Origin of the sequence: Streptomyces sp. NBC_01723, assembly GCF_036246005.1 — a bacterium.
GTDB lineage: Bacteria > Actinomycetota > Actinomycetes > Streptomycetales > Streptomycetaceae > Streptomyces.
The window spans coordinates 6,019,172-6,134,514 of record NZ_CP109171.1 but is presented as its reverse complement, the minus strand read 5'-3'; the positions used below and the strand labels follow the sequence as shown (position 1 = coordinate 6,134,514).

The 115,343-nt window shown below is 69.8% G+C and carries 111 protein-coding genes and 5 pseudogenes (2 of these 116 running past the window's edge); 67 read left to right on the top strand and 49 right to left on the bottom strand.

Annotation, left to right across the window (positions count from 1 at the left end):
* The 4 genes from OIE75_RS28475 to OIE75_RS28460 form a co-directional block, all read right to left on the bottom strand.
* Positions 1–364, bottom strand: partial view of a hypothetical protein gene (locus OIE75_RS28475; RefSeq protein ID WP_329472528.1) — the 5' portion only. 230 nt of this gene lie to the left of the window's left edge; only the first 364 of its 594 coding nucleotides appear in the window; the start codon lies at positions 362–364; its stop codon lies beyond the left edge, outside the window.
* On the bottom strand, positions 354–1,553 hold the full coding sequence (locus OIE75_RS28470; RefSeq protein WP_329472527.1) for an MAB_1171c family putative transporter: 1,200 nt from the start codon (positions 1,551–1,553) through the stop codon (positions 354–356). The genes OIE75_RS28475 and OIE75_RS28470 overlap by 11 nt, the downstream gene beginning before the upstream one ends.
* Entirely contained in the window at positions 1,550–2,104 is a 555-nt protein-coding gene (locus OIE75_RS28465; protein ID WP_329472526.1) for a secondary metabolite protein, read from the bottom strand. The genes OIE75_RS28470 and OIE75_RS28465 overlap by 4 nt, the downstream gene beginning before the upstream one ends.
* A 180-nt stretch (positions 2,105–2,284) precedes the next feature.
* Positions 2,285–2,737, bottom strand: coding sequence for a helix-turn-helix domain-containing protein (locus tag OIE75_RS28460; protein WP_329472525.1), 453 nt, complete (start codon positions 2,735–2,737; stop codon positions 2,285–2,287).
* Between the two features lie 685 nt (positions 2,738–3,422).
* Between OIE75_RS28460 and OIE75_RS28455 the strand changes: the two genes are divergently transcribed.
* The 9 genes from OIE75_RS28455 (at position 3,423) to OIE75_RS28415 (ending at position 11,892) form a co-directional block, all read left to right on the top strand.
* Complete coding sequence (locus OIE75_RS28455) at positions 3,423–4,322, top strand: helix-turn-helix domain-containing protein (RefSeq protein WP_329472524.1); 900 nt, start codon at positions 3,423–3,425, stop codon at positions 4,320–4,322.
* Positions 4,323–4,324: 2 nt separating this feature from the next.
* Positions 4,325–5,041: a zinc finger domain-containing protein gene (locus OIE75_RS28450; RefSeq protein WP_329472523.1), complete on the top strand. Its 717-nt coding sequence runs from the start codon at positions 4,325–4,327 to the stop codon at positions 5,039–5,041.
* A 164-nt stretch (positions 5,042–5,205) separates the two neighbouring features.
* Positions 5,206–5,847: a WhiB family transcriptional regulator gene (locus tag OIE75_RS28445; RefSeq protein ID WP_329472522.1), complete on the top strand. Its 642-nt coding sequence runs from the start codon at positions 5,206–5,208 to the stop codon at positions 5,845–5,847.
* Positions 5,844–7,574, top strand: a complete 1,731-nt coding sequence (locus tag OIE75_RS28440; protein ID WP_329472521.1) for a hypothetical protein — start codon at positions 5,844–5,846, stop codon at positions 7,572–7,574. The genes OIE75_RS28445 and OIE75_RS28440 overlap by 4 nt, the downstream gene beginning before the upstream one ends.
* Entirely contained in the window at positions 7,571–7,762 is a 192-nt protein-coding gene (locus OIE75_RS28435) for a hypothetical protein (RefSeq protein WP_007491133.1), read from the top strand. The genes OIE75_RS28440 and OIE75_RS28435 overlap by 4 nt, the downstream gene beginning before the upstream one ends.
* Positions 7,763–8,079: 317 nt before the next feature.
* On the top strand, positions 8,080–8,709 hold the full coding sequence (locus tag OIE75_RS41485) for a MobC family plasmid mobilization relaxosome protein (RefSeq protein ID WP_443078397.1): 630 nt from the start codon (positions 8,080–8,082) through the stop codon (positions 8,707–8,709).
* Complete coding sequence (locus tag OIE75_RS28425; protein ID WP_329472519.1) at positions 8,706–10,448, top strand: relaxase/mobilization nuclease domain-containing protein; 1,743 nt, start codon at positions 8,706–8,708, stop codon at positions 10,446–10,448. The genes OIE75_RS41485 and OIE75_RS28425 overlap by 4 nt, the downstream gene beginning before the upstream one ends.
* A gap of 231 nt (positions 10,449–10,679) precedes the next feature.
* Entirely contained in the window at positions 10,680–11,123 is a 444-nt protein-coding gene (locus OIE75_RS28420; protein ID WP_329430213.1) for a hypothetical protein, read from the top strand.
* Positions 11,124–11,202: 79 nt separating this feature from the next.
* Entirely contained in the window at positions 11,203–11,892 is a 690-nt protein-coding gene (locus OIE75_RS28415) for a hypothetical protein (protein ID WP_329430217.1), read from the top strand.
* A 170-nt stretch (positions 11,893–12,062) separates the two neighbouring features.
* Here the strand turns inward: OIE75_RS28415 and OIE75_RS28410 are convergent, their stop codons facing one another.
* From OIE75_RS28410 to OIE75_RS28385, 6 genes are all read right to left on the bottom strand, one after another.
* On the bottom strand, positions 12,063–12,884 hold the full coding sequence (locus OIE75_RS28410) for a DUF317 domain-containing protein (protein WP_052836999.1): 822 nt from the start codon (positions 12,882–12,884) through the stop codon (positions 12,063–12,065).
* A 28-nt stretch (positions 12,885–12,912) separates the two neighbouring features.
* A protein-coding gene (locus OIE75_RS28405) for an IS5 family transposase (protein ID WP_329474074.1) occupies positions 12,913–13,771 on the bottom strand; the annotation gives its coding sequence in 2 pieces (ribosomal slippage) (positions 12,913–13,404 and positions 13,406–13,771; 858 coding nt in all).
* 45 nt (positions 13,772–13,816) lie between these two features.
* A complete protein-coding gene (locus OIE75_RS28400; RefSeq protein WP_329472518.1) occupies positions 13,817–14,107 on the bottom strand; it encodes a hypothetical protein in 291 nt (96 codons plus the stop codon).
* 106 nt (positions 14,108–14,213) lie between these two features.
* The gene (locus OIE75_RS28395) at positions 14,214–14,567 is read right to left on the bottom strand and encodes a DUF317 domain-containing protein (protein WP_052836997.1); all 354 of its coding nucleotides are present in this window, start codon (positions 14,565–14,567) and stop codon (positions 14,214–14,216) included.
* A 333-nt stretch (positions 14,568–14,900) separates the two neighbouring features.
* A complete protein-coding gene (locus OIE75_RS28390; RefSeq protein WP_329472516.1) occupies positions 14,901–15,677 on the bottom strand; it encodes a hypothetical protein in 777 nt (258 codons plus the stop codon).
* A gap of 162 nt (positions 15,678–15,839) precedes the next feature.
* On the bottom strand, positions 15,840–16,148 hold the full coding sequence (locus tag OIE75_RS28385; RefSeq protein WP_329472514.1) for a hypothetical protein: 309 nt from the start codon (positions 16,146–16,148) through the stop codon (positions 15,840–15,842).
* 538 nt (positions 16,149–16,686) lie between these two features.
* On the opposite strand from OIE75_RS28385, the gene OIE75_RS28380 reads away from it, so the two are divergent.
* On the top strand, positions 16,687–17,811 hold the full coding sequence (locus tag OIE75_RS28380; RefSeq protein ID WP_329472513.1) for a GNAT family N-acetyltransferase: 1,125 nt from the start codon (positions 16,687–16,689) through the stop codon (positions 17,809–17,811).
* Positions 17,812–17,863: 52 nt separating this feature from the next.
* Here OIE75_RS28380 and OIE75_RS28375 read toward each other — a convergent pair whose 3' ends face one another.
* From OIE75_RS28375 to OIE75_RS28260, 24 genes and pseudogenes are all read right to left on the bottom strand, one after another.
* Positions 17,864–20,290 (bottom strand): site-specific integrase, encoded by a 2,427-nt coding sequence (locus OIE75_RS28375; protein WP_329472512.1) that lies wholly within the window; start codon positions 20,288–20,290, stop codon positions 17,864–17,866.
* Positions 20,291–20,294: 4 nt separating this feature from the next.
* Positions 20,295–21,431, bottom strand: a complete 1,137-nt coding sequence (locus OIE75_RS28370) for a tyrosine-type recombinase/integrase (RefSeq protein WP_329472511.1) — start codon at positions 21,429–21,431, stop codon at positions 20,295–20,297.
* 106 nt (positions 21,432–21,537) lie between these two features.
* Positions 21,538–21,978, bottom strand: coding sequence for an ATP-dependent DNA ligase (locus tag OIE75_RS28365; RefSeq protein ID WP_329472510.1), 441 nt, complete (start codon positions 21,976–21,978; stop codon positions 21,538–21,540).
* 209 nt (positions 21,979–22,187) lie between these two features.
* A complete protein-coding gene (locus OIE75_RS28360) occupies positions 22,188–22,532 on the bottom strand; it encodes a DUF6233 domain-containing protein (RefSeq protein ID WP_052836994.1) in 345 nt (114 codons plus the stop codon).
* 202 nt (positions 22,533–22,734) lie between these two features.
* Positions 22,735–23,745: a SpaA isopeptide-forming pilin-related protein gene (locus tag OIE75_RS28355; protein WP_329472509.1), complete on the bottom strand. Its 1,011-nt coding sequence runs from the start codon at positions 23,743–23,745 to the stop codon at positions 22,735–22,737.
* Positions 23,746–23,774: 29 nt separating this feature from the next.
* Positions 23,775–24,575, bottom strand: a complete 801-nt coding sequence (locus tag OIE75_RS28350) for a DUF317 domain-containing protein (RefSeq protein ID WP_329472508.1) — start codon at positions 24,573–24,575, stop codon at positions 23,775–23,777.
* A 47-nt stretch (positions 24,576–24,622) separates the two neighbouring features.
* A complete protein-coding gene (locus OIE75_RS28345) occupies positions 24,623–25,111 on the bottom strand; it encodes a hypothetical protein (protein ID WP_052836991.1) in 489 nt (162 codons plus the stop codon).
* 28 nt (positions 25,112–25,139) lie between these two features.
* Positions 25,140–26,005, bottom strand: a pseudogene (locus tag OIE75_RS28340) (DUF317 domain-containing protein).
* A gap of 27 nt (positions 26,006–26,032) precedes the next feature.
* Positions 26,033–26,659, bottom strand: coding sequence for an HAD family hydrolase (locus tag OIE75_RS28335; protein ID WP_329472507.1), 627 nt, complete (start codon positions 26,657–26,659; stop codon positions 26,033–26,035).
* Positions 26,656–27,807 carry an MFS transporter gene (locus OIE75_RS28330; protein ID WP_329472506.1) on the bottom strand — a complete coding sequence of 384 codons (1,152 nt, stop codon included), beginning with the start codon at positions 27,805–27,807 and terminating at the stop codon, positions 26,656–26,658. Before OIE75_RS28330 ends, OIE75_RS28335 begins: the two co-directional genes overlap by 4 nt.
* Positions 27,804–29,048, bottom strand: a complete 1,245-nt coding sequence (locus OIE75_RS28325) for an ATP-grasp domain-containing protein (protein ID WP_329472505.1) — start codon at positions 29,046–29,048, stop codon at positions 27,804–27,806. Before OIE75_RS28325 ends, OIE75_RS28330 begins: the two co-directional genes overlap by 4 nt.
* 49 nt (positions 29,049–29,097) lie before the next feature.
* Positions 29,098–29,400 (bottom strand): hypothetical protein, encoded by a 303-nt coding sequence (locus tag OIE75_RS28320; RefSeq protein ID WP_329472504.1) that lies wholly within the window; start codon positions 29,398–29,400, stop codon positions 29,098–29,100.
* A 31-nt stretch (positions 29,401–29,431) separates the two neighbouring features.
* Complete coding sequence (locus OIE75_RS28315; RefSeq protein WP_443078396.1) at positions 29,432–30,619, bottom strand: MFS transporter; 1,188 nt, start codon at positions 30,617–30,619, stop codon at positions 29,432–29,434.
* A gap of 44 nt (positions 30,620–30,663) precedes the next feature.
* Positions 30,664–31,179 (bottom strand): regulator, encoded by a 516-nt coding sequence (locus OIE75_RS28310; RefSeq protein ID WP_329472502.1) that lies wholly within the window; start codon positions 31,177–31,179, stop codon positions 30,664–30,666.
* Positions 31,176–32,018 carry a winged helix-turn-helix transcriptional regulator gene (locus OIE75_RS28305; RefSeq protein WP_212729600.1) on the bottom strand — a complete coding sequence of 281 codons (843 nt, stop codon included), beginning with the start codon at positions 32,016–32,018 and terminating at the stop codon, positions 31,176–31,178. Before OIE75_RS28305 ends, OIE75_RS28310 begins: the two co-directional genes overlap by 4 nt.
* 42 nt (positions 32,019–32,060) lie before the next feature.
* A complete protein-coding gene (locus OIE75_RS28300; protein WP_212729601.1) occupies positions 32,061–32,474 on the bottom strand; it encodes a hypothetical protein in 414 nt (137 codons plus the stop codon).
* A 10-nt stretch (positions 32,475–32,484) separates the two neighbouring features.
* Positions 32,485–32,928: a hypothetical protein gene (locus OIE75_RS28295; RefSeq protein WP_329472501.1), complete on the bottom strand. Its 444-nt coding sequence runs from the start codon at positions 32,926–32,928 to the stop codon at positions 32,485–32,487.
* Positions 32,925–33,407 carry a hypothetical protein gene (locus OIE75_RS28290; RefSeq protein WP_329472500.1) on the bottom strand — a complete coding sequence of 161 codons (483 nt, stop codon included), beginning with the start codon at positions 33,405–33,407 and terminating at the stop codon, positions 32,925–32,927. Before OIE75_RS28290 ends, OIE75_RS28295 begins: the two co-directional genes overlap by 4 nt.
* 100 nt (positions 33,408–33,507) lie before the next feature.
* Positions 33,508–33,861, bottom strand: a complete 354-nt coding sequence (locus OIE75_RS28285; RefSeq protein ID WP_249338471.1) for an SH3 domain-containing protein — start codon at positions 33,859–33,861, stop codon at positions 33,508–33,510.
* Positions 33,862–34,008: 147 nt separating this feature from the next.
* Positions 34,009–34,749 carry a hypothetical protein gene (locus tag OIE75_RS28280; RefSeq protein WP_329472499.1) on the bottom strand — a complete coding sequence of 247 codons (741 nt, stop codon included), beginning with the start codon at positions 34,747–34,749 and terminating at the stop codon, positions 34,009–34,011.
* Positions 34,750–34,774: 25 nt separating this feature from the next.
* Positions 34,775–35,473 carry a hypothetical protein gene (locus OIE75_RS28275; protein WP_329472498.1) on the bottom strand — a complete coding sequence of 233 codons (699 nt, stop codon included), beginning with the start codon at positions 35,471–35,473 and terminating at the stop codon, positions 34,775–34,777.
* Between the two features lie 18 nt (positions 35,474–35,491).
* A complete protein-coding gene (locus OIE75_RS28270; protein WP_052836978.1) occupies positions 35,492–35,977 on the bottom strand; it encodes a hypothetical protein in 486 nt (161 codons plus the stop codon).
* Positions 35,974–36,525, bottom strand: coding sequence for a DUF4913 domain-containing protein (locus OIE75_RS28265; protein ID WP_052836977.1), 552 nt, complete (start codon positions 36,523–36,525; stop codon positions 35,974–35,976). The genes OIE75_RS28270 and OIE75_RS28265 overlap by 4 nt, the downstream gene beginning before the upstream one ends.
* 250 nt (positions 36,526–36,775) lie before the next feature.
* Positions 36,776–37,531 carry a DNA-methyltransferase gene (locus tag OIE75_RS28260; RefSeq protein ID WP_212729607.1) on the bottom strand — a complete coding sequence of 252 codons (756 nt, stop codon included), beginning with the start codon at positions 37,529–37,531 and terminating at the stop codon, positions 36,776–36,778.
* Between the two features lie 516 nt (positions 37,532–38,047).
* Between OIE75_RS28260 and OIE75_RS28255 the strand changes: the two genes are divergently transcribed.
* The 38 genes and pseudogenes from OIE75_RS28255 (at position 38,048) to OIE75_RS28070 (ending at position 69,489) form a co-directional block, all read left to right on the top strand.
* A complete protein-coding gene (locus tag OIE75_RS28255) occupies positions 38,048–39,178 on the top strand; it encodes a C40 family peptidase (protein ID WP_329472497.1) in 1,131 nt (376 codons plus the stop codon).
* Positions 39,179–39,353: 175 nt separating this feature from the next.
* Complete coding sequence (locus OIE75_RS28250) at positions 39,354–39,719, top strand: hypothetical protein (RefSeq protein WP_329472496.1); 366 nt, start codon at positions 39,354–39,356, stop codon at positions 39,717–39,719.
* 212 nt (positions 39,720–39,931) lie between these two features.
* Positions 39,932–40,246, top strand: a complete 315-nt coding sequence (locus tag OIE75_RS28245; protein ID WP_052836973.1) for a DUF6112 family protein — start codon at positions 39,932–39,934, stop codon at positions 40,244–40,246.
* Entirely contained in the window at positions 40,246–40,938 is a 693-nt protein-coding gene (locus OIE75_RS28240; protein ID WP_329472495.1) for a hypothetical protein, read from the top strand. The genes OIE75_RS28245 and OIE75_RS28240 overlap by 1 nt, the downstream gene beginning before the upstream one ends.
* A 36-nt stretch (positions 40,939–40,974) precedes the next feature.
* The gene (locus OIE75_RS28235) at positions 40,975–42,360 is read left to right on the top strand and encodes an SCO6881 family protein (protein ID WP_329472494.1); all 1,386 of its coding nucleotides are present in this window, start codon (positions 40,975–40,977) and stop codon (positions 42,358–42,360) included.
* Positions 42,361–42,441: 81 nt separating this feature from the next.
* Positions 42,442–43,914 carry an SCO6880 family protein gene (locus OIE75_RS28230; RefSeq protein WP_329472493.1) on the top strand — a complete coding sequence of 491 codons (1,473 nt, stop codon included), beginning with the start codon at positions 42,442–42,444 and terminating at the stop codon, positions 43,912–43,914.
* Positions 43,915–44,015: 101 nt separating this feature from the next.
* A complete protein-coding gene (locus OIE75_RS28225) occupies positions 44,016–44,480 on the top strand; it encodes a DUF6238 family protein (protein WP_329472492.1) in 465 nt (154 codons plus the stop codon).
* 28 nt (positions 44,481–44,508) lie between these two features.
* Positions 44,509–46,023 (top strand): VirB4 family type IV secretion system protein, encoded by a 1,515-nt coding sequence (locus tag OIE75_RS28220; RefSeq protein WP_329472491.1) that lies wholly within the window; start codon positions 44,509–44,511, stop codon positions 46,021–46,023.
* A gap of 14 nt (positions 46,024–46,037) precedes the next feature.
* A complete protein-coding gene (locus OIE75_RS28215; protein ID WP_329472490.1) occupies positions 46,038–46,610 on the top strand; it encodes a hypothetical protein in 573 nt (190 codons plus the stop codon).
* A gap of 13 nt (positions 46,611–46,623) precedes the next feature.
* Positions 46,624–47,253 carry a hypothetical protein gene (locus OIE75_RS28210; protein ID WP_329472489.1) on the top strand — a complete coding sequence of 210 codons (630 nt, stop codon included), beginning with the start codon at positions 46,624–46,626 and terminating at the stop codon, positions 47,251–47,253.
* Between the two features lie 184 nt (positions 47,254–47,437).
* Positions 47,438–47,983: a hypothetical protein gene (locus OIE75_RS28205; RefSeq protein ID WP_329472488.1), complete on the top strand. Its 546-nt coding sequence runs from the start codon at positions 47,438–47,440 to the stop codon at positions 47,981–47,983.
* A 284-nt stretch (positions 47,984–48,267) separates the two neighbouring features.
* The gene (locus tag OIE75_RS28200; protein WP_329472487.1) at positions 48,268–49,062 is read left to right on the top strand and encodes a hypothetical protein; all 795 of its coding nucleotides are present in this window, start codon (positions 48,268–48,270) and stop codon (positions 49,060–49,062) included.
* Between the two features lie 144 nt (positions 49,063–49,206).
* Positions 49,207–49,716 (top strand): hypothetical protein, encoded by a 510-nt coding sequence (locus OIE75_RS28195; protein WP_329472486.1) that lies wholly within the window; start codon positions 49,207–49,209, stop codon positions 49,714–49,716.
* A gap of 43 nt (positions 49,717–49,759) precedes the next feature.
* On the top strand, positions 49,760–50,503 hold the full coding sequence (locus OIE75_RS28190; protein WP_329474073.1) for a glycosyltransferase family 2 protein: 744 nt from the start codon (positions 49,760–49,762) through the stop codon (positions 50,501–50,503).
* A complete protein-coding gene (locus OIE75_RS28185) occupies positions 50,496–51,602 on the top strand; it encodes a hypothetical protein (RefSeq protein WP_329472485.1) in 1,107 nt (368 codons plus the stop codon). The genes OIE75_RS28190 and OIE75_RS28185 overlap by 8 nt, the downstream gene beginning before the upstream one ends.
* A 38-nt stretch (positions 51,603–51,640) precedes the next feature.
* Positions 51,641–52,099 carry a hypothetical protein gene (locus tag OIE75_RS28180; RefSeq protein WP_329472484.1) on the top strand — a complete coding sequence of 153 codons (459 nt, stop codon included), beginning with the start codon at positions 51,641–51,643 and terminating at the stop codon, positions 52,097–52,099.
* Positions 52,096–53,287 (top strand): annotated as a pseudogene (locus OIE75_RS28175) (hypothetical protein). The gene OIE75_RS28180 and the pseudogene OIE75_RS28175 overlap by 4 nt, the downstream one beginning before the upstream one ends.
* Before the next feature lie 37 nt (positions 53,288–53,324).
* On the top strand, positions 53,325–53,546 hold the full coding sequence (locus tag OIE75_RS28170; protein ID WP_329474072.1) for a hypothetical protein: 222 nt from the start codon (positions 53,325–53,327) through the stop codon (positions 53,544–53,546).
* A 191-nt stretch (positions 53,547–53,737) separates the two neighbouring features.
* On the top strand, positions 53,738–54,880 hold the full coding sequence (locus OIE75_RS28165) for an AAA family ATPase (RefSeq protein ID WP_185906786.1): 1,143 nt from the start codon (positions 53,738–53,740) through the stop codon (positions 54,878–54,880).
* Positions 54,877–56,667: a hypothetical protein gene (locus tag OIE75_RS28160; protein WP_329472483.1), complete on the top strand. Its 1,791-nt coding sequence runs from the start codon at positions 54,877–54,879 to the stop codon at positions 56,665–56,667. Before OIE75_RS28165 ends, OIE75_RS28160 begins: the two co-directional genes overlap by 4 nt.
* 172 nt (positions 56,668–56,839) lie before the next feature.
* Complete coding sequence (locus tag OIE75_RS28155) at positions 56,840–57,331, top strand: hypothetical protein (RefSeq protein WP_329472482.1); 492 nt, start codon at positions 56,840–56,842, stop codon at positions 57,329–57,331.
* A 100-nt stretch (positions 57,332–57,431) separates the two neighbouring features.
* Positions 57,432–57,869, top strand: coding sequence for a hypothetical protein (locus tag OIE75_RS28150; protein WP_329472481.1), 438 nt, complete (start codon positions 57,432–57,434; stop codon positions 57,867–57,869).
* A complete protein-coding gene (locus OIE75_RS28145; protein ID WP_329472479.1) occupies positions 57,866–58,654 on the top strand; it encodes a hypothetical protein in 789 nt (262 codons plus the stop codon). The genes OIE75_RS28150 and OIE75_RS28145 overlap by 4 nt, the downstream gene beginning before the upstream one ends.
* Complete coding sequence (locus OIE75_RS28140; protein WP_329474071.1) at positions 58,651–59,499, top strand: relaxase/mobilization nuclease; 849 nt, start codon at positions 58,651–58,653, stop codon at positions 59,497–59,499. The genes OIE75_RS28145 and OIE75_RS28140 overlap by 4 nt, the downstream gene beginning before the upstream one ends.
* Positions 59,500–59,512: 13 nt before the next feature.
* Positions 59,513–60,217, top strand: a complete 705-nt coding sequence (locus OIE75_RS28135; protein ID WP_329472478.1) for a hypothetical protein — start codon at positions 59,513–59,515, stop codon at positions 60,215–60,217.
* Positions 60,218–60,242: 25 nt separating this feature from the next.
* Positions 60,243–61,001 (top strand): hypothetical protein, encoded by a 759-nt coding sequence (locus tag OIE75_RS28130; RefSeq protein ID WP_329472477.1) that lies wholly within the window; start codon positions 60,243–60,245, stop codon positions 60,999–61,001.
* Positions 60,998–61,657 carry a hypothetical protein gene (locus tag OIE75_RS28125; RefSeq protein WP_329472476.1) on the top strand — a complete coding sequence of 220 codons (660 nt, stop codon included), beginning with the start codon at positions 60,998–61,000 and terminating at the stop codon, positions 61,655–61,657. The genes OIE75_RS28130 and OIE75_RS28125 overlap by 4 nt, the downstream gene beginning before the upstream one ends.
* Positions 61,658–61,674: 17 nt before the next feature.
* Positions 61,675–62,082 (top strand): hypothetical protein, encoded by a 408-nt coding sequence (locus tag OIE75_RS28120; protein WP_329472475.1) that lies wholly within the window; start codon positions 61,675–61,677, stop codon positions 62,080–62,082.
* A gap of 276 nt (positions 62,083–62,358) precedes the next feature.
* Positions 62,359–62,742 (top strand): hypothetical protein, encoded by a 384-nt coding sequence (locus OIE75_RS28115; RefSeq protein WP_052836952.1) that lies wholly within the window; start codon positions 62,359–62,361, stop codon positions 62,740–62,742.
* Positions 62,739–63,542, top strand: coding sequence for a DUF317 domain-containing protein (locus OIE75_RS28110; protein ID WP_329472474.1), 804 nt, complete (start codon positions 62,739–62,741; stop codon positions 63,540–63,542). The genes OIE75_RS28115 and OIE75_RS28110 overlap by 4 nt, the downstream gene beginning before the upstream one ends.
* A gap of 26 nt (positions 63,543–63,568) precedes the next feature.
* Positions 63,569–63,922: a hypothetical protein gene (locus OIE75_RS28105; protein ID WP_311583134.1), complete on the top strand. Its 354-nt coding sequence runs from the start codon at positions 63,569–63,571 to the stop codon at positions 63,920–63,922.
* Entirely contained in the window at positions 63,913–64,734 is an 822-nt protein-coding gene (locus OIE75_RS28100; RefSeq protein ID WP_329472473.1) for a DUF317 domain-containing protein, read from the top strand. Before OIE75_RS28105 ends, OIE75_RS28100 begins: the two co-directional genes overlap by 10 nt.
* A gap of 239 nt (positions 64,735–64,973) precedes the next feature.
* On the top strand, positions 64,974–65,333 hold the full coding sequence (locus OIE75_RS28095; RefSeq protein WP_260825256.1) for a hypothetical protein: 360 nt from the start codon (positions 64,974–64,976) through the stop codon (positions 65,331–65,333).
* A gap of 2 nt (positions 65,334–65,335) precedes the next feature.
* Positions 65,336–66,112, top strand: a complete 777-nt coding sequence (locus OIE75_RS28090; protein ID WP_329472472.1) for a DUF317 domain-containing protein — start codon at positions 65,336–65,338, stop codon at positions 66,110–66,112.
* A 32-nt stretch (positions 66,113–66,144) separates the two neighbouring features.
* On the top strand, positions 66,145–67,935 hold the full coding sequence (locus tag OIE75_RS28085) for a TraM recognition domain-containing protein (protein ID WP_329472471.1): 1,791 nt from the start codon (positions 66,145–66,147) through the stop codon (positions 67,933–67,935).
* Positions 67,932–68,390 carry an XF1762 family protein gene (locus OIE75_RS28080; protein ID WP_329472470.1) on the top strand — a complete coding sequence of 153 codons (459 nt, stop codon included), beginning with the start codon at positions 67,932–67,934 and terminating at the stop codon, positions 68,388–68,390. Before OIE75_RS28085 ends, OIE75_RS28080 begins: the two co-directional genes overlap by 4 nt.
* 122 nt (positions 68,391–68,512) lie before the next feature.
* Positions 68,513–69,022: a hypothetical protein gene (locus tag OIE75_RS28075; RefSeq protein WP_329472469.1), complete on the top strand. Its 510-nt coding sequence runs from the start codon at positions 68,513–68,515 to the stop codon at positions 69,020–69,022.
* Positions 69,019–69,489 (top strand): hypothetical protein, encoded by a 471-nt coding sequence (locus OIE75_RS28070; protein ID WP_329472468.1) that lies wholly within the window; start codon positions 69,019–69,021, stop codon positions 69,487–69,489. The genes OIE75_RS28075 and OIE75_RS28070 overlap by 4 nt, the downstream gene beginning before the upstream one ends.
* A gap of 5 nt (positions 69,490–69,494) precedes the next feature.
* Here the strand turns inward: OIE75_RS28070 and OIE75_RS28065 are convergent, their stop codons facing one another.
* Complete coding sequence (locus tag OIE75_RS28065; protein WP_329472467.1) at positions 69,495–70,697, bottom strand: IS110 family transposase; 1,203 nt, start codon at positions 70,695–70,697, stop codon at positions 69,495–69,497.
* Between the two features lie 216 nt (positions 70,698–70,913).
* Here OIE75_RS28065 and OIE75_RS28060 point away from each other — a divergent pair, with 216 nt between their 5' ends.
* The 9 genes and pseudogenes from OIE75_RS28060 (at position 70,914) to OIE75_RS28020 (ending at position 79,182) form a co-directional block, all read left to right on the top strand.
* Positions 70,914–71,198 (top strand): hypothetical protein, encoded by a 285-nt coding sequence (locus tag OIE75_RS28060; protein WP_329472466.1) that lies wholly within the window; start codon positions 70,914–70,916, stop codon positions 71,196–71,198.
* Between the two features lie 191 nt (positions 71,199–71,389).
* Positions 71,390–72,115, top strand: a complete 726-nt coding sequence (locus OIE75_RS28055) for a DUF317 domain-containing protein (protein ID WP_329472465.1) — start codon at positions 71,390–71,392, stop codon at positions 72,113–72,115.
* Between the two features lie 476 nt (positions 72,116–72,591).
* A complete protein-coding gene (locus OIE75_RS28050) occupies positions 72,592–73,119 on the top strand; it encodes a hypothetical protein (protein ID WP_329472464.1) in 528 nt (175 codons plus the stop codon).
* A 91-nt stretch (positions 73,120–73,210) separates the two neighbouring features.
* The gene (trpA, locus tag OIE75_RS28045; protein ID WP_443078395.1) at positions 73,211–73,951 is read left to right on the top strand and encodes a tryptophan synthase subunit alpha; all 741 of its coding nucleotides are present in this window, start codon (positions 73,211–73,213) and stop codon (positions 73,949–73,951) included.
* Complete coding sequence (locus OIE75_RS28040) at positions 73,944–74,390, top strand: hypothetical protein (protein WP_329472462.1); 447 nt, start codon at positions 73,944–73,946, stop codon at positions 74,388–74,390. Before trpA ends, OIE75_RS28040 begins: the two co-directional genes overlap by 8 nt.
* A 54-nt stretch (positions 74,391–74,444) precedes the next feature.
* Positions 74,445–75,368 carry a hypothetical protein gene (locus OIE75_RS28035; RefSeq protein ID WP_329474070.1) on the top strand — a complete coding sequence of 308 codons (924 nt, stop codon included), beginning with the start codon at positions 74,445–74,447 and terminating at the stop codon, positions 75,366–75,368.
* Positions 75,365–76,635 (top strand): annotated as a pseudogene (locus OIE75_RS28030) (DNA cytosine methyltransferase). Before OIE75_RS28035 ends, OIE75_RS28030 begins: the two are co-directional and overlap by 4 nt.
* Positions 76,635–77,753: a DnaB-like helicase N-terminal domain-containing protein gene (locus tag OIE75_RS28025; protein ID WP_329472461.1), complete on the top strand. Its 1,119-nt coding sequence runs from the start codon at positions 76,635–76,637 to the stop codon at positions 77,751–77,753. Before OIE75_RS28030 ends, OIE75_RS28025 begins: the two are co-directional and overlap by 1 nt.
* A gap of 64 nt (positions 77,754–77,817) precedes the next feature.
* Positions 77,818–79,182, top strand: coding sequence for a DUF317 domain-containing protein (locus OIE75_RS28020; protein WP_329472460.1), 1,365 nt, complete (start codon positions 77,818–77,820; stop codon positions 79,180–79,182).
* Between the two features lie 177 nt (positions 79,183–79,359).
* Here OIE75_RS28020 and OIE75_RS28015 read toward each other — a convergent pair.
* Positions 79,360–80,258, bottom strand: a pseudogene (locus OIE75_RS28015) (DUF5655 domain-containing protein).
* A gap of 866 nt (positions 80,259–81,124) precedes the next feature.
* On the opposite strand from OIE75_RS28015, the pseudogene OIE75_RS28010 reads away from it, so the two are divergent.
* Positions 81,125–81,308 (top strand): annotated as a pseudogene (locus OIE75_RS28010) (IS5/IS1182 family transposase); the annotation flags it as partial.
* Between the two features lie 37 nt (positions 81,309–81,345).
* Here the strand turns inward: OIE75_RS28010 and OIE75_RS28005 are convergent.
* The 5 genes from OIE75_RS28005 to OIE75_RS27985 all read right to left on the bottom strand — a co-directional run bounded on the left by OIE75_RS28005 (position 81,346) and on the right by OIE75_RS27985 (position 91,271).
* The gene (locus OIE75_RS28005; RefSeq protein WP_329472458.1) at positions 81,346–83,808 is read right to left on the bottom strand and encodes a DUF262 domain-containing protein; all 2,463 of its coding nucleotides are present in this window, start codon (positions 83,806–83,808) and stop codon (positions 81,346–81,348) included.
* 624 nt (positions 83,809–84,432) lie between these two features.
* Positions 84,433–85,266, bottom strand: coding sequence for a phosphoadenosine phosphosulfate reductase family protein (locus tag OIE75_RS28000; RefSeq protein WP_076684136.1), 834 nt, complete (start codon positions 85,264–85,266; stop codon positions 84,433–84,435).
* On the bottom strand, positions 85,263–88,841 hold the full coding sequence (locus OIE75_RS27995; protein WP_329472457.1) for an ATP-binding protein: 3,579 nt from the start codon (positions 88,839–88,841) through the stop codon (positions 85,263–85,265). The genes OIE75_RS28000 and OIE75_RS27995 overlap by 4 nt, the downstream gene beginning before the upstream one ends.
* The gene (locus OIE75_RS27990; protein ID WP_076684138.1) at positions 88,838–89,950 is read right to left on the bottom strand and encodes a DUF4007 family protein; all 1,113 of its coding nucleotides are present in this window, start codon (positions 89,948–89,950) and stop codon (positions 88,838–88,840) included. Before OIE75_RS27990 ends, OIE75_RS27995 begins: the two co-directional genes overlap by 4 nt.
* A gap of 58 nt (positions 89,951–90,008) precedes the next feature.
* Positions 90,009–91,271 carry a cysteine desulfurase family protein gene (locus OIE75_RS27985; protein WP_329472456.1) on the bottom strand — a complete coding sequence of 421 codons (1,263 nt, stop codon included), beginning with the start codon at positions 91,269–91,271 and terminating at the stop codon, positions 90,009–90,011.
* A 263-nt stretch (positions 91,272–91,534) separates the two neighbouring features.
* Here OIE75_RS27985 and OIE75_RS27980 point away from each other — a divergent pair, with 263 nt between their 5' ends.
* From OIE75_RS27980 to OIE75_RS27960, 5 genes are all read left to right on the top strand, one after another.
* Positions 91,535–93,259: a DEAD/DEAH box helicase gene (locus OIE75_RS27980; protein WP_329472455.1), complete on the top strand. Its 1,725-nt coding sequence runs from the start codon at positions 91,535–91,537 to the stop codon at positions 93,257–93,259.
* A complete protein-coding gene (locus OIE75_RS27975) occupies positions 93,244–95,130 on the top strand; it encodes an ATP-binding protein (RefSeq protein WP_329472454.1) in 1,887 nt (628 codons plus the stop codon). Before OIE75_RS27980 ends, OIE75_RS27975 begins: the two co-directional genes overlap by 16 nt.
* Positions 95,127–96,029 carry a phospholipase D family protein gene (locus OIE75_RS27970; protein ID WP_329472453.1) on the top strand — a complete coding sequence of 301 codons (903 nt, stop codon included), beginning with the start codon at positions 95,127–95,129 and terminating at the stop codon, positions 96,027–96,029. Before OIE75_RS27975 ends, OIE75_RS27970 begins: the two co-directional genes overlap by 4 nt.
* Positions 96,030–96,230: 201 nt before the next feature.
* Positions 96,231–96,878: a hypothetical protein gene (locus OIE75_RS27965; RefSeq protein WP_329472452.1), complete on the top strand. Its 648-nt coding sequence runs from the start codon at positions 96,231–96,233 to the stop codon at positions 96,876–96,878.
* A 211-nt stretch (positions 96,879–97,089) separates the two neighbouring features.
* Positions 97,090–97,890, top strand: coding sequence for a phosphoadenosine phosphosulfate reductase (locus OIE75_RS27960; protein ID WP_443078454.1), 801 nt, complete (start codon positions 97,090–97,092; stop codon positions 97,888–97,890).
* Between the two features lie 96 nt (positions 97,891–97,986).
* On the opposite strand, the gene OIE75_RS27955 is transcribed toward OIE75_RS27960, so the two are convergent.
* Both OIE75_RS27955 and OIE75_RS27950 read right to left on the bottom strand, forming a co-directional pair.
* The gene (locus OIE75_RS27955; protein WP_329472450.1) at positions 97,987–98,835 is read right to left on the bottom strand and encodes a hypothetical protein; all 849 of its coding nucleotides are present in this window, start codon (positions 98,833–98,835) and stop codon (positions 97,987–97,989) included.
* 70 nt (positions 98,836–98,905) lie between these two features.
* On the bottom strand, positions 98,906–100,348 hold the full coding sequence (locus OIE75_RS27950) for a DNA phosphorothioation-associated putative methyltransferase (protein ID WP_329472449.1): 1,443 nt from the start codon (positions 100,346–100,348) through the stop codon (positions 98,906–98,908).
* Between the two features lie 87 nt (positions 100,349–100,435).
* Between OIE75_RS27950 and OIE75_RS27945 the strand changes: the two genes are divergently transcribed.
* Positions 100,436–100,753: a nucleoside triphosphate pyrophosphohydrolase gene (locus OIE75_RS27945; protein ID WP_329472448.1), complete on the top strand. Its 318-nt coding sequence runs from the start codon at positions 100,436–100,438 to the stop codon at positions 100,751–100,753.
* Positions 100,754–100,944: 191 nt separating this feature from the next.
* Complete coding sequence (locus OIE75_RS27940; RefSeq protein WP_329472447.1) at positions 100,945–106,368, top strand: sacsin N-terminal ATP-binding-like domain-containing protein; 5,424 nt, start codon at positions 100,945–100,947, stop codon at positions 106,366–106,368.
* Between the two features lie 411 nt (positions 106,369–106,779).
* Here the strand turns inward: OIE75_RS27940 and OIE75_RS27935 are convergent, their stop codons facing one another.
* Both OIE75_RS27935 and OIE75_RS27930 read right to left on the bottom strand, forming a co-directional pair.
* Positions 106,780–108,132, bottom strand: coding sequence for a class I SAM-dependent RNA methyltransferase (locus OIE75_RS27935; RefSeq protein WP_329472446.1), 1,353 nt, complete (start codon positions 108,130–108,132; stop codon positions 106,780–106,782).
* 62 nt (positions 108,133–108,194) lie between these two features.
* Positions 108,195–110,258, bottom strand: coding sequence for an APC family permease (locus tag OIE75_RS27930; RefSeq protein WP_307015518.1), 2,064 nt, complete (start codon positions 110,256–110,258; stop codon positions 108,195–108,197).
* 517 nt (positions 110,259–110,775) lie between these two features.
* Here OIE75_RS27930 and OIE75_RS27925 point away from each other — a divergent pair.
* Both OIE75_RS27925 and OIE75_RS27920 read left to right on the top strand, forming a co-directional pair.
* Positions 110,776–111,447 carry a potassium channel family protein gene (locus tag OIE75_RS27925; RefSeq protein WP_122618449.1) on the top strand — a complete coding sequence of 224 codons (672 nt, stop codon included), beginning with the start codon at positions 110,776–110,778 and terminating at the stop codon, positions 111,445–111,447.
* Positions 111,447–112,124 (top strand): potassium channel family protein, encoded by a 678-nt coding sequence (locus OIE75_RS27920; RefSeq protein WP_064730242.1) that lies wholly within the window; start codon positions 111,447–111,449, stop codon positions 112,122–112,124. Before OIE75_RS27925 ends, OIE75_RS27920 begins: the two co-directional genes overlap by 1 nt.
* An 89-nt stretch (positions 112,125–112,213) precedes the next feature.
* On the opposite strand, the gene OIE75_RS27915 is transcribed toward OIE75_RS27920, so the two are convergent.
* The 4 genes from OIE75_RS27915 to OIE75_RS27900 form a co-directional block, all read right to left on the bottom strand.
* Complete coding sequence (locus tag OIE75_RS27915) at positions 112,214–113,008, bottom strand: DUF3159 domain-containing protein (protein WP_307015517.1); 795 nt, start codon at positions 113,006–113,008, stop codon at positions 112,214–112,216.
* Between the two features lie 3 nt (positions 113,009–113,011).
* Positions 113,012–113,410: an OB-fold nucleic acid binding domain-containing protein gene (locus OIE75_RS27910; RefSeq protein WP_114529494.1), complete on the bottom strand. Its 399-nt coding sequence runs from the start codon at positions 113,408–113,410 to the stop codon at positions 113,012–113,014.
* A 61-nt stretch (positions 113,411–113,471) separates the two neighbouring features.
* Positions 113,472–114,155, bottom strand: a complete 684-nt coding sequence (locus tag OIE75_RS27905; RefSeq protein ID WP_307015516.1) for a response regulator — start codon at positions 114,153–114,155, stop codon at positions 113,472–113,474.
* Positions 114,152–115,343 carry the 3' end of a sensor histidine kinase KdpD gene (locus OIE75_RS27900; RefSeq protein WP_329472444.1) on the bottom strand. 1,355 nt of this gene lie beyond the right edge of the window, so only the last 1,192 of its 2,547 coding nucleotides appear in the window; the start codon falls outside the window, past its right edge; the stop codon is at positions 114,152–114,154. Before OIE75_RS27900 ends, OIE75_RS27905 begins: the two co-directional genes overlap by 4 nt.

Below are 115,343 nucleotides of genomic sequence, written 5' to 3'. Positions count from 1 at the left end.
GGATCGCGAGCGTCACGAGCATCGAGACGATGAGGGCAACCATGGTGCTCGGCGCTCCCGCGACGAGCATCAGGACGATGCCGGTGGCTACGGAGAGCAGGATGACGGCCATCACGACTAGTCGTGCTGGCTTCGCTCCGACGTGTCTGTCACCCCAGTGGCCTTTGCGAATGCCGTACTTGATGAAGGTGATCGGGATGACGGCCGCGAAGAGGGCGCCGACCACTCCCCAGGCCACACCTGCCCATTGTTCGGTGTGCCAGCCGACCAGCAGCGTGACAGCAATGATCCAGTTCTTCGGCTCAAGCCAGTCTGTAATGCGGCGGGCCAGCCGCGACTCGCGGGGGCGGACATCAGTTGTCATGTGAGGAGAACCTTTCCGAAGCGCCCTGCTCGCGGGAAATGGACGACTGTTCTTGCCGGACGAATTCCGAAACCGCTGGCGAGGAGAGGTACGCGGAGGCAATAGTGCGCAACCATGACAGTTCGCTCGCTCTGTCTCGGCCAGTAACGCCGAGAGGTGGATATTCAACTCCCTGCAGTCGCTCCCCGTTTCGCGCGCTCTGGACGGCTGCGCGCAGCCAGCAGGCTTCCGCCACTGCGTCAGAGAGTTGCGCGTCGACTCCTTCTTGACGGACGAATCTCCGAGCCTTTGTGTGCATGTCGACTGACACGTACTCGCGAAGTGCCAGGCAGGCATCCTCGATCTCGATGACGCACCGCTCCAGCCGGAAGGGGACACGCCACCTGCCTACAGATGTCGCCAGCACCACATACGGGGCTGCTTCCGTGAGCTGCACCCAGAGCGGACGCAGTTTCCGCAGGGTGCTCCACGCCGCGACGTATTCCACGGCGACGGAGAGAGGAGGCAAGCAGACGCCGACTGCGACCGACAGGACGGTGGCCTGCTTGAGCGTTGTGGAGAGAAGGTTCTCCAAGGCTGGATAGCTGGTGCCGGAGGCGAGCTGAACCGTCACGAAGACGATGCGCTGGAGGGCGTACAGGCTTCCGAGCAGGGTTCCCAAGCCCAGAAATCCGAGGCCGGCCTTCCCCAGGAGAGTCCGGCTGTGGCGTACGCCGCCGAGGAACAGCCATGTCGCGACGACCATGGCGATGCCGATGTACAGCGTGAAGGCCGTCATGTAGAGGACGGGAAACAGGGCGCCACGGCCCTCCCCGAGCCTGACGGGCCCTCCTGACGTCCAGTTGGCCAGGGCGTAGAAGGCGAGCATGAGGGGCAACGTCACGCCGGCGGCCACCAGCCGGGTGCGACTTGCCAGGCCCTGCGGTCGAACGACTGCGATGACGAAGTCGAGCAGATATGCCGCCGAGGTAACGCCGAGCAGGTGCTTCAGCAGCGGCGACAGCCTGGCGTCTGCGCCGACGGCGGCATCGACTGCCTCTTTGACCTGCGGAACCTCGAACGTCATGGCAGCCGCGAGGGCCACCAAAGTCAGCGCCAGGCTTCGCTGCTTGCGAGAGTGCCGGAGGGACGGCAGTCGCCACAGAGCCACCAGCCAGAGGACGCCGGCGATGAGGGTGGATGTGCTCATGAGCGGCGGTTCCTCCGTGGGTGGACCAGGGCGTCGTCGAGCCGCGCCACGGCACCGGACCGACCGCGTTCCCGGCCCGAGTGGGCAAGATCGTGAAAGAGCTCTCCCAGGCAGGAGGCGGCCATTTCGGCGTCGTACTCGGTCTCGCTGTCGTAGCTCGTCCGGCCGAGAGCGGAGAGCACGGCAGAGGGGTCGACCCCGTCAGGGAGGACTCCCAGTAGAGACGTGACGACGCTCTCGTTGTTCCCGGCGTGCCCGAGCAGCAGGTGCGCTAGCTCGTGGCGCACGATTTGCGCACGATGCCGCTCGCTGGTAGCCGTGACGTGAAAGACGTAATCCCTGTGGTCGAACGAGAGAACCATTCCGCAGGGAGCGTTGGCCCCTCCGGTCTCAGGCAATTCGTGGAGGTACAGGGGGCGGCCACGCTTGATGGCGAGCTGCCGGCATATTTCATCCACCGCGTAGGGATCGGATATCTCGATCCCCCGCAACTGCTCCTCACACAGTCGCCTCAGCTGCGCCTCTCTGCGCGCGAAATGCCGCTTGAACATGGACGAGATCCTTGCTGTAGCCCCCGAATGAGCGCTGACCCGGCCTGCGCTAACCGGAACCCACCATTCCGCGTGGTTCGAGCGGAGCTTTGCATACGTCCCGATGGTTGCCCAAGGCGATCTTGAAGGACCATGCGCGGCATACCAGTCAAATCCACCCAGCGAGTGAGCGAGGTCACATCACTGCCCGGGCTTGTCGAGCCCTTCCCACCGTCGCGCCTGATTGATCACATCCGTGATCATCCGGAGACTGTCCGCCGAGAGGCCGTTGGCTCTAAGCGCAAGGCCGCGCACGTCACTGTCGACTACGGCTTCGATGAGTTCCATGGAGGCGCGCACCTTCTCGGCCTCCTCGGCGTCGTAGTCCGAGAAGAAGTACTGCTCTTTGACGTGGAAGTGGCCGGCCAGTCGTTCGACCGTCGTGTAGGTGGGGTTGGGCTTCGCGCCGGTCCGCAGCTGCGAGATCGCGCTCTCGGACACGGAGATCGCCCGGGCGACCTCGGCGTTGGTGTAGCGCTTGCCGGTCTCCGGGTTCGTCACGGTCTGGAACAGGTGGTTGAGCTTGTCGGCGAATGAGCGCCGAGCGTCGGCCGCGCCGCCGGGCGCCTCCGCCGGTCCGCTGGACTCCACCATCACCGACTCCTCTCATCTAGACGGCGACTCCGGACTGTACTGCAGTGTAGTTCCCAGGATCAAAGACCGAGACGCTTCACTTCAGTGTTGACAGACCGGGATCACTTTGGCGTAGGTTTTCGATCACAGCTTCACTGAAGTGTTGCGACGCCAGCAGGGTGCGGTAAGCGCTTCTTACCCGGCCGTCGTGACCTACGTACGCGCTAGGACTTGCCCATGATCGCTCCACCCCCGTCGCAGCAGCTCACGCGACTTCTACAGGGTTTAAGAACCAACTCTGGACCTTGACGCGGAGCCGTGCGTATGTTCGTCGTCCCCCGCCGGGCACACAGCCCGCACGGACGAGCACAGGAGCAATGACGTGCACAACCTCCGGGCCTCATAGGTCCCAGGACACAGCGACGGCGCCCGAGAGCTGCAACTCCCGGACGCCGGACGCTTAACGGCTGTACCGCCCCGGCAAGGGCGGAGATCGCCACCATCACCACGCTGATCCCTTCCACGGGGCGTCTCAGCGTGGCAACACCAAAGGAGATTCTTGCATGCGCTCCGCCCTGCGCAAAAGGCCCTACCGTCCGGCCTGCGCGGCAGCTAGCTCTGCCTCGGCGCCTCAGCGCCCCGAGCCGGACCGCGCCATCCTGGCCCACGCGAGCCGCCCCGCCCGCCCGCTTGCCGGGAGCGGCCGATGAGCAGCGAAGCCCGCGAGTGGGTGTGGGAGCACAGTTCCAGCCGAGGGGCCGCGCGTCTGGTCCTGCTATCGATCGCCGACCGGGTAGCCGACGATCAGTGCGTCTCCTGGGCCTCGCTGTCCAGCCTGGCCCAGCGCACCAACGCCTCGGTGTCCACGGTGCGCGAGGCCATCGAGCGTCTGCGCCTGGCCGGCGAGCTGGAACAGCTCGACGACCTGGTGGGCCCGCAGCGCAGCACGGTCTACCGCCTGCCCCTCGCCGCCGAGGCGGTCGCACAGGTCCTGCGAAAGCAGCGGGAGGAAGAGGGCGACACCACGGTGGCGGACGAGCCCGCCGCCCCTGCGAAGCTCCGGCTGTCGGCGCTGCGGCGGTACGGGATCCGCCCGCGTGAGGTGCCGGAATCCCCCGCGAGGGTCCGGAAACCGGCAGTACCGGAAACCGGCAGGTCCAGGCGGAAACCGGCACAGCGGCGTACCGGCCACCGGCACAGGGACGTACCGGCTACCGGCACACAGAACCGTAGTGAACCTGATTTGAACCGGAGGTACAGCAGTAGTGGTGGTGCTGCGGTCACCTCGGCTGCCGAGTGGCAGGTCGACTCCGCCACCCACACCTGGGCCCGCCAGCAGGGACACCTCGATCGCCTCGGCGAGCAGGGCCTGCAGGCTGCCGATGCGAAGTGGCGTGCCCACCGGGCTGGCCATGCTCCGAGGCCAGCGGAAGCCTGGGCTGCCGACTGGCGAGCCTGGATCACCCGGGAGCACGCCCCCAGCCGCCCGAACCTCTACGCCGTGCCCGGCCAGCACACCGCCGCGCCCGGTGGCATGACGCGGGCCGAGAAGCACACCGCCGCCCTTCTCGCCGCCCTGGACGAGCCGACCGGAACGGAGGGCTGACCGTGGACCGCCGCGAAATCGCCGCCCTGCTGGCCTACATCGGCAGGCTCGACCCCCGCAGCATCCGCACCGACGAGGGCGAGGCCCGCGACCAGCTCGCCCAGTGGCACGAGCTGCTCGGTGACGTGCCGATGGCCACCCCGCACGGTTGGGACGCCCGCGTCGCTGCCCGCCAGCACTACCGCGCCTCGCCGTACCAGATCCAACCCGCCGATGTGGTCCGCCCCTGGGAGAGCTACCGGCGCAACCGGCTGGCTCTCCACTGCGACCCCACACCGTCGGCGGACCCGGACGACCAGGCCGCCTGGACCGCCGAGCTGGTCGGCACCCGCCACGCCGTCGCCACCGGCATGGCGCAGCCCGCACAGGCCCGGGCCATCACCAGCAGCCAGGAGGGGATCAACCCGAGGCTGCAGGCTCGGCTGGACCAGATCGGCTCCTGCATACCGCCCACCGCCCGAGCCGCCCTCGCACCATTCCGGCCCGCCCGGGCAGCACGCGAAGCCGCCGTCGCGCAAGGACTGCCCGACGCCCTGAGCGTGCGATGCGAGTGGTGCCTGGCCCCGGTCGGCGAGCCATGCCGACGCCGCCGGATCGGCCCCAACGACGGAGTGCGCGCCATCACGCCGCGCGCCACCCCGCACCCCGGCCGCTACGACCTCGCCGCCGCCCAGCAGGCCCAGCACACCGAGCAGGCCCAGCATCCCGCCCTGGCCTGACCGGCGACTCCGGCGCGTGCATCCCGTCCGCTGCACCGCCCCAAGATCACCGTCCCGCACCGGCTGCGGCGCACGCCCACGCGCCGCAGCCGGCACCCGACGCCGCACCCGCCGAGCACCGCCCTAGCCAGCAAGCCGGTGCGGCAGCACATCGGAGACTCGCCTTGCGCCACATCACCACCCACGACGCGCCGGCCACCGGCCTGCGCGGCATCGCAGACACCAGCTGGCACGTCCGCGGAGCGTGCCACGGCATGGACGTCGAGGACGCCGACGCCGTGTTCTTCCCCGGCCCCCGGGATCACGAGGAGATCGCGGAGGCGAAGGAGCTGTGCGGCTGGTGCCCCGTCCGCCGCGCGTGCCTGGACTTCGCCCTGGAGAACGTCCTCAAAGAGGGCGTCTGGGGCGGGCTCACCGAAGCCGAGCGACGCCCGCTGCACGACAACCTGCACCGCCGCATGGACTACCAGCGTGTGACCGCCTTCTTCCATGGACGCGACGTGCACCTGACGGAAGCCGAGCGCCAGGTGGCCATCGACCACGCCTACGTCCGGGGCTGGCAGCCCGACCGGCTCGCCGCCGCCCTGCAGATCAGCCACAAGCACGCCCGCGACCTGCTCCGGCAAGCAGCCAACAAGGTCTTCGACCGCGACCGCACCTACGGCGTGCCCCGCTCCAAGAAGAAGCGGAAGAAGACCTCCAAGCCCAAGGGCACCCCCGCGCCCGCAACTCCCGGCACGCAGCAGCCGACAGGCCGCCCGGCAGCGTCGACCCCGGCGCACGCCCCTCTCGGAAAGGCAGCATGACCCACCCTGTCCTCGCCTTCGGTGCTCCTTCGGACCTCCCTCTCCTCCTCGCCGCCGTCGTGCCAGCCGCCCTCGCCCTCGTGCTGACCGCCTGGGCCATCCGGCGCCGGGGAACCCGCTCGCAGAAACGTCTCGGCGGCCCAGCGGTCAAGGTCGCCGCCGTCGCCGCCCTGGGCTGCACCGCCTACAGCGCCGACACCAGCTGGCGCTTCGCCGCCGACTACCTGGACATGGCCGGCACCGCCGAGCGCGCCGGCATGTTCGCCGCCGCCGAACTCGCCCTGTTCGCCACCGCGCTGATGGCACGGCAGAACCTCGCCGTCCAGGGCGCTCCCGGCCTGCCGGGCACGCTGGTCTGGGTGATCACCACAGTGCAGGTGATCCCCGCCTACGCAGAGAGCGGCCCCATCGGCGGCACGGTCCGCGCCTTCGTCGGACCGGTCATGGCGGCGATGCTGTGGCACCTGGCCATGGGCATCGAACTGCGCCTGCGCACCCCGGGTGCAGCCTCGCACGGACTGATCGCCGTCCTGGGCCGGGAGGCACGCGAGCGGCTGCTGTCCCGCCTGGGCATCGCCGCGCGGGACCGCGACGCCGCACAGATCACCCGGGACCGGGCCACCGCCCGTGCGGTCACCCTCGCCGCCCGCCTCGCCGAGCGCACACCCGAGCAGCAGCGGAACCGTCGCGGCCGGCGGCTGACGCGACGCCTGTCAAAGGCGGTCGGCAGGGCCTCGGTCGGCACCGACCCCCTCCAGCGGGCGCAGCTGCTCGACCAACTCGCCGCCCGGCGACACGCACTCGCGCTCGCCACGGTCCCGCTCCCCTCTCCCTGGTCCCCGGCGCACAGCAGCGCATCGGCGGCCACGGTCCCCGCACAACCGACATCGAATGTGCCAGTCCCCGTGCCCGGTCCTGACGGTTCCGACGAGCCGGTCCGGGACCGAGGATCGAGGACTTCTCGGGGACCGGTTCCCGAGGAGGCGGACCGGGAAGCCGAGGCCGGGGCGGGGACCAAAGGCGACGCAACGGGAACGGCCGCGGGGAGCAAGCCCTGTGAAGACGGTGCGGTCCCGGGGACCGAACTCGCCGGTCCGGAATCCGCAGCGCGGAACGCGGCGGCCGTGAGGACCGACCGCCACACGCGAGAAGTAGCAGCTCAGGACGCGGATTCTCACCGGGGACCGGGCATCGCAAAGTCGGGGACCGAGACCACCCAGGACCGGGGACCGACCGCCCCACCGTCCGGGACCGAGACCACCCAGGACCGGGGACCGACCGCCCCACCGTCCGGGACCGAGACCACCCAGGACCGGGGACCGACCGCCCCACCGTCCGGGACCGAGACCACCCAGGACCGAGGACCGACCGCCCCACCGTCCGGGACCGAGACCACCCAGGACCGAGGTCACAAGGTCCCGCTTCGCCGGAAGCCGACCAGGACGTCCCGGACGAAGAACAAGGACAAGCGTGCCCGGTCCCGCTCTCCGCAGACGGAGCGCCAGGCACGCGAGCTGGGTGAATCCGAGCGCCAGCTTGTCCGTGAGGTGCGCCCCCATGTTCCCGCCCTGCTCGAACGGGACGGCAACGGAGCGATCACCCGAGTGCAGCTGCGCGAAATCATCCGCCGCCAGGGTCTGACGGGAGTCGGTAACGACCGACTCGGCCTGGTCCTCCAGGAGCTGCGGAACGAGGACATCACGACGACGAGGAGCACCGCCCGATGAAGACCTGCCACCAGTTCAAGACGGTCCGTGCGGAGTACGAGCGAGAGATCGGATTCATGCTCGCTCACTCCGAGCGGCATGCGGGCAGGCCGGCGGCGAAGTCCAGTGCGAAGCAGGCTGCCTCGGCGAAACAGCGGATGGCCCGCGCGCTCAACAGTCACGTCGGGCGCTGCCCCGAGTGCGGTTGAACCGGCAAAGCCCCAGCTCAAGGACCGTATCCGTAAAGGTGGCCCGGCTGAAGCCGGGCCACCGCCCCTCTTAGGAGGTACGCCATGATTCCTCGTCCCCCTCGCTTTTCCGGGCCCACCACTGCCGAGGCCGATGCCTGGGCGGAGGTCCTCGTCCGCCGGCAACTCCTCCACGCCGTCGTCCTCACGCCGACCGGGCAGTGGCTCGTCCAAAACCGTCCCAACAAACCGGTCCGCGTCCTTGCCAGCCCAGCCGATGTCCTCGCGCTGGCCGCCACCATCCAGCAACGCACCCGCTCTACGAGGCCCGAATCCCGATGACGAACGCACCCAAGAACGGCACCACCCCGGAACCTGATCCCGGCTCCAACTCGGTCTCGGGGCGAGCAAGTTATCCCCTTGGATACTCCGCCTTGAGCGGAGTATCCAAGGGTTCCCCCGCCCCTGGGGGGACGGGGCTCGTCCGGCGCCGGGGGACGCCAGACGAGGAGGCTGCGACCGGGGGCGGATCGCAGCCAGGAGGGGCACAGGACATACGAGAGCAGCCGCGTACGCGCCGGCGCAAGTACCAGCGTCGCCAGCGTCCGCATGTCCGCAACACCCGCTTCAGTGATGACGAACTCATCCTCGTGACCGCCGGCGCGAAGGCTGCCGGCCTCACCCTCGCCGGATTCCTCGCGCGTGCTGCTCTCTCTGCCGCCCGTGACCTTGAACGGACCGCAAGTGCCGTCGCGGACGAGCGTGAGGTAATCGCCGAATTCTTCGCCGCCCGCCGCCACCTCGGCTACATCGGCAACAACTTGAACCAGATCGCCCGAGCAGTCAACGCCGGAGCACACCCGGGCGAACTCGACGTGGTCATCGCGGCCACCGACCGCGCGATCCAGCGTGTCCATCACGCCACCGACCAGCTCCTCCACCAGGACCAGGACTCATCAGCTCCATGATCCCCAGGATCCAGAAGCGCGGACAGCGCACCATCGGCCTCCTCTACTACCTCTACGGACCAGGCAAGTTCGAGGAGCACACCGACCCCCACCTCGTCGCCTCCTGGGACCACAACGCCCCCGACCCCGGCCGCGACACCACCGCGACCCTCAAGCAGCTCCAGCAGCTCCTGGACCAGCCCGTCGAGAACATCGACCCCTCCCAGCGCCCGAAGAAGCACGTGTGGCATCTGTCCGTGCGCAACGGCAGCGAGGACCGGATCCTCTCGGACGCAGAATGGGGCGACGTGGCCCGCCGGATGGTCGCCGCGGCAGGGATCGACAACCCCGAGGAAGGAGCGGGCTGCCGGTGGGCTGCCGTGCGTCACGCCGACGACCACATCCACATCGTCGCCACTCTGGTCCGCGAAGACGGATACAAACCCGACCTCGACAACGACGCCAACCGTGTGCAGGCCCAGGCCCGGGCGCTCGAAGCGGAACTGGGCCTGCGGCGCCTCAACAAGGGAGACGGCACCGCAGCGAAGCGGCCCACCAGCGCCGAACGCCACAAGGCGAAGCGGCAGGGCCGCGAGCGCACCGCCCGCGAGGAACTGCGCGAAACCGTACGACGCGCGGTGAGCGGAGCGCGGAGCGACGAGGAGTTCTTCGACCGGCTCGCCGCCGCCGGCCTCCTGATCCGCAAGCGCGCCGCTCCCTCCGGTGACCTGCTCGGATACAAGGTCGCCCTGCCCGACGACCTGAACAAGGACGGCGAGCCGGTGTTCTACCCCGGCGCACGCCTGGCTCCCGACCTGTCCTTGCCTCGCATCCGCGAGCGGTGGTCCGGTGATGCGCAGGATGTCCCTGCGGCCCGGCGAGAGGAAGCAATTCGTACGGGGCCGGGCAGTCCGGCCTCCGCGCGCCGCGGAACGGCATCGGCCGTGTGGCAGGCCGTGCTCGTCGTCGAACACGGCGAGGACGGGGTCGCCGCCGCCCACATCGCCGCGGTCGGCGAGGTCCTGGACGCCCTCGCGAAGACGTCCGCCGCCCACACACGCCGCGAACTGCGCGACGCTGCAACGGCTTTCGAACGGGCCTCGCGCTCTCACGTCCGCGCCGTACGCGGGCACGATCACGCCCTGCGACAGGCCGCCCGCGACCTCGACCAGGGCGGTCCGGCCCTTGGCCGGAGTGAGGACGGAGCCACCACGGCAATGGCGATCGACATGCTGTTCTTCCTGATCACCGCCACCGCGCACTGGCACGCCAGGAAGGGCCACGCCCAGCAGGCAGAAGCCGCCGCCCGAGCAGCCGAGCACCTGAGCGCCGCCTACCGGGCCGCCTCTGCCCAGCCGCTCGGTGTGCTCTACCAGCGTGGTCGGCGTCTGAGCCGACCGATGCTCCAGCGTCAGACCGTGCTGCTGCGCGAGGCGCTGCCGGAGCTGGCCGAGCAGATCCTTGCCGAACCCGGCTGGTACGCCCTGGCTGCAACCATTGCGGAAGCCGAAGCCGCCGGCCACGACCCGGCCGCTCTCCTGTCCGACGTTGCCGCTCGGCGCGAACTGGGCACCGCGGACTCCGTCAGCGACGTGCTCGTGTGGCGGATGCGACGGACAGCCGATCTGCCCGCCGATGCCTCCCAGCTTCCCGAGACCAGCACCGCAGGGAACCGGTCCGTGACGCGCGGGATGGCCGCCAGACCCTCCGCGCCCGGCAGGCGGCGCAGCGGAGAGGAGACATCGCGTCAGGCGCGGTGAGCCCACCGGATGCTGGCACGCAGTCTCACCGCATCGCCGCCGTGATGATGCCGCCACGGCGACCGAAGCACGCATCGTGGCCCACGCGTCATTCGGGCAGCCGAGCGGTCGAGTGCCCCTACTGACCTGGTCGGAGGGGGCTGTGGAGTTTGTGAATTGAAACCACGGGGGGCGTGAGGCACGATCATGAAACGCGCAGGACGAGGTGCCGAGGTAGAGGAGGACGCCAGGGTGTTTCACCGGATACGCCGCAGGGCCAAGGAGCCGAGCGAAGCTCAGCGACAGTTCGCCGAACTGCACGCACAGCTGCAGGGCCAGGTCCCGCCCGGCTTCGGCGTGCCGGCGCCTGAGCCACAGTCCGTCGAACCGGCTGCCGTCGTGGACGACTTCCTCCCGCCGGAACTGCGGGTACCGAGCCACGACCAGGTCGAAGGCAAGATGATGCCGTGGAAGCAGCCTCTGGTTCTCGACGGTGAGCTGGCCGCCTGCATCGAGTGCGGCGCGTACCGGGACTGGCTCATCCTCTCCACCCGCGGTGAGATCTGGCTGCGCTGCCGGGCAGGCCACCAGCAGCGGGAGACCCGCATCGACACCGCCTGGTACAACCGGCACTCCGGGCCGGCGGACTCGACGCACGCCACGTTCGAGGACTGCCTGCGCCACCTCGGGCACTGACCACCACTCCTACGACCCCACCGGGCCCGTGGGCCCGCACTGACCACCCGTCGCCTAGCACCAAGGGGTCAGTTCCGTCATGCGCGTTCGCGTCGCCACCACCGCACTCGGCATCACCGCCGCCCTCCTCGCCCTGCCCGCCTGCTCGCCCGACACCACCGGGCCCAAGCACCAGCCCTCCTCCCGTACGGGAAAGCCGACCGAGGCCGCCCAGGAGCCGGCCGCGCTCTCCTCGGCCGCGCTCGAGTCCCTCCTGCTCGATGAGAGCGACCTCGGCAGCGGCTACCTTCCCAAGCCGGAGCGTCCGGCCCAGCACGACGACGTCACCGTCATCGGCTGCCCGGCACTGAGCGAGCTGGGCGGCGACGCGGCGACTGGCGGCACGCTCGCCTTCCCGCACAAGGCGGAGGTGGACTTCACCTACGGCGGCAGCTCCTCGGAAATCTCCGAGGAGCTGTACAGCGACAGCACGAAGAAGCTCTCCGACGGCGTCGGCCGGATCTTCGACGCTATGGCCGGCTGCCCGGCCTATCAGGTCGTCTCCGGTGGGACCCCTGTCGACGTGTCTTCGCAGAAGCTGCCCGCACCCACCGTCGGCGGTGATGAGCGGTGGAGCCTGCTCCTGACCTTCATCGCCGGGGGACGGAGCACCGTGGTCAAGCAGACCGCGATCCGCGACGGCAACCTGCTGCTGGTCGTCTCCGGCTCCCCGGCCCTCGTCGACCGCCACCTCGACAAGGCCCTTGCCAAGGCCACGGCAACGAGCTGACCTGCGCGCGTCACGCTGCTGCCTCCGACCACCGCTGGTCGGGGGCAGCAGTGCGTTATGGGCTGTGCATGGACGACCCGACCTGCCACTTCACCCGGTAAGCAAGAAAGTCCGGCACCCCCAACTGGGAGGATGCCGGACTGCGATCGTCGAGAGTGGTGCGCGGGACGTTAGATGGCCGGCGCGCGCAGGAGGCGCTCCTGGGTTGCCTCGGGCAGGACCCGCCGCAGGACCGGTGCGGTCGAGCTGAGGGAGGCGGCGAAGGCGGCGACGAGATCGTGCGGGACGCTGGCGGCGAACGAGGCCACCCACAGAAGCGGGGCGCCGAGCACGGGCTCGGCCCACGCCTGCCATCCGGCCGGTCCCGTCTCGTCGTCCTCGGCGGACAGGGCCCGCGGGTCGGCGTCCTGGATGAGGGGTGGTACCTCGCCGAGGCTGATGTGCGAGGTGAACGTCGGGTCCGTCGCCGCCGCCCGGGGTTGGTCGATGTCGCGGAACCAGCCGTGGGCGGCGACAGCGTCAAGGACCAGATCGGGTCCGGCGAGCGGCGAGGCAGGCTGGTCGCTTGCGTCGAGCGCGACGAGGAAGTCGACCACCGCCTCGCCGGGGACGTCACGGGTGAAGTAGGCCGACCACTGCGCGAGCGGGCTGCTCGCCTCGGCTCGGGCGGAGATCTGCCAGGCGATCGGCAGCCCACCCAGGTGGAACGGTTCGTCCGCCAGGCCCCACTGGGCCCAGCGCAAGGCGTCGGGGCTGATGTGCAGGACGGTGCTGCGCAGGACCTGACGGTCCTCCGGTTCCTCGTCCGGCTCCTGCCGTCCGCGGACGATCGTCAGGCTCGTCCAGCCCAGGCCGGCGAGCGCCTCGGCGACGACGTCGTAGAGGCGTCCATCGTCACCGGCCAAGTGCCGGGGGCCGACCCAGAAAGCGGGCTGGCCGCCGCGCGGGGCGGACGGGTCGGGCGGAAGGTCGGGGTACAGGGGCGCCTCCAAGGGCTCGGTGTGGGTCTAGGGTCCGTCTTCAAACGGATCTTGCCCAGAGTAGGAATGAGGCGAGATTGACCGCTGCTTCGTAGGAAGTGGCGGTCTTCTCGTATCGAGTGGCGATGCCGCGGAAGCCCTTGAGACGGTTGAAGCAGCGCTCAACGACGTTGCGGCGACGGTAGAGATGCCGGTCGAATGCCGGTGGTCGGCCGCCGTGACGTCCGCGGTTGTGACGGTGCCGTCGCTGGTCGGTCTTCTCCGGGATGGTGTGTGCGATGCCGCGTTTGCGCAGGTAGGCGCGGAAGCCGCGGGAGCTGTAGGCCTTGTCCGCGATGACCTGGTCGGGCCTGCAGCGTGGTCGTCCGACGCCGGTTCGCGGGACGTGGATGCGTTCGAGGAGCGGGCGTGCGCAGATGCTGTCGTGCCGTTGGCCGGGTGTCAGCAGGATGGCGAGGGGCCGGCCGCGGCCGTCGCAAGCGAGGTGAATTTTGGTGGTCAGTCCGCCTCGGGATCGGCCGAGGGCGTGATCGTCCGGTTCGTCCTGCCGGTGGTTCCCCTTTTCGGCCGGTGGCAGCAGCGTGCTGGTGGGCACGGACGATGGTGGAGTCGATCTGGACCAACCAGTCGATGTCGCCGGCCGCGTCCGCTTCGGCTTGGACCTGCTGAAGCGCTCGGGCGAACACGCCGTCCAGGGCGTAGCGGCGGAACCGGGTGTAGACCGTCTTCCACGGCCCGTAGCGTTCCGGCAGGTCACGCCAGGAGATACCGGTGCGGATCTTGTAGACCATCCCGTTGATGACCTGGCGGTCCGACACACGCGGACGTCCCGTGGCGGCCCGCGGTATCAGTGGAGCAAGTAACTCCCATTCCGCATCCGTGAGTTCATGGCGGCGTATCACCCCACCATGATCCACCACCTCAGTGATCTTTGAAGACGGACCCTAGTTGCCGCCGGCACGACGGCGGGGACGGCGCGGCGGTGCCTGGACGGGGCCCTGCCAGGTCAGGGCGATGGCAACCTCCGGCGGAAGGTGGCCAAGCTGTGCCTCCGGCTCGGCTCCTTCGGCGAGGTAGACGACGGCCTGGCCGGTCTCGTCGACCGACTGCAGGACCTGCGCCAGTCGGTGCGCCATCGGGAAGAACGGGTTCATGGCCTGGCGGACCGGAGCGCTCCGGTCGCATCCGGACAACAGGTCGATGAGATCGCCGACGGTCATCTCCGGGGACGTCACGGGCAGCCTCCTGGGGGGCGAGGGAAACGGGGGGCAGTGAAGCCGGGCCGGCCTACGGCATCGCCAGCGCTCATAGGGCGGGCGCTTTGTATCGGTGGCCGCGCTGTCAGAGGCGGCGTGAGGTCTCCAGCACCCTCGCCACGGTGGCGGCGACGATGTCGGCCGGTGTCTCGGTGTCGAACGACAGGTGGTAGCCGCGGACCTGGGCGGTGCCGGTGACAGCGATCTTCCACCCCTCATCGTCCGTGCCGGGTCGGCCGTGAGGGAACCAGCCGAGGTAGAACCGGCCGTCCTTGGAGCTGACGTGCACGTCCGCGCGGTCATCGACGATCAGGTGGAAGTCCTCGGCGGAGAACTGGTCCATGACCAGAGTCGGCTGACCGGGGCCGAGCTGCCACTCCCGCGGCCGCAGGGCTTCGACGGTGGTGGAGAAACCGGGGCCCGCAGGGGCTACGGTCACGAGCAATCACCTCTCTGACCTGGGGTTTCTTGCAAGGTCGTCTACGTTGACATGCCCTCGCGCCCGTTGGCCAGTCTTTCCCGGATCATTCCTGTCTGCCCCCGGCGAACTGCCGTCCGTCGACAGCTATGGGATCTCCGATTCCGTGGCCGTAACACCAGCTGCCCCGGCACACTCCCGCGCCGGGGACTACGCCGTACAGCCCGCCGGCGACCTTGTCCCGAGTCGGGACACGCGGCGTGTCCCGACTCGGGACAGGTATCCCACGATGACTTTGCTACTGGTTCCCCCAAGCGTCACCAGCCCGAGGAGGGACACCGCCCCCTCTGGGCTTCACAGGCTCTCTGGCGAGCCTGCCTCACCCGCTAGCGAGACGGATCTCGCAGCATCGGTCCGCCAGAGCCCCCCAAGGTCGGCAAGATGCTGGCGAAGGGCACCGCGCTGCTCCTCAAGGTCCTGCGAGGCGGGAGACAGAAGAAAGACATTGTCTCGGTAGGGACGGAAACCCAGGCTCTCCCACCCCTGGGCAATTTTGGCGTTCACGCGGTCCCACTCGGCTCTGGCCGTCAGCCGACGGCTGCTGAGATCGGTGATGCCGGGCGAACAGGCGACGGCCCGGCAGCCGGCCATGAGCCGGGTGATCACCTCGCAGGCAAGCACGGCCGCCAGGCCGTGCCCGCGCCATGGCGGATCCAGCGTCACGCGATTCATGACGAGCAGCGCAGAGCCGACGTACTCCAGCCGCTCGCTGACTTCGTCGGTGAAGGAACCCGTCTCGGGATCAAGGAGGACCTGCGCGGTCTCGTACAGTTCCTCCGACTCCTCCTCCATGGCCCAGTAGGCGTTGCGGCCCCGGTCGAGGTGAACCCGGTAGAACGTCATGGAGCCGACGGCTACGTCCTCGACCGAGCACGAGGAGCAATCAGCAGCCGCACACCCGCTGGAGCTGACCGGCTCGCGATGTTCACCATGAGCGCGCCGGCGGTGCAGGACGGCCACGTTCCAGCACTCCAGCGTGTCCGCCTGGGGCGTGTCCCAGAGTCCGTCGTCGTAGGAGATGCGCAGGTGCAGCTCGGAGGGGTCGCCTGGCAGCGGGGAGGGCTCGGTCACGGCCGCAGCGTAACGAGGTGTCCGCGCGTTCGTGGATAACGGAGCCCCAGCTCAGGGACGGCGTGCCCACACCCACGCCGAAGCGAGCAGGTCGTGCGCTGGGACCCGCGGTCCTTCGCCGAGCCGAAGTCTGGCTATTCCTCCCGATTCGTCCGCGGCAGCTCACCGCACGCGCGTCACGGTGACCACGGCATGCCTCGTCGTCCCCGCCAGCACCTCGACGAGCAGTCCGGACTCCGCCGCCGTGAACGACTCGCCCCCAGCCGCCCGACCTCGCCCGGCCGGGGCAACGGCCACCAGCGCCGCCGCGACCTGCGCGGCCAGCTGCGCCCCGAGCCGCTGAGACAATGCAACACGGCCGTCAGGCAACCGCACCGCCAGCGCCCGCGGCCGACCCGCCGCCCCCGTGAACCCCACCACCTCCGCGTCGATCGTCTCCGCGTGTCTGATCTTCTTCCTTAACTGCACCAACTATTGATCTTCAAGACGGTGTCTGTACCAGCGGGAGGGGCAAATCTGGGCCTGCCCAGGCTGGGCAGGACGGGGACGGACGTCGGCTCCCGACGGTTCGAGAACCGGTTGTGATGCTGCTGGCGGGTGTGGATCGCCCTCGTCGCGGGTCAGTAGGAGTGCAGTACGTAAGGAGGGACCAGGTAGGGGCCCTACATGGTGTCGACGATCAGCACGAGGCTGCCGCAGGCTCAGCTTGTTCTTCAAGGTCTGGCTGCTCCAAATCGTGCTCCCCCGCCCTGGCCGCCCATGGCTATGCTGCTGAAGGGCAAGCCCTGAGCGGATATTCGGTTGCTCGCCTGTGGGGATGGCGGATGCAATGTCCGGCATGATGACTGAGGTCCGTCCGCCGCGGCCAGATGAGATGGCTGCGTACTACCGGGCATTGCCGTTCGCGAACGGATTACCGAGCTGGGAGCCTGCGGACGCCGCGTGGCACGGTGGCCCCGAGCCGTGGCCCCCACAGCGCAGGCCTGCGAGCGCGGAGCGGCTTGAGAAGTTGGCGGCAGCCGACATCAAGGACGAGTCCTTCCACCCGATCGCGACATTCGTCGACGGCAGGTGTGTCGGTGCATCGGCGACTATCTCCTTCGAGGTGACGGTCCCCGGAGGGGGAACGGGGAGGATGGCTGGCGTCACTGCTACCGGAGTGATCGCGACGCATCGCCGGCGTGGTTACCTGCGCCAGATGATGCAGGCCATGTTCGACGCGGCCCTGCAGCGAGGCGAGCCGTTGGCGATGCTCAGCGCGAGCGAGGGCGGCATCTATGGACGGTTCGGGTTCTCGCCGGCGACCTACCGCACCCGGTGGGAGCTGGCCCGTCACGAAGCGGCCCTCCTTCCGGCGGAGCCGGACCCTGGGTCGCTGGAGCTGGTCGACGCCGCGCAGGCGAAGAAGGCCTGGCCCCCGGTGCATGCGGACGTGCGTGCACACCGGGTCGGGGAGCTGAGTCCTCTCCCCGGGCGCTGGGACGGGCTGTCCGACGAAGCGGACGGCACGAACGGACCGCTGCGCTTTCTCGCCCACCGCGACCAGCACGGCGATGTGGACGGCATCGCCAACTTCCGACTGCCGTGGTCTCCGACTGCGGATCGTGCGGGAACGCTCGTGGTGGAAGCCCTGGAGGCGACGAATGCTGTGGCCTACCGCGCGTTGTGGGGACTGTTGATCGACTTCGACCTCACCAAGAGCATCGTGGCGGCCGGTCGTCCGCGCGACGAACCCCTGCGGTGGATGCTCACGAACCCGCGGGCGATGCGCGTCACTCGCCAGACGGACAACCTCTGGGCGCGCCTTCTCGATGTCCCCCGAGCCCTGACGCAACGCTCGTATCTCACGCCCGGCGAGCTGAGGTTCACCATCGACGACGACCAGATGTGCCGGGCGAACAACAGGACGTGGCATCTGAGAGCAGATGGCCCCGTGGCGACGTGTGTTCCGACCGACGAGGCGGCGGACCTGACTATCAGGCTCTCAGCGCTCAGCTCGCTCTACTTCGGTGGCATATCGGCGCACCACCTGGCGTATGCGGGCCATATCACTCCGCACACCGACGGCGCGATCGGACAGCTTGCTCGAATGTTCTGGGCCGACCCCGAACCGCACAACTCCTTCGGCTTCTGAGCTCCGCAGAGACAATGATCCGCCCTGCCAGGCAACCTGCGCGCAGTGGCTGTCAGGGAGCGGCGGAGGGCATCCCCAGGTGGACAGTGCGCGGGTGACCGGACAGCCGCAGGGCCTCGGCATGTTTTTGCCGCAGGAGGGAGAGAGTCAGGTCGATGCCTTCGATTTCGCCTTTCCAGCCTTCGTGTTCGGCACGGGCCCGGCGGTCAACCAGGTCCTGCTCGATCACTTTCAGCCTGGGGATCATGTCAGGGTTGATCCGCAGGACGGGACAGCGGATGCAGGCGTGCTCGTGCTGGCAGGGGCTTCCGTAGGGGCGACCGCAGGTTCCGAGTTCGACCTTGCGGGTGTCGAAGTGGTCCTCGAATGCGGACCACTCGTCGGTCGTGGCGGGCCGGTACTCGGCCTGGGGCCGCAAGTGTCGGCGGTTGTCGAGGAACTGCTGGTAGTGGCGGGTTACGTCTTCGTCGAAGACGGCGACGTAACCGCGGGTGGTCTGCAGGCTCAGGTGGCCCAGGAGGGCGGCGCCGATGTGGATGGGGACACCGTTGTTGACGAGGTCGGTCGCAAAGAGGCGTCGGAAGTCGTGTGCGGTGAATTTCGCGGTGCTGAAGCGATGGTCGGCAGGGGCGAGGGACTGGCAGGCGCCGCGGAGCATGCGTGTGACCACGTTCTCGGAGATGCAGCCGCTGGCGGTGTTGCTGTGGCGCTGGAACAGGAACGGCAGCGGTTCACTCAGCTGCTTCTCCGCCTGGTCCCACCGCCGTACGAGCCGGATCGGCCTGCCGGTGCGGGTGAGCCGACGGATGATCTCGGCGATCACGTGGAACAGTTCGGCGGACATGGGGATGACCCGCTCGCGATCGGTCTTGGACGGGGCGATCACCAGCAGTCCGATGACCTCGCCGTTGGGGCGCTGGTACTGCCGGATGCTCAGATGGCTCAGTTCCAGTAGCTCCTCGATGCGGACGCCGGTCAGCCGCAGGGTATGGATGACGGCCCAGGTCCAGAATGCGGTGTCCTCGGTGAGTTCGGCGTTGGTGACCGTCGCGTCGGACAGGCGCTGTGCGCGCACCGGTGCGGTGCCGTCCCAGCGGGCCCGGTCGCTGTCGTACTTGGTCCACATCCTGCGGTAGGCGATTTTCTCGCAGGTGAAGAGCTCGCCGGGCTGTGCCTTCTGAGTGGCGGCCAGTAGCCGACGGGCGGCAGCCAGTTCATCGTCGATGTGCTGCACCAGACGGGGCAACAGCGGCTGCAGGACGCGGATGCGGTCGGCGATACCTTCCTGCCGGCGGCGCTGCCGGACGGCGTAGCCGCGGGTGGCGCTGGGCGGAATGGGGTTCGGTGCGGCCCACATGCCCCACCGTTCCGGTTCGGCCGTGGCCCAGGCAGACAAGTCCAGGTAGAAGGCCCGCACGGCGAGTTGGATGTTGTCGGTGTCGATCCGCGGCTGTCCGTCGGCCTTGACCGAAATGCGCTCCAGCCAGGCTCTGTAGGTCTCTGGGGAGAGCCGAAGATCATTTTGGTCCGGGTTGACAGACTCGATCGTCTGCCAGAAGTTGCGCGCCAGCGTGCGAGCGAGGGCCGAAGCACTGGAGAAGTCCAGACCATCGGCGACCCGGATGCGCATGTAGTCCACCAGCAGTCGCTCAACAGCCTTGTTCCGCAGCTCGTATCTGCTGATCAGTGCGGCCAGATCGTGCGGATTTCCGTTCAGGGCCCGGCGCAGGGTGTTGGGCGTGGTCGGCGGGAAGTGGCCGGTCTCGCACAGAATCTCCCACAGCACCCGGGCTCCGAAGGAGACTTCGCCGTTGCCGATGGTGGTGCAGATACGCCGCCATTCCCAGGCGTAGTGCAGCAGCGCCGATGGCGTCAGGTCGCTCATCGCGATCTTCTGGGTAACCAACGCCGCAGCCAGGTCGTGGCGGGCGCGTCGTCGGGACAGCCCTGAATAGGGAGATGACTCGATGGCCCTGAGGGCCGCGTCGATGTCTGCGGTGCCCTGCCCGGTCAGGAAGACTTCGGCGAAGTTCGGCAGCATGTTCGCGCGCAGGGCCCTCAGCGACGGATGGATGGCGCGGAACGTCGTCATCAAGGTCACGCCCTGCACGATCGACCCGGTCTCCACCCAGCGCCGGCGCACCTGGCTGAATGGGATTGGATCCTCAGCGTCGTCCAGCTCCGACGCGGTCCACCGCTCCTGCCAGGTTCCGCCAGGGAACGCCGACAGATACTGCGTGATCGCGCTGACCGACTGCCGCCGCTTGGACCGGACCGACGACGCGTCACCGTCCCCGACCATGTCCGCCGCCTCGAACAGCTCCTCCACTGAAGCCGCCGCAAGGTCCCCGAACGGCTGCGGAGGGTTCGGCGGGGCCGGCTCCGGCTGCACCACACCGGCCCCCTCCACGAACCGGGTGTTCAGCACATCCGGCGCAGGCAGTGCCCGGCGGCGGGTGCGGCTGGTGGTCTCCGACAATGCCCTAGCCACCGAAGACGACCTCCATGTCCTGCGGGTCGTATCCGGCTGGCAGCCTCGGCTCGTTCCTCGGCCGGGTATAGAACGTCTGCAGGCGGTCGAACATCTCCTCTACCCGAGGCACGGTGTAGCGGGTGGTGGTCCGGATATCGCGGTGACCGAGGATCGTCTGCACGTCGGTCAGACTGAGGGCCTGGTCATTGGCCATCCGGATCGCCGCGGTGTGCCGCATGTCGTGCAGCGTCCAGTTCGTGCTCAGCACCTCGTTCGCCCGCTGCACCACCCGCCGCATAGCCGAGTAGGACAGCGGCCGTGACTCACCGCGCCGGGTCCGCCACACCACCTCCTGCAGATCGAGCGGCCCGCGGGCCGCGATGTACCGGGCCAGCCATCGCACGGCCTCAGGCGAGATGGGCACCGCCCGCCGAGCGGTGCTCCCCTTGGAGATCACCCACAGGCGCTGCCCAGCCCAGTCGACATCCGCACCGAGCACTCTCAGCAACTCTGTGGCACGCGCTCCCGAACTGACGTAGCAGGCCAGCAGAGCACGATCCCGGTCGCACCGCAGGCTGGCGAACATCTCGTCCCACTGCATGTCCGGGATGGACCGAGGAGACTGCTCCACCGTCTTCTGCCGCAGCCGACTACGACGGCTCACCTGCCAGGGGGCATCCGGCGCGTGATGACGGTTGAGCAAACGCTGACGGTGCGACTCCGGCACAGGGTTGACCGCAGGCCCCTCCCCGAAATGGGCGTGGAACTCGTAGAAGCCCCGCATCGCCGCCAGCGTCAGGTTGATCGTCGAAGCGCTGTATCCCTCGGGCAGAGCACGCTTCCCCGTCCGTACATTCACCGACCCCGCCGGAGCCGCACCCACCCGACATCGACGCCGCTGCGGGTTGCGCGCAACACGAAGCCAACCGACCATCACAGCCGTGTCATTCTCAGTGGCCCGATCCCAAGGACGCCCCAGCGTCCACAACACCCGGTACCAAGTCAGCAGGGCATAGCAGTAAGAACGACAGGTCTTCGGGCGGGCGTCCCCTCGCATCAGGTCGCGTACCCAAACCTCCACCTCGGGAAGGGCGTTGCCTTGGGCATCCACCACGAGGAACGGAATGTCCTCGCGGCCGGTCCTCACGACCCCACCCACCTGCATTGGGCGCGCTTGCCCCGTCGTCAAAAGTTCTCGTAGATCCATGGACCAGTACCGCCCCTTGCCGTCGTCGGGCTCGAAGGCTGCACTCTCACTTCGCTGAGATGGTGCAGTCAACACACCACGACGACGACCGACCCGCCCGGTACGGCGACCGCCCCGATTTCGCCACCACCCCCTCCACACCGGAGCCGGTCAGCGTCTCGTACCAGACCCGGGCGACCTCCACGTCTTCCGTCGCCGACACTGCCTGAATTGGCGACCCCTCCGGCAGCCCGGCCACCATGTCCAGCATCAAGGCGCGCCGCTCCTCATACGGACGCCCCCTCACGTCCCCGGTGGGTAACGACAAGACGTCCCACACGATGAGCAGCGCAGGGTGCCGCGCCGCCAGCTCCCGCGACCGGGCAGGCGAGGAAGCCGCCCGAGCCTGAGCGGCCTCGAACGACACCCGCCCGTCAACCACGACGACGGCCTCGCCGTCCAAGACGACACCAGGCGGCAGGGCCATCCCCGCCACGGCAAGATCCATCCAGGGCGTCGTCACGTCCGACCCGACCGCGCTTGAAGTCGAACTGTCTCAGCCAGCCGCCACAAAACTGCCCGGTGACCGTCGAGCTTCACTTCATACCACCAGCGCGGCCCGGTCGGCAGTTGCGGCACCAGCTCGGCCAGGGCGACGTCGACAGGGAACTCCACCCCGCCACCCTCGAACGCCGCCCGGGCCGCCCGCGCGCCGGACTACTCCAGCAGGCCCAGCCGCGTGTCCGGCCGACACTTCGAGCACGCCGGAACCTGCTGACGTATCGCGTCGCGTGCCTGCTCCCGCGTCGCTGGCATCAGGTGCTTACCCGGGTCCCAGCAGTCCCCTGTGTGCACCGCCACCAGGCTGGTCCGGTCCAGGCCCCGCTCTATCAGCCACTCCGGGGGCGGTGGCCGCCGCTCCTCGGCCCGCCGGTGCTCGGCCTGCCGACGCTCCTCGTCTGCGATCCACCGGTCAAGCTGCCGAAGGCTCGCCCGCGCCTGTTGCTCGACCACACGGCGCGTGAACTGCAGCAGTTCCAGACGGGACGGGTTATCGCTCACAAGTTCGATTGTAAAGGGCGATTTTCAGCCGGGGCCGTCTAGCGGCTCCTCCACGCCCGGCCGAAGTCCACGAGCTGATCGCCAGCACCGCGGCCTAAGCACGCACGGAGGCCCCCGCACCCGGGAGGACGCTGTTGGCGGTCGCCAACAGGGTGTCCATCTGGGCTGCGGGGGCCCGTGCAGTGAAGAAGGGTGGGTGCAGTCAGCTCCCGGTGGAGTCTTCTGTGTGGCTGTTGGTGCGACTGCGGCGTGTCACGGCGAGGGCGCCTCCACCGGCCGCGATGAGGACGGCCGCTCCGCCGATCAGCCACGGTGTGGCATCAGCGCCGGTGTGGGCGAGGGAGCCCGTCGGCGTCTTCGGTGTGGAGTCGCCGGCCGGGGTGGCAGCAATGGTGGAGGAGTCGGGTTCCGGTGTGTCGCTGTCCGCGGCGGACGGCGTGGCCCTTCCCGTACCGCTGTTCGGTTTGCCTGGGGTGGTGGGGGTGTCGGTGGGCGTGTGCGTGGGTTTGCCCGAGGGTACGGGCTTCGGGGTGGTGGTCTTGGCGTTGGTGACGGTCACGGTCACCGGGTCGCCGGGAGCCGCGGTGAACGTCTTGGTCGCCTTGTACCGGTCGTAGCCGGCAGGGGCTTTGGTCTCCTTGACCCAGAACTGGGCCTCGCGGCTCGACATGGGCAGCTCTCCGGAGGCCGTGCCCTTGGCTCCCGTGGTCAGGGTGAGCAGCGTCGAGGTGCCGGTGCCGATGTTCACGGTCGCGCCGGGCAGGAGCTTGCCGGTCTTGTCGTCCTTGGCCTGCAGGAGGACCTTGGCGGCCTTGAAGGGGTCGGTGATCGTCAGCCGGGTGGTCGCGCCCGGGGTGACGATGACGTCCTGGTCGGCGACGACCTCGTGGAGCGGGCTGCCGGAGGCCGTCTCCTTGAGCCGGTAGACGCCGGGCGCGAGGTCGGAGAAGGCCAGTTTCCCCTGTGCGTCGGTCTCCCCGCGTCCGGCCTCCTGGCCGGACGCGTCGAGCAGCAGGAACACGGCGCCGGGCAGGGCGTCTCCGGCCGTGTCCTTGGTGGTGATCTCGACGCTGCCCGCGTCTGGGGCCGGAGTCTCGGCGGAGGCCGAGGGGGTCGGTTCGGAGGGCTCGGCGCTCGCGGCCGGCGCCCAGGTGAGGGTGCCAGCCGCGGCGACGGCGAGGGCGGCGGCGGATCGGACGAGACGTGCGTGCACGAGGAAGAAGACTCCTTGATCGGTCGGGGTCAGCGGGTGCGGCCAGTCGTATGGCCGGTGGGCGGCATCGCAGGGGTCGGACGGTTGAGTGGCTGCGGGGCCCCAGCGGGTGCGACGTAGAGGTGCCGACGGGTGTGGAACGGGATCTGTTTCACGGCCCGGTGCAGCGGTTCGGTGGAGATCAGCGAGGCGGTGAAGGCCGCGGCGAGGGTGGTGGGCGCGGCGGCGGAGAACCGGGCCTGCCAGTGCGGTTCGCTCGGGTATCCGCCCCAGGCGTGCCAGATCGGGCCGTCGGAACCGGTGGTGGCGTACTGGTGGCGCACGCCGCCGAGGCCGTCCGGTGGGAGGAAGGTCTGTGTGCCGTCCGTTTTGACGCTGTGGCTCCAGCCGCGGGTGAGGAGCGGCGTGTACACCTCGTGCGGGGCCGTCGGATCCTCGACCAGGTGGTTCTTGTCGCTGTGGCGGTCTTCGAGATACAGGTCGAGCAGTTCGGTGTGGACGTCGCGCAGGAGTTCGGCGGGGGTGGTGGCGTCGAAGGTGATCTCCCAGGCCCGCGGGCCGAAGGGGGCACGGTCCATGCCGATGGTCCACGTGTCTGCGCCTCGCTCCTCGGGCTTGGGAGCGAAGCGGGTCCACAGCCGGGCGCAGGGGCTGATGGCGAACACCATCCCTTCGAGTCCCTGGTGAAGGTGCCATCCGTCGTCGAAGGGGAAGGTCCAGATCGTCTCCAGGTCTGCCTGGCCGGGACCGGCGAGGTGACGCGGGAGAACTCTCGCGGTCTGGGCAGGGTCGAGATTGTTGAAGGGGTCGCGTGGCGGGTCGGGCAACACGAGGAGATGCTCCTGCTGAGTAGGTGGCGCGGGGATCGGGACGAGGCTCAGCGGGTGCGGGCCCCGGCGGGGACGGTCGGCGGAGCTGGAGTGCTGCGCGGCGTGGGGCCGGCCGCACGCTTGGGCGCGGAGGCGGCCCAGGCGCCGGGGAACCAGACGGCCGTGTACTGCTCGATGGCATCGCGCAGCCCGGTGGTGACGGCCCCTTCCCACGGCGGGCGACCGGGGCGGTGGTAGGTGCCGAAGGTGCCGTAATGCTTGGTGTTCGGACGGGTGTTGGTGGCTTCGTCGCGGCGGTGGAAGGTTCCGTGGTCCACGAAGCTGAGCGCCACCGCGTCGATCTCCCCGCGTTCCGGGTGGACGACTGCGACACGCAGCCCGCCGTAGGTGTCCGCGTGGATGGTGCGGGTGAAGTCAATCCGCAAACGCAGCGGCGCGCCCGGCACGGGAGCGGCGTAGTAGGTGTTGCCCACGACGGCGTGGTCGTGGAAAGGAAGGCACAGCTCGGTGAAGAACTCGGGGGCCTGCAGGGACACGAGAGTCTCCGGTCGGGTTGGGCTGCGGTCAGCGGCGTGAGCCGGACAGGGCGGGCCGACTGGTGGTGCTCCAGCGCGGGACGCTGGCCGCCGGTAGCGCGGCCGGGCGGCGGGACGCGGCGGCCCGCCGGACGTCGAGCGGGGTGGGCGACGGCGAACTCGGCGGGAGGACCGGGGAGAGCCGGGCGTGGTCCTTGACGTAGCTGGAAGTGTCGTCCCGCCATCGAGGCAGGGGTGCGGGGTCGGCCACGGCTTCGGTCACGGCCCGCAGGAGGGCAGCGGGGGTGTCGGTGCTGGCCGTGGCGTACCAGAAGGGCCGGGCTGAGGAGGTGCCGGCCCACAGGTGCCAGCGCGCGTCGCGAGTGTCCAGTTCGATGGCTGGGTCGAGGTCGCCAGTGGTGTATTCCAGCGTGGCGAGCCCGTCGGGTGCGGTGATGGCGAAGGTGCTCCGGTGCGGGCGGTTGAGCTGCCAGCCTCGGTTGATGAGCGGGTCGACGGCTTGGAACGGGTCGCGGTCGGCGCTTCCGGCGAGCGGGCGGGCGAGGTATGGTCCGGGCCCTGCTGGTACGCCTCGGCAAGTGCGGTGGTGAAGGCGGTGACGAATTCGGTGGGTGCGGCGTCGTTGAAGCAGACGCCCCAGGCCGGTGGGCCGAAGGCGTCCTTGTAGGCGTTGATGCGCCACAGTCCGTCGTCGTCGCCTTCGGGGAGGTAGCCGAGGCGGACCTTGCCGTCGGGGGCCGTGAGGTAGGCGTTGCCGAGGTGGTCGTGGTGCAGGTCCCAGCCGAGGTCGCGTAGCGGGTCGAGGCCGGGGTCGCTGACCGCGGTGGAGCGGGCCAGGTGGCGTGGGGAGACGTAGACGTCGCCGTCGATGGTGTCGTGGTCGTCGTGAGGCACTGAATCCTGGGGGGAGGAGGAAGCGGGTCAGTTCGGGGGCTGCAGGGCGGCTGCGAGGTCGGTGGGGCGGCCGGTGTAGTGCAGGGTGCGCAGGCCCAGGTGGCGGGCTGCATGGCAGTTGTCGGCCCGGTCGTCCACGAAGAGGACGCGGTCGGGGTCTGCGGCACCGGTGGCGTTCATCGCGTGCTGGTAGGCGGCCGGGTCGGGTTTGCAGACCTGGAGCCGGGCCGAGTAGAAGGCGTGGGTCATCAGGCGGCGCCACGGGCGGCGGTCGAGGACATCGCTGAGGTGGCGGGGTGCGTTCGACAGCAAGACCAGCGGCAGACCGGACTCGTGGGCCTGGTGGAGAACATCGATGACGTGATCGTCGATGGACGTCCACATGTCGGTATCGGCATCGCGGAGTTCACGCAGCCGGCGGGCGCCGGGGTGGTGGCCGAGGACCGTGGCCCAGTACGCGAGGTCGCTGAGCTGGCCTGCGTCGTATGCGGGGCGGGCGGTCCAGAAGGCGTTCTGGAAGGCGGGGAGGTCGTCGGGCCACAGGGCGGTGTGGGCCAGGCGGAGCCACTGGTCGGGGGTGGGTTGCAGGCCGATGACGCCGTTGTAGTCGAGGATGGCGGCGTCCTGGCCCGCGTGGGCAGTGGTGGGTGTCAAGGGGTGGTGTTCTCCAGGGCGCGGTGGGCGAGGGCGGCGACGGCGGCTGCGAGGAGGGCGGGCAGCAGCAGGGCCGTGGACAGGGTGGTGGCGCTGGCCAGGGCACCGATGAGGGCCGGTCCGGCGAGGAGGCCGAGGTAGCCGGTGGCGGTGACCGTGGCCACGGCCTTGGCGCCTCCGGCTCCGGCCGCGGTGATGAGCGAGGGGACGGTGGTGGACAGGCCGAGTCCGAAGACCGCCCACCCGGCCAGCGCCAGAGGGGTACTGCTCCCGATGACGCCGATGGTCAGTCCGGCCGTGGCGAGAACGGCTCCGGCCCGTACGACCGTCGGGGCGCCGAAGGCGGCGGTGAGCCGGTCTCCGGTCAGCCGTCCCGCGGCCATGGCCGCGCTGTACAGCGCGAACGCGGTGGCGCTCGCGGCCGTCGGGGCGCCCAGGGTGTGCAGGTGCACGGCGGCCCAGTCGGCGGCGGCTCCCTCCCCCAGCAGGCTCGCAGCGGCCAGCGCAGCCAGAAGCCAGAGCTTTCCCGGCGACGGAAGCAGAGGCAGCTGCCCGGCGCCGACGCGTGCAGTCGGGCGGTCTGCGCCGCTCAGGCTTCGGGTGACCGGCACCGCAGCGACCGCGACGCCGGCCAGGAGGGCGCCTGTTGCGGTGAAGAGAGTGATATGCGGGGCCTGGGCGGTGAGAGCCGCCAGGGCGGCGCCGGCCAGGGCGCCGAGGGAGTAGGCGGCGTGAAGACCAGACATAATGGGGCGGCCGAAGGCGTTCTGGCAGCGGACGGCCGCTGAGTTAGCGGCTACATCAAGGACGCCGTGGGCGAGGCCGAACGCGAGAGCCGCCGCCAGCAACTCAGACAGGCTCTCGCTGTGGCCCACGAGAACGAGGCATCCAGCCAGGGCAAGGGACCCAGTGGTGAGCAGGGCCGGTAGCCGCGCCGGGCGGGCGTAGCGGCCTCCGAGCTGCAGTCCGGCGACCATGCCGACGGCGGCGGCCAGCAGGACCAGGGCCAGCCCTGCGGTGCCGAGGTGGGCAGTCTGCTGCACGGCGGGCATCCGGGCGCCCCACACCGCCATGATGGCCCCGAGGCCGAGGAAGTAGCCGGTCAGCAACGCCCGGCTATGCCGGTCAGCCGCAGACACCGTGCTCACGCCGCAGTGCTGCGGGTGCCGGATGTCCGGTCGAGGCCCGCGGTGACGGCACGAGCGGCCCGGTCAGCGCGTGCACGCGCCTGCTGGCCGGTGGTGGCGGTGGTGATGAGGTAGCCGATCCGGCCGGTGTACAGGTTTCCTCCGTCAGCGGGGAGGAGGAGCTGGTCGCCGGGGCGGCACTGGAAGTGCACCCGGTCCAGCCAATGCGGGCGGGGCCCGTCGTAGGTGAGGCGGGTGAGGGTGCCGGAGGTGTCCGGGTAGAGGAGCCGGATGGCGGCGGCCGAGGACCTAGTGGGCGTGAGGTCGGGGGTGCGGTCGCAGGCGATGTCGGCGGCGGCACGGACCAGGTCGATGCCGGTGGCGAGACGCACGAGGTGGCCGATCATGTCTCCGGCCAGGCGGGCGTTGACCTCGATGAGGCGGGGCCTGCCCTCGACGAGGCGCATCTCTATGTGACTGACGCCGTCGGTGATGCCGAGGGCACTGATCGCCGCCCGGGCGGCCGGCGCGACGGCCTCCCGGAGCGGGTCGTCGGCGTCCACGCTGTGGGCCAGCTGCTCGAAGTGCGGCGGAGGGCTAATGGTCTTGCGGTTGACCGCGACCACCGTGGTGGCGCCGCGGTAGGTGACGCACTCCACGGAGATCTCCGGCCCGTCGAGGAACTCTTCGACGAGGACGCTGGTGCTCTCGGTGCCCTGACCGGCCGTCCGTTCGGCTGCCCGGTAGGCGGCCGTGAGCTGGTCGCGGTCATCGACGCGGCGCACGCCGATGGCACCCGCGTGTGAGGCGGGCTTCAGCACCACGGGGTAGCCGATCCGTTCGGCGGCGGCTTCGGCCTCCTGCCGGGTACGTACGCTCACCGAAGCGGCCGAGGGCACGCCGTGGCGGGCGAACAGCGACCGAGCGGTGGCCTTGTTGCGGCACCCCTGCATCACTTCGGGCGCGGTGGTGGGCAAGCCGAGCTGGCGGGCGAGGCGGGCGGTCGGGACCACGCTCCACTCGTCCCAGGTCATGACACCGGCGAGGTCGTGGCGTGCGGCCAGGGCCCGGCCCCCCGCCAGCAGCGCGGCAGGATCGCTTGGGTCCACGACGGCGTGATCTGTGATGTGCGGCTTCTCCCAGGCGGGTTCGGTGCCGGTGAGCAGCACGACATCGTAGGCGTCGGCGACCTGCTCAAGGCAGTAGCCGCGGTAGTTCTCATCTCCGGGAGCAACGACAAGTACAACAGGGCGAGCGGACAAGAGGGAATTCTCCGTATCGAGGGACGGCAGGGCAGGGAAAGGGGGTGTCTCAGGCGGCGCGGCGCCGCCGCAGCTCGAACGCGTGGGCCCAGTGGGGGTGGTCGTCGATGAGGCGACGGGCGTAGAGAGCGGTGAAGTTGTTGTTCAGTCCGGCGATGGCGTACGGGAGTTGGCGGCGAAGGTCTTCGAAGAGGTCCTTGAGGCTGATCCGGGTGGCACCGGCGGCCAGGCGGCGTGCGGCCATGCGCTCCATAGCGCGGTATACGTGCGGGTTGCGGGCATCGAAGGCGTGGAACTGCTCGGTGATGGTGCGGCCGGTCGCTCGGTGCGACCCGAGGGCGGCGATGGCCATGAGGGTTCTCCACAGGCTGGGGACAGCAGGGTCAGGTGCGCAGGGCGGGGTCGTTGCGCAGGCGGGCGAAGGCACAGAACAGACCGAGTGTTTGCAAAACGGCGCAGGCGGTGATGACGCGGCCCAGCGCGTCGGGCGGGGTGAGCGCGGTGAGCACGCCGGCGACGGGGAAGGGCAGCAGGAGGATGAGGATGGTGGCCGACAGGGTGCTGCCGAACGCCTCTGGAGGGATCAGGCGGGAGCGCAGGGTGCGCAGGACGACCGCCAGGCCACCATCGGCTGCCATCAAGACCGCGACCATGACCAGGTAGGACAGGTAGTCGGGGGCCAGGGCGGCAGCGAGACAGGCGAGCGAAGCGATGACGGAGCAGGCTGCTCCCACCGGCCACAGGCCCAGGCGGTCCAACACGAACCGACAGACGGTGACGGCCACCAGGGTGGCCGCCGCTGCGGCGGACCACACCAGGCCGACAGCCGTAGTGGACTGCCCGAAGTGCTGGACGACGATCACCGGACCAGCTGCTTGGAGAAGGCCGACAGACAGGTTGGACAGGGTCAGCCCGGCCACCAACCAGCCGAGCGCCGGAAGCGCGCGGATGGTGCGCCACCCCGTGACGAGCCCGGCGCCAGGCCGCCCCTTCGGCGCGCGGGCCGGGGCAACGGGCGAGGGCGGGGTGCGCAGGGCGAGCAGCGCGGCGAGCAGCGAGAACACCGTGACCACTGCGAGCATCGAGGGCGGCCCGGCGAGCAGCAGCACGCCGGCGAGCGCCGGTCCGGCCAAGGTCGCGGTCTGGTCGATGCCGAGCAGGACGGCCTGGACACGGTGGGCCCGAGGTCCGGCTCGTCGGCCGGCGGCGGCTCCGGCGGTCTCGGTCGCGATGTAGCTGAACTCGGTGAGCACGCCGGTCGCCGCCGCGAGCACCATCGCTGTCGCGCTCGCCACGGTGCCGGAGGGGTAGAGGTACAGCAGCACCGCGCCGGCGGCGAGAACCAACGCCCGCCCCAGGGAGGCCAGGTGGAAGACCACCGAGGCGCCACGCCGGTCGACGATCGATCCGGCCCACCCGAAGGCAGCCAAGCGCGGGATCCACTCCAGGGCGAAGGCGGCACCCGTCAGCACGGCGGAGCCAGTAGTGGCCAAGACGAGCAACGGGATGCCGTAGGTGGACATCGCGAACGCCAACGCGTCCGCCGTGCGCGGCAGGTAGATGCTGCTCATCAGCCCGGCCGTGTGGCGTGCGTGCCGGGGTGCGACCGCTGCCCTCACGCGGCCCGCTCGGGCTCGGCCCTGGCCACCTGGGGGTTGCCAACCAGCCACTGGATCAGAGACGTGCGGGCACAGGCCAGCTCCGCCTCAGCCTCCACACTGATGGGGCGCACATCGGCCAGAGGGCCGGGGCGGTCGGCATTCCCAGGAGTGAGCGATGGTGCCAGCAGACCGAGGACATGCCGGACACGGCTGCTGAACTCGCAGACGGCGGCGGGGACCGAGTGACGCCGCGCCCACCGGGCTAGCGCGTCGTACAGGTCAGCCAGTTCCCGCCCGGATTCGGTCAGTTCCAGGCCGGCGCCGGGCGCGACCCGGACGAGACCGTAGGTGCGGGCCGTGTCGGAGGCGCTTCGCAGCTGGTGCGGGGAGAGGTCGGACAGAGTCCCGGCGAGCCGTCGCGGCGGTATGGCGCCGTTGTCGTCGATCTCGGTGACCAGACGGATCAAGGAGCGCGAGGCGAGCACGTCGACAGCGTGGCGCGCTGCGGCAGAGGCGAAGAAGCTGCTCATCGGCGCGGGCCTCCCGCCGGGATGGCTGCCGTCGGGCGGCCGGCGGCGGCATGCGAGAAGAGGTCGCGGTGGTGCCACGCCGGGGACGACCCAACCGCCCGAGCGGGTGGCAGCGCCGCAGGCGCCGGCCGTGACGGGCTGCTGACCCACGGCCTCGGCTTGCTCTTGGCCTGCGGCTGGCCCCAGACGGGGTGGTGGGCCGCCTGGTCGAGGGGTTGTCCGGCGGACCATGCGGAGAGCGTGCCGAGGACGGGGCCCAGGGCGTCGCCGGCGGCGGACAGCCGGTAGGGCCGGCCGTTCCCCTCGGTGTCGGCCAAGCCGTCGGCAACGAGCTGGCGCAACGGCGGGTAGATGTTGGTCCAGTCACTGCTGGGCATCACGATCCGGGCCAGAACCCGGCCGCTGACCTCCTCGCGCGACTTGAGCACCCACAGGATGGCGGCGGCGTGGCGCCGGGTGAGCAGGGTGAGGCTGTCCTCGATCTGCTCGATCGCGGCCAGCGGGCGTTCCGCCTTCTCCAAGTGCTCTTCGGCCCAGGTGACGATCATCGGCAGGATCGGCAGCAGGGCAGTGGCCCGCTCGGTGTGGCCGTAGGTGACGTGCCGTGCGGTGTGTTCGGTGCGCTCGACGAGGCCGGCGTCGCACAGCGACTTGAGCTTGGGGTGGAGCTGGCCGTTCTGCAGCCAGGACACCTTGGCCGCCAGCTCGCTGTAGCGCAGCGGCGGTCCGGAGAGGGCCAGCAGGATCCTCACGTTCCAGCGCGGGGTGATCATGGCGAGGGCCTCGGTGACCCGGGCGATGTCGGCCTCGGTGTCCGGGGGCAGAGCAGTGATGGCCAAGGGAGGAACTCCTGGGTGAAAGGAAGGGGGGGTGCCTGGGGGTCAGCGGCTGTGTGCCGCGCTCTGCGCCGCAAGGGGCGCGGCCGGGGCAGGCAGCGTGGGAGCCGGGGAGGCAGAGGTCGGGGCCGGCACGCGGGCCAGGCTCTGCAGGACGGCGGCGGCCGACTTGGCCTGGGTCTCGCGGATGGCGACGGCTTCGGTGAGCCGGCGGGTGCCGTCGAGGAGGTGGGAGACCTCGTGCGGGCCGATCTGCCGCTCGGGGTGGATGAGGCGGGCGAGGTGGTCGCGGTGGAAGTCGATGCTGCGCTCGGCCAGGGCGAGGGTGTCGTGCATGCCGAGCAGGGCGGAGAGCATGCCGGGGGGCTGGTCCTGTGCGTGGGCTTCGAGGTCGGCGAGCGGTGCGCCGTACAGGTCCTCGATCTGTCCGGCTATGTCGGTGGACGTGAGGTGGGGCAATCGGGGGCTTTCACGGTCGGCGGGCCCGGGCCGCCCCGGCACGCTGAGGTGCCGGGGCGGCAGGCGGGTGCAGGGTGGCGGTGGCCCTTAGCTGTGCCGTACGGACAGGCCGGGCCTGCTGAGCAGGCGGGCGCACGGTGCGCAGCACCTCGCCGAGTGCGGCGCGGTAGCCGTCGCGGGCCTCCAGTGCCGCTTCCAGCCACTGCGCGTCGAAGCGGAGCGTGTCCGCCGACAGTTCGCCCATGTCGCGGGCGGGATCCATGTCGGCGTGGACGCGGTCGCGGACGCGGGCGACCTGCTCCTCGGTGAGCGCCAGGAACGAGCGCAGCTCCAGAGCGCGCGCGAGCGCGGGTGGAGCATCGTGGCCGGACGCCGCCTCGTACAGCTCGGGTACCGGGTTCCCGAAGACCTTCTGCAGGTCGGTGTCCATGGTGCTGGCCTTGTTCCGGCTCATCGGGCGGACCGTGCCGGTCGCCACGCCGACGCCGGCGCGGGTGTCCCTGCCGGCCGGTTGGGGGCGCTGGTCTGCACCGCCGGGCCGCTTCGGGGCCGGAGGCGGGCCAGGCGCTCTGCGGCGAGGTCCTTCTTCCCCGGGGCGTCCGGGTCGAGGAGCCACCGCACGACCATGGCCCGGCCGTCGCGGGCGGTGACGGCGGCGTTCACCCGGTGGGCCAGGCCCATCGTCGGGTCGTCGACCTCGCTGGGCTGGGTCTCCAGGGCCGCGAGGAGATCGTCCTCCGCGCGCTCCAGCACGGACTGGGCCTCGACGAAAAGGCCGTGCCACTTGACGACGTCGGTGGCGTCGGGGTTCGCGGTCGGAGCGGCGGCGACCGCGGCCGTCAACTGGTCCATGCCCATGTCGAAGCGGGCCTCGATCCGTTCGGTGAGCACGCCCACGACATCCACAGACTCCTCGGATATGCCGTCAGTCAAAAGAGATCTCCTGTTCTGGAAAGGCCGGTGCCTGGGAAATGTGAGGGGCGGCTGCATTCGGCGCCCGCGCTGCTTGGCGAGACATGTTGGATCCGGTCGGTCAGTCCAGGCACATGCGGACGTCGCGGTAGACGTACGTGCCGGAGACCCAGCCCTTGACGCCGGTCGTCTTGTCCGTGATGTAGAGCCAGTTGCCGCTCTTCTTGGCCACGCTGAACTTGTGGCTCTTGTAGAGCACGCCGAGCGCGGTGGACTTCGAGCTGGCCTTGGACCGGATGGTCACGGCCTTGGTGTGCACCGCGTACGGGAGCGGCGGCAGGTTGTGGCAGCTCACGGCACGGGTGGCGGTTGCTGCGGTGGGTACGGTCGCGGCGCTGGCGGGGGTGGCGGACAGCGCCGGCAGCGCGAGCGCGCCGAGCATCGCCGCGGATATGGCGATTCGGGTGGAGCGCATGCGGATGAAACCTCCGTGAAGGCACAGGAAATGCGGGGAAGGGGCCGCGGGAGTTGTCCCGGCGGCTGTATAAGAGTCCGGAGAATCGCCGGTTTGGCTAACCGGCGATCGTCGGCTATGTTGCGCCGCCCGCGACTGGAATAGCGTTCAGCGAGAACGGCCGGGCGGGCGCGGGGCAGCGGCCTTGGCGACACCAGCCGAGCGGCTGGCGGTGGCTGCCGGACGCACTGGCGGTAGAAGGCCGGCCTCGCCGGTGAGGCGATCGTCGCACCACTGCAGGGCCTCGTCTGCCGTGTCGAAGCCGCCCTCCCGGAGGGTGTGCGTCCACGTCTCGGTATCGACCTCCTCGACCACCACGCGGAACGGGCTGGGGGTGTGCTCGTCCCGGGTCTGCAGAACCACGACGATGACCCTGTCGTCGGGGTCGTCGCTGGTGTAGGAGTAGTTCATGGCGTAGCGGTCCCCGTCACGGACGAGGCGACGCTCCAGTGCTCGCGTGGCCTCGTCTGCTGGTGGCGGGCCCAGTTCGGGGTCGAGACTGATGGCGTCGGGTGGGCAGCCGCGGTGGATGAGCCAGGACTGTGCCATCGCGGGCAGCGGCAGTGGAGCCTGCTCGAAGCTGAACGTCTGCTTCTCCTGGTCTCGTTGCAGGTGAACGGCCAAGACCTGGGGCATGCCGGGGCCCCAAGTGGCGGCGCGGTCGAACAGCACGTAGTAACTGTTCGGGCCGTCGTGGTGTTCGGCGAGGGGGACGAGCATGTCCTCGTGGACAGCGACCTTGCGGTAGAAGTCGAAGTACCTCTCCTCGTCGGAGTCGAGGTCGTCCAATGCGAAGTCGACGTGGGGGATTGACTTCCGGACCGGCGCCGGTTCGGTGGGGGACAACAAGAGCCTTTCGGTGGATCGGTGCAGTTCAGCGCCGCTTCGCGGGAGTGGACGGCGAGACGCCGGGGGGAGCTGGGCTCTTCGGCGCATGCGTCGTGGGAGTCCGGCGGGCATCGAGCAGTGCGGCTCGTCCGGCGTCGGTGAGGGAGACGGGCTGGCCGGCGTGCACAGGGTGGCTGGTGTCCCGGACGGTGAGGCCAGCGCGTTCCAGCTGCTGCATCTGGGGGTAGGGGATGCGGGTGCCGGAGGAGGCGGTCACGGACAGTCGGCCTGTCAGCAGGTGTTCGTGGAGCTTGGCACCGCCGGCGATGGCGAGCAGTGCCGCCCGGTCGTCGGTCGAGAGCCGTCCTCCGTCGGGCGTCGAGGCTGCGGCGGCGGCCTCGATGGGCTCCAGGGCGGCGAGCACCTTTTGGGCTGCGGCGTCGCGCGCGTTGGCGGCTTCCTCCAGCTGGTCCACGGTGCGGTCGATACGTAGGAAGAGGGCGCCGTCGACAGGGAACTCACCGCTCGTGAGGCGGTTGAGGAGCTTGAGGTAGAAGGTGACGCCGATCTGGGCGTTGGCCAGGGTGCGGTGCCGGTCGACCAGCTGGGCGTGCGGGTCGTCGAGGACGCCGCGGTCGCGGTAGGCCCACAGGGTGTCGATGTCGTGGCCGGTGACCGCTTCGAGGCGGTGGTCGAGCTGCGTGACCGCACGCCGGGCGGGTGTCGGCGCGGGTTGAGGGGGCATGGGCGACGCTCCGTGCGTTCAGCGGGTGGGATGGTGCGCGGGGTTGAGTGCGGGACGGGGCAGACCCGGCAGTCCGGTAGGCGGCGGACCGGGCCGGGGCACGGGAGGACGGGTGGTCAGCTGCGGGGAACGTGAGCGGGCCGCGTGCGTCCGCGCGCTGAGCGGCCGGCGGGTCATCCCCAGGCGGCGGCCGACCTCGTCGTAGACGTCGTTGCCCGCACGCGGCCGGATCGCGACGACGTGGATCTCCTTGGGGTGGGCGGATTCCGCGGGCGCCGGACGGACGCCGTAGACGACGCGCCAGTCCTTGCGGCGGTCCACGAACAGCTTCCGGAATCCCTCCAGGTCGCCGTCGAGGCGCTGTCCGAAGCGCTGTGCGTTCACGACTTCCTGCAGGTGGGCGAGGGTGAGGTCGCGGATATCGCTGGGGGCCTGGAGGAGATCGGTCAGCGCGCGAGGGTCGAAGCTCAGGGCGAAGGCGGGCTGTCCCGCTCCCGCGCTCATGGCGTCGGCTCGCCCGGCTCGGCAGTGCCGGCGCCATCCGCCGTGGCCGCCGTCTCGGTGCGTACGGACGGCGGCGGGCCGGGCAGGAGACGGTGCGCGGGCCGGTCGGGGGAGGTCATGCAGGCCGACAGCGGTCCGCCCGGCGCGCGGATCGCGGCGACGGCGTGGGTGAGGAAGTCCCGGTGCCACACGAACAGCCCGGAGAGCCCGGCTTCGGGGTCCTTGTGCTGCTGGTAGGCGAGCCACAGGGCGTGGAGCCAGGCCACGACGTCGTCGTGTTCCTGCCACTGCAGGCACCAGGGTGCCGCGGTGGTGACCTCCGCCCCGTAGACCGGGAGGAAGAAGTCGTCGACCCAGTCCGAGAGGGCGTCGAGTTCGTCTTCCCGTTCCTCCCCGTCGAGTTCCAGGATCGGGCGGGGCTCCGGCGGAGCGGCGGCCGGAGGCCCGCCGAGTCCCGGCATGCCGAACGCGGCGAACGGTGACCCGCTCGGCGCCGGTGCGGATGCGAGGTGGTCGAGTTGCTGAGCCTGTTGCGCCGACTGCTCCATGAGCCGCCGCACGCTCGCCTCGATTCCCTCCAGCTGCGGATCCGGAATACGAACCGGCTCCAGCTTCCGATCGTCAGAGGGCATTGCGGATTCGGACATTGAAAGTTCGGCCTCCTACGAGACACGGGATAAGAGATGGGCGAAAGCGTCCTTGAACGGACCGGACAGCGAATCGCGCGTCCGCTGCGGCGGCGCTCCGCCGGAGGCTCAGCAGGGAGCCGGTTGCGTTGGCGGCAGGAGAGGACCCGGATCAGACGGTGAGAACCACGTCGTCCTTGGTGAGGGTTGCGCGGATCGTCTCGGTGAGCCGGTCGGCCGCGATCGACGCGTAGTGCTCGGTCTTCTCCACGCCGATGAAGTCCCGGCCTTCCAGCAGGGCGGCGACGCCCGTGGAGCCGGAGCCGGCGCAGAAGTCGAGGACCGTGCCGCCTTCGGGGCTGATCTTGACCAAGGTGCGCATCACCTCGACCGGCTTCTGCGTGATGTGCTGGCGCTTGGACCCCGAGGGCTGCGAAGCCGAGTACATACCCGGCAGGTAGACCGGGTTCCGGGAGCCGTCGATCGGCCCCTTGGACGCCCAGACGATGAATTCGCAGTTCTGGGTGAACCGGCCCTTCTGGGGCCTGGCCTGCGGCTTGTGCCAGGCCAGCACACCCCGCCACAGCCACCCGGCCGCCTGGATCGCGTCCGTGGTGGTCGGGAGCTGGCGCCAGTCGGTGAACAGCAGCGCGGTCCCGCCGGTCTTCGTCAGCCGGTGCGCTTCGGTCATGATCTGGGTGAGCCAGAAGCCGTAGGATCGCTGGTCCATGTTCTCGCCGGTGAAGTCGGCGAGATCGTTCTTGGCGTCTGCGGAGGTGTACTTCTGCTTCGCGGAGCGGGTGGTGCGCTCCTTCGCGGTCCGGCCGCCGGAGTTGTACGGCGGGTCGGTGATGACGGAGTCGACGCAGCCGTCCGGGAGACCGGAGAGAACGGCCAGAGCGTCGCCCTGGTGCAGGGAAAAAGGCAAAGAGGAACCCCTATTCGGGTGCGAAAACACGGAGGGAAACTCCGCCTCGCGCAGAAGTCCTCACGGGCCGGAAATGGGCATGCAGAAGCCCAGGGCCGCAAACCGAGGAAGGCGAGGGGAGTCCAAAAACTGTAGAGGCGAAAGCGCCGACGACCAAGAAGCGCCCGGCCGGGGTATCGGTTTCCGGCACCTCACGACGACTTTTTGGTCAACCGCCGATCCGGGCCTACTGTTTTTGAACCGCCCGGCGCACACCGCCGCTGGCTACTCCCCTGCCACACCTCACGGAGGTACCCCCCTGCCCCGGCATGCCTAGCTCACGGCACGGCCACACACGGCGCGAGCGGCAACTCGCCCACACCGGCCCGCCTCCGATCGCCCACCCCGGCCGCCGCGCCCTTCCACCACACCTCACGACCGCGGCACGCCGGACACCGCACCCCTCAAGGAGCCGTTCATGACGTCTCGCTACCCACCCATGCCCGACACCGCTGACCGGCGAGCGGTCCGCTCAGGTTGAAGGCGCTCGCCGCCGGCATCGGCGTCGTCTTCCTCTCCCCGATCCTGATCGCCGGCACCGGCATGATGCTGGCCTCCTCCGCCGACGCCGTGCAAAGCAGCGGCTCCTTCAGCGGCTGCCTGACCGGCATCGACAGCGACAAGATCGCCGAACAGGTCACCAAGATCCTCGACGGCGCTTCCGGCAAGGACGTGCACGTCGAGGGCCTGGACCTGCCCGCCGAGCAGGTCCCCAACGCCCAGACGATCGTGGCCACCGGCATCTCCCTCAACGTCCCCAAGAAGGGACAGATCATCGCGCTCGCCACGGCGATGCAGGAGAGCCGGCTGCGCAACCTGGGCTACGGCGACCGTGACTCCCTCGGCCTGTTCCAGCAGCGACCCTCCCAGGGCTGGGGCAGCGCCCAGCAGATCCACGATCCGGTCTACGCCTCCGAGCAGTTCTACAAGCACTTGCTCAAGGTGGACGGCTGGCAGCAGATGACCGTCACCCAGGCCGCGCAAGCCGTGCAGAAGTCTGGTCTTCCGGACGCGTACGCGCAGTGGGAGAACCTGGCCACCGCGCTGCAGAGCGCCATCGCCAAGACCTTCCCCGGCGCCGGCGACGCGGACGGCAAGGACACGAACCAGGGCGAGAAGCCGTCGACCAGCACGACCGGCTGCGCGCCGGGCCAGGACGGGTCGGGCTTTGGCCGCATCCCCGAGGGGAGCGTCCCCAAGGGCTATGCGATCCCCAAGGACGCCGACCCGAAGGCCCGAAAGGCCATCGAGTGGGCGATGCGCCAACTCGGCACGCTCTACCAGTGGGGCGGATCCTGCACGAACGCGCACGGCCCCGACCCCATGGGCCGCTGCGACTGCTCCAGCCTGATGCAGCAGGCGTACGCCCATGCCGGCATCACGCTCACCCGCACCACGTACACGCAGGTGGGCGAAGGCAAGGCGGTCTCCCCCGCTCACCTCAAGCCCGGCGACCTGATCTTCAGCCGCGGCACCGCCGCACGGCCCGAACACGTCGGCATGTACATGGGCGAGGGCCTCGTCATCGAGGCTCCGCGCACCACCAAACCGGTCCGGATCACCCCGATCAAGGACTGGGACATTCTCGCCGCCCGCCGCGTCCTCTGACCCCGGTCAGCCCCCAGGCCCGCGAGTCGCCGTCGCCAGGACCTCGCCAGTGGTCTGCCCGAGAGCCGGGCGCGGAGGCCAACCCCCTCCGCGCCCGCCGTCTCGCCCGACGAACCGCCCAGCAGGACGAGTCGAACGGCCCACTCCCTATCTCCCCACCTCCCGGAGCATCCACGTGACCATCCCCTCCCGCGTCCGGCGCGCCCTCGCGGCCAGCTCGATCGGCCTCGTAGTTGCCGCCGGCGGCCTGGCCAGCGCCTCCACAGCCCAGGCGTACGACACCGGCCACACGACGATCTCGTGCAAGGCGGTCAAGGTCCACAAGGATCCGTCGAAGAAGTCCGCCGTCGTGGGCATCGCCTACCGGCACGACAAGGTCGCCTATAACCAGTTCGCGTACAAGCGCGCAGAGAAGACCTGGTACACCCGCGGCACCGTGACTCGGAAGTCCGACGGCAAGAGGATCCGCGGATTCATGATCTACGACTGCGCCAACCCGTACGCGTCGAACCCGGCACCGAAGCCGCCGATTCCGAAGTAGCACGCCCCGGCATCCCTCCCTGGCCCCGGGCAGCAAGGGCGGCTTCGAAGCCGCACCCCGGACCCGAGGAGTGGCCCCCCGCCTCTGCCCGCCCCAGGTCCGGGCAAGCCGCCGCCGCGGCCACTGTCGCGCCCCGAGCGCACGTCCCCCTCCGCTTCGCTTTTCCCGCCGGCCCTCACCTGGCCCGCGTATGCAAGGAGCCCGCCACACCTATGTCCGTCCCTCTCGCAGACCGCGTCATACAGCTCGCCTACGACCCAGGCATCTCACCCAAGGGCGGCGGGTTGCCTGGCCTCGCCGTGCTGAAGAACGTGGTCAACAGCATCAACATGTTCGGGATCATCGCCGTCGTCGGCGCCCTCGCCGTCTCGCTCGGCGTATGGGCCTGGGGCCACCACACCGGCGGCCACCAGGCCGAGGCCAACGGAAAGAAGGGCGCCGTCGTCGCCGCGGGCGCCGCCCTCGGTCTGGGTGCCGCCAACGGCATCGTGGCCTTCTTCTCCGGCCTGGGGTCGCAGGTCCACTGATGCGAAACCGCTTCCCTTCCCTTTCGCTGTCCTCATACGGCGCGGGATGGTCTGCCACCCGTCGCATCGCGATCGTCGCTGTTGCCGTCGCCGGCCTGCTCGCCCTCGCCGTGATCGTCGCCCTGATGACCGGCGGCGGCAACGGCCACCATGCGCCGGACAGTGCCGCGCCCGCCCCGACCGGCAGCCCGTCCTCCTCCGAGGCCGCCCCGAAGCCTTCCGCCGGATCCGGATCGGTGCCCAAGCCTCCGCAGATCGCCGAACCGGTCGCCTACGCCAAGGCGGCGGCCCAGATGCTGTGGTCCTACGACACCCGCGACACCAGCCGCGACGAGCAGCTCGCCGGCATGCGTGCCTGGATGACCACCGAGACCAAGTACGCCGACTGGGCCTCGGTCGCCGGCCAGGTCCCCGACCCGGTGCTGTGGTCACGGATGGCCGACCAGGACCAGCACGCCACCGCCCACATCAGCGAGGGCCACTACCCCGGCGCGTTCAAACAGGCGCTGGCCGAGGACCCTTCCGCGATCACCGAGGCGTACGTCTACGTCGTCACCGTCAACGGCAAGCAGACCCTCAGCTGGAAGAAGGGCGGTGGCGGAGCCGAGGAACGAGCCGTGACCCTCGCCGTCCAGTGCCGCCCCAACCACGACTGCACCCTGGCCGCCATCGCCCCCAGCGTCACGCAGTGACCCGCACCTGAGACAGGAAAGGAGGCGTAACTCCCCGTGGGTTTCTGTGACATCCCCCTGGCCGGCAAGCTGTGCGCCGTCGGCGACGCCGTCGATTTCGCCTCGGACCCCGGCAAGGCCATCGGTGACTGGATGGCGAAGTCTGCCGGTGAACTGGCAGCCGCTTCAGCCGATCTGGCCGCCGAGGCGGTCAACACCACCACGAGGGTGGACCTCAACGCCGGATGGTTCCGCGACAACTACGAGATGTTGCTGCCACTGGGCCTGGTTCTGCTGGTCGCCACTTTCTGCGCGCAACTCGTCCGGGCCGCCATCCGACGCGACGGACAAGCCCTCACCCAAGCATTCACCGGCACCATGAGCGGTGTCCTGTTCGCTTTCTGCGCCATCGCCCTGACCACAGTCGCCATCGAAGTGGTCGATGCGCTCTCCGACGGACTGTTCCGCGCCGCGAAGCTGGATATCGCCTCCGCCGTACGGCGCATCGTGAAGGTCAACCAGATCCCCGGTCTGGCCGGCCTCGGCTGGCTCGTGGCGGTCGTCGCCGGTCTGGGTGCCGCCATCGGCGCCGTCCTGTACTGGTGCGTAATGATGGTCCGCAAGGTCGGCATCCTCGTCATGGTCACGTTGGCCGTCTTCGCCTCCGCCGGCGGAGGCTGGGAAGTCGCCCGACGTTGGCGCAAGGGCTGGATCGAAGCCACCGCCACCCTCGTCGTCTCCAAGCTCCTGATGACCGTCATCTTCGTCCTCGGTATCGCCGCCATGGGCAAGACCGAAGCCAAGGACGGCATCGCCGCGCTCGCCGACGTCATGTCCGGCATCGTGATCATGGTCCTGGTGCTGCTGTGCCCGTACGCCGTCTTCAAATTCGTGCACTGGGCAGCCGACGGCACCGACGGCGAGTCCATCCACCGTGCCGGTGGCGCCGGGGCCCAGATCGCCAAGGCCCACGCAGAAAAGGCCGCCCGCAAGGCTGCCGCAGCCGCGGCCACCGCCGGAACCGGAGGCGCCGCAGCCGGAGCAGGTGGCGCTGCCGCCATGGGGAGTGCCGCACCGCAAGGCCCCGACGGCGGCGGATTCCCCGGCGACGTCGCCACCAACCCGACTGGCGGCGGCGAAGGCAAGGACGGTTCGCAGGGCGGTGGTACGGGAGGCTCGCCCGGCGGCGATGCCGTCAGGTCCGGCCTGGAGAAGGCCGTCCAGCCCGCGCCGACCAGCGTGTCCGACGACACCAGCGGCCAGGTGGGAGGCGCCCCAGGTTCTGGCGGATCCGGCGCGAATGCCGCGTCGGGCCAGGGCGGCGGGTGGCAGGCCACTCCGCCGACGACGACACCGCCTCCGCAGGGCGCACCCCCGTCCTCCGGCTCGCAGGATGCCGCGTCGAGCGGGTCGGCTCCGCCGCCGCCTCCGACCGGCCTCTGATCCCTGTCCGACTCCCGGGGGCGGGACGTGCGCACCACCTCCCGCCCCCGGGCTCCACCCGCGCCTCCAGGACCCGCCCCCATGACTGATCTTTCTGTCGCTCCGGTCACGGTGAAGTTCCCGCACCGCAGCCGCCGCGGCATCCTCCTCGGCCTCTCCCTGCCCCAGCTCGTCCTCGTCTCCTGCACGCTGGCCCTGCTGCTGATGACGGTGATCTCCACCGGACTGCTTGGCGCCATCGCCCTGGCACCGCTGTGGGCCACGTCCGGTGCACTGGTCGCGATCCGCCGCCACGGCCGCTCCCTCATCGACTGGGCACCGGTCGTCACCCGGTACGCGCACCGCCGCCGCACCGGCCAGACCCTCTGGCTCGCCCGGCCCGTCACCCGGCCCCGGCAGGACGGCGTCCTCCACCTGCCCGGCACCGCCGCCTCCCTCAAGGTCGTCACCCCCGGCGACTCCGCCAACCAGGCTGCGGCCGTCCATGACCCGCACCAGCAGACCCTGACCGCCATCGCCCGCGTCACCAGCCGCGCCTTCGCCCTCCTCGACCCGGCCACCCAGAACCACAACGTCGCCAGCTGGGGACGCGCCCTCGCCGGCATCGCCCGCACCGGGCATGTAGCCACCGTCCAGGTACTGGAGCGCACCGTGCCCGACAGCGGTGACACGCTCACCCGTCACTGGAGCCAGAACGGGCAGCCCCAGGCCCCCGTCGCCGGACAGATCTACTCCGAGCTGGTCGCCTCGGCCGGCCCGGCCGCCGCGCCGCACGAGACGTACCTCTCCATCTCCCTCGACCTCAAGGCCGCCCGACGCCTGATCTCGCAGGCCGGCGGTGGGCTGCCGGGCGCGTTCACCGTCATGGAGCAGACCACGGCCTCCATCGCCCAGGCCGCCCGCAACGCCGGCCTGATGGTCACCGGATGGCTGAGCGCGCGCGAGATCGCCGCCGTCATCCGCACCGCCTACGACCCGAAGGCTCTCGCCGCGCTCCAGCAGTGGTCCGAGACCGGCCGTGCCGAGGCCGACCCCGCAGCCGCCGGTCCCGTCGTGCAGTTCGAGGAGTACGACCGCCTCGCCACCGACAGTGCCCGGCACGCGACGTACTGGGTGGAGAACTGGCCGCGCACCGAGATGGGGGCCGGGTTCCTGCACGGGATCATGTTCACGGCCGGCGTGCGCCGCAGCCTCTCCCTCATCTACGTGCCGCAGGGGCTCGAGTCCGCACTGCGGGACGTCCAGCGCAAGAAGGCCGCGATCATCGCCGACGCCAACGAGCGCGCCCGCCGCGGGCAGGTCGACTCCGAAGAGGATTCCGTCGAGTACGCCGACGTCAAGACCCGCGAACGCCAGCTCATCGCCGGGCACGCGGACGTGGCCCTGACCGGCCTGGTCACCGTCACCGCCGAGACCGACGCCCTCCTGGACGCCGCCTGCGCACAGATCGAGACCCACGCCGTCACCTCCGGCGTCGATCTCCGCAGGCTCAACTACCAGCAGCCGGACGCCTTCGCCCTCTCCGCGCTCCCGCTCGCCCGCACCGCCCTGTGAACCAGCAGCTCCCGTGCGCGCCCTGACCCACTGCACTCCGGATCACCCGCGACGGGACGCCCCATCACCACCCTGCCGACCGGCAGGAAGGACCACTACCTTTGACCTCTCCCCCGCGCCCCGACGACGCGCACCCCTACCTCCGCGCCGCGAGCGCCGGCATCCGCCACCACACACGCGCCCTCACGCCCTCGGACGCAGACCCGCCCAGGCCCGTGGACGACCGTCTGCACCTCGACGTACTGCACGCCCACCTCACCGCTCTGCTCCAGCTTCTGGACCGGCTCGCCGACCACACCCGGCCCCCGCACCCGGCCGCCGGACGTCACCTGGCCACCGCCCACACCAGGCTCTGGCAGGCCACCACCGAAGTCCACGCCGCCTTCCACCTGCTGCCCGGCACACCCCAGGCCGACGCCGAGACAAGCGCCTGCCATCCAGAGCGGCTTCCCGAGGGGCCGCCCGTGCTGACGATCTGCCAGCGCCACCTCGCTGCCGGACGCGTCGTCCGCCGCAAGACCACCCCCACCGACCTCCGCCCGCACGCCACGGCCTGCGTGCGATGAGCACCACCCGCAGAATCGAGGGCCCCCGATGAGCCACCGGCCCGCCCGTCGCGCCCGCCGCGCGTCCGCCAGCCCGCTGTTCACCCCCCACGGCACCGACCGCGCCAGCCGCAAGGCCGCCCGCCGTCAGCTCGCCGAGGCCGCCGCAAAAGCCCGCGCCGAAGTCAGCGCCCACCCGAGCGAAAGCACCCGCCCTGAGCAGCAGATGCCCGCCGCGCTCTACCCACCGAGCGGACGCCCCGGGCCTGCCTCCGCTCGCGGGAACCGGCTAAAGCTCCCCGCCCACCGCATGACCACCGCCGTCGCGGCCGGCGCCTATCCCTTCCTCGCCGAAGGCGGACTCGGCGCCGAGGGCATCTACATCGGCCGCGACGTCCACGCCGAGGCGTCCTTCGTCTTCGACCCGTTCGCTCTGTACGGCAAGGTCGAGGGGTTCACCAACCCGAACCTGCTCCTCGCCGGTGTGATCGGCCAGGGCAAGAGCGCGCTGGCCAAGTCCTTCGCGCTGCGGTCGGTCGCCTTCGGGCACCGCGTCTACGTCCCGTGCGACCCGAAGGGCGAGTGGACGCCGGTGGCCGAAGCCCTCGGCGGCCGGTCCGTCGCCCTCGGGCCCGGACTGCCCGGACGCCTGAACCCCCTGGACGCAGCCCCGCGCCCGGACAGCGTGGCCGAGGCCGACTGGGTCGGCGAGATCCGCAAGCGGCGCCTGCTCCTGCTCGGCTCCCTGGCCCGGACCGTACTGGGCCGGGACCTGATGCCCATGGAGCACACCGCCCTGGACGTCGCCCTCGACGCCGTCGTCACCCGCGCCGCCGACACACACCGCACCCCGCTCCTCGGCGACATCGCCGCCACCCTCAACAACCCGACCGCGCTCGACGAGGCCGCCGGGATGATGTCGGGCCAACTCGGCGACGCAGCCCGCGACCTGGCCCACGCCATGCGGCGCCTGGTCCACGGCGACCTGGCCGGCATGTTCGACGCTCCCTCCACCGTGAGCTTCGACCCGAGCGCGCCGATGCTCACCATCGACCTCTCCCGCCTCGGCGGTTCCGGGGACGACACCGCCCTCGTCCTCGCGATGACCTGCGCGTCCGCCTGGATGGAATCCGCCCTCTCCGACCCGAACGGCGGCCGGCGCTGGATCGTGTACGACGAGGCATGGCGCCTGATGCGGCACGTCGGCCTCCTCCAGCGCATGCAGGCCCAGTGGAAACTCTCCCGCGGACTCGGCATCGCCAACCTCATGGTGATCCATCGGCTGTCCGACCTGCTCACCGCCGGCGACGCCGGATCACAGGGCCGCGCCCTGGCCGAGGGTCTCCTCGCCGACTGCTCCACCCGGATCATCTACCGCCAGGAGACCGACCAGCTCCACGCCGCAGCCTCCCTGCTCGGCCTGACCTCCGTCGAAATGGACGCCATCGCCCACCTCAACCGAGGGCGCGGCCTGTGGAAGGTCGCCGGCCGATCCTTCATCGTGCAGCACCTCCTGCACAGCCACGAACTAGCGCTCTTCGACACCGACGCCCGTATGCACTGAGGAGCAAAAGGCCCGTGAAGCCCGATTTTCAACGCGACCTGATACCGCGCGACGACGCGCTCCACCTTATCGGCGCACTCAACGCCATGAAGGACAAACTGCACGACGCCGCCCAGCGGTGGGAGCTACTCGACGAGAACGGGCACGTTCCGGCCGCGCCGTCCTACACCGCGCTGCTCCAGCACGCCACCGACGCTCAGGACCTCTCACGCGAGGTCCTCCACCTGGCCGACGCCTTCGCCCGGAGCCCTCACCACACCACCCGGACCGGCCGGACCGTCCTGAAGCACCTCGCCACGGCCGCAACCATCTCCAGCCACGCAGCCCCGCACTTCACCGAGACCGCAGAGGCCGCCCTGACCCTGCCCCGGACCACCAACCCCACCGACCGGCACTACCTCACGAATCGCATGGTCATCGACCACGCCTTAGCGCGAGCCTTTCTGCGGCGGGCCTCGGAAGCCCTCCGCGACGCAGCCAAGGAACTCAACGACCACCTCGGCGTCCAGCGCTTCCTTGCACCTCTGACCCGCCGGGAGGGACCGCCGGAACCACCGCCGTCCCGGCCTGGCGGTCTCCACCGCTGACCGCACCAGAGCCGTGAACTGCTCGTGCAACAGATCGCCACCCCGGTGCAGTCCACCCGCAACGACCCGCAGCCCGCACCAGCCCCGAAGGACTCCTGCATCATCCCCCCGCGACCCAGACTTCGAGCTCTACGACAACGTCGGCCGCGACGCCGACCAGATCCAAGCCGCCCGGTACAACCTCGCCACCGACAACGACCTGAAGCGGTGGGCACGACGCGACGCACGGGCCTTCCGTGACGCACACCCGCTGCCCGACCAGCCCTGGGCCGCACCCCACCTCGGCCCGTACCTGGACGCCCTCACCGCGGCCCAGACTCCGGCGGAGATCGACGCGGTCACCGACCACGTCCTGGACGCCGCCGAACCCGCACTGCGAGCCCTGAGTACCTACCTCGTCGCCGCCGCCCGGTGGAAGCAGGAGAACCGCGACGCGGCCACGGGGTCGCCTTCGCACCTGCTGATGACAGCGGCCAGCCGGGCGCTGTCCGCCCTCGCTCTCGCCGACGAAGCCGGTCTCAACAGGCTGCGCGCCGCCTACGACCCGGCCCCCGCCCCCACCGCGCCGACCAACGCCTCGCGTGGAGCTACCGCGAGCCTGCCGCCCACTCCCCCCTCCACCGGCCCCGCGCCTCGCCGTTAGCTCTTCTCCACCGGCCGTGCCCGTGCGCGCCCTGACCCACTGCACTCCGGATCACCCCGACGCCACAGCCGTCACCGCTCTGCCCGCCGGCAGGAAGGAGCACACCCTTTGACCTCTCCTCCACGCCCCGACGACCCGCACACCTACCTCCGGGCCGCAAACGGCGGCAGCCGCAGGAGAAGCCATGGCCGCTGACGAAACGAGAACCCCGGAACCCCGGCCGGTACCGCTCGCGCCGCTGCCCGACCACCGCAACGTGCACACGCCGTGGTGGCAGGAGCTGTGGCGTCGCCACGCACACGTCATCACGCCGCTTCGGGCACGCGGACTGCAGTGCGACATCGAATTCGGCCTCAGCACCTACAACGTGCGCGTCTCGCTCCCCGACGACAGCTACCTGGTCATCAGTCCGCCGCACGACCCGCCCTCCGAGCGACCGCCCGGAGACCCGGAGGGCTGGATCGCCACTCGCGCGCACCCCGACGACCAGACGCTGTTCGAGGTCATCTACGACTCGGCGCCCTCCAACGACCCCAGTGCTCCCCAGCGGCCCGAAGCCCGCCACGGCGGCAGCGCCCAACCTCTGATCGAGGCGATCGACCACCGCCTCGCCCAGCTCGGGCTGCTACCGCACCCCGTCTTGCCCCACGAAAACTCACACGTGCCCCCAGCCCGGGCCCTCCCGCCGGCATCGCCGCAAGCCGCCCCACCGGCCAGGCGCACTGCCTGATTCCGCGAACCCTTGGAGCCTCCATCCGCACCGCCCGCCGTACCCTGCCGCTGATCACCGGCGCCGCCTGCCTCACCCTGGCCCTCACCGGGTGCTCCGGCGAAGACGGCCCCGCCCAGGCCCGGCAGACGCCCACCGCCAGCACCGCCCCGAAGCCCGCGCCCGCTCTCACCGCCGCCCAGGCCCGCGACGTCATCACCCGCTATTCCAAGATCAACAACGAGGCCAACGCCGACCGCGACCGGCGCCTCCTCGACACCGTCGAGGACGGACCGCTGTACGCGATGTCCGTCTCGGACTACACCGAGACCGAAGGACTCCCCGCGGCGGACCGCGAGCCGTACGAGGCGTGGTCCTACGACCTCGCCAGCGCCATGCTGTACATCCCCCGCCTGGATTCCGGGCAGGACCGCTGGTTCGCTGCAGCCCTCTCCAGCGAGAAGGGCAAGGCCCCCTCCCGCCTGGCCGTGTTCGCCGAACAGCCCCAGCACAAGCGCTGGGAGATGGTCTCCGTCGTCGACCTGGACAACCACAAGCTGCCCGACGTCGCCCTCGACCGCGAGGGATACGCGACGGCCGTCGCCGCCAACGACAACAAGCAGCTGGCCGCCGACGCCGACCTGCTGCGTACTGCCGTGCTGGACAACTTCACCACCGGAGGCACGAACACCGGAAGCAAGGTGTTCGCGCCGACCAAGGCCAGCAAGCGGCAGGTCAAGGTCAACAGCGATGCCGCAACACGCTTCGGCGACAAGGGCACCAGCGTCTTCGACGGAGCCGACAACCGCTTCACGGACGCCTACGCCCTCAAGACGGCAGACGGCGGCGCGCTGGTCCTCTTCTCCCACACGCACACCCAGACCGACGCCGTCGCGCACTCCGGCCTGCAGATCAACCCCGGCAAGGAAGACCGGGCCTGGCTCCACGACGTGCCCCGCATGTCCATCCAGTACACGTTCGTGTGCAACGACGCCGCCACCGTCCCCGCGAAGGCCGAGCCCTCCCGCCTGATCGGCTACACCTGCGCCCGCACCGACGCCTCCGGCCCCCCGGTCCCCTCCTGGTCACACCGCGCGTAGCCGCACCCGCCCGCCACTTCGACGGCCACCGAGGACATCCCCCGCCCCCTGCTCGCTCCGGAGAACTCCCTGTCCACACACTCCTTCATCGCCCGCCCCACCGCCGGCACGGGGTACAGCGGCATCCACGTCCAGCTCGACGGCGTGCCCAGCAACCACCTCCCGCTCCTCCTGGCCGCCTACCAGTACAAGTTCGGACGCGACATCGAGGCCATGGCCCAGCACCTCATCGACGACATCGCCGTCGGCTGGGACGAACTCGGCACCGATCTCCTCGACGGCGCCCCGCCCACGCTCGTGGCCGCGCTGACCGGCGGCGAACACTGGCCCAGCCGGACCCTCGATCACCTGATCACTCCGGACGGCTCACCCCCGGTGCGCATGACGGTCACCGACACCACCGCCGGCGAACTGGGCATGCAGTGGGGCTACATCCTGCATCCGCAGGGCATCGAAGTGATCAGCATGGCTCACACAGGCGCGGGCCCCCTCGTGGCCTGGGACACCGACCCCAGCACCCCCTTCAGCGACCACCCGGCGCACTGGCCCGCCATCACCACACGCCGGACGCCCAACACCTCGCGCACCGCGCGCCCACCGCGGCCCGCTGCCGGTGCAGCGCCGACCGGACCCCGCACGGCTGCCCGCCGCTGACCCTCACCGCCTCTCACTGCCGGAGACTTCCCTGCCCGCTCCCCTGATTACGGTCGTCATCGCCACCCGCCTGCGCGACGACCGCCTCGACTACCTAACCGCCATGCACGCCAGCCTCACCCGGCAGTCCGTACCGTGGGAGGCCGTGATCGCGCTCGACGGCGCCTCCCCGGACCGCCTACCGGCCCCGCTCGCGCAGGATCCCCGGGTCCTCACGCTGGCCCTGCCCCGGCCGGTCGGCGCCGCCTGCGCCCGCAACCTCGCCCTCACCCACGTCCGTACCCGCTACGTCAACTGGGCGGATGACGATGACGAGTTCGCGGACGACGCGATGTCCGTGCGGCTAGACATCCTGGAGTCGACCGGCGTCGGCTGGTGCGCCGGCTGGAGCCAGGACCAGCATCCCGACGGCTCGACCACCCTCTGGTGCTGCCCCACGCCTCCCGGCCGGCACCAGGCCGGGGAGGTGTGGACGTACTGGAAGTCGCCTGCGGACACCATCCCCATCGGGCCGACCACGATCCTCGCTCGCACCGACCTCGTGCGCGCCGCCCCCATGGGCGGCCTCGTCCAGGGCGAGGACTACTGCGCGGCCCTCGGCGTGACCTCGCTGGCGCCCGGGATCCTGCTTCCGGTGCCGGTGTACCGGTACCGCAAGCACCCCGGGCAGATGACAGCCCAGGACGGATACGACCAGCTGGAGGCGGCGGCCCGGGAGCACGCCTGGGCGTACGGGCGCAGCCTGCGTGCCGTCCTGCAGGGTGGCGAGGACCTGGTCCGTGGCTGAGGCGCAGATCATCCTGTCGCACAGCCGGGAGTCGGGGATCGTCGCCATCGCCTCGGGCGAGCAGTATCCGTGGGCGCACACCGCCCTCGCGGAGAGTGGCTTCCAGCGGGCCGACGACGGCGTGTGGCACCTGCCCGCGGGCGGCGCCCAGACCACTGTGGTCGATCTGGTCACGTGCGCGAAGCGGCACCGCGCCAGCGTGCACACGAGCAGCCGGCGGTACATCGGCGACGCCGCCCGTGACCTCGCGCGCCTGCTGCCCGGCCAGTGGCATGCCTCGGTCGAGGTCTATGCGCGCCCGGCCTGGCAGGAGGACCTGGCCCCGTGGATCTGGGACAGCGGCGAACTCGGCCGCGTCGTCCGGAGCGAGCGGATCCCTTACGCCGCGGTCCTCACCGACGCGGCGCAGGGCACCACGCTGTTGTTCGTCGAGCGGCCCGGCCGTCATCTCGGCTACCTGGTGGGCGCCTTCTCGCCGGAAGGGCTCGAAGGGGGCTACGGCGATCCCCACGCTCCGCGCAGCATCGTCCTGCCGCCGTTTCCCGGGCGGGCTGCTCAGGCCCTCACCGACCGGTACCTTCCCACCTACGAGCAGGCCGTCCATGCCCGCCAGACGGCGGCCATCGCCAGCGTGCTCGCAGACATCCGCTCCGAGTACGACACGTGGCAGGCCATGAACGCCTCCGGCCGCTACAGCGACGCCACCCCGCTGAGCACCGCCGCCCTCGGCGCCTCGACGGAGCTGTTCCTCGACCACGCCTGGCGCCGTTTCCTGACCGTCGTCGACCACGCCCCGACGCTGCTCGACCGGTGCCGGCCCGCGAACAGCCCGTGGCCCGACGACGCTACAGCCCTCTCCCGTCTGGCCGACGCCGTGAGCGATGCCGAAGCCCTGCTCGACGACCTCGTCCACGGTTGTGCTGTGGCAGAGCAGGAGCGCCGAGCACGCGCGTGGCCGGCCATCGAGACCTGGCTCACCGACGGCCACGCGTTCTTGCGCCAGGCCCGCCTGAGCGCACCCCACCGCCGCCCGGCCCTCCCCGTCACAGCCCCAGCCCGCCCCCTCCCTGCGGCCCGGCCCGCGTACCGCAGCCACTGACCGTGCCACCCCGACAACGTCTGGAGACTTCCGCCCCCTTGCAACCCGGCACCCACTTCTCCTTCGGCGACCACAAGGAACACGGCTTCGTCGCCTCCTTCACCTCCGCCCTCCCCAGCCACCTCGCCCACTGGTTCCTGGAGCGCGAGCAGTTCGAGCCCGTTCCCGGTGAACCCGGGCTGTACCGCCTCAGCGAGCCCGAGCGCGACGGAGTCCGTCGCACCCGCCAGGCCGTCCACGACCTGCGCCGCCACGGCTACACCGTGCAGGCCGACATCCGCCTCAACCCGGCCCTCTCCACCGGCCCGCCGCGCCCCGTCCGGCCCCACGGACTCCAGGAGCGCCGCAGCCGGCTAGCCCAGGCCGCCGCCAGCCGAACGACGCAGCGCTCCACCACGCCCTCCACCTCCCCACCGTCGGCCCGGCCGATCCCGCCGAAGCCCACCTTCGCTCCCACCGTCCACCTGACGGCCGCAGCCAGCGGGCGGTCCCGATGACCCGCAGCAGCAGCCCGGCCCCCGACAGCCCGTTGCCGACAGCGTCCGCACTGGCCAGCAAGGCACGCGACTTCCGGCTGCGGATGGCCGTCATCGACTGCGAGACCGATGCCGCCCTCGACAGGACACGCGACCGCCACGGCCGCACCGTCCACGCAGACGCCGCCGCAGCCGCACGAGCCCACCGTGACAAGGCGGCGCTGGAGGCGTACGCCACCCACCTCGCCCCGCACGCCGAGGCTCTCCTCGATGCCGCCCGACTCGCGCTCGACGAGTTGCGTCCCCGCCCAGCACCTGACCGGGTGGCGGGCCGTCCTGGACGGCCTGGAATCCTCCGCCGCCGAGATCCGCCGGGCCCTCGACCGGCCGGCCGCGCCCGGCTCTCCAGCCGAACGTGCTCAGCACGCGGCTCTGTGGCCGCATCTCACCGCCTGGGCGGACCACAGCCCGATCGCCAGCAACCTCGCCGACCAGCGCGAGGGCCAGCACCACCAGGCTCCGCTGACCGACGAGGAACAGCAGCTGTGGACCGACAGGGCCCGGGCCGCACAGATACGTGGTGCGCTGGAGCTGACCGAGTCGTGGTATGCCGCCGACGGACAGCCGATCACCCTCGCTTACCTGGTCGAGGACGACGACTCCACCGTGGTCGCGCTGCGCGGCGACCCGGGCGTACCGGGCTGGCAGGTGATCGGGCACTTCGCCCACGAGTACGAGGCGGGCAAGGCCCTGCCCGCTCCGGTCCCGCCCGGCGTGCTGCGCTCGGACATCTCCCGGTTCAACCGCCCGGCACCGGCCCCGGAGCTGTCCCTGCAGGACCTCATCCGCGACGTCGTCGAAGGCCACAGTGCCGGTGACGCCTCGAACGCTCTCCTGGGAGCTGTCCAGCGCGGCTACGCCGCCGGCCCGATGGTCCGCCTGCAAGAACTTCTGGAGACGACCAGCCAGTTCGCCAGCGCCCTGGAGACCGTGCAGGGCCGCCAGATCGCCGCCCGCCTCTCCGCGCTGGGCCGGCAGATCGAGTTCCTCACCCGCGAAGTCGAAGAGGCAGGCGAGGACCTCGGTGCGACCGTCGCCGTCCTGCCTCCGCACCGCACCCCCGTGCTGCGCGCCCGCCCGCGCCCGGCCGTGGACACCACACCGCCGGCGCCGCCGCCCCGCGCCAGCATGACCGCCCGCCACCGTTAGGAGATCCGCTTTGCTCGAAGCAGCAGCAGAGCCGTTCATGCCGATCCGGCACACCATCACCGGCGAGATCACCACCACCGGCTACAACGCCGCCGCCCGGCGGATCCTGCTCCAGGACGGCTTCGAAGAGACGCCCGGCTGCGCCTGCCGAGTGACGGAACTCGGTACGGAGCAGGCGCACGGGGCTGCCCGGCAACCGGCTAGCTGCTCGTCGCCGGCCGTCCCGTGCCCCTGGACCGAGCCCTCGGCCGGCCGGTGAGCGCCGACGGTACGCCCCGGTTGGCCCGCTCGCCGATGTCGGCACAGCCCGTGATCCCCTCCGAGAGCGGCCGGCCTCTTTAGCGCATCGCCCACCCCGCCCCCACCCACACCTGTTGAAGGGTTCTCGTTTTGACCACATCCGGGCCTACCAGATCAGCGCGCACCAAGGGCGGCGAACTACGGGCCAAGGTGGCCCGACTGCTGGCCGACCGGCCGGCGGACAAGCTCACCATCGGGGACATGGCCAGGCAGCTGGGCCACTCCCACGGCGCCGTCCGCAACGCCGCCCTCACCCTGGTGCGACGCGGCGAGGCCGACCAAAGCGGGACCGGACAACCGCAGTTCCGCGCGAACGCGAAAACTGCCGCAGCCGCGCAGAGGGCTGTGATCAGCCCACCGGGCACCCACTCTCCCCGCGCCCAGGCGGCCACGACCCGTACGACCTACACCGCAGCAGCCGCGCCCAAGCAGACCGGCCCGATCCGCCGCGCGGGGGGCCAGCTCTACCACCCCCGGGAGCTGGCCGATCTGCCCGACGTCGAGGCGTTGAACCGCTTGCGCGACGCCGACGTGCCCGTGCTGCTGTACGGCCCTCCGGGCACCGGCAAGACGAGTTTGGTCGAGGCGGCGTTCCCGGACCTGCTCACCGTCGCCGGTGACGGCGACACCACGGTCGGCGACTTGATCGGCGAGTACACACAGGACGACGCGGGAGCCTACGTCTTCCAGTACGGTCCGCTGGTCACCGCGATGACCGAGGGCCGCGCCCTGCTGATCGACGATGCCACCTTGATCTCACCGAAGGTCCTGGCGGCGCTGTATCCCGCGATGGACGGGCGCCGGCAGATCCAGGTCAAGGCCCACAAGGGCGAGACCATCAAGGCCGAGCCGGGCTTCTACGTGGTGGCGGGCCACAATCCCGGCGTCCACGGCGCGGTGTTGACGGAGGCGCTCGCGAGCCGGTTCAGCGTGCAGATCCAGATCGGCACGGACTACGACCTCGCCCTGGCCTTGAGGATCGATGCCCGGGTGGTCCGGGTCGCCCGACACCTCGCCCAGCAGGTCGAACTCGGCGAGCTGGGCTGGGCCCCCCAACTGCGGGAACTGCTCAGCTACCAGAAGACCGAGGCCGTTCTCGGCACCAAAGCCGCGCTCGCGAACCTCGTCGGCATCGCTCCTGTGGAGGATCGTGACGCCGTCGCCGACGCCGTCACGAAGGCTGTCGGCATCAAGAAGATCGCACCTCTCACCCTCGGCAAGCAGCTCCCCGCCTCAGCCGCCCGGCAGCCTCCGGGCAGCACCGGCTCCGCACACCGGGGCCGCCCGCGATGAGTGCCCACCACCACATCCAGTCCATGCCGGACGACGACGCCGACCTCGCGCGCTGGGACGACGACGGCGCGCCGCCCGCGCAACCCCGCTCCTCCCCGGCCGCGTGGCTGCGCGTGGGAGCCGAACTCGGCGACCGGCTGGTCGCCCTCTCCGGCCGCCAGGACCTCCTCGTCACCTGCCGCCCCGGCACGCGCAGCGGCGCACCGGCCGCGTTCTTCCCCACGCTGGGCGAGGTCGAGTTCGACGCCGGCCTGTTCGCCCCCCTGAAGCCCCACGAGATCCATCCGCGGATCGTGGGCGACGAGGAGCGGTATCCCGCCGCTTGGGGAGTGTTCGTCCACGAGGCCGCGCACGCCGCCCACTCCGTCTGGACACAGCCTGCCGGAGCGGACCCCCGCGTCGTCGAGGCCGCGCTCCTGCTGGAGGAGAGCCGCGTCGAAGGCGCGCACCTGATCACGTGGCCCACGGACCGCTCGTACCTGCGCACCAGCGCCCGAACCCTGGTCATGCCCGACATCGCCCACCCCACCCTCGAGGGCATCGAGCAGGCCGCCGCCGCGGCGGCCCTGATCCTCGGCCGCCGTGACGTCGGCATCCTGGACGCCGACGAGACCCGGGCCGTCGCCGAACTGTGCGAAAAGGTGCTGGGCCAAGACCTGCTGACCACCCTCACCAGCATCTGGACAGCAGCTCACGAGTGCGCCGACCACGACGCCACGACCATGCTCGCTCACGGTCAAGAATGGTGCGACGCTCTGGATGCCGCGGCCCCCGCCCTGCCCGTGCCGGAGGGCCTCTCCGATCTGCTGACCGGCGCCGTGAAGGTCGTCATGGACCACGCGGCAGCCACCGACGCGGCCGACCTCGCGGCACAGGACGCAGCGGCCAACGCCATGGCGTCACGGTCCAAGGCGCAGGCTCAGGACCGCGCCCAGCGGGCCCGCCAGCGACGCAAAGCCGCCGCCACCGCCAAGTCGGTCTTCAACGCCCGTAGCACCACCGTCCACCCCGACGGCACACCGGCACCCTCCGGCAACCCGGTCACCGGCACCCGCAGGCCCACCGCCGCCGAGCAGAGTGCCGCCGCGCGCCTGAGCCGCGCCCTGCGTGCCGCCGCCTACCGCGAGCGGACCGAGGAGCGGACCACCAGCCCCACCCCGCCCGGCCGCCTCAACATGCGCGCGGCCCTCGCCCGCGACGCTCAGCGCGCGGCCGGGTCGGTCCCCACCGCGGAACCGTTCACCCACACCCGCCGCCGGAACTCTCCCACCCCACCGCTGCGTGTGGGGATCGCCGTCGACGTCTCCGGCTCCATGCGTGCCGCCTGCAAGCCCGTCGCCTCCGCTGCCTGGATCGTGGCACGCGCAGCAGCCCTGACCGACCCCGACTCCCGTACCGCCACCATCGCCTACGACAGGCACTTGACCGCACTGACCCGGCCCACCCACCGAGCACCCGAGCGCGTGACGACGTTCGATGCCACCGGCGGCCACCACAACCTCGCCCACGCCATCGACGCACTCGACCACGGCCTCGAACTCAGCCGCCCCGGCGCCGGCCGCCTCCTCGTGATCGTTACCGACGCCCACTACGGCAGCGACGAAACCGCTCAAGCCGTCACCCGCGTCAAGCAGCTCACGACCGCCGGCTGCGCCGTACTCCAGCTCACCCTCACCGCGGAATCCCGCCACTTGCCGGGGACCACCTTGCTGCACCTGCCCCAGCCCTCCAGCGCTCCCGCCGCCATCGCCAAGGCGGCCACAGACGCCATCCGCAGGACCCGCTGAGACGACGCAGAAGGCGGAAGCGTCCCCGAGACCACCGCCAAGCACTCCAGACCACCCCCGTCCGTCGCATGACTCGTGCAACCCCAACCGTCAACGAAAGGCCCTCGATTTGAAGTCCCAGACCAGCAGCCCGACCTCGAACGTAACGCCCATCAAACGGAGTTCCCCGGGGGTGAGTACGCACTGGACCGTGGAGCACGCCTGCTCCCACCGGGTAGATCACGACCTGTCCAACCGCCCCGCCGACAAGCGGGCCGGCTTCGCCCGTTGGCTCGCGTCGAAGGACTGCACCGACTGCTGGAAGGCGGCGCGCGACGCCGACTCCGCGTCCAAGGAGAAGTGGCTCGCGGAGAAGCGCGCCGAGGAGCTAGAGGCAGCCGCCACCTGGGCCAAGCAGTTCGACATGCCGCAGCTGGAGGGCCCGGCCAAGGCCCTGGACTGGGGTGAGCGCTCCCGTCATCAGCTGATGATGGCCGCGCACACCGCCCTGGTCGTCGAGGGCAGTTGGGACGAGGCGGACTGGGCGGAGCTGGAGGAGAAGGCCCGCTCCATAACCCGTGCCGGTTGGTGGATCGACCAGCGTGACGCCGAAGGCACTGACCTGCTCGAACTCCTCGACGCAGCCACCGAGGCGGACCGCGGGACGGAGAATCCGTTCCGCTGACGGCGGGGCAACATAGCCGGGAAACGCCGGTTAGCCAAACCGGCGTTCCTCCGGACTATTGATGCTCCCACCCCGACAGCCATCGCGTGGAAGGAACCGCGTGCTCCCTCCGTCCTGGGACCATCAACCCGCCCCCGTCACCGCCCTCACCCCCGACCCGCTCACTCCCACCCGAGATATCACCCACGCCCATTTTCAGACCGGGGACACCGTCGTCGTCCTCAAGGGGGTGGCCGGCGGAGAGCTGTGGGGAGACTCCATGCGCATCGTCGCCCCCTCCTGGCACACCCCCACCGACGAGGACGGATGGCGACTGCGTGATCCCACCGGTGGTGCCCAGTCCTACGTCACCGCTCACCCCCGCTACCTCGTGCACCTCTCGCGCCGCTGCCCGGACTGCCTGATCTACCTGCGGGCCATGGAAGACGCCCTCCTTACGCGGTTCGCCGGCCGCGACGAGCTGATCGACTGCGGCTGGTACACCACCACCGCTCTGGGCCAGCTCGTGCACACCGCAGACAGCAGGGGCGGCCGGTGACTTCCCCCACGAACCGCCCCGACCGTGCCGCTGCGCTCCGCAAGGCCAGGGCCCGAGCCACCGCAACTACGGACGATGCTTCCTGGCCGCTGCGCCTGGCCGAAGACCTCCACGGCATCCGGGCCGACTGGAAAACCTCAGCCGAGGTGTGCGCGGATGCCGCCTGGGCGGCACGGTCAGCCGGCCTCAGCGTCCTGGGCCTGCTGTCCCCGGAGGATGTCCTCGCGACGCACCGTGATCCGATCACCACCCGCACGTTGGCGCATCTGTACCTGAGCGCCCTGCGGTTCGACTTCCGCTGCCCCACCCTCCAGCACGTCGTCGAACAGCTCGCGCAGACCGCACGTCAGCCGCTGGACTGCTACACCCGCGCCCTGTACGCCTTCGCGCTGCTTGGCCAGTCCCGCCCCGAGGGCCTGACGGTCATGGACGAGGTCCTCGCCACGGCCGAGGAGCACCCCAAGACCCTGCACGTCCTGCTGCACGGGCTGTGGCTCGGCCAGGACCTGAACGAGGGTGCGGAGCGTCTGTTGGCCCTCAGCTCCCGGCCCGCCCTCGCCACCGGCACCGACCCGATCGTCCTCTTCCGCACGGCGGGTGCCCTGCGCCGGCTGGGCCGGTACGACGAGGGGCTGAGCGCCATCGACAGGGCGATCGACTGTCTTCCGCCGGGAGACATCTCGGTCCACGCCGACCTGGTGCGCGAGCGCTCGCTGCTCTGTGCAGCCCGCGACCTTCATCAGCACCGGTCGCCCACCCGCACGTCGAGCGGGGTGCCGTCATAATCCCCCGCCTGCACCCGAGGGCCCACTCGCCGCGCGAGCCGCTGGCCGAGGCGCTCGGGCGGCCCCTTTCCCCGAACGAGGGCCTGACGGAGTACACCGTGGTCGCCCACTGGCCGGGCCTGGACTACTACACCCCGGACGACGAGCAGAGGACCTGGACGTCCGTTGAGTGGGCCGAGCACCTCGAAGATCCGTACCTGGAGCACCCGTTCGCTGCCAGCCCGGACGACGACCGGCACGCGATCCTCCATCTCGACGTCCGGCTCCACCCGGACGACCGGGAGCTGACCGGCCCCGAGTGGTCCGAAACCGCCCACCGGTTCGCGCGGGCCGCTGGTATCGAGGTGCCCGGCGCCGCAGAGCACGGGTGGCGGTGGATCGCTGTCCAGGGCCAGCCCGGACGTCTGGATCTGATCGCCAACCTGATCCACCTCGACGGCACCTGGCGCACCCCGCCCGCCGACATCCTGCGACGGCTTGCGGACGAAGCACGCCGCATCGAGCAGGACCTGCACCTGATCCCCGTCCGCACCGGCCCCACGACGCGGTCCGCTGCCCGTACGGTCCCGACCGCAACGGCGCAGCTCGCCGGCGTCCTCACGCAGCTCGCCGACGAACAGGCCGGCCCGCTGGCCACGGTCCGCGGACTGGTCGAGCACACCGCTTACCGGATCGCCCGCCAACCGGGGGCTGCCGGCACGGACACGGCGCACCGTCTGGAGCTGATCGCCCGCCGCCTCCACGCGATTCAGCAGGACCTGGACGCCACTGCGGCCCATCTGGCCCAGCCCCGGGCCGCCGCCGCACCGGCCGCGGCCCGGCGCACCATCCACCGATCTTTGTAGGAGAAACGTCTCTTTGCCCCGCACCACCGGCCGCTTGCTGGACATCCGCCGTGACCCGCACTCCGACGAACTCCTCGCCCGCGGCGGCGACGTTGAGGCACACAGCATCCTCCAGCGCGCGGGATTCGTCGCGGTCGTCCGCCTCCACGAGAGCTACCACCGCGCCCCCGCCGGCCTGACCGAGGACGAGGAGTCCCGTCTCGCCACCGATGCCGTAGGGCGCCTGCGGGCCGTCGGGTACCACGTCGACTGCGACGAGCGCTTCGACACCGACGCCCGCCCCGCCAGCTATCCCACACTCGGCGCCTCGGTCGCCCACCTCGCCGAACGCCTGCGCGAGGCCACCGACACCGCCGAGGCAGCCGACGTCCTCACCGAACTCACCGCGCCCCACGACGGCGTCCTCGCCGGGTTCGAGGAAACCCTCGGCGCCCTGGCCCAGTTCTTCGACGGCCTCGGTGACGCGAGCGATCCGTACACCGCCGGGCGCCTGCGCTACCTCGCCGACGAATACGTCCGCGTCATCCGCTCCGACCTCGCGCACACCCGCGGACGGCTGGCCGACCGGCACGCCCCTCACCCCGGCCGCCGCGCCTGCACCGAGCAGGTTCCCGACCATGAGACCGAACGCTCCGCGGTGTGCGCCTGCCCGCCCCCGCCGCGTGCCCTGCCGGCCCCGGCACCGCCACCCGTCGGTGCCACCCGACTGCGCCGCTGAGCCCCTGCAACTGCCCAAGGACACCATGCACGACCACAGCGCCTCCGAGCGCCTTGCCTCCTACGCCGACGTCCTCGCCGGCGAACTTCCCGACACCTGGACCAGCACGCACCTGGCGGCCGACGCGAAGGACGACCTCGCCGAACTCACCGACCGCATCTGGGACCTGGACCTGGTCGCCGCCTTGCTGGCCGAACATCCCCTGCAGCAGGCCGCCGTCCTCAGCCGCCCCGACGGCGCGCAGCTCGTCCTGATCGACCGGCACGACGAACGCGACGGCTTCCTCCTCGCCGCCGTCGCCCCGCACGCCCTGCCGGACGAGGCGTACCGCGGCGTCCCCGAGCCCAACGGCATAGCCCTGACGGACGACCCGTTCCTCGGCGCCGAGCAGGTCGCCGGCGATCTCCTCGTCCGCTACGACCGTGCGCTCGCCCAGGTCCGGCACAACGCCCTGGACGGCATCCAGCCCTCCCAGCCGGACCGGGTCGTCCTGACCTGGCAGCCGGACGGCAGCGTCGCCACCGCCCCCGCCGACGACCGGGCCGGCACCATCCTCGCCGCCCACGGCTTCATCCAGGACCCGCACAGCGGCATCTACCGCCTGAGTGGCGACGACACCCAGGCCCAGGCCCGCGCGCTGCGCGAGATCGGCCCGCAGCTCGACGCGCTCGGCATCGGCACCGCCCTCCAGCACCCCGCCGGACGTCACGCGCCCACCTCCGCCCCGGCCTCCATGCCGCCGGCCCCCGCCGGCGCCCGCACACCCACCGCCAGGACGCGATGAACCAGACGGAGCCCGACTTCTGGGTCCTGGAGTACGTCACCATCACCAAGGACCCCCGTACCGGTCTGGTGGTGGCCATCGGCGGCACCGAGCAGGCAGCGGACATCCTTCAGCGGACCGGCGGCTTCCTCACCTCTCCCGGACCCCGCGGGGACTACCACCGTCTTCCGCACGGCCTGCCCATCGAGCAGCAGCGCCTGAAGGCGACCACCGCCTCGCACGCCCTGCTCGCCGCCGGCCACAGCGTCCACCTCGATCCCGCCCTGAACATGCTGGCCACACCCGACGGCGACCGTGACGCAGCCGTGCGCTACCTGACCCAACTCGCCGAGCGGGTCTCGGCCGCCGAGACCAGTAGCGAGGTGGCCGAGGTCCTGACCGAGGTCGCTGGGCCCGTGCACGGGCTGCTGCCCCTGACCAGAGAAGTGATCGTCCGCGCCTGGATCGCCGCCAGTGATCTCCACGGCGCCGCGCCCGGCGAGGAACCCGAGCCGATCGCACGGCTCGGCAGCACGGCCAACTCCCTGAGCGATGCCGCCCGCGTCATCCTGCGCGCCCGCAACCACGCCGCCCGCCCGGCGCAGCCGCCAGCGACCGCACCGGCCCCGACACCGGCAGCGGGCCGTGCACAGTCCCCGGTTTCCCGCCGCCGCTGACCTCGGGGAAGAAGCGTATGGCCAATCTGGCCGACGAGTACGGCACAGACGTCGAGATCTACATCAAGGCCCTGACGACCACCATCCACGCCGACACTCCCACCGGCGCCCCCGCCGGCCTCCACGACCTGCTGGAACAGCTCGGCCTCGAACGCCACGCATACCCCACAGGCGAGCCGCTCTACGTCTGGCACACCGTGCCCGATCACCTCGGTGCCGAGGAGCAGAAACGCCTGGCGAACCGCGCCATCCCCGCCCTGCTCCTGGCCGGATACACGGTCAACTGCGACCCCGAGGTCTTCGACGAGGCCCTCTACCAGCAGGCCGTGCACCGCCTCCAGGCGCGCGCGGCCCGACCCGCCCCGCAGCAACCGGCGCCCGCCAGTCCCCCCTCGTACTCCGCACCGGCCCGCCGCGCCCCGTGAGCCCGGGCGGCCCCGGCACCACGCCGGGGCCGCCCACCGCCCCGCCGCCCGATTCCCCGGAGAAACCCGTAGCAGAACGCACACCCGCACCGATCAGCCATCGGCTCAAACCCCGGCTCGCAACCGCCCTGTTCCGCCGCTATCTACGCGCCTGCATCACGGCCGGCCCCGACCGCGCCTCCCCACTGGCCGGCGCCCGCCCGGACGCCGTCCCCACCGAGGCGCAACGCATCGGGCAGCGCCACCACCACTGACCGTCCACGCACCCGGAGGAGCATGTCCCACCCCGCCCCCTACCCGGTGAGACTGGCCGACGAGATCACCCGCCAGCTCGGCCAGCTCTCCGACCACCTCTCTCAGCTTCCCCCGCCCCAGGCAGCGCAGGTCATCGCCCGCGTCCTCGACCCGGACAACGGAGTCCTTGGCGGCGTCACTCACCTCGTCATCACCGGCAGCCACTTCGCCAAGAGTGAGGCAGAACGAGGCGCCCTGCCAGCGGAGGTATGGCTCGCCTTGGGCCGTGCCGCCAACGAACTGCACGACATCAGCCTGGACCTGGACGAGCACCAGGACCTCCTCCAGCACCTCGGCACCAGACCGGCCACCAGCGCGGCGAAGCCTCCGGCTCCTGCCCCGCTCGTCGTACGGCGGCGCCGGTGAAGAAGAAGCAGTGGCAGGGCTGGGGGCCGGGCGAGCAGGCCGAGCAGCACTACCTGGTCCAGCCCCGTGCCCTGGCCGGCGGCGGTGACGTCCGGCACGTCTCGGAGTTCCTGCGCGCCTCGGGCTGGCGGGAGAAGTCCAAGAAGGGCGGCCCGCTGCTCATGGAGAGCCCGGACCGCACCGTCCGCGTCGCCTACGACCCCTACATCCTGCCGGGCGGATGGACCATCCACGGCCGGGCAGGCGGCGCGACCGGTGAATGGTCTGCGCACCTGGGCCGGCAGACTCCGGTGGAGATCGTCGCCGGTCTTACCGACGCCCTCACCCGCCCCCGCTCCGCACACGCCCCCAACGTCTGGGCACCTCTGCAGGAGCAGAACTGGCACACGCGGTTCGAGGGCCAAGACTATTCGGCGAGCAGCCCCGACGGCACCGCGTGGATGCAGTACCGCCAGGGCGTCGATGGCTCGGCGATGTGGTGGACCGGAGCGCAGGACAAGCAGGGCAACGGCTGGACGGCCACCTTCACGCCGAACACGCCGATGCACCTGGTCCAAGCCTTCTCCACCGAACTTGCCGGCCCGGACCCGGTGATGCGCCCCCGCGGACGTGTCCCGCACAGCGCCCAGATCCGGACCTGGTCGGTCTCCGTCAAGCCCTCCCAGCTCAGCGCCTGGCAGCAGACCCGGATCACAGCTGCCCACGCCGCCACCTGGGCCCGCAACAGCGCCCGAAGCACCCGGCCACACACCACCGCCCGTCCCTACGCCCCGTCCGGCGGTGCCCGGACCCGCCGCTGACCTGAATCCCCGTCTCAAGGAGCCCGATGCCCGCCCCCACCCCGGAAACCCTGCGCACCCTGACCGAAACGCTGTCGGACGTCACCGAGTACCTGCGCGAGAATCCCGACCCCGCCGAAGCCCTCGCCCTCGTCGAGCCGCTCCTCGACGAGTACACGGGCCTGCCCGTCCAGCTCGCCGACACCCTGCGTGCCCTCGCCCGCACCATCCAGGAACACCAGGCCATCCCACGTACCGCGCACGTCAACGTCCTGATCGCCGAGCTGCGTTCAGCCGCCTGGGAACAGACCGACCAGCACACCCTCCACTACGTCCTGGACGAGCTGCGTGCGCTGCACGACGACGCCGAGAGCGAGCAGGGGTGCAGCCGGTGCCGTTGAGCAAGCGCCAGCTCGACGCCTTCGCCGACAAGCACGCCGGGCAGATCCCCTTCGACACCAGCCCCCGCCACCTCGCCGGCCCGGGCGACGCCCGCCACGTCACCCACGGCCTGGCCGCGGCCGGATGGGCCACGGTCTCCGACCCGCTCAGCGCCGAGATCGTGATGGCCAGCCCCGATCACCGCTACCGCCTGCAGTTCGACCCGCAGTCCGCCACCTCCGCCTGGTGGCGGCTGCGGGCCGCCCCCGGCGACAACGACCATGGCTGGTACGCCGAGTTCGGTGAACTCGTGCCGGCCGAGGTCCTCGCCGGCCTCACCGATGCCCTCATCACACCGCCCTCATCGCAACCGGACCCCTGGCAGCCCGTGACCAGCGCAGGCTGGCAGTACGAGGATGCCGGAAGAGCGCTCTCTCCGGACTCACTGTGCCGGATCGAGCACCGCCCCATGAGTGAGTTCCATGAACGCCCGTCCTGGCACATCGAGGTCAGGACAAGCAGCGACGAATCATTCCCGGGCCCGCGGATCTGGCACGCCTTCCTCGACGAGCACGTTCCCGATCGGCTCGCCGGTGCCTTCCTGGGCGCGCTGACCGACCAGAGCCCGCTGCAGCGCGGCATGTTCGACCGCACCGCCCACTACAGCGCCGTAAAAGAGCCGAGCCCGCTGCGCCCGCAGCAGGTAGTCGACGCGCACACCGCCCGGGTGAAGACGCTCCGCGCACAGGCCCGCGCCGTGCGCCGTCAGCAGACCACCCCCGCGACACCCCCGGCGCCCACGACCGCCGTCCAGCCGGCCGCCCGCCGCTGACCTCAAAGGATGCTCTCATCTCCCGCACCACGAACCACGGCCGCCGCACCTCGCTGCGGCGCCTCAACCGCTACCTGCGCCACAGTGAACGGATCCTGGCGTCCTGGGACGCCTTCACCGCGTTCAACACGGACCTGGACGGCTGGCCCTTCGACCAGGACGCCTACGGCCGCCCGGCCGCCGTCCGTGACGCAGACACCGCCGCAGCGTTCGACGGCATCCGTCCTGGCGCCCGCCAATTGCTGGCCACCGCCCGGCTCCAGCTCCAGCACCTGCCCGCACACCTCACGCGGGACAGCTGGCCCGGGCAGCTGACCATCCTGGAGGAGGCACTGAGCCACCTCGACGCCCTGGACGCGCAGTGGCGCCAGACCCGGGCCCAGCTCCCCGAGGGTGCCGGTCCGGGCAGCGACGCGTACGTCGACGCGCTCGACGCGCACCACGCAGAGTGCTGGAGCTATCTGGACGACTGGACCTGCCACGGCCGCGTCATCCTCGACATCCAGGCCGCCGCACGCCGCGCACCGTCCCGGCCGAAGCGCCCGCAGCTCCCCGCCCTGACGTCCCGGCGCAGCGGACACGGCGCGAGGGGGCGGTGACCATGCCCGAGGTCCCCGTCAACGTCGACATCGACTACGTCGCCCCGCGCCACCTGGCCGGCGGCGGTGACCCCGCCTGGATCACCGTCCCCCTCCACCGTGCCTGCGGCTGGAGCTACGGTCACGACCCCCTGATGCCCCGCGTCCTGCTTTCCAGCCCCGACCAGAAGGCCCTCCTGCGGCTGGAGCCCGACCCCGACGGACGGTGGTGGACTCTGCAGCACGCCCCCGCGCCGGACCGGCCCGCCTGGTTCGCCAGCTTCGATGCCCGCACCCCCGTCGAAATGATCGCGACGTTCACCGATGCGCTGACCGATCCCACTGCCGATCCAGCAGACAACTGGGATCCGCAAGAGCCGCTTCTCACATCAGGCTGGATTCCGGCCTACAACCACCACCGGCTCGCCTCGCCCGACGGCACCGTCCGCGTCGAGGCCGACGAGACAACTCGGGCCTGGTGGGTCGACACCGCCCTCCGCGACTTCCGGACTCTGCTGTGGCAAGCCCACTTCAGCGAGCACACCCCACCGCACCTGATCACCGCGTTCACCACCGCGCTCACCGACCCCCGACCGGTGCCGCGCACCGCAGGCCCCTCCAGCCTCCCGACTCGCAACCCGGACGTCATCACCCTCTCGCACCGGGAAGTACCCGCCCAGCAGGTCGCCGGCGCCCTGGAAGAACGCGTCCGCTCCCTCGCCGCACGCCGATCCGGCCCGCCGGCGACGAGCACGCATCCTCCGCAACGGCCGCAGACCGAGCGCCACCGCCTGCGCTGATCCCTCCGTCCCCGCCTGGAAGCACCTAGCCCTTGCCCCCCTCCTCCTCCAGCAGCAACACCGACGGATACGACCTCGTCCTGCGCCTCCTGCTCGGCGTGCTCGCCGTCGTCGTCCCCCTGTCCCACCTGGCCTGGCTGTCCGGCAACCTCACCGCCTACCTCGCCGGAGGCAGCTGGGCCCCCTACCAGCCGACCAACGCCTTGCTCCGCCCCGAGCAGGTCTGGCCCGAGGCCGGGGAGAATGCCCTGCTCATCGGGGCACGCATCGTTCCCGTTCTGCTCCTCCTGGCTCTCGGGATGACGGCGCTCGCCCTGTGGATCCGGCACAAGAACCGCAGCGGCAGCCGGAAGAAGATCACCGGCATGGCCAAGGCCCGGGACATCGAACCCTTGATGGCCAAAGCGATCACCGACAAGGCCCGCTCACTGCGCCCCAGCCTCAAGGACGCCAAGCACATCGAAGCCCGCGACACCGGCATCCTCCTGGGCAACCTGCAGAACACCCGGCACGAGGTGCGCATGGGCTACGAAGATGTGGCCGTCGCCATCATGGCGCCCCGCTCGGGCAAGACCACCTCGCTCGCCATCCCCTCCATGCTCGCAGCGCCCGGCCCCGTCCTCCTGACCTCGAACAAGGCCGCAGGAGACGCATTCACCGCCACATACGAGGCCCGCTCCCGCGTCGGGCAGGTGTGGACCATGGACCCACAACAGATCGCGCACGCCGCACGCGAGATGTGGTGGAACCCCCTCGCCAGCGCGACAACCCTGGACGGAGCGAACCGGCTCGCCGGACACTTCCTCGCCGCCTCGGTAGACGCCTCCCAGCAGGGCGACTTCTGGTCCAAGGCCAGCAGCAACATCCTCTCCCAACTGCTGCTAGCCGCAGCGCTCGACGATCGGCCCATCACCGACATCATGCAGTGGCTCGCCTTCCCCGCCGACCGCACCCCGCTCGACATCCTCCGCGACCACAACTTCGCCGCCGTAGCCGCCCAGCTCAAGGGCACCGTCGAGGGCCCCCCGGAGACCCGCGACGGCATCTACGAGACCGCCCGCCAGTACGCCGCCGCCCTGCTGAACAACGAGATCGCCGCCTGGGTCACCCCCCAGAAGGACGTTCCCGAGTTCCGCCCGTCGGAGTTCGTCACCTCCACCGACACGCTGTTCCTGCTGAGCAAGGACGGCGGAGGCGGGGCCTCGGCACTGATCGCCGCGTGCGCGGACTCCGTCATGCGCGCGGCCACCGCCCAGGCCGAACGCGCCGGCGGACGCCTGGACCCGCCCATGCTGGCGATCCTCGACGAGGCCGCCAACGTGTGCAAGATCAGCGACCTGCCGGACCTGTACTCCCACCTCGGCTCCCGCGGAATCATCCCGATCACCATCCTCCAGTCCTACCGACAGGGCCAGAAGGTCTGGGGAGACGCGGGCATGGACGCCATGTGGTCCGCCTCGACCGTCAAGGTCATCGGCTCCGGCATCGACGACCCCGACTTCGCCGACAAGCTCTCCCGCCTGATCGGCGACCACGACGTGGAGACCACATCGACCTCGCACTCGGAGTCCGGCAAGAGCACGTCGGTGTCGATGCGGCAGGAACGGATCCTGCCCGCCGACGCGATCCGAGCCCTGCCCAAGGGCACCGCCCTGTGCTTCGCCACCGGCATGCGCGCCGCCATGCTCGACCTGCGGCCGTGGTACCGAGAGCCAGGAGCACAGGAGTTGTCCGCGGCGTCCGCCCGCGCGTCGAAGGCAATCACGGCTCGCGCCGTCGCGAAGCACGCGCCGACACAGTCCGACTTCGGGACGGCCGCGTGAGCGACGCCCCGCTGCACCTGGTGCCGGTCCGCTCCCGTGAAGCGAAGGACTTCGTACGCACCTGGCACCGTCACCACCCGCCGCCCGCAGGACAGATCTTCGCGGTCGGCGCCGCCGACGAGAGGGGCACGCTGCGCGCCGTGGCCATCGTCGGCCGACCGGTGGCCCGTCACCTGGACGACGGCGCCACCCTCGAAGTCACCCGGACCGCCACCGACGGCGCCCGCAACGCCAACTCACTGCTCTACGGCGCCGCGTGGCGGGCGGCGAAGGCCCTCGGCTACCGACGGCTGATCACCTACACGCAGGACGGCGAGAGCGGCGCATCACTGCGCGGCGCCGGGTGGCGCGTCATCGCCAGCAGGCCGCCCCGCGCCGGATGGCACACCCCGTCCCGCCCACGAACCGGCCACGGCAACGACCACGTCAGCCGCCTGCTGTGGGAAGCCCTCTGACCGAGCCCGTCCCTACACAGCAACGGACCCACCATCCTCACCTTGCCCCGTACCGCCCTCGTCCTCCCGGAGTTGTCCTGCACACCGCCGACCTGACCGACCACACCCGCCTTCTCGGCGAGGTGGCCCCCGCCCTGAAGGAACTGTCCGCGGAGGCGGCACGCATCCGGGAGGGCGAGATCACCAAGCCCGTCCGAGAGATCGCACCCCTGAGCCTGCGAGTGCACGAGCTGGCGATGAAGTGCACGCGGCAGGTGCACGACCTGTCGGTCAGCCAGTACCCCGCAATGAAGGACGGGGCCGACAACCTGGCGTTCCTCGCCGGCGCCTGCTCCCAGATCTCCCTGGCCGCAACCCTGTGCAACCTCGCCATCCATCACCGCACCGAGATCCTGCTGTACGAGGACGCCAACCCCACCCCCGCAACCAGCCGCGATCAACTCCGCCGTGCCGGAGACGAGCTGCAGCAAGCGGCCACCACTTATCGCGCCGTAGCGCGACGGCTCTCTCGACGCCTCGCCTCATTCTCGGCGCGCGCTGAAGACCGGCAACTCATCGCCGAGGCCCAAAGGCCCAGCTCGCAGAAGGCGCCCTCCACGCCGCCCGCGCCCGCTGCCCGGCGCCGCGGATGACGACGCCGCCCGAGGGCTTCCTGTTCGACGTGGCCGCCCCGCCGACGCCGGTTGAGCGCCTGCTGCTGCTCGCAGACCAGTACGTGCAGCACAACGACATGCTCGACCGTCTCCTGCGGGTGGCCCATCCGCCATCCGAGCCCAACGCCCACGCCGCCTCCGCCCAGCGACTCGCTTCTGCGACCCGCACCGCCCTCAAAGCGGTCACCGACGGACGCCTCTTCCGCAGTCCCGACCTGTCGGACGCAGTGGTCCGCCTTGAGCAGCTCGCCTTCCTGAGCAGTGCCTCCGCGGACCAGCAGCTCCCGATGGCACGCACTCTGACCGCCTTGGCACCCGAAGCCGCGATGGGCTGCGCCAACACCCTCGCCTACGAAATCCGACGCCGCCAGGGGACGGCAGCAGGCGACGGTCCGGAGCACACCCTGACCGCCGCTCACCACACCGCCCTGTGGGAGTCTCAATGACGAAGTCAAGCCGTCTGCGTGACTGGCGGGGCGGTCGTGAACATTCGTCCGTCACGAAGTAATGCCCACAACACGCTCGCTCGTCGGCGAGCCAGGGCGATGATGGCTTGGACGTGCTTGCACCCCTCGCCACGCTTCTTGAGGTAGAAGTCCCGATTAGGGCCCTCGCGGATGATGCTGGTCTGCGCGGACAGGTAGAACACCCTTCGCAGACGGCGGCTGTAACGCTTGGGCCGGTGCAGGTTCCCAGTCCGCCGGCCGGAGTCGCGTGGCACAGGTACAAGTCCGGCCGCTGACGCCAGGTGACCAGCGTCCGCGTAGGCGGTCAGGTCGCCTGCCGCCACGACGAACTCGGCCCCGAGCATGGGCCCCATGCCGGGCAGCGACTCGATGATCTCCGCTTGTGGATGGCTGCGGAAGGTCTCGCGGATACGCTTCTCGATGCGCTTGAGCCGCTCATCCAGGGCCAGGATCTGTTCGGCTAGGTCAGCGACGATTTGGGCGGCGACCTCCTCGCCGGGCAGCGCGGTCTGCTGGGTCCGGGCAGCCTCCAGAGCAGTGACCGCGACGGCGTCAGCGCTGCGCACGCCCCGGTTGGCCAGCCAGGCCGTGAGCCGGGCTCGGCCGCGGCGGCGGATCGCGGCGGGGGTCTGGTAGCCGGTCAACAGCACCAGGGCACCTTTGTGAGCCGAGTAGTCGAAAGACCGTTCCAGAGCGGGAAAGACGCCGGTCAGGACATCGCGGAGACGGTTGATCATCCTCACCCTGTCTGCAACCAGGTCAGAGCGATGGGCGGTCAACAGGGCTAGTTCGGCCGCCAGTTGGGCGGGCACATCGATGGTCGCAAAGTCCCGGCGGTGCCGGGCGGTCTCGGCGATGATGTAGGCGTCACGGGCATCGGTTTTCGCCTCGCCCCGGTAGGCCCCGGCCATCCGGTTGACCGTGCGGCCGGGAACGTAGACGGCCTGCTGGCCGTGCGCCGCGAGCAGGGCCAGAAGTAGCGCGGAGGCCGTGCCGGAGATGTCAACCGCCCAGCGGACCTCATCCGCCAGGTCCAGGATCTCGCCGAGCGCGCTCAGGATCGCCGACTCGTCATTGTCGATCTTCTTCGACCACAAGGTCGCCCCGGTCTCGTCGACCGCCGCAGCCCAGTGGTGGCCCTTACCCGCGTCGATGCCGGCCCAGACGCAGGCTCGTCGCTTGCTCACTTGCCCCTCCTCGTTCCACACGGCATGCCGTCGGCCCGAGGAACACCCCGCTGTCATCTCCGTAATCAGCGACCGAAGCGCACATCTCAATCAGCAGCCAGGGCGCCCCGGAGGGCCGGGCGGCCACTCCCACAGAGCCACTGCAGACAAGAACGCCTGTGCCACACCCAGCCCTCCCGGGCCACCCAACAACTTACGGAGATCGCCTGCGGGAACGTGGTGGTCACCAGCTCCCTGGGACGGCAAAACGTCCACTACCGCGACGAGCGCGTGCTCATGGGCACACTGCGGGCGTTGGAGGCAAAGGGGCTCGCGGAGCGCGTTCCGCAGTCCGCGCCTGCCGCCTATGTGGGCGGCCCGCTCCAGGACCGAGTCCGCCTCACTCCCGCCGGCACCACCGCGCTGGCCACAGCCATCAGCAGCCCGCCCACTCGCAGGGCGCCCGGCACGACGCCCGCGCCCGCACCCACCGCTGCGAAGACGGCCGCCCACAGCCGTTAACTGACCCATCGGAGCCCACAGCAGCCCATGACCTCGCACAACCGCGCCCAACACCCGGATCCACCCCGCGCCCGGATGGACGGATACGAGGCCCCGCCCGCACGCGTCCCAGACGTCTCCTGCACACCGGCACCGACGCGCTGCACCCGATCAGTCCTGGCCCAATGCCGCCTGCGGTACAAGGCCCGGCGGTGAGGCCCTTCGCGCCCCAGGACCGGGTCCTGGTCTCCCCGCGCTATCTGGCGGGAGCGGGCATCGACCGGCTCGCCGATGCGATCGGCCCGCTGATCCACCTCTTCGGCTGGCCGAGCGAGCACGATCGCGCAAGCGGAAGCATCAGCATCCACAGCCCCGACGGCAGCCTGCTCGTCAACTTCAACTCCCGGCATACCCACGGCCACTGGTGGTCCCTCGCGCACCACGAGCCGTACTGGGAAGCCCACTTCACCCGGCAGACCCCGATCGAGGCCATCGCCGCCGTCACCCAGGCTCTGCCCCAGCTGCTCGGCGACGACCGGCACATCGACCGGATCCCGCTCACCACCACCCCCCTCGCACAGATCGCCGAACTGAACCACTGGCACCGCGATAACGGCACGTTCACCTCGCCCGACGGCCACTGCCACCTGCAGCACACTCCGGCGGAAGACACCCCGTGGCACTTCCGGCACCACGTGTACGACGGCTTCGACACCCACTGGGACGCCTCCTTCACCCAGGACACCCCCGAGCGGCTCGTCGCCCAGTTCTTCACCCACCTCGCGACGACCACCCCGGTCGAGCGCACCTTCCGTGACGTCCCCTACCTCGTGCAGAACCTGGACGACACGCTCATCACCCCCGTGCACCGAGTCGCCGTGAACCCACACGTCCACCACGCCGGCGCCCAGCTCGGCCGCGTCGTACACCGCCGCTGACACCGGCCTCACCGAAACCCCTCATCCCCAGCTGAACGAGCCGACTGGGCCGGCCGAGCACCTCCTGCTCCTCGCCGGCTACTTCACCCGGCACAACGACGCCCTGACTCGGCTGCACGTACCCGTCCGTTGCCGCGAGCGCACTGCCATTCCTCCCGCCCGGTTGTTGCTGGAGCAACACGGCTTCGTCCCCACAGCAGACGGCGCGTCCTACCGCATTCGGGACGGGCTGGACGAGCGCCAGCTGCTCAGCGCCGTCACCGCTGCCGAGGCACACGCGTACGCCCACGGTCTCAGCGCGCGTGTCCACCTGGGCATCCCCACACCAGCCGACATCCCCGCCAGCGCCCGCCGCCGCTCAGCTCCCGCCACCGGTCCGCGAACCACACTGTCGGCCCCTCGCCGCGCCCGCTGACCACCCCGCCGCATCCGGCACCGCCATCCGAGGAGCTTCCACGTCCTCCGACACCCCCACCGTGCATGATCTCGCCCGTGCCCTCGCCGACCAGCTTCACCCCGGTGCCGCTCCCCGGGACGTGACCGTCAGCTTCGGCGCCCGCCGGCAAGCCCCCATCGAGTACCGCAGCCGCGGTCGGGGCGGACCCGTGACGGTCTACGCCCAGGCACTGCACGCCGCCCTCTACGGCCTTCCCACGCACGAGGAGTCGCTGCCCACCGCGCTGGACTCGCTTCTGCAAGCCACGCACACCGCGACCGCCCCGGAACGGAAGACCGCCGTCCTGCGGCAGGTCGCCGAGCAGCTGCGCAACGCCGCCGAGATCATCCAGCGATACCAGTACCGAGCCCAGTGGGACCGCTTCCCCACCGATGTCGCCGAGCAGCTCGCTACTGCTCACGACCAGGCCCGGCAGATCGCCCAGGCCCTCGACCGCGTGGCCCCCGCCTTCAGCCACCAGCCCACCACGCCCCGTGCCCAGGCCGCCCACGTCAGTGCCACCACCCCCGTGGCCTCCCCGCCCACGCTGGCACCACGCCACCGCTGACCTGCCGCGACAGCCCGCCCTCCGAGAAAGGCATCTCCTGGCCACCGACTCCCTCCACGCCCTCCTTGCCCAACCCCGGTGCGCGCTCGGCGTGTTCGTTCCCGCCGGACTGCATCCGGCCCGCGCCGAGCGCCGTCAGCTCGACCAGATCGCTTGGGCCGGCGCCGATCTGTTCGAGATCGGCCTCGCCCACCATGACGCCGGCCTTGACGGGCCCGTCATCCAAGCCGCCTACCGCCGCGCCCTGAGCCGCGGAAACGTCCTCGCCCGCGCCCTGCGCGCGGTCGAGCACGCCGCTGGCCTTCGGCCGACCGTCGTCATGACCTACTGGGATCCAGTCCACCGGCACGGCCCCGAACACCTGGCCCGACTGCTCGCTGACGCGGGTGCCGCCGGGGCGATGGTCGTCGACCTGCCCGACGACCAGGCGGAGCGCTGGCAGGCCGCAGCGAAGGACGCGAACCTCGCCACCCCACGCCTCGTCCCGCGCCACCTCGCCGACACCGGTCTCGCCACCGTGGCCGCCGGTGCGTCGGGATGGCTCTACGCACCCGCCAGCACCGGCCCCACCGGCTACCGCGGCCCGCTCGACGTGCCCGCGCTCGCCGACTTCACGACACGCCTTCGTGCCGCGAGCCCCCTGCCCGTCGTGTCGGGCGTGGGGATCTCCACCCCGGCCCTCGCGGAACGCGTGGCGCCACTGGTGGACGCCGTCGTCATCGGCACCCCCGTCGTCCGCGCCCTGATGGCCTCCCCCGAGCAGGCCCCGGCGCTCACCACCGCGTTCGCCCACGCCCTGTACCCGTACGCCACCACGGAGACCCGTGCCTGACTCCACCGACCCGGTCCCGGTCCTGTCCCGCATCGCCTCCGACGCGTCCTGTCTGCACCAGGCCCTGCGTGCCCTGCCCACCGAACGGGACGCATCCGCACTGGCCGCGCGCATCACTGACGCCCAGGACCTCGCCGGCATCGCTTTGCGGCTGTTTCTCACCCGCAGCCGCCAGACGTCGGGGCCCTCCCCTACGGACCTGCTGCTTCTTCACCACGTCGCGCAGATCGCCAAGGCCGCCCAGGACGCCGCTGCCGAACTGACGGCTGCTCTTGCCCGAGCCGTGGAGAACCAGCGCCGCCAGGCCGCCGCCACATCACGGCGGGTCGTCCTGATCGGGCCGACACCGCAGCAGTTCATCGAGTCGGCCGCCGACCTCCTCGACCGCATCCCCGCCCTCTGCGACGCCCGCGAGTGGCCGGAATCCCCCTGCCAGTGACGCGACAGCCGCGATGCGAGCGCCCCCCCCTTTTTCCTACACCCAGGACAGACCATTTCAGATCAGCCCCGATTCCGCGCACTCTCCCTCGGCGCGGGAGTTCAATCCAGCACGCTCCTCGCCCTGTCAGCCGAGGGCATTCTCCCCAAGGTCGACTACGCGATTTTCGCCGACACCGGATGGGAACCCGCAGCGGTCTATGCACACCTTGACCGCCTGGAAGAAGAGATAGCAGCCCTCGCCGGAATACCCGTACTGCGCGTGTCGGTCGGAAATATCCGAGACGACGCCCTGAACCCGGATCACCGGTTCGCCTCCATGCCGCTCCACATCCTCAATCAGGACGGGCGACCTGGGATGACCCGGCGGCAGTGCACCGGCGAATATAAAGTTAAGCCAATCAAGCAGAAGGTCCGCGAACTGCTCGGCTACCCCTATCCGGCACGCATCCCGAAGGGCGTTTTCGTCGAGCAGCGGGTAGGAATCTCCACGGATGAATTCCACCGCGCGAAGGACGCGGACGTCAAGTACATGCGTAACCGGCATCCCCTTCTGGACATGTCCTGGAGCAGGGCCGACTGCGCGCGCTACCTGACTTCCCTCGGTCTCGCCGATACCCCGAAGTCGAGTTGCCTGGGATGCCCGTTCCATGGAAATGCGCAGTGGCGGCATATCAGGGACACCTCTCCGTCCGAGTGGGCGGACGTCGTCGAATTCGACGCGGCCATCCGGCAGGGCAATGCCCGCGCCAACGCCACCGGCAACAGACTGCTCGGCGAGGCGTTCCTGCACCGCTCCCGCGTCCCGCTCAGCGAAGCCCCCATCGATCACGTCACGGCTGCCGAGCGGGCCGCCCTGCGGATCAGCGCGGACGAGGCCGACGTCCTGGAGAACGGTGTCGAGGACGGCTGCTCACCCTGGGCGTGCCGGGGCGACGCCGACGCGCTGACGCAGGACGACTTCGGGCTGGCCACGTGATACTCGACCTCTTCGCGGGGCCGGGCGGCTGGAGCAGGGCACTGCACGTCCTGGGCGTGCGCGACGTGGGGCTGGAGTGGGATCAGTGGGCGTGCAAGACGCGCGCTGCGGCAGGGCAGTTGACCATCCGGTGCGACGTGGCGAGGTATCCGACCTGGCCGTTCGTCGGCCGCACCCGCGGTGTGATCGCTTCGCCGCCGTGTCAGGCGTGGAGCATGGCCGGCAAGCGCCTGGGCCTGGTCGACCAGCCGCTGGTGCACGCGGCGGTCGAGGATCTGGCCGCCGGTCGCGATACCCGCGAGCGCCTCCTCGCCGCCTGTCGTGACGAGCGCTCCCTGCTCGCTGCCGAGCCGATGCGCTATCTGTACGCGCTGAACACGTCGGCGAGCCCGACTGGGTCGCCATGGAGGAAGTACCGGACGTGCTGCCCTTGTGGAAGCAGTACGCGGCCGTCCTGCGCGGGTGGGGGTTTTCCGTCTGGTGCGGGATCCTCAATGCCGCCGATTTCGGCGTCCCGCAGACCAGGAAGCGAGCGATCCTGCTGGCCTCCCGCGTCCGTACGGCCCAGCCGCCCACGCCCACGCACGCCCCGCTCGCTGAGCCGGAATCGCTGTTCGGTCCGGGCCGTGCCCGCTGGGTCAGCATGGCCGAAGCCTTGGGGTGGGGCGCGACTGACCGGCCCGTCCCCACCGTCTGCGCAGGCGGTGGGCCCGGAGGCGGACCCGAGCCGTTCCCTTCGGGCTCCCGCAAGACGCTGTCCGATGCCCGGGAGCGCGGCACTTGGATACCTAGGCCGGACGGGGCGGTTCTGCAGTCCCGCCGCGAAGGCGCCGGATGGGCGGCCCGGCACGGCATCCGAGAAAACCGTGCCGCCGACGCTCCGGCGCCCACGTTCGCCACCGAGGCCCACCGCTGGTCCTGGTCCCTGCGCAGCAACAACCAGGCCAACGCCACCGTCCGTCTGCTGTCCGAGCCGGCCGGCACGCTGTTCTTCGGGCACCGCGCCAACGAGTGCACCTGGGTGGCCGAGCCCGCCACACCGCCAGCCGAAGGTGCCGATGCGCCGGCTGTTCCCGAGCCGATCCGGATCACCGCCCGCGAGGCCGGCCTCCTGCAGACCTTCCCCGCCGACTACCCCTGGGCCGGGAACAAGGGCCAGCAGTTCTCCCAGATCGGCAACGCCGTGCCTCCGCTGCTCGCCGGCCACCTCCTCGCCCCGCACCTCGGCCTCCCCCTCGACCCCGACGACTTCACCCTCGCCGCCTGATGCCCCACACCCCCGAACCCGACGAAGACGGTCTCGACGCCGTCCCACCGCCCCAGCCGGTGTTCCACGTCGAGCAGGCCCTCCTGGGGGCCCTCCTCCTCGACCCGCACCGCCAGGACGACGTGAGCGGCATCACCGCCGACTCCTTCTCCACCGCCGCGCACGCCGCCCTGTACGCAGCGATCAACACCCTGCCGCGACCCGACCCCGCCGAACACGCGAAGAACACCAAGTGGCTCGACCACGTGCTCACCACCGCCCTGGAGGAGGCACGCGGCCTGACCGCCACCTACCTGCACACCCTCATCCAGGTCTGCCCCTGGCCCCGCCACGCCCCCGCCTACGCCCGCATGGTCGAGGCCGAGCACGCCCGCCGCCGCCTGCTGACGGCCGCCGAACACCTCGTCCACACCGTCCACGACGCCGGCATCCCGCTCCCCGTCCAGACGGTGCTCGCCGAGGCCGACGCGCTCGCCGCGGTCGTGGACGACATCGCGAACCGCTTCCCCCCGCGCTCCGGCGTCCTCCCCCGTACCCCGGCACCGCCCCCCGATCTCGCCCCGGACTACGCCGAGGCGGTCGAGGAGGAGCAACTGCTGCTCGCCACCGCCACCGCCCGCCCTGACGACATCGACGCCGTGCGGTGGCTGGTCCCTGACGACCTCGCCGTGCCGCTGCACGCCGGCCTGTGGCAGTGCCTGACCACCCTCGCCCGCCGAGGCGAGCCCATCGATCCCGTCACCGTCCTGTGGGAAGCCCAGCAGCGCGGCCTGCTGGACGACGGCAGTGAACCAGGCGAAGTCCTGCGCATGCTGGCCGAACCGGCCGGATCCGTCGGGCACTGGGCCGAACGCGCCCTGCAGCGCTCCCTCCTGGCCACGGCCAAGCACACCGGACGCCGCATCGAGGCGTACGCCGGCGACCCGGCGAACACCCCCTTCCAGCTCGTCGTCGGCGCCCGCCGCGCCCTCGCCGACATCGCCGCCGTCCGCACCCGCTGGCAGCACGCCACCGGAACCACCCCGCCACAGCAGCGGCGACCGGCGCCTGCCATCCGCGCCGGCCCTCCGACCACCACGGCCGCACACTCCGCCCGACCCACACGAGCAACCCGATAACCCCGAGTACGCCGGTGGCCGGACCCGAAGGCCCGGCCACCGGCAGAACAGCTGAGACCCCCACGTGACTGCCTCCATCGACGCCCATGTCCGCCTCGACACCCACCCCACTCACCCGAGCGCCGTGCAGGCCCACCTAGCCGGCACCCAGGCCCGCGTCGCCTCCATGGCTCTGGAGGCTGCCGGCTGGAGTGTCGCCGCCACAGGCGTCCTGGTCCTGGCCCGCATCGATCACGAGGAGCCCTACTGGGCCGCCGACGCAGCCAAACGCCTGACCGCCGAAGGCATCACCGTCGAGATCACCCCGCGCCTCCAGGAGGCCATCGACGAGGAATGGACCTGGGTGAACTACCCGATGCCCTGGTGCACCCGCAGCGAAATCCGCGAGGTCTCCAGCGAGGCGCAGAAGATCCACGACGACATCCGCAACGGCCACCTCCTGATTCACGCCCACGCGCACGACGGCCACACCACCGTCGCGGTTGGCACGTACCTCCACCGGGGCGGCAAGTCCGTCTACTTGCACGGCGAGGATCATCTGCGTCAGGTCGCCGACACCTTCGACTCACCCGCGGAGGCACTGGTGGCCTTCGAGAAGGTCCACGCGGCCGAGATGCGGCCCGGCCCTGCGCCCCTGACCGACACCGAACGCGCCGCCATCGCAGCGCGTTCCGTCTTCGACGTCACCGCAGACAAGTCCGAACCGTCCCGCCCCCAGCCGGATACCGTCCCCGTCTACCTGGCCGATGCCGGTGACCACGACGCGCTCCTCGACAGCTTCCTCGACGAGCACGGCGAGTTCGGCTGGTGGCGCACCTGGTCCGATGAAACGACCCACGCCATCCACGAATCGCAGACCCTGCGCATCGAACGCGTTCACGAAACCCAAGGCCGCGAGATCGCCTGGACCGTGGCCGCCTACGAGACACCCGTCTCCGACCGCATGTGGCACCTCACCGCGACCGGCGCCACCCCCGCCCCGGCGCTGCAGGCTCTGCTAACCCACCTCGCCGACGGAGAGGGCTGGGACACGGTCATCGGCGTCCCGGTGGACGAGAGGACGGTCACCACAGCAACGCAGCCGCTCACTGAGGCGGGGTGGAAGCACACACTGACAGGGCACGGGATCCGGTGGACGTCCCCCGACGGGCAGGCAAGCATTCGGTTTGACCCACTGACCGCGCAGGCCCCCCAGAACTCTGCCACCTGGACCATCTGGGCCGGTCCCGACCCGGACCGGCCCACCTGGACCATCACCGCGTCCCCACACACCCCGAGTTCGCTGCTGGCCGACCTCTCCGAAACTCTCGCCCACGAGACGGGCACACGCCAGGCGCAGCCGGGCCGCGAGCACAGGCTCCGCCTCGCCGCCGGCGTGTCAGCGGCTCCGGCGGTCACGTCCGGCCAACCCGCCAGGCGTTCACGCTGATCACCGGCCCGCACGAGCGGGGCAACATAGCGCGGGATCGCCGGTTGGCCAAACCGGCGATCCCGCGCACCATAGATGGACCACCGCCACGCCCTGCCCGTACGTAGAGAGGCTCCTGCCACGACCGCAGACACCACACGTGCCGCAACCCGTCACGAGGCCGGCCTCTGCAAGCGATCAGGCCGCCGCGTAGCTTGCGCGGAACAGATCCTGTGCCCGCTCCACGTCCCTGAGCGTACGGAGCTGCACCTCCAGGTCACCCGTCCCGTGGTGACCGAGACCGGACACGTCCCGGGTGTAGCCCGGAACGAGGTCAACGTCCTTCGGGTCGACCTTCAGGTAGACCAGCAGCTTGCTGCGCTGCGGCGGGCACAGGCAGGCGAAGTTCTGCAACCGCTGATACGCCCGGTAGGTCTTGCGCTCCACCCGGTTCACGCCGTCCCCGAGCCCGAGCAGGGCCTCGTCGACCGCACCCGCCAACTCGCGCATCGCCGCACCCTGGACATCAGCCGCCGCCCGGGCGACCGCCCCGCGCCGTGCCCGGCGGGACACCTGCGTGCCGCCGCTCACGGAGGCCACGGTCTCAAGCCCGAGCAGGTCCCTGCCGAAGAGTCGGTAGCGGACCAGGTCGATCGACCTCCGGTGCTCGCGCACGGCATGTACGTCGTAGCGGGTGAAGTCGCCGGCGATGCAGATCAGGCGCGGGCTACTCCACGAGACCTGGGACACGGCCGTCACCCCGAGCCGGACGCGGACCAGGTGCTCGAACTCCGCCCGGTGGTCCATCAGCCACGAGAGATAGAACAGGCCCTGGTTGATGACGCCAGCGTCCGTGCCGCGCTTGTACTCCACGATGACCGGCGATCCGTTCTCGTCCAGCCCGAGCGAGTCGATCCGACCCCCGTGGGCGGGCCCAGTGCTGTACTCTCGCTCGCCAGGAACCGGACGCCCAGCAGCATCTCCATGTGCGCCTCGACGAGACTCTGCACATCGGCCTCGACCTCAGCAAGACGCGGCATGACCTCCGTCATGCCGCTATTCGTTGTGTCCCTGCGGAACAGCTTCAGGCCCGACACCTTCCCCTCCTCGGCTCGGAGATCACCAACGCCGACGGGGTGCGGGATTGTTTCCGCGAGAGACTTCGGGGGCGTGAAGATAATGTGAGACCCTACGTACTGCCCGATCGGGGAGCGCTCGCGTCCCCCGGTCACCGGCAATCTGCGATTCCCCCATGTGTCCCCCGCGACTTGGGGGACAGCTCCCGGAGGCTGCGTTTACGCAGGTCAGCCCCCGTAGCTCAGCGGATAGAGCAAGTGCCTTCTAAGCGCCTGCTCTATCACTCTGAGCGGGACCTCGCCCTGCCTCAGCAGTCAAACGCCTCACCGTCGAGGGAATCGGCATGCCAGGCTCCGAGCTGAGGTCCAGCGCGCGCCTCCGACAGCTCCCCCCTTGGCTGCGCGCCAGAGTCCGAGAACCCAAGGAAGACAGCCGATGTCCGTGGAGTTCTTCGTCGAACCTCACCCCGGCTGGAGCGCGACTCTCACCGGACGGCTGCGCACCCATTTGAGGGTTTTCGATCTCGACTACCGCTATTGCCAGTTGGACGCCACACACATCGCGGCCACGAACCACGACCTCAAGACCACTCCCGTTAGGGACGTATCCCACTGGCTCTACAACAAAACAGAGGGCGGGCGATTCCAACACCATGGGAAGCGCTCTGTATCGGGGCCTTGCCGCCGACAAGTGGTACGTCAACGGATGGCACACCCCGCAGGTGGAAGGCTGAGGCGAGCTGACGCCAGCAAGCAACTTGGGTAGACGGTATGACGACTCTGGTCCGCAGCTCAAACACACGCTGAACTGCGGACCATGGCTTACGCCGCAGCTATATACGCGGCGGAGACCTCTACTGCTCGAACCCGAGCTACGGCGTCAGGGCGTCCCGCCGGCCCACGGACAGGTTGGACGTCCCCGTCGCAGACGAATCGCTGTTCGCCGACAGCGGCTACAACCACGACGTCTACCGCGACCAGGTTCGTGCCCGAGGCATCGTTCCAGCCATCGCTCGACGCAGACCCCTGCACGGTGCTGGCCTGGATATCTACCGGTGGATGCTCGAGCGCATCCGGGCCGCAACGCCGTTCCAACCGGCCCGTGGCGTTACGCCGTTCCAACCGCTCCCGCGGCATCCTCACTCTCGTCGAGCTCATCGCTCTCGATCTCCACATCCTCGACCTGGACCACCTGATCACTGCTGGAGTCAGACAGCTCCAGACCGAGCCAGCCCTTGAGTCGCGTGTAGGCCAGACGCAGGAGGACGTCAGCACGCTGATCCATGAACGTCGGATTCCACTCGTCCTCACGCTGACCCAGTGCCCGCAGGTGCGGGAGGTAGCGCGACAGGGACGCTAGATCTTCAGTCGTCTGCGCGAACGTGAAGCCAGAACTGTTGAGGATGGTCTTGGCATCGTCGGCCGTCGAGGCACCGAGTGCCGCGTACAGGACCTTCTTCTCGGTCCAAGGCCGCGAGCTGAGGGACGTGTTGGCAGCGCCCGGTGCCAGGACCAGATTGCCCAGCTTGTGGACGGTCTCCTTCTCGCTGTAGAACTCCTCATCCCACCCACTCGTGGCCTGCTGTGGTGCGATGTGTTCGATCGTGAGGTGCTTCTCGTCATCCCAACCGTCTGCGGTGAAGCATGACGCGACCCCCGCCTTGCCTTGGATGATCAGCCCCGGATTCTCCGGATCTTCAATTGTGTCGTGATACGCAGCCAGAAGAAGGAAACGCGTCAGCGGACGGGCAATTTTGTAGAGCGGCAGCGCGGAAGCATCTGCCAGGAACGAGGGCAAGTTTGGGATGGCGCCGTGCTTAGAGTGCGACAAGCGCGCCGCAAGTTCCTTCTTCAGCGCCTCGGCGTCGACGATCGGATCAGCCTTCGATGCACTGGGCACTGCCCACTGGCGAGCGAGCGGTCCCATGCCCGTGAGCGAGTCCACCCCAGCCATGACCGCACGGTACTGGCTGTCGATGTTGCCCGTGCCGCGGCGGGTTGCTCGCCAGAAGACCGTGAAGGCAGTGATTGCCTTGATCGCCTTCTCGAACTCGGCGATGCGCTTTTCCCTCGCTTCCCCTTCGTCCGCGTGGACAGCCTCGGAGTAAAAGCGCACGAGCGGCGCGATGGCAATGGTGTGGTTGAGCGAATTGAGAAAGGATAGACACAACTTCACGGTGTCCGTCATGGCGGTCGCTTCTAGCCCGGGTAGCGCGCGAGAAGAGTTATTCGCGGGCTCCCAGGCATTCCCGACAAAGGCCGCAGTGTCGCATAGGTGGCGCAAGTACGCGCTTCGATCACCGGCCGAGTCCTTGTGGCGCTCAAAGGTATCGCGCATGTAGACCCGCTGATCCGGGAGGCGCTTGGAGAGCTTCTCCCCAGTCTCTGCCAACGCGAAAGCGACCAGCAGGTCTCGAGTTGCGTTCTGAAGCTTGTCTCCGACGTCGAAGCGGTCCAGGTAGCCCTGAACCGCCTTCATGTACGCGTGTGCGTCCGAGTCCTGGTAGTCCTGAATCTTCTCTGCCATCACCACCCGAGGGAGGAAGGTCTCGAAGGCAGTCAGAGGCTCGCCCGTGGTATTCAACGACTCGAAGATCGTGAAGGCGTAGTCCTCGTCCTTGCCTTGCACGACCGTCAGAGCAATACGGTTCAAGCCATAGGCGGCAAACATGACGAGTCGCATCAGCTCAGCTGCGGGCTCGTCTTGCAACTCCCCCAGCCAGGCGCAGAGCTCGGGGTCGAGTTCGTGGTTGAAGAGCGCACGCTGGAACTCGATGTTGGTAGCAAGGGTTGCTAGAGGCGGCAGATCCTCCAGCTCCTCGATGGATTTTCGCTGCGACAGCTTGGTCAACCCCATACGGATCTCGTTGTACCTCTTGATGAGATCGCCTTCGCCTTCACCCGCGTTCTGTCGCGCCGTCGGCCTGAAGTCGGTCGGCCTAGAAGTTGCCGGCTCACTATCGGCTAGCAATGAGTACTGGTAGATAAGGTTGGCGATCGGCGACTCATACTTCTTGAGCTTCTCGTCCCTGGCCCACTGATCCACGAAGGCTCGGATGAGGCGCGGGTAGATCGGCGGCTTGATTCCGTAGTTTTTTCGCTCGTAGAACGCTGCCGCGAGCATCTGCAGCATGTCGCTCGTTTCCGAGTAAAGGTGAGTCCGAGCACTGTCGGTCGGATCCGGCGTCTTGCCCTTGAAGACCTTCCATGCACGCTGACGAATGAGGTTGTGCAGGCCGACCAGCAGGATTAGAAGGCTCGACAAACGCTGTTGCCCATCGATCACGGTAAGAACCTTGGCCGGGACCTCGGACTTGACGATGGGCTTCACAGTGACATGGTTGACATCATGGATGGTGATGACGGTCCCCAAGAAGGTGAAGCTGTCCGGCGCCTTACTGAGATTCTTGAGGCCATGCAGTGTGTCGTCGAGCAATTTCTCGACCTTGTCCTTGCCCCAGCCGTACGGACGCTGGTAGGGCGGCAGGTAAAGGCCCAGGCCGTTGTCAGAAAGCAGCTCGCGAACACTCTTGCTCTGCGCCTCGAATATTTCCTTGGCCTGCGTTGGCATGCGTAGCCCCTCTTTGTTCAGCAGGTTCGTTCAGATCAGATGCGGCATCACCTGGGGAGGTACCTGCCAACCTGCATTTCGACTCAACGATCATGTAATTGATTCGCGAAGCGCGATGACAGTACAGAGAAAACAGATTGAGCCCTCGAACTCGGCACGCTGATCAAGGACGTGCGCGACGCAACTGAGAAGTCACCTGATCTCGGGCAGCTCCAGCTGCCTGGGCACTGATACAAAGAAATATGGAGCCCCCTGACTGGACTCACTGAGGAACCGAGAAGCTGACATCCGTGCCGCATCAAAGACCCGCGAGTTTCCATATGCTCGGTTTCTCTCCGTCACCGTTCCACGCCTGTGGGTGAGCCGTCCTCATGGTGGCATATGAGTGGTCGACAGAGGTAGCAGGAGCGGCATGCGCCCATCATGCCCCACATGTGACGTTGCGTCACGCCATCGCGAAGTACCTCGACTTGTCGTGGGCAAGTGCGCTGCGCTCCTTCACGAGGTCTGAGACAGAGTCTGGGCAAGGCCACAACCGCAAGCGAGACGAGCTCGATCGGAAGTCAGGAAAGCAACAGCGGCCCCAGCTCGTGCTGCTGGGGCCGCTGTGTGTGTGGTTTCGCGTCAGAGGTGGCAGACGGAGCAGCCGGCCTCGTCATCGTCGGAGTCGAGAGCGTCGGAGAGAACTTCCAGCAGGGGGCGGTTGGGCTTGATGCGCTTGGCCGCGCGCTCAAGGGCCGCCTGGTGCTTGGCCTCGATCTCGTCCTTGCGCTCTATGAGCTCCGGGAGCGACTCGCCTTGCGACCAGGTGTAGTTGCGGCCCTTCATGGCGGTGTGTCGGTACCGGACCTTGTCCTCGTACTCCACGGCCTTGGCGTACAGGTCGGGGTGGCGTTCCTTGAGGCCGACCCACTCGTGCTTGCGCTGGAAGAAGCAGAAGTAGCATCCCGAGCGAGTGCGCCACTCGTAGTAGCCGGGCAGGCCGATGCCTGCCTCGTCGAGGATGCGCATGACGCCTTCCTTGTCGATGCCTTCCTCTCGGAAGGGAAAGACGGCATCGATGTTCGGCTTGGTGCTGACGTAGCCGATGCGGTTCTCGTCGGCCCGGATGGCGACGTAGGAGATGACCTTGTCGTCGCCGACCCAGTCTTCCAGGGGCTTGATCTTGAGGTTCTTGGTGCACCAGCGCATCTGGGGGCTGGGCAGGGTGCCCTGGTAGACCTCCATCCAGTGGTCGAAGTCGCGGTCGGCGTTCAGTCGCACGATGGACTTGCCGAGGGCGGCCTCAAGCCGGTTGAGGTACTCGTAGGTTTCCGGGAGTTCGGCGCCGGTGTCGCAGAAGAAGTACTCCATCTCCGGGACTCGGTTGCGCATGTAGACGGCGAGCGCTGAGGAGTCCTTTCCGCCGGAGATTCCGAGAACGTGCCGGACCTTCTGGGTGTCGGCTCCGTCGGTCATCCCTGTGCCTTCCTTTCACTCGCCGCTGTCGCGGCATCGGTCACGCGCTGGGCAAGGGCCGCGAGCAGGATCCTCGCTCCGTCCGGTCCGAGAGCCTTTTCGGCCTGCTTCAGGACGTCGGCCGCGAGGCTGTTGGCCTCGGTGCGGGCCTGTTCCGGCACGTAGATCAGGGTGCGTTGTTCCACGCCGGCGCTGTCAGTCAAGGTCAACAACTGCGCGTCGAGTTTCTCTTCCCGCCCTCGGACGTCGTTCCCGGCGTGGTGCAGGTGCCCGACCCGGTCGAGGGCCGCAGCCATCGACCGGGCCTTCTGCGGGAAGACCTTGGCCTCGTGGTCGTCCCAGTCACCGAGGGCCGAGTTGGTCAGGCGCACGACGATGGGCTCGAGCCAGTCGTCGTCCTCAAGGCTGTCGCTGAGGACGAAGTCGACAAAGCCGCGCAGTTCCGGAGTCAGTACCGCGCCGGCGAAGCCGCGAAGCCGGGCAGCGAGTTGTGCGCGCAGCTCCGGCAGTTCGGCCGGCAGGCGGAACTCCTGGGCGAGGACACTGACTACTTCGGCCCGCAGCTTGCTGTCGATGGCCACGAGTTCGTCGGCCGCCGCGGTGAGTCGTTCGACGTAGGTGTTCGCCGCTTCCGTGTCGGCGCGGGTGCGGGCCGGGATCTCGGGCAGACCGAGCGCCTTCGGCAGCGCATGGAAGATCAGATCGTCGGGATCCAGGGCACTGGCGATCGTAGTGCGCACGGTGCGGGCGTCGGCGGAGATGTTCTTGGTGGTGCGGGCGTACTTGTGCAGGTCGGCCACACGCACGATCAGGGCGCTGGCTACGGAGAGGAGGTCGGGGTTGCGCAGGGCCTTGGAGCGCGGTGCCTCGACGCCGAGCGAGACCATCAGCCTCTTGATGATGCTGCCGCGCTGGCCGCCTCCGGCTGGCGTGTACTTCACCGAGAAGCGTGCCGGGCCCTTGACGAGTCGCTCGACCACGTCGATGGTCAGCCGGGGAAGGTAGGTGCCTTCTTCGAACAGGGCGATGTCGTGGCGGCGGATGACCAGGGCGGGGATCAGGAAGACCGGGATCACGCCGGCCTTGAGTCCGAACGGTGGGCTCATCAGGACACGGATGATCTCTTCGACGCTGACCCGCTCGGTGGCACTGGTCAGTACTTCGTTGAGGGCGTTCCAGGCGGGCTGGGCGTGCTCGTGTCCCTCGCCGGGCGGGGAGAAGCCGTACGGGAGCAGGCTCTCTTGCTGGCTCTCGGCCTGGGCTACCCCGTTTTCGCGGTGCAGGCCGAGGTAGGCCAGGACACCGCTGTAGATGGCCCGTTCGGCCTTGTACCCGATGAGGCCGAGGTTCTCCTCGCCCGAGGCGGAGAGCATGGCCGTCAGCAGTACGCCGCGGGCCTGGGCGGCCTGGCTAGTCAGGACGTGGCGGCCGAGCATCTCGTTGCGGATGTGCGGGGTGTGCGGGTACACCGACTCGCAGGCGAGGGACACCAAGCCGCTCAGGCTGCGGGCCGTCAGGCCGGATGCAGCGGGTTCTTCGCCGGGGGCGATTCCGGTGTGCCACAGGCTCCAGGACGCTTCGGAGGACGGTGGGTAGAAGGCGTCCTGCAGGAGTTCCAGCAGCTCGGCCTCGGCCTGCACGAGCCGCTCGATGACTTCCCGCCGGGCGACGTGGTCGATGTCCTGCTCGGTGCTGAGTTCCTTCAGCGCGACGAGGTAGGTGGCCGTGCTGAGTACCACGTCGGGGTTGGGGGTGGTGCCGACGAGTACCGGCAGGGGCGAGTGGACAGTGGGCCGGTCAGCGTCGGTGCCGAGGTGGAAGACGACGAGGCCGTCGGCAGGCTCCTTCAGCTCGTCCGGAGCGGCGACGGACTTGGTCTCCGGGCCGCTGACCGCGGTGTAGAACACACGCATCATGCCGGTGACCTGGCTGTGGCGGCCGGCCACGAATGCCTGCGGGACGAGGCTGCCGAGCCGGTTGATGACCGAGGCATCATCGAAACGGCTGATGATTTCCTTGAGCCGGCCGTCGATGTCGACGTCCGTGCCCTGCCAGACTCGGTATTCACCGCTGAACTCGCGGTGGACCACAAAGCCCCGGCTGACGAGGTCGGCGAGCCGCTCTTCGAGCGCCGTGAAAGCGTCGGGGTCGGCCACGTCGGTGGGGTCGTGGAGCGCGAAGTGAATCATCGGCGCGGTGGCGCTGAGCGCCCCGTCGGAGTCGATCAGGTTGAGGACGCCGATAGTCTTCAGCACGTCCTGGTCGGCATCCGCGAGGCCGTTGGCGTCCCGGATACGCGAGTCGACCTCGATCCACCGGCTCGCGTTGGCGGAGGCGAGCAGGGTGGTGCGCCCGGAGTTGAGGAAGTAATCCCACAGCTGCGGCAGTCGCACCGTGCTGGCGTGCTCCGCCTCCCGGTTGCTGTGCCTTGCCAGCGAGTGGTGGACGGTGTTGGGCTCGCCGCTGTTGAGGAAGCCCGACAGGCTGCGGTCGTGCTGGCCGATCTGAGCGGCAAGGATCGGCGCGGCCAGGGCCGTGATCGGGTGCAGCGGGTAGAGGTCCGCGAAGTGGGCGGGGCCGAGTTCGGCCAGAACACCGAGCCCGTGCTGTGTCCAGATGTCCGCGGACGCCTCGGCCGACGCGGCGATCAGGGCCTGCCCCGCCGAGTTGACAGCCGAGCGGTCGAGGCGGCGGCGCAGCAGGTGCAGGGAGTCGCCGTGGTGGGGGACGAAGGTGATGTCTTCGAAACGCCCCTGGATCTTGGCCCATTCCCGGGTCTTGAGTTCGCTGGACCGTGAGGCGTAGTCCATGAACGACAGGTGCTGCAAGGTCATCAGGTAGACGGGCAGCCCGTTGGGGCCAGCCGCCTTCTCCGCGAGTTCCTGCAGCAGGAACAGGTCGTGCTGGGCGTCAGCGAACTCGTTGTGACCGGCGAGGTGTTCCAGCGTCTTGCCGAACTCGTCGATGACGAGGAGCAGAGGCTGCTGACCGTCTGCGGTCAGAGCCGTGACGGCGCCGAGAATCTCCTTGGCCCCGGCGCGGTCCGGGTCGGCGCACGCCTGCAGGGCGGCGGCGATGGCCCTCGGGACACGCTTACCCCAGCGTCGCGCCGCCGCGGTGTGCAGGGCGCGGGAGAGCGTGGCGACGACGGGTTCGCGGCGCGCGGTGGCCACGCCGCCGAGAAATCCCTCGGGTGCGATGGCGTCGCGTGCGGCGGCAAGGCGTTGGGCGAGCGCGGGGCTGGCCTCTTCGAGGATGCGCTCGGCCTCGCTGCGCCGCTTGGCATCCCGGCCCAGCAGAGCGTCGATGATGTTGGACAGAGTGGACTTGCCGGAGCCGTAGGGGCCGGTGAACGACCACGCGCGGGTACGGCGTTGGTCGGCCAGGGCGCTCGCGATGCGCTCCAGAACATCGACGGCCCGGGCGCCGACGTAGGGGTCGTGCAGGGCGTCCTCGACATCGCGCTCAAGGTTGGTCGAGCGCATCTGGGAGCCGACAAGTTCGATGCCGGCGGGGAACTGCGGGGCGGAGCTCGCCGGGCTGCTCGGGGTCCGCGTGGGGGTTGCGGTGGTCACGCGGTCTCCTCAGCAAAGAGCATCTCGGTGGTGTCGGCCGCCTCGGTGGCGTCCGTGGCCTTCGTGGCGAGTTCCTTCTGCTCGGCCTTGGCGAGCTCGGGAAACTTGGCAGCCCACTCCCCGCGGGTGGGGAAGCCTGGACGGCGGGTGACGAAGTCGTACTGCTCGTCCAGCACTTCCCAGGCCAGCTCGAAAGGGTCGGCCGTGAAGGCGAGGCTGCGCTGTCCCACGGCCTCGGTCAGGTTGAGCTGCGGGTGGTCCGCGGCGATCTTCTGCAGCGCCACGACGATCTCGTTCTCCCGAACACGGAAAGCGCGCCCAGGGGAGCCCGGCTCGTTGGCGAGGCGGGCCACGGAGATCGAGTTGGCCTGGCGGGAGAACTTGGCAGCGTAGTCCAGGCAGGCGTAGGCCAGGACCCGGGCGGGCAGCGAGGTGCGGTGCCCGCTGGTGAACTGCCACTCGGGCTTGCCGCGCGTCCCGACGAAGGTGAGCAGGTCAAGGTCACGGAAGGGGCAGGCGAGCAGGTCCTCGTAGCTGCCCGGCGAGCCGGCCTTCTCCGGGGCGCTGCGCGCATACATCTTGGTGATGCAGTCGATGTCCCGGACGATCGACGCCTCTTCCGGGCTCTTGTCGTAGGAGAAGTTCACATGCCGGGTGACCACCTGCGTCATGTCCGCGGTCGTAAACCGGGAGAACGGCGCCAGGTGGAAGGCCGTATACCAGGCCGGCGCGTGGCTCTTGGCCCCGGGGCGGGAAGAGACCAGCCACCAGTGCAGCAGCCACAGACTGCCATTCTCCTCCAGATACGGGTCCGCTCCGTCCTCGTCGAGGAGCCAGCGGGCCTCCCAGGTGGGATAGGAGAACTTGGCCTGTGTGCGCTGCGCGGGCGAGTGCTCGCGGGTCAGCTTGAACGCACGCGACCAGTAGCGCATGGCGTTGACCATGTTCTTGCCCACGCCGAACAACACCGGCGCGTCGTCCGCGAGAAACGCACCCTGGTCGCGTTTGACCTGCATGTACGCCTTGTGCAGCCAGCCGAAGCGGGGCGCGAACGTTTCGTGTCGCGCGAAGGCAAAATGGGCGGCTTCCCCAAGCCGGCTGTCTGACATTCGGGACCTCTCTGTGTCCAATGCGATTGCTCTAACGAAGTGGTAAACGGGATAACGGTCAGCTAGGACCGTGGGCTTCGGCCAGCGCGGCACGAACCTGCGTCGCGGCGCGTTTGACGGCATGTGCGGCGTTCTCGATCTCGGCATTCGTGGTGGCGTAGCCCAGCGAGAAGCGGATCGTGCTGTCGGCGTCGTCCCGGGATAGGCCCATCGCCAGGAGCACGTGGCTCGGCGTCGGAGCACCGGAGGCGCACGCGCTGCCCTCCGAGGCAGCGACCTCGGGCATGGCCGCCAGGACCGCATCCGCCGGCAGGCCCGGGAAGGTGATGCTCGTCACGCCCGGCAGGCGCTGATCGCGTCGGCCGTTAATACGGCAGCCCGGCAGGGCACCGGTCACGAGGCTTTCGAGGCGGTCGCGCAGGGCCGCGATCCGCTCGGCCTCCTCACCGACACCGCGGCGCGCGGCGTCGGCCGCTGCTCCCATGCCGATAATCCCTGCCACGTTCAACGTGCCTGCCCGCCAGCCCCGCTCCTGTCCGCCGCCCACGAGGAGTGGTCGGTGCGGGAGTGGAGACCCGCGCCGTACATACAGGGCGCCGGCTCCCTGCGGGCCGCCAAACTTGTGGGCCGACAGCGACAAGAGGTCGACGTCGAGTTCAGCAACGTCCATGGGGAGGCGGCCGATGATCTGCGTGGCGTCCGTATGTACGAGTGCACCGGCTTCATGGGCCGCCTTGGCCGCGACGCGGAGATCAGTGAGGACCCCGGTCTCGTTGTTCGCCGCCATCAGGGAGACCACACCCCCACGGCGTGCCGGGAAAACCTGATCCAGGGCGCCGAGATCCACCAGGCCGTCGGCGCCGACCGGGAGCAGCACAAGATCCTCGGGACTCTCGGCGGTGACCGCGCGGGCTGTCTCTAGGACAGCCGGGTGCTCAACAGGGCTGGTGACCAGGGGATTTCCGGCGGTGAACGCGGCGCGGAGGGCCAGGTTGTTCGCCTCGGTCGCCCCGGATGTGAAGATGATCTCGCCGGGCGAGCAGCCAAGGAGGTCGGCTAGCTGCCGACGGGCGACATCGACCCGATGAGCCGCCTGCCGCCCCGGTTGATGCATGCTTGAGGCGTTTCCAACCGACTTCATGGCCTCAAGGACGGCTGCAAGAGCCTCAGGCCGGATCGGAGCGGTGGCATTGTAATCAAGGTAGGACATATCCGGCCCATTTAGCCCGTTCATCATCAGCCACCCCGCCTCGCTCGTGTCGCACACCAATGTACTGCTGGTGGAAACCATCCCCTGCATCCGGGGTTCCACCAGGAGCACGCCGTGATCCTAGCCGCGAGCCGAGATCCACTCCTCGAATCACTCGAACGCGTGGTGTCGTGCACCGCTTACCGAACGACTGTTCTATTCAGGGTGCTTTGCGCGCAAGTCGTGCAAGATCCTCATCCTGGCCCGACGAGTCGCCTAGCGGGGGGCAAATGCCCTTCCTGGCTGGGCTTTTCGTCTGATGGTGCACCTGTTGTCAGTGGCCCCGTTTAGGGTGGTCCGCACGCTGCAGCGTTGTAACGACGCACGTTGGGGCGGTGCTTGGCGTGCTCGAACTGGGGGTGGAAGTTGATGACGACAGCTGTTCCGGCCACGGACGCGCGCGGGCTGGAGCCTGCGGGGCAGGTGAGGCAGTGACGACGTGGTCACCGGGGATGTCTTTCAAGGCGCTCCTCGCGGATGCGCCGATGGCGTACATCCGGGGGCATGTCGGCGAGCGGCTGTGCGCTCTGCTCGATCTGATCGAGGGAGGTGCAGCGGGAGACGACCGTCTTCGGGCCGTTGCCCCGATCGCCATCGACGCCGAGCGTCTGGTCGCCGACGAGGCTGAGCGCTCCGCTCTGATCGCCCTGGTTCCGGGGCCCAAGCGGGCGGAGCTGGCGCAGCGCCTGGGCTCCGTGGGCGACGAGCAGCCGCCGCTGGACTACTTGCAGAGCCTGAAGTGGACGGCGGACGAGCGGCGCGAACTGCTGGAATTTTTCGGCTTCACGATCGACCGGGTACCGTCCCTTCCTCCGGCGTTCAAGCAGGAGTCGGCTCCCGAGTACGGCTTGTTCCCGCATCAGCGTCACGCGGCGGCCCGGGTCAAGGAACTGCTGTATGACGGGCCGCGGCGGACGGTGCTGCATCTTCCGACAGGCGTGGGCAAGACACGCACGGGCATGAGCCTGATCTGCGATCACCTGCGGCAGCACGAGCCCACCGTGGTGGTGTGGCTGGCCCACGGGCAGGAGCTGCTGGAGCAGGCCGCCGCCGAGTTCGAGCGCGCCTGGACGAAGGTCGGCGACCGCCCGCTCCCCGTGCTGCGGGTATGGGGCAACACTCCCGCAGACCTTGCGGAGATGACCGACGGGCTGGTCGTTCTCGGGCTGGAAAAGGCCGTCTCGGCAGCCAAGTCGGACCCGCAGTTTCTGGCCACCCTCGCGGCACGCAGCACGCTGACGGTTTTCGACGAGGCTCACCAGATCATCGCCCCCACCTTCCAGAGGGTCGTCGACGAACTGACGATCCGTCACGATGCGAGCCTGCTCGGGCTGACCGCCACTCCGGGACGCACGTGGGCGGACATCTCCAAGGACGAGGAACTTTCCGATTACTTCTCCCGGCAGAAGGTCATGCTGGAGATCGAGGGCTACACCAACCCGGTGACGGCCCTGATCGAGCAGGGCTACCTGGCCAAGCCGCTGATGCGGACGGTGGCCTCCGAGGCGGGCATGCAACTGTCTGCCCAGGACCAGCAGCTCCTTGCGCGGTCGTTCGACATCCCGGCCAGCATGATGGCCGAGCTCGCGGGCGACGAGCAGTGGAACCTCAAGATCGTCCAGACGATCACGGAGCTGCTTCAGCAGCAGCACCGGCGCATCCTGGTGTTCGCCGCTTCCGTGGACCACTGCAGGCTCATCGCGGCCGTGCTGTCCGCTGCCGGCTTCGATGCCGAGTTCGTGACGGGCGAGTCCTCCCCTCGGCATCGCAGCCAGGTCATCTCGCGGTTCAAGGGGTCCGGCCGGCGCCCCATGGTGCTGTGCAACTTCGGCGTCCTGACGACAGGCTTCGACGCACCGGCGGCCAGCGCGGCAGTGATCGCCCGTCCGACCAAGTCCCTCGTGCTGTACAGCCAGATGGTCGGCCGCGTCATCCGCGGCCCGAAGGCCGGCGGCACTGACACCTGCGAAATCATCACCGTCGTGAACCCGGAGCTTCCCGGGTTCGGCGACGTGGCAGAAGCATTCACCAACTGGGAAGACGTATGGGAGACAGCGTGACCAACGACGGCAGCAACTACCGGATCGTCAGTCCTAAGCTGACCGTCAAGGCCATGCGGGACAGCGGCTACAAGAACACCGCCTACGCCCTCGCCGAACTGATCGACAACAGCATCGACGCCAAGGCCACCCTCGTGGAGGTTTTCGCCTGCGAGAACCCCGTGCAGGTCGGCTCCCGAACCAGCCACCGCGTGGAGACCATCGCGGTCCTCGACAACGGCCACGGCATGGAAGTACCGCAACTGCGGCGTGCCCTGAAGTACGGCGACGGGGATGGGGCAGACCCGGATCGCATCGGCCGCTTCGGCATGGGCCTGCCCAACTCCAGCATGTCCCAGTGCACCCGGCTCGACGTCTGGTCCTGGACCAACGGCGCGGGAAACGCCATGCACACCTACCTCAGCCTCGAAGAGATCGAGAAGGGAGAGATCGACGACGTCCCCGAGCCTGAACACTCCCCGCTGCCGGACTACTGGCGCGACCTGAGCGAGGGCCTCGGGGACACCGGCACGCTCGTCGTCTGGACCAACCTGGACAAGGTCAACTGGTACGGGGCCGCAGCCACGCTGAAGAACACCGCCGACCTGATCGGCCGGGTCTACCGACACTACCTCCAGGCCGGACGTGTCGACATCCGGATGGCCCCCGTCCGGGAGGGCAAGGTCGTTGACGGCGAGTACCACGCCGTACCCAACGACCCTCTGTACCTGATGGCGCCGACCTCCACCGACAAGCCGTTCTCGGACAAGCCGATGTTCATGCCTTTCTCCATGGGCAGTGAATCCGAGCCCGGCGTGACGCAGTTCCCCGTAATCCATGAAGGCAAGAAGCACAACATCACCGTCCGGGCCTCCATCGCCCGCCCGGAGGCCCGCCGCGCCGACGTCGAAGGCCACCCGTGGCCGGATGGAATCAGCCGTACGACGGACTCCGGCATCCTTCCGTGGGGCAAGCACGCCAGGCGCAACGTCGGCATCTCGCTCGTACGGCAGCGCAGGGAGCTGGATCTCGACGCGTCCTGGGCAATCGGATACGACCCGACGGAGCGGTGGTGGGGCATCGAGGTGGAATTCCCGCCGGACCTCGACCCCATCTTCGGCGTGACGAACAACAAGCAGAGCGCCACGGTCTTCTCGTCCCTGGCCCACTTCGACTGGAAGGCCCACGCGGAGGCTGGCGAATCCTTCAAGGGGTTCAAGGAGCGCCTTTCCGACCTCGGCGACCCGCGCCTTCCCCTCATCGACCTCGTGCTCTACCTGGAAGAGAAGCTCCTGCCGGCCATCCGGCGCCAGCTGAAGCAGCAGACGATCGGGACCCGCAAGAGCAAGAAGCGGCACGACGAGGACGCCGCCTCCAGGGCCACGGATGCCGTCAAGCGCCGCAGCGAGGAGGGCTACACCGGCAAGACCGACGAGCTGGAAGAGGGCACGACCACCGAGGCCAAGCGGCAGGAACAGGTCGCGGCCCTCACCCAGCGGCATCACCTCGACGAGGACACCGCCCAGTCCATGGTCGATGAGGCCCTGGAGAAGGATCTGCGTGCGCGGTGGATCTCTAGCTTCCAGGACACCTCCGCCTTCTTCAGCATCGACCTCATGGCCGGCATGCTGCAGGTGATCTTCAACGAGAAACACCCGCTGCACGCCCAGCTCATCGCAGTCCTCGAAGACATCCCCGAGGACGCCGACGCGAACGACCTGCGCAACCGACTCAACCGTGCCGCGGAGACCTTCAAGCTGCTGCTCTTCTCCTGGGCCAGGATGGAGGACGAGACCTACCCCGACAACCTCCGCGAGCGGATCGCGGACGCGCGCCGCGAATGGGGCCGGTACGCCCGCGACTTCGTGGACGGAAAGGCCGGCAGCGCGTGACCGAGCCCGGCCACATCTGGCGGCAGATCGAAGAACTGATGGCGGGCGCCCACGGGCAGGTGACCCTCGTGGCGCCCTTCATCAAGCGAGAGGTTCTGGCGGCCACCTTGTCCGCCCTCCCAGCCACCGCTGAGGACATCGAGTGCATCACACGCTGGGTCCCTGAGGAGGTGGCGGCAGGGGTGTCCGATCCCGAGATCATCGAGCTCGCCGAGGAGGACAAGCGGCTGCGCATCACACTGTGCCCGAGCTTGCACGCCAAGCTCTACCTCACCGGCGAGCGCTGCCTGATCGGGTCCGCCAACCTGACAGGGAAAGCCACCGGGCGCGTCCCCAACGCCAACATCGAGATCCTGGTGGAGGCGCCCGCGGCCCATCCGGAAGTCGTCCGGGTGCTCACCGAGATCGAGGCCCGCGCGGTCGAAGCGACGCCCCACATGGCCGACCTGGTGAGAAGGCAGGCCGACCTACTGAAGGAACACCGTCCGACCGCCTCCGACCAGCCCCGAGAGGAAGCCCTGCAGGGCTGGTACCCGGTGACACGGCGCCCGGAGGCTATCTACCCGTACTACTGCGGGAGAGCACAGTTCGGGCGGTCTGTCGAAACGGCCATCCTCCGGGACCTCGCGCTTCTCGGCATGCCCGCAGGCTTGTCCGAGACGGAGTTCTCGGACGTGATCGAAGGCCGCCTGCGGGAAATCCCTGCTCTTCAGGCGCTCGTGGCTGGAGACCGCCTGAGCAACGTGGAGTTGCAGCATGCGCTGCAGGAGCAGACAGGCATGACGGACGAACAGGCCAGAAGGACCACCGAGACCATCGCGGCGTGGCTTCGGTACTTCGGCCGCTTCTACACCGACGTCGGGACATGGGAAATCCGCCACGGACAGGAGTTGTCCTAACCCCCCGTGGCGATCGCGCCGGCCTTGAACCGAGGCCGGCCTCCCGCCCGGGCAACGTGCTTGCGGGGCGGCGCCGTCCACGGCCTCCGGCCTGATGCACTGGGGTGCCTGCCGGCACGCCTAGGATCTCTGCGGACAGCCTGGTGAGGAGCGCCCATCTGGCGGTCACTCGGCAGGAACGTCGGTGTGGGGAAGGTATGCATGTCTCAAGCGCGGGTCCCGTACCTGCTCGGGCACGCCGAGATCGCCTCCCTCTTCAGCGTCGAGCGCCAGACGTCACAGAAATGGCGTACGGAAGGCACGCTCCCAGCGCCCGACCTGCTCGCGTCCGGCAACCCGTACTGGCTGCTGGCGACGGTGCTTCACATCCACGGTGACGGCGACCGTCAGGTCGATCAGCAACAACTGACGGATTACAGGGCCAGCATCCCTCACGGCTATGACGTGCAGGACAAGGAGCAACTGCCCGTCATCCTCGGCATCCAGGAAGCAGGCCGCGTCCTCGGTCGGGACGCACAGGCAGTCTCCCGTTGGCGTAACCGGCGGAGGATCGCCGAGGCCGACCTAGTCCTCTCCGGTTCCCCGCTCTGGCTCCTGGAGACCATCCTGGCCGACGCACCACAACGGCAGCGGACCATCGACCAGGCCGAGGTCGCCAAGCTCCGTGCAGGGCAGCGCGGCTCCCAGAAACCTCGCGGGCGCAGAACCAGACCCCCTGCCGTATCCCCGCCGCAGAAGCCTCTGCCCGGCGCACAGACATTCACTGCTGCCGACCAGGCCGCCGCAGCCGAGTTCCTCACATCGGTCCTGGCCGGCGGCTACTCCGTCACCATCACGCCTCAGCGCTAGTTCACCTCTCCGGGCACAACCTCCGGCGTGCAAGCGCCCCACGCCAGCACACCCTGTTCGCCGACAGCTGTGAGAGGAACACTTGATTTGCGCAGATCACATCCATACTATCTCTCACATGTCGATCTTGCAGCAGACCCCGGGAGCCCATCACGCCGAGCCAACCGACCCCACTCCGCGAGCCAGTTCCAGCGGGCTCAACCGGCACCCCATGAAGGTCATCTCCTACGGCGGTGGCGTCCAGAGCACGGCCCTGCTCGTACTGGCCGCTCGCAAAGAGATCGACTTCCGCACCTTCCTCTTCGCCAACGTCGGCGACGACAGCGAGCATCCTGCGACGCTGGCCTACGTTCGCGAGATCGCCATCCCGTACGCCGCCCGCGCCGGGATTGAGGTAAATGAGCTCAAGCGCCGCCGTCGGGACGGAACCACCGAAACGCTGATGCAGCGGCTGAACCGGCCAGACACGCGGTCGATCCCCATCCCGGTCCGCATGGCCAACGGCGCTCCGGGCCGACGCAACTGCACGGCGGACTTCAAGATCAAGGTGATTGGACGGTGGCTTCGAGAGCACGGAGCCACCGCAGAGCATCCGGCTGCGGTGGGTATCGGTATATCCCTCGACGAGATCCACCGCGCCAATCGGCGTCGGCGAGAGCCTCACGAGATCATCGAGTATCCGCTTCTCGATCTCGGACTCCGCAGGACCGACTGTGAGCGCCTCATCACGGAGGCGGGCCTGCCAGTGCCGCCGAAAAGCTCCTGCTTCTTCTGCCCCTTCCGCACTGTCGACGCTTGGCGGCACCAGCGCAGGCACGAACCCGAGCTGTTCGCCCTCTCGGTGGAGCTGGAAGAGACGATCAACGAACGCCGGGCTGCACTCGGACGCGATGCCGTTTACCTCACGCGGTACGGCCGCCCGCTTGCGCAGGCAATCCCTGAAGAGGGCTTGGCGAGCTGTGACGCCGACGACGGGGACGGTTCGTGCGACTCCGGCTGGTGCATGACCTGAGTCAAGGCATACGGCCGGGGACGGAAGCTGATCCTTCCGTCCCCGGCCTTCCCTTCGCACCAACGAACGAACCGCCGGTCGGGTCGGATCCCTGGGTCAGAGCTCCGGCGGCTCGCCCGGCTCAAGGTGGAGGACCGTCAGGTATTCGCTGTAGGGCATCTCTTCATCCACCCACCGACTGCCGTCAGCTCCATCTGGGATCAACCTGCCGTCGAAGAGGTACTTGTCCTCATCGAGAAGCACAACACCCCCCTCGTCCAGGGCCGCAGCGAGCAGAACCTGTGTGCCCAGCATGACGGCCGTGGTCGCTTCCCTGGCAGCACAGATTTCCTCGTGACCAGTTGCGTGGATCTTCGCATCCACATCGTCGATCGGCGCCGGAACTCCTGCGAGCCCGTTCACCGTCTGACGGTGCAAAGCCATAGCTGCGGCGACACCGGAGGCGACGGATACAGCGGTGTCGCTGGGCTGATTCCGCACGTGAGCTGTGAGGTGCTCAGCGACCGCGCGTGAGTGCATTGGCCAGACGTGGGTGCGGTGAGACAACTGGCGCTCCGCCCTCTCGATGGCGGCAACGGGCTGCGAGCAGTCCGGGTACAGCACTCTGACGAATCCTTCGAGCGCCGCCCGAACGTAGCCGAGCCGCACGAGGTGGAGCTGCCACTCCTCCATCATCTCCGACCAGACGACGTCGAAGTCGCTGCCTGCCGCGCACATGCCCCCGTCGTCGTACGACATATCGAGGGTAACCGTACGCAGCCCCTGGGCAAGGCGGAGCCACCTGTAAGCGTTCTCCCAACTGGCTTGCTCGGCTGCCCCACCGCCCGAGGCATGCTCCACCCAGTCGGTGAGTTCACGGACGTGATCCTCCGGCGCAGCAAGCGCGAGTGTGGGCGCGGTGCGGTACGAGGGCAGGCAGGCGCCCTCCGTGTGAGTGGTGGTCATGGAGGGAGCGTCTCATGTCCCACTGACAACGGTGACCGAGCTGAACGCCTCTGTGGCCGATGTGACGGCTTCAGGTGTAGTCGGGACGCCGCACCAACCGTTGTCCCCTCAAAGCCCTACCGCATCTGGCCAGTTCGCGTTCCCAGCCCTCCTCCGTTCCGATTAGGTGGGGACTCTCGTACAGGCCGGCACGGACCTCGGCTTCTGTCAGACGCCGGTACTTCTGTGCGTCCGGGTCGTCTTCGGCCAGAAACTCGTGCTTGCGATGCAGAAGTGGTCGGTTGACTGAGTCTGCGTAGGAAGTGAAGGAGGATTTAAGGGTCCTCAAGTCGACGGCGTAGGAAGCGGCCAGTCGGGGGTGCGGGTCCGTGTCGAACTCCGGGTAGTCGAGCCAGCTGACGCCTCGGCCTTGGTGGCGGAGTTTCACGACCGACCACTCGCCAGGCCGGCCGGCGGCGATGCTGGCGCACTGCTCGTACAGGCGCAGCACGGTCGGGATGCGGTGGAGAGCGCGCCGGTGGACGTACAGAGCAGTGGCAGTGAACTTTCCGGCGATCGCCCCATTCATGGCCCGGCGGACGTAGGCGTCATCGCGCAGCTTGAACAGCAGGCGGTCTGCCCGCTTGCATGCCTCCATGTACGACGGAAAGAAGGCGCGGATGTCGAGCTGGACGGGAAGTGGCAGACTGCTTGCCGGGCCTCGGCCATGGAATAGCTCGACGGCGAGGAAGAGCAGCGTGTCGAGAGCAGCCCGTTCTGCACCCCGTTCTACCTTCACAGGGTCCGCCTCCTGCTCGGCAAGGCGCTTCAGCTCGGCGGGACGGAGGTGGCCGAGGAGGCTAATGATCGGCTGCGGCATTTCCTCCAGCTGCGGCATCCGGCCGCGTTGTTCCAAGTGTGCGACGACCGCACTGATCGCCGACGCGGTGTCCTCGGACGCCAACCACTCGTCATCAGGCGCGATCTGTCGGGCGAGGTAGCTGAGGCGTGCCGAGTCGCCCTTGAAGGCGTACACGATGCCGGGCGCCGCTGACAAGCACCGCACGCCCGTGGCTTCCTCGACATAGTCCCGGAGCTCTCCGGCAGCGTAAAGGTGCTGAAATGTCCGGCGCTGGGTGAGGATGCCGTCACCGTACTCGATCCCCTTGATCTGGTTGCGCTCCCAGCGCAACCGCGCAGACACCACCAGCACGGAGCTAGCCAGCTCCCAGGCTCGCAGGATCGTCCGACGCCTGTCCGCGGGGTCCTCGATGACGTTAAGCACATACGTGAGAAGTACGACGTCAGCCGGCCGACGCTGCCCCTCCGGGAAATGCACCGGGTCCCAGCCCGTGACGTCAAGGCCAAGGTGCTGAAGTGCGCGCACATCGCCACCGCGCCCGCACCCGTAGTCCAGGACTGCCATCCCAGGCCGCAACTGGAGATCGCCGAGGGCACGGCGAGCGGGAAGCGAGAGTCTGGCTCGACCGATGGCCGTGTGATGTCGCTGACTTCCCCAGAGCTGTTGTGCCATCGATATCCCTCGATACAACGGACCTGCCGGCTACGACTTCACCGCACTCTACGCGGGCACGTCCTCCTAGCCCCAGAGAGGCAGCAAATGGGCAGTTACGGAAAGTTGGTAAGGGACCGTATCCCTGAAATCATCGCAGCCGATGGGCGCGAGCCGATCACATACGTTGCCTCACCCGGCGAATACCACAGAAGGCTCCGGGAAAAGCTGACCGAAGAAGTCGCCGAATTTCTCTCCGCGGACGATGCTGTTGCCTTAGGCGAGCTTGCCGACGTCTTGGAAGTCGTCCATGCCCTCGCTATGAGCCTCGGCATCGACTCGGTAGCGCTAGAAGAACTGCGCCAGGCAAAGAAGCGGGAGAGAGGCGGTTTCACACGTCGAATCGTCTGGACGGGAAACCGGTGATCCGCAGATCGGACTCACCAACGGGCGACCGAACTGGCAGATGGAGAGATAAGCATCAATGATGCCCGTTCGACGGTGGACCAAAATGTCAAGCTCAGCTCCGAGCCGCGCTCCACAGGGTGATCCCTCGCGCCCCCCGATGTCAGTGCGGCGGGATACCGTCCTCATCACGCTGAGGCGAGGGGAGAACCATGGCGAGGAACGCCCGGGCCGAGCAGCTGCGCGAGTACGGCCGGTCCGTGCTGGAGGGAGCCCGGTCGGAGCAAGTCCTGCGCATGGCACGGCAAGTGAACGCCGTGTCGTACACGAGCGCGCGGGAGTACGCGGGCCGCTCGCTCTTCGAGTTGCTGCAGAACGGCTACGACGCGCATCCAAGGGACCGCCGTGACGGACGGGTCCACGTCCTGCTGGACGAGGCGGAGGGCGATTGGGGAACGTTGTACGTCGCCAACGGCGGCACACCCTTCACCTGGCGGAACGTCGAACGGATCTGCGAGATCGCGCAGAGCTCGAAGGAGGTCGGCGAGGGCATCGGCAACAAGGGCGTCGGGTTTCGCAGCATCCTGTTGATCAGCGACGCGCCCGAAATCTACAGCGCGGACCCCGACAGCCCGCTCGGCCCGGAACTGGACGGGTATTGCTTCCGCTTCGCGCAGAGGGCCGACGTGGAGGAGTTCCTCGCCGGTGAGGACAACGCCCACGAAGTGGCCGCCACGTATCCGCCGCTCCAGGCACCCCTGCCGCTGGTCGATGTGCCCGCAACATGCCGGCAGTTCGCCGCCCAGGGGTATGTGACCGTCGTCCGGCTGCCCCTGCTGAGCGAGGCCGCCCGGGCCGAGGTCCGGCTGCGGATGCGCGAGCTCGCGGGGGCGAAGGTACCCGTAATGCTGTTCCTCGACCGGCTCGCCGGCCTGACGCTGGAACGGCGGGCCACCGGTGGCGAGGCGGACGATCCGGACGGCGACCACGAGGCGCACGAGCGGCACGAGCTTTCCCGCTCCGAGGAGCCCTTCGCGGTGGCGCAGGACGGCGCTGGGCACGAATTTCCAGTCTCCTTTGCGACCGTGCGCCTGGGCCCGTCCGACACCTTTCTCGTGGCCCGGGGCACCGTCGAGAAGGAACGGCTGAACAGCACGCTCGCCGAGGCCGTCGGTGCCAGGCTGCTCGACGACACGTGGCAGGAGTGGAAGCGGTCCGCTGTCGTTGAGGTCGCGCTCCCGCTGCCCGCCCCACGGCGACCGCGACGCGGGCAGATCTACACCTTCCTGCCGATGGACGGGGACCAGACCGCGCCGTTCCCGGGGCACATGAACGCCCCGTTCTTCACCGACTTCGACCGCACCGGGCTCCCCTTCGACAACCCCCTCAACGTGCTACTGCTCGACGCGGTCGCCGAAACCTGTCTGGCGACCGCCGCGGTACTGCGTAACGTGCCCGATCCGTCCATGCGGCAGCTAGCCGTGGACCTGGTGAGCTGGGAAAGCGAGAAGGGCTCGCCGGGGCGGCTCCGCGCGGCGGCCCTGCGCGTGCACGCGAGCGAACTCGCCGACGTGCCGCTCGTGCCCGTCCTCGCCTCGGACGGCGCCCCGCCCGAGGCGGCTTGGGCTCCGCCCCGGGACGCGGCCCTGTGGCCGGACCTCGACCTGACCGTCCTCACGGCACACCACGCGCACAAGACCGGGATCGTGGTGGCGGACCCCGAGACCGGCGGCGACCGGCTGAAACGGCTGGCCAGCCTGTGCAAGGCCCTCGGGTGCCCTTGGGAGCCGGGCCCGGAGATCCTCGCCGAGCACGTGGAACGGATCGCCCAGGGCCTTCCCCTTCCTGGGCCCGGTGAATCCCCCGAGCAGTGGAGCGCGCTGTACGAGGACCTGGCCGCCCTCTTCGCGGACAACGGGCACGTCCTGCACGGCAGGCAGTTGCTGCTCGCGGAGGACCGCACACTGCAGCACACCAACCGTCCCCCCGGCAAGACAGGTACGGGCACGAGCACACGGGCACGGGGCAAGCCGGGCGGTCAGGGTGCCCGTCGCGAGGCGTTCTTCCAGCCGGTGCAAACGGAGACGAACCAGACCGAGGCCCCCTCCGTTCCCGCCCCGCTCCGCAAGCGGTTGTTCTACCTGCACCCGGGGCTGGTCTGGAAGGACCGCGGCGAGCACACGCGCGGGCGCAGTGCCCGTGCCTTCCTCGAGGAGGAAGGGCTCGTCCGGCCGTACGACACAAAGGGCTTGCTGGACCACGTACGGCAGGCACTCGGCGCGAGCACCGATCTCCGGCTGCGGCTCCAGACCCTGCGGTTCGTCTTCCGGCTGTGGCAGCCACGGCGTTCGCTGGGCGGGATGGAGATCTCCTCGCTCGGACTGTACGTACCGTCGGCGGACGGCCGGCTGATCAAGGCGAGCGACGCCGTCTTCGGCCGGGGCTGGGGCCGCGCGTCCGCCGGTGATGACCTGGCAGCGGTGGTCGCCGCCGGGCAGGACGTGTCGAAGAGCCTCAAGGCGATCGCCGGGCGCCTCCTCGCCGCGCCCGAGGAGTTCGCCAAGCGGAGCGAGACCGAGGAGTGGCGGGCGTTCCTGCTGGAGGCCGGGGTCGCCGATGGGCTGGTCCCGGTCAGGTCCCCCGACGCCTTGAGCCGGGTAGAGCAAGGCCAGAAGCTCAACGCTCGGCGGCTGGTCCGCATGGCGAAGGTGTCTGCCGAGGTACAGGAACAATGGGAGCCGTACGTCCACTGGCCCGGTGTCTACTACCCCCGGACGCCGTACCGGGGAACCCCCGCCTGGCGGCTCCCCGGCCAGGACGTCGTCGGGCGCCTGGGGCAGGAGGCCCGGCTGGCGTACGCACGGCTTGTCCTGCATGGCCTGGCCAGCTGGGAGGACGCGAAGTTCGCCAGCCTCTGGACCAGTGCCGGCAGCCAGAGTCCCCCGGACAGGGAACGGGTCCTGACCCCGCTCGGCGCCTTCGTCAGGGAGCAGCCGTGGCTCCCGGTGCGGGGCCGCGACCGGGCCGTCCGATTCGTCCGGCCGGCCGATGCCTGGCACTGCCCGCCCGGACTGGAGGAGGAGCCCTCGTACGCGCCGACCGTCGACCATCGGCTGCGCCGCCTTCTGGAACGCGGGAAGGCGGGCGACCGCCTACGGGAAATGCGGCTGCCGACCTGGGACGACCCCCGGGACAGCGCCCGCCTCATCGCCGCGCTGGGACGCCTTGCGGCGGAGGGCACGCTGGGGGCCGAGGACCGGCCCGCCGCGCAGCGCGCCAACGAACGCGCCTGGAGGCACCTCGTACGACGTCCTCGTCCCGCACTGCCCAAGGACGCCAATCTGCTGGCTGAGTCCGGGGACCGGCTGATCAGCGTACCGCTGTCCGCCCTGGACGGCGGGGAGAGTGATGACGACGGTGATGCCCGGACCGTGCTTTACGTCAGCGGTGAACGTGACAGTCTGACGGCCCTGCTGGTACGGGAGATGGCGCGCCCCCTGCTCATCCTTCCCGGTGTCGCACCGGAGGCCGCCGCACTGCTGGCGGCCGGACACCCCGCTGGCGTCCGGCGCACCGACGACCTGAAGTTCACGGTGACCGTGGACGGCGCACAGGTGGATGCCGCGGCCATGGGAGAGCCACTGGTCCAGCGGTTGCCCTGGCTCACGCTGGCCGTGGGCGTTCTCTGCGACCATCTGGCGCGTGGCCCCCGGGCGAGCGAGGCCGAGCTGAGCGAGCTGACGTCCCTGGTCCGGGGCGTACGTCTGCACCGCTACCGCTCCTGGGACATCGAGCTCGACGGCCGGCCCGTGACGTTGCCGGGCCGCCTCGGCGGAGTGCTGCCGCTGCCCGATCCGAAGCATCCGCTGGTCCTCGCTCCGGCAGGCGAGCCTGGCTGGCCGGAGACCGCCCGCCTCGTGGTGGCCGTCGCCGAGCTGCTGGGACGGCGGGAGTTCGGCGACCGACTGCGCCTCGCCGCCCACCAGCTCGCCTCCTGCCACGCCGACCTGCTCGACCCGGGCCACGAGGATCTCGCCGACGCCCTGGAAGTCACGGTCCGCCAGGTCGAGGAGACGAGCCGCCGGATCGACGGCGCCATCGGCGCGGTCCTGGAACGCTGCCGGCCCTTCCTCGTCCACCTGCTCGGCACGGAGACGGCGAACTCGCTGATCCTGCCGCCGCCCGGTGACACCCGGGAGTTCCAGGCCCACCTCGAGAAGTACGCCGCCGAGCTCCCGATCCCCGTATCCGAATTCATCGCCAGAGCCCGCGCGGCCCGCGGTACGGACGAACTGCGGCGCGACCTGGGCATCGGATTCGCCGAGCTGAACGACACCCTGCGCGCGATGAGCCCGCCCTTGGACCCGGTCAGCCACGCCGCCGAGCATGAAGAGGCGCTCCGCACCTACCTGGACCTGCGGAAGAAGGACCTCGTCGACCGGCTGCGCTGGGCGGCGCTGGAGGACTTCGACGCGCGCCGTCCGATGCCTGACTGGCCCTCGGTCAGGGCCCTGGACTGGATCACCGCGCCGGAGGCATGGGAGTACACCGTGGACACGGCCGCCACGGCGCTCCTGGAGGAGCACGTGGAGGAGCAGCTGGCGCTGCGCCTGAGCCGCCCGGTGCCGTTGCCCCGGTCGGGTGAACGCCTGCCCGCCCCCGACCAGGTACGCGGCGCGAACCTCCGTACGATCACCGGCCTGGCCGCCGAACTCGCGGTCCTGGTCAGGGCAGCCGGACACCCGTTGCCGACGGCCCTGGCCGGAGGCGAGCCAGCTGGGGAGGTCACCACGCGGCTTGAGGCTGCGGGCGCGCTGGACTTCCGACCTCTGTCCCCCGCCGACGTCGTCGGCTGGCTGGCGGCCCTTGGCCAGTGGCCCGACGGGATGGCGGTGGCGACGGATCCCGAACGGCACGGGCTGTCCGAGGCCGACCTGGACCGGGTGCGCAACGCAGCGGAACACGAGCGCCGCGAACGGGAGCGCAAACGGCGGTCAATCTCCGTCGGCGGCCGCGACTTCGACGTGCACTCAGGCGACTTCACCGCTCTCACCCGCGAACTCGACCGGGTCCTGCAGAGCGGCTCGGCGCCAGGCATCACCGCCGCCGGACCGCTCCGCTTCACGGACCCCCGCCCCCAAGCAGGGCGCACCCAGGCCACTGGTCGCACCCGCGGGTGGCGGTACGGGGGCGGCACGGACAGCGGGCTGACCACAGCCCAGCGGGAGGCCATCGGGTACGTGGGCGAGTGGTACGCGTACCAGTGGCTGTGCGTTCGCTACCCGGACAGCATGGACGAAACTTGCTGGGTGTCGGGCAACCGCCGCAAAGCCTTCCCAGGCCCGTCCGGCGACGACGGGCTCGGCTTCGACTTCCAGGTCGGCTCCGGCAGCCGGCCCTACCTGTACGAGGTGAAGGCGACCGGGGGCGAAGGCGGCCGCTTCGAGCTGGGAGAAAGCGAGGTCCGCGCGGCCCGCCAGCACGCGGGCAACGACCGCTGGCGCCTCCTGGTGGTCACCCACGCCCTCACCCCGCACAAGATGGCCATCCAGATGCTCCCCAACCCCTACGGAAAGCGAGGCCGAGGCCGCTACCGCGAGGAGGGCGGGGCACTGCGCTTCTCGTACCTGCTGTGACCTTGACCTTCAACTCCAGCGCGAGATGAGTCGGGGTTGAAGGTCAAGTTCAACGAGCCCGTGCACGGTTGACGGAGAGTGCTTCCTGCCCGCGGGACCACGAGCGGGAAACAACGGAAAGGCCATTCATGCAGGTCAACGACCTGCGACGCCCAGGCATCGCAGGTCATGGCGTTGGCTGGCCTCTTCCGGGACATCTGATCAGCACGACTCAGTAGGTCCACGCTCAGCGTCGCCTGTCCTCGGCGCCCCATCGATGCTCGCCACCTTGACAGGGTCTGACCTGCCCGAAAAGGCGCCTGACGCCCCATCAGAACGAGCGTCAAATGAGCGTCACGAGCGTCATTTCAGCGTCAAGATATCGCCCGTAACGCCCACACCGCACATAATGCGCACGCACAAAACCGCAGGTCAGGAGCCCTTCGCAGCCGGTTCAAGGATGGCGACGCACTCCACATGGTGCGTCATCGGAAACAAGTCGAACACCCGCAGCATCCGCACCCGATACCCCCCATCCCGGAAGTACCCCAGGTCCCGGGCCAGCGCGGCCGGATCGCACGCCACGTAGGCGATCCTCCGTGCCCCCAGTGACGCGAGGTGTTCCACCGTCTTCTTGCCCGCCCCCGCGCGCGGCGGGTCCAGGACGATGAGGTCGACCTCGTCGATGCCCGTCCGGGGCAGGACCGCCTCGACCTTGCCCTGCTCGATCCGCACTCGGTCGAAGGCCGCCAGGTTGTGCCGGGCGTCCTCGACCGCGCGTTTGCCGGACTCGATGCCGAGGACCGCGCCCTGGTCGCCGACCCGGTCGGCGAGGGCGCCGGCGAAGAGGCCCACGCCGCAGTACAGGTCGAGGGCCATGTCGCCCTTGCGCGGGAGGAGACCCTGCATGACCGCGGTCACCAGGGTGTCGGCCGCCTTCGGGTGGACCTGCCAGAAGCCGCCGCTGCCCACGCGGTAGGTGCGGCCGTCGGCGCGTTCGCGGACGAAGGGGCGGCCGTGGACGCGGTGCACGCCGCCGTCCTTCTCGCCGACCCGCATCACCGAGACCGGGCGGTCCAGTTCCACGATGGGGAGCCTCGCGCCGGGGCGCGGGGTGAGGATGACCTGGCGGTCCTGGGAGCCGGTCGCCGCGATCGCCTCGATCGACGCCATGCCGGGCCACTCCCGGGCCTCGATGCCCAGCTCGCTGACACCCTCCGCGGCGATCATGCAGTGGTCGATCGGCTCGACCTCGTGCGAGCGGTGCCTGCGCAGGCCCGCACGGCCCTCCGCGTCCACCGCGTACTGCACGCGCGTGCGCCACGACGGGACCTGCCCGGCCGGCAGCTTGTCACCCTCGGCGGGCATCACCGTGCCGTCCCAGCCGGCCTCCTCCGGAGTGAGGCCCGCCAGCCGCTTCAGCTGCTCGGCGACGACCTCGCCCTTCAGGCGGCGCTGGGCGCCCGGCTTGGCGTGCTGCCAGTCGCAGCCCCCGCAGCGGCCGGGACCGGCGAAGGGGCAGGGGGCCTCGACGCGATCCTTGGAGGCGTCCAGGATCTCGACGGCGTCGGCACGCAGGAAGCGGGCGCCCTCCTCGCCCTCCGTCACCCGGGCCACGACGCGCTCGCCGGGCAGCGTGTGCCGGACGAACAGCACCTGTCCCTCGGACGTACGGGCGATGCAGTGGCCGCCGTGCGCGACGGGGCCGATCTCGACCTCGTACTCCTCGCCGACGAGCGAGACCGCTCCGGACTCCGCCTGCGATTTCTTCGGTTCTGCCTGCATGGCGGGATGGCTCCAGAGAACGGGGGTGTGGGGACGGCGGGAAGGGACCGCAGCCGTCCACTCTACTTCGACGGCGAGGAGTCCTTCGCCCGGTCGTGGTGGAGCGGACCGCGCCGGACCGCGCCGGGCGCGTTCCAGTCCTGCCGCTTGCGGGCCCGCTTCTTCGCTGCCTCCGACGACTGGAGCTGGTACGGGACGGACGTGACCATGACGCCGGGCGTGAACAGGAGCCGGCCCTTGAGGCGCAGGGCGCTCTGGTTGTGCAGCAGGTGCTCGTACCAGTGGCCGACCACGTACTCGGGAATGATGACCGAGACCGCGTCGCGCGGGGACTCCTTGCGCAGGCTCTTGACGTACTCGATGACCGGCCGCGTGATCTCGCGGTAGGGCGAATCCAGCACCTTCAGCGGTACGGCGATGCCGCGGCGTTCCCACTCGTCGCGCAGGGCCTTGGTCTCGGCCGGGTCGACGTTGACGCTCAGGGCCTCCAGGGAGTCGGAGCGCATCAGCTTGGCGTAGGCGAGCGCGCGCAGGGTGGGGCGGTGGATCTTGGAGATGAGCACCACCGAGTGGACCCGGGACGGGCGCACCATGTCGTCGGTCTGCGCCTCGTCCGGGTCCTCGGGGGCGGCGATCTCGTCGGAGACACGGTCGTAGTGCTTGCGGATCGCCGTCATCGTGGCGAAGAAGATGCACATCCCGAGCAGGGCGACCCAGGCGCCGTGGGTGAACTTCGTGGCCAGTACGACGACCAGGACGAGTCCGGTGAAGAAGGCGCCGAAGGCGTTGATGGCCCGGGAGCGGATCATGCGGCGGCGCGCGGCCTGGTCCTTCTCCGTGGCCAGGTGGCGGTTCCAGTGCCGGACCATGCCGATCTGGCTGAGCGTGAAGGAGACGAAGACGCCGACGATGTAGAGCTGGATCAGGCGCGTGGAGTCGGCGCCGTAGACGAAGACGAGGAGTATGGCGGCGCCGGCCAGCAGGACGATGCCGTTGGAGAACGCCAGGCGGTCACCGCGCGTGTGCAGCTGGCGCGGCAGGTAGCGGTCCTGGGCGAGGATCGAGCCGAGCAGCGGGAAGCCGTTGTAGGCGGTGTTCGCGGCGAGGAAGAGGACCAGCGCGGTGGCCGCGGCCAGCACGATGAACAGGAAGCTGCCCTCGCCGAAGACGGCCTCCGCGACCTGCGAGATCACCGGGTGCTGGACGTAGTCCGCGCCGACCGCGACACCGTTGTGGATGAGGTCGGTGGCCGGGTTCTCCGACATGCGCACGTCCGTCGCGGACGCGAGTGCGATGATGCCGCAGAACATGGTGACGGCGAGCAGCCCCATCATCGCGAGGGTGTTCCCCGCGTTCTTCGACTTGGGCTTGCGGAAGGCCGGGACGCCGTTGGAGATCGCCTCGACACCGGTGAGCGCGGCACAGCCGGAGGAGAAGGCGCGCAGGAGGAGGAAGACCAGGGCGAATCCGGCGAGCCCGCCGTGTTCCGGCTTGATCTCGTAGTCCGCCGTCGGCGCGCGCATGGTGTCGCCGAGCACCAGGGCCCGGAACGCGCCCCACGCGATCATGATGAAGACGCCGCCGACGAAGACGTACGTCGGGATCGCGAACAGCTTGCCCGACTCCTTGACGCCGCGCAGGTTCATCAGGGTCAGCAGCAGGATCACGGCGACCGCGCAGAGGACCTTGTGCTCGACCACGAAGGGGACCGCGGAGCCCAGGTTCTCGATGCCGGAGGAGATCGAGACGGCGACGGTCAGGACGTAGTCGACCAGCAGGGCGCTGGCGACGGTCAGGCCCGCCTTGGGTCCCAGGTTGGTGTTGGCCACCTCGTAGTCGCCGCCGCCGCTGGGGTAGGCGTGCACGTTCTGCCGGTAGGAGGCGACGACCGTGAACATCAGGACGACGACCGCGACCGCGATCCAGGGGCTGAAGTGGTACGCCGACACGCCCGCGATGGACAGGACGAGCAGCACCTCGCCGGGCGCGTACGCCACCGAGGAGAGCGGGTCGGATGCGAAGACGGGGAGGGCGATCCGCTTCGGCAGGAGCGTTTCGCCCAGCCGGTCGCTGCGCAGTGCACGCCCGATCAGGATCCGCTTGGGCACGTCGGTCAGTTTGGACACAACAGAGGATCGTAAGCGTTCGAACGGGCGCGCGCCCACCCGCCACCCCCGATCCACCCGCCGTCTGCTCTACGGGTGAATTCGACGGGTGGTCGGGCTGCGGATTCCGCAGGTCCGGGGCCTGGCATGCCTATATGACGAACACCGCGCAAACACCGCCCGGTGCCCGGCCGTTGCCACCCTGGAGGTCTCATGCACCTGTCCGCGGAGCTGATCGGCGGCCTTCTCTCACTCGCCGGCCTCGGAATCCTCACGTTTGCCAGCATCCGCAGCATCGGGCGCCGGGGGTCGTCGGTGGAGAGCTGAGGCGGGACGCTCGGCCCTCCGCGTCAGTAGGCTCGGCCGTCGACGGGGCGTCGGGGGCCACCCGGACGGGGGCCGGACCCGCCGGACCGGCATGATGGTGGCCGGCGCCCCCCGGACAGGGGCCGCACGTGTTGCCCGTCGAGCCGAAAGAGGAAAATGAGCGGGACGTACGCCTACGTCAGAGGGCTCGGAAGAAGAGTGGTGTAGAGCCGTGCACATTGTCATCATGGGCTGCGGGCGCGTGGGCTCCGCCCTCGCCCAGGCCCTGGAACAGCAGGGGCACACGGTCGCCGTGATCGACCGGGACCCCACCGCCTTCCGACGTCTCGGTTCCTCGTTCGGTGGCCGCCGGGTCACCGGCATCGGCTTCGACCAGGACACCCTGCGCGAGGCGGGCATCGAGGACGCGGGCGCCTTCGCGGCCGTCTCCAGCGGCGACAACTCGAACATCATCGCCGCCCGCGTGGCGCGCGAGATGTTCGGCGTGGAGAACGTCGCCGCCCGCATCTACGATCCCCGCCGCGCCGAGGTCTACCAGCGCCTGGGCATCCCCACGGTGGCCACGGTCCGCTGGACGGCCGACCAGATGCTGCGCCGGCTGCTCCCCTCGGGCGCCGAGCCGTTGTGGCGCGACCCCACCGGCGGGGTCCAGCTCGCCGAGGTGCACACGTCCCCGTCCTGGGTCGGCCACAAGATCAGCCGGCTCCAGGAGGAGACGGGTGTGCGGGTGGCCTTCCTCACCCGGCTCGGGGAGGCGATCCTGCCCTCCTCGCAGACCGTGTTGCAGGAGGGTGACCTGGTGCACGTGATGATGCGCACCGACGAGGTCGACAAGGTCGAGGCGGCGTTCGCCAAGGGTCCCGAAGAGGAGGGCGGTCACTGATGAGGGTCGCCATTGCCGGAGCCGGCGCGGTCGGCCGTTCGATCGCGGGCGAGCTGCTGGAGAACGGCCACGAGGTCCTGCTCATCGACAAGGCCCCGACCGCGATCTCGGTCGAGCGCGTCCCGATGGCGGAGTGGCTGCTCGCCGACGCGTGCGAGATCACCTCCCTGGACGAGGCGGCGCTCCAGCGCTGCAACGTCGTCATCGCCGCGACCGGCGACGACAAGGTCAACCTCGTCGTCTCGCTGCTGGCCAAGACGGAGTACGGCGTCCCGCGCGTCGTCGCCCGGGTCAACAACCCGAAGAACGAGTGGCTGTTCAACGAGTCCTGGGGCGTGGACGTCGCCGTCTCCACCCCGCGGCTGATGTCGGCCCTGGTGGAGGAGGCGGTGAGCGTCGGCGACCTGGTCCGGCTGCTGCGCTTCAGCCACGGCGACGCCAACCTGGTCGAGCTGACGCTGCCGGAGGAGTCGGCCCTGGCCGGGATCCAGGTCGGTGACGTCGAGTGGCCCGAGGACACCTCGCTGGTGACCATCATCCGCGGCACCCGGGTGCTGACCCCGTCGCGGGAGGACTCGCTGGAGGCGGGCGACGAGCTGCTGTTCGTCGCGGCGCAGGCCCGCGAGGAGCAGTTGGAGGACCTGCTGTCGGCGCGGCGCGGCGACCCGGCGCGCTGACGGGTACGGCGGTACGACGGTGGGGGCGCCCCGAGATCTCGGGGCGCCCCCACCGTCGTACCGCCACAGGTCTGTACGGCGCTGGGCCGTCAGCTCTTGCGGTGTCTGCCGCCGTGCGTGTCGGCGGGGTCGCTCTCGGCGTCCGCGGGCTGCCACACGGCGGCCTTCTCGCGCTCCGCCCGCTCCTTCTCGGCCTTCTCCGCCTCCTCGGCGGCCTCCATCTCGGCGAAGACGTCGATCGGGGCCGGCGCCTTGGCCAGGAAGACCCAGGTCAGCCAGACGGCGAGCAGGAAGGGCGGGATCTTCAGGGTGACCAGGACCCAGCCGAGCTGCTCGGTGTCCGCCCACCAGTACAGCGGGAAGAGGATCGCGGACTTGGCGAGCAGGATCAGGCCCCAGGCGTAGCTGGCCTTGGTGTACGCCTTCTTGCGGCCCGGGTTGCGGGTGCGCCAGGAGAGGTTCTCCTTGAAGACCGGGCCGAGGATCAGGCCGATCAGGGGCACTCCGGCCAGCGAGGTGACGATGTACGCCATGGCCAGGCCGAGGGTGTAGAGCATGCCCGGCAGATAGAAGTTCTTGGCGTTGTCGGTCATCATCGCGAAGACCACACCGAAGGCGACACCGAAGACACCGCTGAAGGCGTGCTTCACGGTGTCCTTCATCACCAGCCGCACCACGACCAGGATCAGCGACACGGCGAGCGCCGCGATCGCGGACATGTGCAGGTCGTTGTTGAGCGTGAAGATGGTGACGAAGAGGAGGCCCGGCAGCACCGTCTCGACCATGCCCCGCACGCCGCCGAACGCCTCGAACAGCGCGGCCTCGGTCACCGCCCGGGAGTCGTCCGCCTCTTTCTCTTCGGTCGGCTTGTCGAGCGACGTCACCGGCTACTCCCGTCCGAGGGGTCTCAGTTCGTATTTCGGGTTGAAGAGCACCCGGCGGCCCCGGCTCATCGAGATCCGGCCCGATGCGATGAGCTTGCGCCCCGGCTCTATGCCCACGATGGAGCGTCTGCCCAGCCACACCACGTCCAGGGCCGCGGAACCGTCGAACAGCTCGGCCTCCAGGGCCGGAACGCCCGCACGCGGTCGCAGAGTGACCGTGCGCAAGGTACCAGTAACCGACACGACCTGCCGGTCCTGACAGTCGCCGATGCGGGTGCAACCGGCGGTGTCGGCGTCCTCGCGCAGTTCCTCCGACTCCAGGTCCTCCTGCGAGGAGGAGAGCCGGTCGAACATGCGCCGGAACCGGCCCACCGGCTTGTCGGAACGCGGAGCAGCACTCATATGTGAAGCGTACCGGGGCCCGCCGACAGGCACGTACCCTCCGGGGAAGGGATGGCGAGGCTCACTTCTCGAAGCGGTATCCCATGCCGGGCTCGGTGATGAAGTGCCGCGGGTGCGCGGGGTCCGACTCCAGTTTGCGGCGCAGCTGGGCCATGTAGACCCGCAGGTAGTTGGTCTCCGTCCCGTACGACGGCCCCCACACCTCCTGGAGCAGCTGTTTCTGGCCGACCAGGCGCCCCGTGTTGCGCACCAGCACCTCCAGCAGGTGCCACTCGGTGGGCGTCAGGCGTACGTCCCTCCCGTCCCGGTGGACCTTCTTCGCGGCCAGGTCGACGCTGAACCTCTCGGTCTCCACGATCACGTCGTCCCCGTCGCCGGGGACCGGTTCGGCGCGGCGTACGGCCGCCCGCAGCCGGGCCAGCAGCTCGTCCATGCCGAAGGGCTTGGTGACGTAGTCGTCGGCGCCCGCGTCCAGCGCCTCGACCTTCTCGTCGGAGGAGTGCCGGGCGGACAGCACCAGGATCGGTACCCGGGTCCAGCCGCGCAGGCCCTTGATCACCTCGACTCCGTCCATGTCGGGCAGGCCCAGGTCGAGGACGACCACGTCGGGGTGGCGGGCGGCGGCCAGCTGGAGGGCGCCCGCCCCGTCGTGGGCGGCGTCGACCTCGTAGTGGCGCGCCTTGAGGTTGATGACGAGGGCCCGCACGATCTGCGGTTCGTCGTCGATCACGAGCACCCGGGTCATCGGGCGGCCTGCCTTTCTGCGGGCGTGGGGCGCGGGGGCGCCGCGGGGGCGCCCGCCGCGCGGAGGGTGAGAACCATGGTGAGGCCGCCGCCGGGGGTGTCCTCCGCGTTCAGGGTGCCGCCCATCGCCTCGGCGAAGCCCCTGGCCACGGCCAGCCCCAGCCCGACGCCCGCTCCGCGCGGGGCGTCGCCGTAGCGCTGGAAGGGCTCGAAGATGCGCTCCTTCGCCTCGTCCGGCACCCCGGGACCCCGGTCGGCTATCCGTACCTCGACGCGGTCCCCGAGGGCGCTGGCGGCGACCAGGACGCCCCGGTCGTCCGGGCTGTATTTGACGGCGTTCTCCACCAGGTTGGCCAGCGCCCGCTCCAGGAGCCCGGCGTCCACGGCCACCATGGGCAGCGTCTCCGGGATGTCCAGCTCCGCGCTCCCCTCGGGCACCCCGCCGAGCGCCATCGGCGCGACCTCGTCCACGTCGATCTCGCGGATCAGCGGGGTGACCGTGCCGGTCTGGAGGCGGGACATGTCGAGCAGGTTGCCGACGAGGTGGTCGAGGCGGTCGGCGCCCGCCTCGATGCCCTCCAGCAGCTCCGCCTGATCCTCCTCGGACCAGGCGACGTCGTCGGACCTGAGACTGGTGACCGCGGCCTTGATCCCGGCCAGCGGGGTGCGCAGGTCGTGGCTCACGGCGGCCAGCAGCGCGGTGCGGATGCGGTTGCCCTCGGCCAGCGCCCTGGACCGGTCGGCCTCCTCGCGCAGCCGGCGCCGGTCCAGGACGACGGCGGCCTGGGAGGCGAAGGCGGCCAGCACGCGGCGGTCCTCGGCCGGCAGCACGCGGCCGGTCAGCGCGAGCGCCATGTGGTCCCCGACCGGCATGTCCACGTCCGCGTCCTCGGGGCGCTCCACCGGGGGCCCCGATCCGGCACGCCCGGCGCAGGTCCAGGGCGCCACGTCGTTCTCCCGTTCCAGGAGCGCGGCCGACTCCATGGCGAAGGTCTCGCGCACCCGCTCCAGGAGCGTCTCCAGGCTGGTCTCGCCGCGCAGGACGTCGCCGGCCAGGAAGGAGAGGATCTCGGACTCGGCGCGCAGCCGGGCGGCCTGGTGGGTGCGGCGGGCCGCGACGTCGACGACCGAGGCCACGGAGAGCGCGACGCCGACGAATATGGCGAGCGCAAGGATGTTCCTGGGGTCG

Coding starts and splice junctions, on each gene's coding strand:
- OIE75_RS28365 (WP_329472510.1), bottom strand. CDS start 21,978: ATGGATCTTGCCGTGGCGGGGATGGCCCTGCCGCCTGGTGTCGTCTTG.
- OIE75_RS28245 (WP_052836973.1), top strand. CDS start 39,932: ATGTCCGTCCCTCTCGCAGACCGCGTCATACAGCTCGCCTACGACCCA.
- OIE75_RS28115 (WP_052836952.1), top strand. CDS start 62,359: ATGTCCCACCCCGCCCCCTACCCGGTGAGACTGGCCGACGAGATCACC.
- OIE75_RS28310 (WP_329472502.1), bottom strand. CDS start 31,179: ATGAGCAGCTTCTTCGCCTCTGCCGCAGCGCGCCACGCTGTCGACGTG.
- OIE75_RS28120 (WP_329472475.1), top strand. CDS start 61,675: ATGGCCAATCTGGCCGACGAGTACGGCACAGACGTCGAGATCTACATC.
- OIE75_RS28125 (WP_329472476.1), top strand. CDS start 60,998: ATGAACCAGACGGAGCCCGACTTCTGGGTCCTGGAGTACGTCACCATC.
- OIE75_RS41485 (WP_443078397.1), top strand. CDS start 8,080: ATGACGAACGCACCCAAGAACGGCACCACCCCGGAACCTGATCCCGGC.
- OIE75_RS28205 (WP_329472488.1), top strand. CDS start 47,438: ATGGCCGCTGACGAAACGAGAACCCCGGAACCCCGGCCGGTACCGCTC.
- OIE75_RS28435 (WP_007491133.1), top strand. CDS start 7,571: ATGAAGACCTGCCACCAGTTCAAGACGGTCCGTGCGGAGTACGAGCGA.
- OIE75_RS27955 (WP_329472450.1), bottom strand. CDS start 98,835: ATGACCACCACTCACACGGAGGGCGCCTGCCTGCCCTCGTACCGCACC.
- OIE75_RS27950 (WP_329472449.1), bottom strand. CDS start 100,348: ATGGCACAACAGCTCTGGGGAAGTCAGCGACATCACACGGCCATCGGT.
- OIE75_RS28090 (WP_329472472.1), top strand. CDS start 65,336: ATGCCCGAGGTCCCCGTCAACGTCGACATCGACTACGTCGCCCCGCGC.
- OIE75_RS28070 (WP_329472468.1), top strand. CDS start 69,019: ATGACGACGCCGCCCGAGGGCTTCCTGTTCGACGTGGCCGCCCCGCCG.
- OIE75_RS28425 (WP_329472519.1), top strand. CDS start 8,706: ATGATCCCCAGGATCCAGAAGCGCGGACAGCGCACCATCGGCCTCCTC.
- OIE75_RS27990 (WP_076684138.1), bottom strand. CDS start 89,950: ATGTCAGACAGCCGGCTTGGGGAAGCCGCCCATTTTGCCTTCGCGCGA.
- OIE75_RS28160 (WP_329472483.1), top strand. CDS start 54,877: ATGAGTGCCCACCACCACATCCAGTCCATGCCGGACGACGACGCCGAC.
- OIE75_RS28285 (WP_249338471.1), bottom strand. CDS start 33,861: ATGCGCTCCACCCGAATCGCCATATCCGCGGCGATGCTCGGCGCGCTC.
- OIE75_RS28440 (WP_329472521.1), top strand. CDS start 5,844: ATGACCCACCCTGTCCTCGCCTTCGGTGCTCCTTCGGACCTCCCTCTC.
- OIE75_RS28230 (WP_329472493.1), top strand. CDS start 42,442: ATGACTGATCTTTCTGTCGCTCCGGTCACGGTGAAGTTCCCGCACCGC.
- OIE75_RS28105 (WP_311583134.1), top strand. CDS start 63,569: ATGCCCGCCCCCACCCCGGAAACCCTGCGCACCCTGACCGAAACGCTG.
- OIE75_RS28275 (WP_329472498.1), bottom strand. CDS start 35,473: ATGCCCCCTCAACCCGCGCCGACACCCGCCCGGCGTGCGGTCACGCAG.
- OIE75_RS28415 (WP_329430217.1), top strand. CDS start 11,203: ATGCGCGTTCGCGTCGCCACCACCGCACTCGGCATCACCGCCGCCCTC.
- OIE75_RS28265 (WP_052836977.1), bottom strand. CDS start 36,525: ATGGAGCAGTCGGCGCAACAGGCTCAGCAACTCGACCACCTCGCATCC.
- OIE75_RS28455 (WP_329472524.1), top strand. CDS start 3,423: ATGAGCAGCGAAGCCCGCGAGTGGGTGTGGGAGCACAGTTCCAGCCGA.
- OIE75_RS27945 (WP_329472448.1), top strand. CDS start 100,436: ATGGGCAGTTACGGAAAGTTGGTAAGGGACCGTATCCCTGAAATCATC.
- OIE75_RS28000 (WP_076684136.1), bottom strand. CDS start 85,266: ATGACCGACGGAGCCGACACCCAGAAGGTCCGGCACGTTCTCGGAATC.
- OIE75_RS27960 (WP_443078454.1), top strand. CDS start 97,090: ATGAAGGTCATCTCCTACGGCGGTGGCGTCCAGAGCACGGCCCTGCTC.
- OIE75_RS28200 (WP_329472487.1), top strand. CDS start 48,268: ATGTCCGTCTCGGACTACACCGAGACCGAAGGACTCCCCGCGGCGGAC.
- OIE75_RS28170 (WP_329474072.1), top strand. CDS start 53,325: ATGCCGATCCGGCACACCATCACCGGCGAGATCACCACCACCGGCTAC.
- OIE75_RS28315 (WP_443078396.1), bottom strand. CDS start 30,619: ATGAGCAGCATCTACCTGCCGCGCACGGCGGACGCGTTGGCGTTCGCG.
- OIE75_RS27965 (WP_329472452.1), top strand. CDS start 96,231: ATGTCTCAAGCGCGGGTCCCGTACCTGCTCGGGCACGCCGAGATCGCC.
- OIE75_RS28320 (WP_329472504.1), bottom strand. CDS start 29,400: ATGGCCATCGCCGCCCTCGGGTCGCACCGAGCGACCGGCCGCACCATC.
- OIE75_RS28240 (WP_329472495.1), top strand. CDS start 40,246: ATGCGAAACCGCTTCCCTTCCCTTTCGCTGTCCTCATACGGCGCGGGA.
- OIE75_RS27920 (WP_064730242.1), top strand. CDS start 111,447: ATGAGGGTCGCCATTGCCGGAGCCGGCGCGGTCGGCCGTTCGATCGCG.
- OIE75_RS28295 (WP_329472501.1), bottom strand. CDS start 32,928: ATGAGCCGGAACAAGGCCAGCACCATGGACACCGACCTGCAGAAGGTC.
- OIE75_RS28220 (WP_329472491.1), top strand. CDS start 44,509: ATGAGCCACCGGCCCGCCCGTCGCGCCCGCCGCGCGTCCGCCAGCCCG.
- OIE75_RS27940 (WP_329472447.1), top strand. CDS start 100,945: ATGGCGAGGAACGCCCGGGCCGAGCAGCTGCGCGAGTACGGCCGGTCC.
- OIE75_RS28270 (WP_052836978.1), bottom strand. CDS start 35,977: ATGAGCGCGGGAGCGGGACAGCCCGCCTTCGCCCTGAGCTTCGACCCT.
- OIE75_RS27975 (WP_329472454.1), top strand. CDS start 93,244: ATGGGAGACAGCGTGACCAACGACGGCAGCAACTACCGGATCGTCAGT.
- OIE75_RS28470 (WP_329472527.1), bottom strand. CDS start 1,553: ATGAGCACATCCACCCTCATCGCCGGCGTCCTCTGGCTGGTGGCTCTG.
- OIE75_RS28460 (WP_329472525.1), bottom strand. CDS start 2,737: ATGGTGGAGTCCAGCGGACCGGCGGAGGCGCCCGGCGGCGCGGCCGAC.
- OIE75_RS28025 (WP_329472461.1), top strand. CDS start 76,635: ATGCCCCACACCCCCGAACCCGACGAAGACGGTCTCGACGCCGTCCCA.
- OIE75_RS28130 (WP_329472477.1), top strand. CDS start 60,243: ATGCACGACCACAGCGCCTCCGAGCGCCTTGCCTCCTACGCCGACGTC.
- OIE75_RS27910 (WP_114529494.1), bottom strand. CDS start 113,410: ATGAGTGCTGCTCCGCGTTCCGACAAGCCGGTGGGCCGGTTCCGGCGC.
- OIE75_RS27935 (WP_329472446.1), bottom strand. CDS start 108,132: ATGCAGGCAGAACCGAAGAAATCGCAGGCGGAGTCCGGAGCGGTCTCG.
- OIE75_RS27905 (WP_307015516.1), bottom strand. CDS start 114,155: ATGACCCGGGTGCTCGTGATCGACGACGAACCGCAGATCGTGCGGGCC.
- OIE75_RS28005 (WP_329472458.1), bottom strand. CDS start 83,808: ATGCCAACGCAGGCCAAGGAAATATTCGAGGCGCAGAGCAAGAGTGTT.
- OIE75_RS28465 (WP_329472526.1), bottom strand. CDS start 2,104: ATGTTCAAGCGGCATTTCGCGCGCAGAGAGGCGCAGCTGAGGCGACTG.